This is a genomic window from Pseudomonas sp. GM102, from assembly GCF_000282555.1.
GTDB lineage: Bacteria > Pseudomonadota > Gammaproteobacteria > Pseudomonadales > Pseudomonadaceae > Aquipseudomonas.
Genome location: NZ_AKJB01000099.1, coordinates 1 through 82,409 on the forward strand (window position 1 = coordinate 1; position 82,409 = coordinate 82,409).

Here is an 82,409-nt window from a genome sequence, read left to right on the forward strand (position 1 = left end):
GAAGGGGGTTCGGATCGTCTGATCGAGAATCGCGTTGCTGAAGGGGGTTCGGATCGTCTGATCGAGAATCGCGTTGCTGAAGGGGGTTCGGATCGTCTGATTCAGAATCGTGCGGCATGAATGAATGGCTTTATCGCAACACTCAACCAAAAAACCCGGCCTCATCAGCCGGGTTTTTTCATGCGTTTTTAGTGCCCGACGGGATCATCAAAGAGGGTCAGCGCTGGTACTCGAGCATCTCTACCGGGTCTTCACAGTGATGAACATTTTGATGCGATCATGGATCTCCTGAATGGCATGACGGAACGGATCATGTTTTTCACTGGTGACGGGGTCCTCGAAATTCCACACGATCACTTCTCCGGCGCTGGGCATCCGCGAAGCCTCTTCGGAGGACTTGTCACATCACATAATGGAACGGCTGCCCCTCAAACTCATCGATGGCTTTACTGCGTAACCCCGTGGTGTCGATGCCTACGTGATCGAGTGACTCCAGCGTGCGAGCGTCAACCTCACTGGCCACAAGACCGGCGGTTCGATGACATCATGATGACACCCTCTAACCTTTTCGAAAGAACAGACACCGGGCTAACCTGCCTGGGTAACCGTGATTTGCCACTCAATAAACACGACAAGGAATGCCCGCTTATGAAATTTGGCTACATGATCATCTACGTCCCGGACGTTGTTGCCTCACTCCAGTTCTTTTCGTCAGCCTTCGGGCTTAGCGTTCGCTTCCTCCATGAATCCAACACCTACGGCGAACTCGAAACAGGGGAAACCGCGCTGGCATTCGCCGCCGATGAACTGGCCGCGATGAACTTCAGCACGGGGCATGTCTCCGCACACTCGTCCGCCAAACCACTTGGAATCGAAGTAGGCCTGGTGACCGAGGACGTTCCGGCGGCGCATGCCAGAGCGTTGAAGGCGGGAGCCAGCGAAATCTCCGCACCAAGCGTCAAGCCCTGGGGACAAATCGTCTCCTACGTTCGATGCCCTGACGGAACGTTGGTAGAACTCTGCACACCGGTACAGCAATAATCGGGGATCGGTGAGCCAGCATCGCCTCCATAGGCGATGCTGGCGAGTCCCTCTTTGAACGTCCAAAGCCACGCTGCATAAAGCTGCCTTCATCACAGAACTGCGTGGCTTCAGCCAACAAGCCCTACCCCTTCGCCTTGCGCTGAATCATCAAGAACGACCGTCCGTAACTCTGCCCCGGCAGCCTCGAACCCTTCGCTATTCTTAACCACACACCACCGCTGGCACGGCTGAAAGCCCGACTTGCGGCATCATCGTCAGGAGTAAGGATCCGGGTAAGGAGCACGCCACCTCAACAGAGTATCGAAGAATGAAAATGCTATTGATGGTCGAGTTTCCCCATGAGCCTTTCAACGCGCTTGTCAGGTCGGGGAAGGTCGGCGAAGTCATGAACCGCGTTCTGGAAACCATTAAGCCGGAGGCGGCTTATTTCACTGAGCAGGATGGAATGCGAAGTGGAATTTTTCTGATCGATATAGAAGACCCTTCCGAAATTCCCGGCTATGCGGAACCCTTCTTTCTCAACTTTCAGGCCAACTGCAAATTCCGAGTGGTCATGAGTCCGCTGGAACTGCAAAACGCCGGTCTGGAGGAGCTCGGTAAAGCCTGGGCGTGAGGTGCGATCAATGAGAGAGGGAAACCTGTGGTGAGGGAGCTTGCTCCCGCTTGAGTGCGTAGCACTCACAAAAATTGGCAATTGCTGTCGGATTTTTGGGGCCGCTACGCAGCCCAGCGCGAGCAAGCTCGCTCGCCACAAGCGTGCTCGCCACAAAGGCAGAGCCTGTCGCTTACTGAACGGTTTTCAGCTTGACCACATCACCGGAGATTGTGGTGGTGTAACCGGTCAGAACCCAAGCCCAGAACCAGTTTTCCTGCACCTGGGTATTGATCATCGCGTCGCCGCCCTTGGCCTTGATCGCGGCATTCTGAGCGCGGATGAAACGGTTGTTCTGCTGGATCGGGATGAGACCAAACAGCAGGAGGCCAGTGGCGGTCGCTTCACTGTGGCCGACAACGGTGTACTGGTTGCTGTCGTACTGCTGAGTCTTCATCGGGGTGCCGGTGCAACCCGCCAGAACCAGACCGAACAGGGCTACGGCAACAACTTTGCTGAGATAATTCACTGAGTCACTCCATTAGAAATACCCGGGATCCGTCTCTCGGGCGGTGCATACTTTAACGGATGAAGTGGCTCATTGATATCACCTATGCAGGCTTTATGCAGCACTGCAAAAACAGGTTGATTAGGCACAGATTATTGCGGCTGAAATGTCTGAAGGTAGGCCAACAGATTTTCGATCTTCTGCGGATCGCTGAGGCCCCAGAAAATCATCCGGGTTCCGGGGACTACTTCTTTTGGCGCTTCGATGTAGGCGGTAAGTGTTTCGCGGGTCCAGATGAGGCCTGATGATTTCATCGCGGTTGAGTACTGGTAGTCCGTCGTGCTTCCCGCAGGACGCCCGAAAATGGCATTGAGTTGCGGACCAAAAGAACCCCGCGCCGAAGTCCCTACTTGATGACAGCCGCCGCAGATACGGTTAAATAGTTTCTGACCGGCTTCAGCATCGCCCGCCGCTTCGGCTTGCGTGCTGAATAAACCGGCATTGAGCATCAAGGCGAAGGTAAGGACGGCGGCGTTTTTCATGTGGTGCTCCCAATCAGGTGTTGCTGACAACAAAAACGGGCGGCTATTTCATCATGACTGGCTGCTACACCGAAGCCTGGAAGTTAATCTATAACTCTCTTCGTCCCTTTAACGCCGTTGCAGGAGAGCCAGAATGAAACCCGTCGAACCCTTTTATCGGGACGCTGGCGCAGGCCCGGGCGTTGTCTGCTTTCACGCCAATGCGAGTCACTCGGTGCAATGGCGTGGGCTGCAAGATCACCTGGCCGCAACGTTCCGGGTTCTGGCGCTCGACTCGTTCGGCGCCGGCAAGAGCCCGGCGTGGCCCACTGATCGAATCGTCACCCTCAGTGAAGAAGCGCGTTTCGCCGAACCGGTGCTCGCCCGCGCCGGCGAACCGCTCATTCTGGTCGGTCACTCTTATGGCGGCGCGGTGGCGTTGATTACGGCGTTGCTGAACCCTGGCCGGGTGCGCGCCATGGCTTTGTATGAGCCGACATTGTTTGCCCTGCTCGACGCCGAATCGCCCCCACCCAATGAGGCGGATGCCATTCGTGAAGTCGTCGCAAACGCCGGGCTCGCGCTTGAAGTGGGTAACCTGGACGCAGCGGCCCAGCACTTCATTGACTACTGGATGGGTGCCGGGGCCTGGGAGCAAACCCCGGAACAACGCAAGCCTTCCATCGCCGCCGCGGTGGCCAATGTGCAGGGCTGGGCTCACGCGTTGTTGAACGAGCCGACGCCATTACAGGCGTTCCGCTCGCTCAACCTGCCGGTGCTTTTCATGGTCGGCAAGGATTCACCGGCATCGTCACGGGCAGTGGCGCGGCTACTGACCGGCACACTGCCGAACGTTGAAGTGGTAGAACTCGAGGGGCTCGGTCATATGGGGCCGATTACGCATCCCGAAATCGTCAATCAGGTGATCGTGCAATTTATTGAGCGCAATTGACCTGACGTCACACCGCTACAGCGCAGGACGTTGCAGTTTGACCCACTCCTGCACCGCAGGCCGCTGCCATTGACGCTGCGCGTATTCCACCAGCGCGGATGGCACGGCGTCGCCGTTGAGTATCAGCCGGTTGAGCATCAAGGCCAAATCCACATCAACGATCGACCATTGCCCGAACAAGTACTCGCGGCCGTCAGCCAGCAGCGCGTGTGCGACACCGATCAGCTTGCGCGCGGCCGACTCGGCAGCGGGCGACAAGGGCGCTGATTTGAGGCCATAAAACACCACCAGTGTGGATCGCTCCTGCCGGATGGGCAGCAGATCACTGCGCAGCCACGCCTGGATTTGTCGTGCCTTCGCGCGTTGCGTCAGCTCTTGCGGGTAAACCGGCGTCTGAGGAAAAACGTCTTCCAGGTATTCAGTGATCGCCGATGATTCAGACAAGGCAAAATCGCCATGCACCAGCGTCGGTACACGCTGGGTCAGCGAGAGGCTGGCATAGTTTTCTGCCTGGTTCTCGAACGCGTCGAGGTCCAGCGGGCTCAGTTCAAATTCGATGCCCTTTTCGCGAAGAGCCACGAAAACCGACATGGCATAGGGGCTGGTGAATTGAGCATCAACGTACAGGCGCAGGCGGGAATCATTCACGAGGACATCTCCATAGGGTGAGCAAACACGCTACGAGATCCGATGCCATAAAGAAAATTCATGATTTTTATGGGGGCATTCCTCAGCGGAATACCGGGTTGGCGGGCAGCCGCTGAAATGACTGCCCCAGCGCATGAATGATCCAATTGCGCTTTTCACATGAAAAAAGTCATTTGTGCACCTATCTCGCTCGCATTCCCCGCCCTAAAGTGCACCTATCTACTCAACCCTCGGCATCCTTATGAATCTCTGGTTTCGACTGTTCCTGATGCTGTTTCGTCGCCCATGGCGCAAGCCGGTTGATGGACTGGCCACTACCGTCATCCGCATGCGCGTCTGGCCGCTCGATCTTGACCTCAACCGGCACGTCACCAATGGCCGTTATTTCACTATGGCCGACATAGGCCGCATGGACTTCGTCCTGCGTAGCGGCGCCTTCCGCGTAGCTCTGCGTCACAGGGCGGTGCCGATCGTTGGGGATACCTGGGGCAAGTTTCGGAGGGAGCTGAAGCTGTTCGAATCGTTTGAGATTCATACCCGCATACTCGGCTGGGACGATAAGTGGAGCTTTATGGAACACCGCTTCGTGAGCAAAGGACGGGTAGTTGGCGTCGTCATCATGCGGGGCCTGTTCCGCGCGGCCAAAGGCACGGTCGCACCTGCCGAGTTTGTCCGGGAGCTGGGATTGGCTGAACAGTCACCCGAGATGTCGCCGTGGCTGACAACCTGGTCGCAAAGCTGCGACGATATGAGCCGCCAACTCCGAGAGGAAGAAGGCCTGGCGCCTCAGCTTCATCCTGTCTCCGAACCCTAACAGGCGGCCAAATAGAAGCTAATATTCCTCTGAATCCCCCTGCCAAGGACTGCAACCATGAGCCGGCTCGAGCTACTGACCAAATGGAATCGCATGATTGTTCGGTTGCAGATTGAACATGAAATCAGTGCCCGGGATTTCGAGAAATTCAGCTGGAAACTGGGTATCCCCTGCGTTGTTCTGTCGGCGATCGTCAGCGCCAGCGTCTTTGGCTCAATCAGTGATTCCTCGCCCGTATGGCTCCAATACGTAGCCGGTGTCCTGTCACTTCTGACTCTGGTGTTGAGTTCGGTTCAGACCTTCCTGAACTTTGACACCCGGGCTGCCGGGCACAAAGACACCGCCGAGAAACTCGGGGCGATATCGCGTGAGATTCAGGACGAAATCGCCAGCGGCAAAGACGAGGCTATCCTGGGCCCAATCGTTTTGGACATCCGCAAGCGCATTGATTCGATTCTGCTTGATGCGCCAACCTTGCCCAAGTCGACGATCAGAAAACTGGGGGATGTTCGCGTCCACACGGAGACACCACCAGCAGAGCAAGACACCGTCCCGGCTTGATTAAAGGCCAGACTCTGGTTCGCAGCATCGTGAAAGGAGGCGTTTGCAATGCAACTCATCACGTTGAAAATCGACAAGCCGCAAGAGACGAACTTCATTTTGGGGCAGACGCATTTCATCAAGTCCGTCGAGGATATTCATGAAGCGTTGGTCAACGCCGTGCCAGGTATCCAGTTTGGCGTGGCCTTTTGTGAAGCCTCCGGCAAATGCCTGGTGCGATGGTCCGGCACCGATACCGCCATGATCGAACTGGCGCAGAAAAATGCGCAAGCCATCGGCGCGGGCCATAGTTTCATCATTTTCCTGGGCGACGGTTTCTATCCGTTGAACGTATTGAACACCGTCAAAATGGTACCTGAGGTGTGCCGTATCTTTTGTGCAACAGCCAATCCCACCGAAGTGATTGTTGCTGAGACGGAACAGGGGCGCGGGATTCTGGGCGTGGTGGATGGCTTTTGTGCCAAAGACATTGAAGGCGATGAAGACATTCTGTGGCGCAAGAATCTGTTGCGGCAGATCGGCTACAAGTTGTGATTTGAGTCTGGTTTTGAGTCAGTGAGAAACCTATGGCGAGGGAGGCATGCTCGCGCTTGAGTGCGTAGCACTCACAAAAATCGGCAATAGTTGTCAGATTTCTTGGGGCCGCTGCGCAGCCCAACGCGAGCAAGCTCGCTCGCCACAAAGGCAGGTATGACTGATGAGCGCTTAAGTGAACAACGTTACAAGGCCTTGAGACTCACCTGCCAGAATTCTGCACAAGTTGCTCAACGAAAAACTCCACATGCCCTCTCGGATGAGTCGGCAATGGCCAGGTGTCGACGTTGTGAGCCAGGGCCTGGAAGGCTTGAGCGCATTTGGAACGGGGAAAGGCTTCAAGCACTGCACGCCCCTTCTGCACGGCTTTGTGCGCACATTCATCGTTGGGTATCGCGCCGACGTATTGCAGCGAGACATCGAGGAACATGTCGGTAATCTTTTCCAGCTTGGCAAACAGATTGCGGCCTTCCGACGGACTGCCCGTCATGTTGACCAACACCCGAAAGCGGTGCAGACCGTAGTTCAGGTTGAGCAGCTTGATCAGCCCGTAGGCGCCGCTGATCGAGGTGGGTTCATCGCACACGACCACCATCACTTCCTGCGCCGCGCGGATGAAGTTGACCACTGAGCCACCGATACCGGCGGCCGTATCGATCACCAGCACATCCAGCTTATCGCCAATGTCGCTAAAGGACTGGATCAGCGCACGGTACTGCGCCGGCTCCAGATGAATCATGCTTTGCAAGCCCGAAGAGGCCGGGGCTACACGAATGCCTCCAGGCCCAGGCAACAGCACCTCGGACAGCTCGCAACGCCCTTCGATGACATCGGCCAGTGTGTAGCGCGGGGTCAGCCCCAATAGAATATCGATATTCGCCAGACCCAGATCAGCGTCCAGCAATACAACGCGCCGCCCCATTTTTGCCAGCGCCAGCGACAGATTAACCGCCACCGTTGTCTTGCCCACGCCACCTTTACCGCCAGTTACCGCGATAACTTGCACGCAATGCACATCATCCATTTTGCCTTCCCTTCCCTGCGCATTGTGTGCCAGTACGTAATGGCACCATCCTGATGCCGGAAGAATAGCTGAAAAGCGCAAAATTGCTGCTTTGTCTCCCGACGAGAGGCACTTCGCCACATACCATCGACCCTTTTCAACGAAAACGCCGCTAATGGGTTGATTCAGAGGATGACACTGCGCTCCTGAACGATCGCTGGCAGATGTACCGATAGAGGCGGCTGAACTGGCGCCAGGCTCTCAGGCGCCCTGCTCACCCAGAGATGAAGAAACTTCCAAGACGTCTAAATCCAGACGTCATTGATTGCGGTTCTTTCTCCGTCCTGATCGCCGGTGTTCAGCACGCCACGCGGCTCGATCAGTAGCATCCTCACCTCTCGCTCAGCGTAAGGCTTGTGTTCGACGCCCTTGGGGACAACGTACATTTCTCCCTGCCTAACCACGACGGCCCCCTCTCGAAGATCAATGCGAAGCTCGCCTTCGAGGACGATGAAGGTTTCATCGGTGTCGGCATGGGAATGCCAGACAAAGTCGCCTTCGATTTTCACTACCTTGAACTGGTAGTCGTTCATTTCGGCAATGACCTTGGGCGCCCATTGTTCGCTGAACAACGCCAGTTTTTCGGCAAAGTTAATCGCGGTGCAGGTCGTCACGCCGGGTTGGGAATTCATTTGAGTTGCCCTCACTAGACAAGTTATCGAGGTCTGACTTTAGGAGAGGACCAGCACTGCGTATTGCATGATTGTGCAAGTCGAGCGCCCTTAAACAAGGCCCAGCCTTTTCATCCATTGACCGGGTGAGACGCCATACGTCTGGACGAACTGACGCGTCATGTGGCTTTGATCGAAAAAGCCTGCGGAGACGGCCGCCTCCGCCATCGAGTAGCCGCCGAACATCAGTGCTCTTGCCAGATCGAGACGTCGTTGAGTCATGTATCGATAGGGGCTAGTACCGTACAGCGCACGAAAATCACGGCTCAGGCTCCAGCGGTCTCGACCACTGGCCTGCGCTAACTCCTCCAGGGTAATGACTCGATCCAGCGACTCATGAATCAGCGCACGCGCGCGTTCGGCCGCTGCGAAATCAAACGACTTACGCCGCCCACGTTGCCCCGAGTTCACATCCAACGCCTGCGCGAGATCGTAAATGGCATCGTCTTCTTCCAGGGGCTCGATGCAAGCGTCGAGGTTTTGCAGTAGCACCTGGGTCGCGCCATAAAGCCGTGGATCGCTCGATATACCACCCTCGATGAAGGGCAAGGGCTTGCCGCCTAATACTTGCTGAATCAAAGCGGGTTCGATGTAGATCATCCGATAATGAAAACCCGCTTCGGTACCGGCTTCACCGTCATGCACCTCGTCTGGATGCAAAACGATGGTTTTCCCGGGCAGGCTGTGACGCTTGGTGTTGCGGTACTGGAAGCTTTGTACACCCGACAGCGTTCGTCCGATGGCGTACGTATCGTGGCGATGCGGCGTAAACCCATGGCCGCCAAAAAAGGCTTCGATACGCTCAATCTTCAACGGCTGAGCTGAGCGCTTTACCCAATCCTTGTCACCCCTGGCTTTCGTCATGTCCCTGTACCACCTGAATGATGTCAGTACGGTACCAGTCAGCGTGCCCGATGTCCCCGGCGGACTGACCCGTGCATGCCTGAATCAGCCCCCACGGCGACGGCGCTAAATTTGTCTCCCCCCTCGTGAACCAGTCTTCAGACCCGCAGTCTTAGCCGTGCCGTAAAAGAAGCTCACCCAACGAAGCGCTCCTACGGTCATTGCTCGTTCCTTCCCCTATCGTCGTCATCTCATCAGAGCTGTCCGTTCATGCGCCCAACTGTCCGCCGCTGTCGCTTTATCTCTCTGTGCCTGATGCCTTTGCTCCCGCTACTCGCCAGCCCCGCCCATGCCAGTGGGGAGAGGCAACTGGTGGAGGTCATCAACGATTACCGCGCCGATCCCGATCGCTGTGCCGGGCGTACGGTCAAGCCGTTACGGCCGCTGTCGCTGAAATCGAACCTGGCCTTGCCGGTCGGTTATGGCGGCGGTTTGCGAAGTGCCTTGAAAGCCAACGGCTATCAAGCGGTGACGGTGCGCACCCTTCGCGTGGTGGGCGCGCAAGATGCCGATGAGGCGTTTGACATGCTTGAGAGCGACTATTGCGGGGCGCTGCTCGATACTCAGTTCGCCGACATCGGCGTCACTCGCTCCCGTAGCGAATGGCAGGTGGTACTGGCGCAACCGGTGCTCGACGGACGTGCCGGTGATTCGCGAGCAGCGGGCAAGGCGTTGCTGGCCGAGGTCAATGCGGCACGGGCCAGGCCGCGCATGTGCGGCCGCCAACGCTTCGCCGCCGCACGGCCACTGTCCTGGAATCCCGCTTTGGGCGCCGCCGCGCAAGGCCACAGCAAGGCGATGGCCTACGGAAATTACTTCGCCCACCGCGATCCTGACGGTGATATGCCATTGGATCGGGCCAAAGCCGCCGGCTATCGAGGCCGGCAGATCGGCGAAAACATCGCCGCCGGGCAAAGCTCACCGAACAAAGCGATGGCCAGTTGGCTGGCCAGCCCCGGGCACTGCGCCAACCTGATGAACCCGATGTTTACCCAGGTCGGTGCAGCCTATGCCGCCGATTCGCGCAGCGATAAAGGTGTTTATTGGACGATGTTGTTTGGTGCGCCTTGAGTGAAGCGCGCTCCATAACCCCTGAAATGCCAGTCGGTTAAACGCAAAACTCGTAGGAGCCAGGCTTGCCGGCGAAGGCGTCCTTCAGCTCGCCTTCGCCGGCAAGCCTGGCGCCTACGAAAAGCGCTCGCAAGACGGCGGCACAATCAACATTGATGTCGCCTGACTCACCGCCATCGCGGGCAAGCCCGCTCCCACAGGTTCCGCCGGTATTCGGGCATTATTCAAATACTCGACGGCGCTGCCACGCTTTGCCGCCCTTTGAAGGCCAGTGAGAAACAGAAAAATATCGCCAACGCGAACCCTGCCGGGAACAGCCAGATGTTTTTCCAGTCATGGCTGTCAACCGACGCATAGTGATCGGTGACCGCCCCGGCCACCCAAAAGCCAATCAGCATGCCCAAGCCGTACGTCGCGAGCGTGATCAAGCCTTGCGCGGAGCTTCTGAAGCGCTCCGAGGCTTTGGCATCGGTGTAGATCTGCCCCGAAACAAAGAAGAAGTCGTAGCAGATGCCGTGCAAGGCGATGCCGGTGAACAACATGAAAGCGAGGTCCCCGTTGTTGCCGTAGGCGAACAGCAGATAGCGCAATGCCCACGCCAGCATTCCCACCAGCAGCGCAATCTTGATGCCGAAACGCTGGATGAACAGCGGCAGGAGCAACATGAACAGCACTTCCGAGACTTGCCCGATCGCCATCTTGGCGGTTGGGTTGGTCACGCCGATTTCCGCCAGAAACGGGTTGGCATTCTGGTAATAAAACGCCAACGGAATGCAGATCAGAATAGAGGCGATGAAGAACACCAGATAACTGCGGTCCTTCAACAAACCCAAGGCATCCAGCCCCAGCATTTGATTTAAGCCGACACTGCCCGGCTCAGGTTTGAGCGGCGCGGTGCGCGGCAGGCTGAAGCTGTAGATTCCAAGCACGAAGGAGGCAATGGCCGACATCAGAAACGTGTTGCGCAAGCCACCGGATGAGATCGCTTGTTGCGAATCCCAGGCAAACACGAAGCTGATCACCACGCCCGCCACAATCCAGCCGATGGTGCCCCACACTCTGATCCGCGAGAACTCCAGGGCCGGGTCGCGCATCTGCCGGAACGCCACCGAATTCACCAATGCCAGCGTCGGCATGTAGATCATCATGTAGGCCAGCACGAACGGGTAAAACGCACTGAAGTCAGGCGCTCGATAGAGTTGCAACAGCAGCACCGCGCCGATCAGATGCAACACCGCAAGAATGCGCTCGGCATTGAAGTAGCGGTCGGCGATCAACCCGATCACAAAGGGCGCGATGATTGCCCCCCAGGACTGCGTCGAGAACGCCATGCCGATCTGCCCACCGCTGGCCCCAAGATTACTGGAGAGGAAGGTGCCGAGGGTCACGAACCATCCGCCCCAGATAAAGAACTGCAGGAACATCATTACGCTTAATCGCGCAGTCATCGTGGTCATATCAGTCACCGTCTTATTGTTTTTCTTTTTTGGGAGAGAGGGGCAAACAGGGTTTTCAGGCGTCGGGCAAACCCAATAGCCGTCGATTGAAACGCTCGTCGGACGCCACGCTGGCGAAATCGTCAAACGCCTTTCGGGTTTTGCTGATCATGTGCTGCCGGATGAAGGCCGCACCTTCTGCGGCGCCCTGCTCCGAATCCTTCAGGCAACACTCCCATTCCAGAACTGCCCAGCCGGCAAAGTCGTACTGAGTCAATTTGCTGAAAATCGATTTGAAATCGATCTGCCCATCGCCCAAGGAACGGAAGCGGCCAGGCCGATCGACCCAACCTTGATAGCCGCCGTAGACCCCTGAACGGGCATCGGGCCGGAACTCGGCGTCCTTGACGTGGAACATGCGGATGCGCTCGTGGTAGCGATCGATGAAACCCAGATAGTCCATTTGCTGAAGCAGCAGGTGGCTCGGGTCGTAGAGGATCGCGGCGCGCGGATGGTGATCGACGGCCTCAAGGAAACGCTCGAACGAAGCGCCGTCGTGCAGGTCTTCGCCGGGATGGATCTCGTAGCAGAGGTCGACGCCGGCCTCTTCAAAACAATCGAGGATCGGCAACCAGCGCTTGGCGAGCTCGGCAAAACCCTGCTCGACCAGACCGCTCGGCCGTTGCGGCCACGGGTAGACGTAGGGCCAGAGCAGCGCACCGGAAAACGTCGCGTGCGCCTTCAACCCCAAGCGTTGGCTGGCACGCGCGGCGAGTTTCAACTGATCGATGGCCCACTCGGTGCGTGCCTGAGGCTGGCCGCGCAAATGCGCAGGGGCGAAGTCATCGAACAAAGTGTCGAACGCCGGATGCACCGCCACCAATTGGCCCTGCAGATGCGTCGACAGTTCGCTGATTTCGACTCCTGCCTGGGCGCAGACGGCTTTCAATTCGTCACAGTAATCCTGACTGTCGGCGGCGCGCGCCAAGTCGATGTATTGCGTGCCCAGGGTCGGCAATTGAATGGCTTTGTAACCCTGCGCAGCGGCCCACTGAGCAATGTTGGCGAGCGTGTCGAAAGGCGCTTCGGCGGACATGAACTGCGCGAGAAAAATACCCGGGCCGCGCAGGCCTGCCGGTGTTGGGGAGGTGTGGTTCACGGGAGGGTTCTCCGGATTCATGGGTTGCAGACCAGTTCGGTCCACTTCGCGTCGCCGCGATGATTGGCGACCACAGCCTCGATGAACGCCATGCCACGCAACCCGACGTCGATGCCCGGCACGCCGGGGGCATCGTTGCCTTCGACGTTGCTGCGGATCGCGGTGGCGAAATCACCATAGAGATTGGCCATGGCCTCGAGATAACCTTCGGGATGCCCGGCGGGTAAACGCATGCGCTGGCTGGCGGCCTCGCACAACCAGGGCTGGCCGACACCGGAACGAAGGATGCTCAACGGTTGATCGAGGGAGCGATGGATCAGGCTCGCGGGCTCTTCCTGACGCCACTCCAGCCCGCCCTTGTCGCCATAGACGCGGATCTTCAACGGGTTCTCTTCGCCGGCGCAGACCTGGCTGGCGATCAACACTCCGCTGGCCCCGGCGGCCATCTTGAACAGCATCGCCGCGTCATCGTCCAGTTGCCGCCCGGCGATGTGCGAACCCAAGGTTGCGCACACCTGTTCGATGGGTTGGTCCGCGACGAATTCGGCCAGTGAAAAGGCATGGGTGCCGATGTCGCCAATGCAGCCGCCCAACCCGGACTGCTCGGGCTGATCGCGCCAACTCGCCTGCTTGTTGCCCTGCCCGGCCACATCCCGACTCAGCCAGCCTTGCGGGTACTCGACGATGACCTTGCGCACTGCACCGATCACGCCGGTACGCACCATCTTGCGTGCCTGCCAGACCATCGGATAACCCAGATACGTGTGGGCCAATCCATAGAGGCGGTCGCTGCTTTTCACCACCGCCTTGAGCGCCAGCAGCTCGGACAGATTCAGTGCCGCGGGCTTTTCGCTGAACACATGAAAACCCGCGTTCAGTGCCTGGCTGGCAATCGGTGCGTGCAAGTGATTGGGCGTGACGATGACCAACAGTTCCATGCGCTGGTCGGCAGGCAGTGCGCGCTCGCTATCGAGCATCTGCTGCCAGTCGCTGTAGCAGCGTGAGGCGGACAATCCCAGCGCGGCGCCGGTGTCCTGATTGTTGCGGGCGTCTCGGCTGAAGGCACCGCACACCAGTTCAAAACGGCCATCGAGGCCGGCAGCCTGGCGGTGAGCTTTGCCGATGAAGGCACCCTCGCCGCCCCCGACAAACCCCATTCTTATTTTTGCCATTGCAACACTCATCGCGAATTTTCTCTTGTTCGGGGCGGATTAACGCTTCAGGTTTGACTATGATGTAACCGGTTACATCATGCCGGAAATTTAGGCTCAGTTACTTCAGGTGTCAAACCCGGGATTAAAAATGAAGCTCATTTCAGCGCACGGCCGGACTGCGGTAAGCTCGCCGGCCACATGTACATCTGCCGGTTCGATAACGAGGTCGTCTTGTCCAATATCCGTGAAGTAGCCCGGCTGGCCGGCGTCTCGGTGGCCACCGTGTCCAGAACGCTGAAGTCGCCCGAGCGCGTACTCCCCGAAACCCGGGACAAGGTCAATGCAGCCGTGGAACAGGCCGGCTACCGGCCGAACCTCATGGCTGTGCAGTTTCGTTCGCGCAGAACCGGCAATCTGGTGATTCTGGTCCCGGCCATCGCCAACACATTTTTCGCCCGGGTAATCAGCGGTGCCCAACAGACGGCGCAGGCGGCCGGATACCGACTGCTGTTGTGCGACACCCAGGGCCGCGAGGAAATCGAACGAGAATTTGCCGCGCTGGCGTACGCCCACCAGGCCGACGGTGTGATTCAGTTACGCGCCTACGACCCTTTTGAGTCGCCCTTCCCCAACGGCGAATCACCGCCCTTGGTCAACGCCTGTGAAGTGATTCAAGGCGGGCGGCATCCGACCATCAGCCTCGACAACCGGGCGGCGGCCAAAGCCATGACGGAGCATCTGATCGATCTGGGCCATCGCCGAATCGGCCTGATCAAAGGCCCGAAAAGCAGCCCGCTCACACGCGACCGTGTCGCCGGTTATCAAGATGCATTACTCCAGGCCGGTATCGCCCCGGACGCGCAATTGATCTGCCACGGCGACTTCACGTTGAAGGCCGGTTTTGATGGCGCGGGAATGCTGCTGGAACTGCCCGACCGTCCAACCGCGTTTTTTTGCGAAAACGATGAAATGGCGATCGGTGCGTTGAAGCGCATCAAACAACAGGGTTTGCGGGTCCCTGAAGATATTTCGTTAGTCGGTTTCGATGACATTCCATTCGCGGCCTACTGTGATCCAGCGTTGACGACCATCGCGCAACCCGCCGAAATCTTTGGCCAAAAGGCCGTTGAAATGCTGATCGCCCTCATCGAAAAAAAGCCCATCCCGGACCGCCATGTGGTGCTGCCGTTCACATTAACCGTGCGTAACAGCACGACCGCCCGAAAGGGATGAGGGAGAAATCATGGACATCAAAACCGACCTGCAACGCATCGCACTCCAGGAAGAAACCCTGAAGTTTGAGCGCTTCGACAAAGCGACGGCCTGGGACTTGGGCACCCGTTTGAAAACCGCCTGCGAGGAGCAAGGCGTGTCCACCACGATTGAGGTCAGGCTGGCGCGGGACACCGTGTTTTTCTACTCGATGCCGGGAACCTCCGCCAGCAATGCCGACTGGGCACGACGCAAGCGCAATGTCGTGGAACTGATGGAACTCAGCTCGTACCACGTAGGCCGGTCCTTTGCGCTTCAGGGCGACTCACTTGAAGGTTTGATGGGGTTGCCCCTGCGTGATTACGCCGATCATGGCGGCAGCTTCCCGATATCGGTCAAAGGCGTGGGGTGCATTGGCGCTGTCACCGTTTCAGGGCTGCCCCAGCGTGAGGATCATGCTTTGGTGGTTCAAGTGTTGGCACAGATGTGCGGGGCCGACCCGAGCGAACTTGCGCTTGAGGATGAGTAGCCCCGCCGCACGCGGGTTGTGGGAGCGGGCTTGCTCTAGTGCCAGTCAGTTAAGAGATAGAACAAGCGATGAGTAACCTGTGGCGAGGGAGCTTGCTCCCGCTGGGTCGCGAAGCGGCCCCCCTTATCCCCAAAAAGAGGGGGACTGCTTCGCAGTCCAACGGGAGCAAGCTCCCTCGCCACAAGGTCTGTATCACGCTTAACTGACTGGACGGATCGGTTACTTCGGTTGCGCCACCGTACGCAAATAAGGTTTCAGCGTTTTGAAGCCATCCGGATATTTCTTCCTGGCGTCCTCATCGGAGACCGAAGTGGGAATGATCACGTCCTCGCCCGGACGCCAGTTCACCGGGGTGGCGACGGTGTGCTTGGCGTTCAATTGCAGAGAATCGAGCAGACGCAGCACTTCATCGAAGTTGCGCCCGGCACTCATCGGGTAGATCAGCATCGCCTTGACCTTTTTGTCCGGGCCAATGATGAACACTGAACGCACCGTGGCGTTGTCCACGGCAGTCCGTGCGCCGCCACTGGCATTCGGATGAATCATGTCGTAGAGCTTCGCCACCACCAGGTTCTCGTCACCGATCATCGGATAGTTGACCGCATGCCCCTGGGTCTCTTCGATGTCTTTGGCCCAGGTCTGATGGTTACTGACAGGGTCGACGCTGAGCCCGACAATCTTGGTGTTGCGTTTATCGAACTCCGGCTTGAGCCCCGCCATGTAGCCAAGCTCAGTGGTGCACACCGGGGTGAAATCCTTGGGGTGCGAAAACAGGATCGCCCACTTGTCGCCGATCCACTCGTGGAAATGCAGCGGGCCTTCGGTGCTTTCGACGGTAAAGTCCGGTGCTTCGTCGCCAATACGGATTGCCATGTTCGTTCTCCTTACTGTTGAGTCGTAGGGAAGCCGCTGGCTGCTCCAACGGCATTCAGGATCTGCGTTGAACCTGTCAACGCGGATCAGTATAGGAGACGCCTGAACACAAGGGAGTTATCGCCGCGCCAACTCTACAGCCCTTGAACGACGGGGCCTTCAAGCCTTCGAGTTGCCTTCGACCGACATCGCAAGCCCGGTTGTCCTGGCCACCCAGTAGTAAAGAATGCCCGGCACCACCAGCCCGACGATCCAGGAAATATCGACGCCGCCGAGCTGCGCGACCATCGGTCCGGAATAGAAGTGCGTGTCGACAAAAGGCAGCTGGACCAGCACACCGAAGACATACACGCTGATCCCCAACACATTCCAGCGGCCATAGCGCCCCGCCGGGTCGGACAATGCGGGAATGTCATAGCGCTCTTTGTTGATGAAGTAATAATCCACCAGGTTGATCGCGCTCCACGGCGTGAAGAAGGTCAGCAAAAACAGGATGAAGTATTTGAACGTGGTGAGAAACGAGTGCTGCCCCAGCAATGCAAGCGCGGTGGACGCGCCGACAATCGCCAGCACAAACAGCATGCGTTTACCGGCGGATATCTCGAAGCCACGACGAAAGCCACTGATGATGGTGGCCACGCACATGAAGCTGCCATAAGCGTTGAGGGTCGACACCGTGACCTTACCGAACACCACGCTCAAGTACAGTAAGGAAGCGATCACGCCGGTACTGCCCAATCCAACGATGGTGGCAACTTCATGCCCGCGAAAACTCGTGCCCGCCAACGCAGCGGCGAATACTCCCAGCACCATGGACGCCTGAGCGCCCAGCACCGTCCCCAGGCCTACGGCGGTGAAGGTCTTCCAGGACGAGGTCTTGCTCGGCAGGTAGCGTGAGTAGTCGGCCACATAAGGGCCGAACGCGATCTGCCAGGACGCGGAAAGGGATACCGCCAGCAGGAAAGTACTCCAGCCGAAATGGCGATTTTCCAGCAACAGACCGATGTCGTTGAGCGTCATCAATCGGGTAAACAGGTAGACGAAGGCAATGATACCCAACACGCTGGCCACCCGTCCGACCAAGTGGATGACCCTATAACCGAAGATCGTCAGAAACGCGATGCAGGAGGCGAAAATCAGGATGCCGGCGCTGTCGCTGACGTCGATCAATTGGGCAATGGCCTGCCCCGACAGTACCGCGCCGGTGGCGCTGAAACCGAGGTACATCAGGCACACCAGCACAATCGGGATCGCCGCCCCATAGACGCCGAACTGCACGCGACTGGAGATCATCTGCGGCAACCCAAGCTTCGGCCCTTGTGCCGCGTGCAAGGCAACCACCGCACCGCCGAGCAACTGGCCGATCAGCAAACCAATCAGTGACCAGAACACATCGCCACCCAGCACCACGGCCAGAGCGCCGGTGACGATCGCGGTGATCTGCAGGTTGGCGCCGAGCCACAGGGTGAACTGGCTGTAGAGGCTGCCATGACGCTCGGCCTCGGGAATGTAATCGATCGAACGTGTCTCGATCAGGGGACTTCGCTGCTGACTATCGCTGACCTTGGTCATTACGGTGTTCTCTTCTGAGGGACAGACGGGTACGGATGTTCTGTGGCGAGCGAGCTTGCTCGCGCCGGGCTGCGAAGCGGCCCCAAAAGCGACGGCCGCTGCGCAACCGAACGGGGGCGAGCCCCCTCGCCACAAGCAAGCGCCCTCGCCACAATTGATCGCTTGACTGTTAACTGACTGACAGGGGTTTGAACGCTTAGAAGGCCTTGCTGGCACTGGCGACCACGGTGGCAGTGCACAGGTCGCCATAGCCGTACCAGCTCGCGCACTCGCTTTTCGACAGGTCGGTATCGATGTAGCTGAGGCCCCAGGTCACGCCCACGAGATCACGGGTCAGTTTGGCTTCCCACTCGGTGTAGGCATCACGGCTTTCACCGTTGGCGGACCAGAAAGCCGGGTCTTTGACATCGTTGCGACCCACGCGCAGGTCCAGGCCGATCTCGGCCGGCAATTCGATTTTGTAGCTGAGGTAGGTGTAAAGAGTGTCCTGATCCTCGCCAAAGAAGTTCGGCGTATCGTTTGAGTAGTTGGCGCCGAGCTTCACGCCATAAACGTCAAGAATGGCGTAGACCTCACTCATGTTGAATTGGCCTTCCTTTGGATAGTCGTACTTGATGTACCCCAGATCCAGACTGATTGCTTCGGTCGCCTGCCAGTAGTAGCCCGCGTAGTACTCGAGTTCCTGCCGGGTTTTGTAGGGGCCACCGAAATCGACATTCGAGGTCCAGGCGCCAATGTACAAACCGCTGCTGTGCACCAGCGTGGCACCGGCCTGAACCGCCGGATCCCCCAGGGTTTGCGAAATGCCACGGGTGCGGTAGTCACTGAAAACGCCCAGGGTCATGTCCAGGCTGAAGTCATCGTCAAGCGTCAGTGCCTGGCTGGTCAGGGGAGCCAATACAAGGCTGGCAAGGGTCAATGCTGAGCGTACGTTCATACAAGTCTCTTATTTTTATGGATCAGCGGGTGATGTCGGGCACGGCTCTGCCCTGCCCCTCGCAATGCGAGGAGCGGGAGCATTTTTTCGGTACTGCCGGCGGGTAGTCGTCAGGACGCGGGCGCGTAAACCTGCTTGCCAGCGAAGAAAGTCTTCAGGACCTTGGTGTCGAACAGCTCGTCGTCGCTGACCTTGAACACATCGCGGTCGAGGATGATCAAGTCGGCCTGTTTACCGGGCGCCAGCGAGCCAATCTGTTGCTCCAGCCGCAGGGCTTTGGCGGCATTGAGGGTGTAGGCGTAGAACATGGTCTGGCGATCAATGCTTTCTTTGGCATTCAACACACCCAGCGGCCCTTTGCGAGTGCTGGCCTGGGCGATGGCATTCCACGGGTTGGGGCTGGACACCGGCCAGTCACTGCCACCGGCGATGACCGCACCGGCGTTATGCAGGGACCCGGCGGGATACTGATAACCGTAAGCGAACGCGCTGATATACGGTTTGACCAACTCCACCGTGTAAGACTCGCCGGTGGCCCACAGCAGCTGCATGGAAGCGATCACGCCAAGCTGCTTGAAGCGCGGAAACTCCTTTGGATTGACCAGTTGCAGATGGGTAATGCTGTGGGCCATCGGTGTCGGGTTGAGTTTGCGCGCGTATTCAAAACCATTGAGTGACTCACGTACGGCACGGTCGCCGACCGCATGCATGTGCACAATCCAGTCACGCTTCTCCGCCGCTACCACCAATTCACCGAAGTGTGCCGGGTCGATCAGCAACTGACCGTTTTTATGACTGTTGCTGAAGGGAACGATCACCGCGGCCGTCTGCCCCGGAAACTCCAGAATGCCGTCAGCGAAGACCTTGATGCCAGGGAAGCTCAGGTTGGGCACGCCCTCGAATTTCTTCATCACCTTGGCCAGCACTTCCAGATCGGCCGGCCGGCTTTTTGGGTTAGCCAGCAGCAGCGCCGCGACGTGGGCATTGAGTTCGCCCTTCTGCGCCAGTTCGCGGTAAAGCGGTAGAACACCGTAACTCTGCTCGGTGGCCTGGAAATCGAACAGCGAATCACCACTTCCGGCATTCGCTGCCGCGTCCATCCAGGCGGTAACGCCATATTGATTATTGACCTTCACCGCCTCGCGAGCAGCCTTGAGCATGACCTCGTTGCCGGGCGCGGGGATCTGGCTGCGTACCTTGTCCCAGCGCGACTCGGCGAACAAACCATTGGGGGTGAAGTCCGCTGCGTGCCCCACGAAGCTGCGATCCTGTTCCGACAGACCTTTTACCAATGCCGCGTCGATCTTCAGACGCTTGAGCATCGCGTTGTTGGCCCAGCCGGTATGCCCGTCAATCCCGCTGAGGACCACCGGTTGGTCCGCCCAGCGTCCCTGATTGAAGCGCTGACCGAGCTCGCGGCTTTTCTCCCAATAGGCCGAACTCACCCCGGCAATGCTGATCACGTCACCGGCCCGTGCTCGCCCCGCTTCATCTTGCTCGATCACCCATTGCTCAAGGTCCGGCAACGGCTTTACTTCATCCAGCAGGTTGGCCCCCTGGCTGTTGAAGGCCGCAACGACCGGGTGACTATGGGTATCAATCATTCCAGGCATCAGCACTTTGCCCGCCAGATCGATTCGTTGCGTCTGGGCATCGGCCAGGGCGTTGATCTCGGCATTGCTGCCCACTTTAAGAATCTTGCCGTCTTGCACCGCCACGGCCTGAACCAGTGCTTGACCGGGTTCGGCGGTAAAGACCTTGCCGTTGAACAGCACAAGATCAGCGGCGGCCATGGCCTGCGCCGAGGAAAGGGCCAGGGCTGCGGCCAACAGGTTGGGAATGAATAGTTGCATCGGAACACTCTCTTGTTTTTATTGGGCGATTCGGGATGTGGACGCTTGTGACAATGCCTTCGGATCAAGTCCAACAAACGGCGCCTTGGCCCACACGACCTTGCCGCCGACCACCGTCAGCAGCACCTCGTTTCGGCCCAGCTCATCCTCCGGCACCTGCATGAAGTTCTTGTCCAGCACGATCAAGTCGGCGAACTTTCCAACCTCGACCGAACCGACGACAGCCTCCAGTTTCAGTTGCTCGGCGGCGTTCATGGTGATGGTGCGCAGCACGTCGGTACGCGACAGCGCCGGGTCGGCATTCAACCTGCCGGCATACTTGGGGCCGTAGCTGTGCGGGTTCAGCGGATCGCCTGAACGGGTGACACCGATCTTCAGCGCCAGGAATTCATCGAGCGGGTCGACGGGCCAGTCGCTGCCATAAGCAACCCGGCCACCCGCGCGGCTGATACTGCCCGATGGTTCCATACGGGCAAAACGCGTCGGGCCGAGATGATCGCTGGTGCCGTCGACCGTGGACGGCGCCTGCTGGGCCCACTGGAACGACATGTTGGCGGTCACATCCAGCGCCTTGAAGCGTGCATAGTCAGCGGGGTCCACCGACTCGGCGTGAGTAATAGCCGGACGAAAACCGTTGCCAGGCAGTTGCTGGCGCACGTATTCGATACCGTTCAACGAGTCACGCACCGCTCGGTCCCCAGTGGCGTGAAGGTGCGGATCGAGGCCGGCCTGCACCGCTTGCAACAGCAGCGGATTGAGCACTTGCGGCGGGAAATACAGCTCACCGATATTCTTGCCAGGCGTCCACTTGGGCGCGACATCGGTGCCGGCATTGCGCAGGTACGGCGTCAACATTGCCCCGGTATCCGCTGGAGCGTTGATGATGCCGTCCATGAACAATTTGACGTGACGCATGCTCACACCCGGCGCGACTTTGGCTTCGCCCTGGTCGTAGGTGTTGGCCAATGCCTTGGCCTGGGCAATGGTTTTCGCCGGGTCTGCAGCGGCGGCGGCAGGGTCGAGTTTGATCGCCAACAAGGCCCGTGCGGTCAACTCGCCCGACTGTTGCAGGGTGGTAAACGCTTTGCCATTTTCAGACCCCGACAAGGCATCGAAGAAACTGGTGATGCCTTGCTGGCGCATGGCATCGAGCGCCGCGCGAGTCTGGTTGAGTTTTTCTGCGTCGCTGGCTGGCGGCACCACGGCGGCCATGGCATCGGCGGCACCGTCTTCGCAGATACCGGTCGGGTTGCCGGCGCTGTCGCGCACGTACTTGCCATCACCCGGATTGGCCGTGTGCTTGTTGATACCCGCGACCGCCAGGCCGCGAGAGTTGGTCAGCACGGTATGGAAGTCGGTAGAACGGACCTGAATCGGGCGAGTGGTCTTGAGTGCATCCAGCGTCGATTTGTCGGGATCGCCGTCGAGCCCGGTCATGCCCATGCGGTCCCAGCTGCCTACCTCAAGCCAGACATCGGGGCCCTTGCCCTTGTCGGCATCCAGACACGCCTGAATGGTTTCCTGGAAAACCTTGCGGGTCATCGTCTGGTATTTCAGGTCGCACAACGTCATGGCGCGACCGCCGTCCCCCGGATGCATGTGCGCATCGACGAAGCCGGGCATCAACATGCGCCCCGCCAGATCGATCAGCTGTGTCTGCGTGCCGATGTACGAGGCAACACCTTCATCGCTACCGACATAGACGATCTTCCCGCCCGTGACGGCGATCGCCTGTTGCACCGAGTTCTTGCCATCGACGGTGTAGACATAGCCATTGCGCATCACCATGTCAGCCGGTGTCGAACCCTGTGTCTGACACCCCACCAGCGCCATGCAGGAAAATGCCGTTGTCGACGCAACGGCGATAAACAGCCTGGAAAATTTCAACTGCCTCACCTCTATTTTTATAGTTTTGGAAGTGGCCCGAACAGACGGCCGCAAGCCTCTGATATGCAGGGCATACCCTATAGGGCGCAGGCGTCGGATGGACCTCTACAAATGAGGAGGGGTGAGGCAATTAGATGACAGGGATCCGATCAGGTGTGGAGGCGGAACCTGTGGGCGGGCTTGCTCGCGAAGACGGCGGCATAGTCAACATTGATCGAAGAGGCTTGTTTAAAAGACCTCAAAGTTACGTCCTGAAAGCTACAAAACCTTGCGCCGTTGCCTACGGCTGCACCAGAATCCGCCGGCTTGTGCGGCTATGGGGCGGGCTATATCGTTTCCCTGTCACTGAAAAACAGTGATCGGGTTTGGTAGCCCGCCTTGTAACAGCCGTATGGCAACACCTTATGCCGTCTCTTTTTTTGGACTCTGCTTTATGGTGGTCATGCGTGGGGCTCCTTTGTGAGCGCCGGGTTTCCTGTTGCAGCCGGTCTACCAACCCGCGTATGGCCGCCACCCTTCGTTTGGTAGCGAGGGTGATGGCTCCTTAAAATCTGCAACAAGGAGTTTTCATCTATGTTCAAGGTAACGCCAAACCCACCAGACGCCGATCCGATTTCCCCATACGAACCCGATTCAAAAAAGCTCAACGAGGCCGCCGAACGCGCCCTCAACTTCCACTTCCCGTCGAATGCCGACATCAAAGCCACCGCGCGTACACCCAGCACTATGTTTTCCGTGGACCCACAGGTTACAGCCGAAACCCTGGCGGTTTTTTTGGTCGAGACGCTGGCCTCGGTCGATGTGATGGTCCATCAGTTGGTGGATCATCTGGAGGGTGAGTCGCGCTACGCCCTGCTGGGCATTTCAAACAGCATCATGGTGGCGGAGATCACGGCGAACCGGGTGCTGGATAAAATCAATACACCTTAGAAATGTGAGCTCCATTCCTTTTTTTGTAGGAGCGAGGCTTGCCCGCGAAGAACGATAACGCGGTGTGCCAGACCTGACGCCTTCGCGGGCAAGTCGGATCGCCGCACCGCTCGCTCCTACAAAGGGTGTGTTACAGGCAAACGTTGTTGGACTAGGTCTTTCCTGCCATTTGGCACTATAGTTCATGCCAGATGACAGAACAGCGGAGACTGCCATGAGCGCCAAGAAAAAAGATGTCGTAGTCGACGAGGCTGTCAAAGATGCCAGCCAAAAAACAAAGGTTAAACCACGCGAATCCGACGTTGCCGTAACCGTCTTGAGTAATGGCATGGCAATGCCGGGGTCGAGTCGCGTGCCCCCAATGGTTGCGGTCTTGCTTTCTGGAAAAAATAGCGATGATCGTATGGAGATTTACAGGGCCGTTAAAAACGGTTTCCCGCTGCAGTCGGTGCTCGACATGATCGAAAACAGCGAGGTGTATAAGCAACGCGGCGTGCTGTCGAAAATCGTTGGCGCCTCTGATCGCACGCTTGCGCGGCGGTTGAAAACGCCCAATGAAGCGTTGACCGCGGAGCAAAGCACGCGAGCGCTCAACTATGCGGAGGTCTTGGAAAAGGCAACGGATGTGCTGGGTTCGCGTGAGCTTGCCGAACAGTGGATGGTCAAACCTGCGCGGGGCCTGGATGGTGAGGTCCCCATCGACTTGATTTCAAATTCGGTCGGGTATGAGTTGGTGACTGACTTTCTGACGCGCATTGAGTACGGGGTCTATTGATGGCTAAAGACCCTTTGAGCAGTGAGATTCACTTCTGGCGCCTGGATCCTGCTGAGTACGCCCCCAGCTGGAATTCGGGTATTGGGGCTGAAAAGGTGGGTGGGCGCTGGAACCCTAAAGGTATGGCCACGGTTTATGCAGCCTTGGATGCCTCTACGGCCATCCTCGAAGTTGCGGTGCATAAAGATTTCGATGCGCTGGATTGCAAGCCCCATCGTCTTACGCAGGCCCGTGTGCTGAACCCTTCCAGGATTTATGTGGTGCAGCCCGACAGCATCGCAAACTCCAATTGGCTGGTACCGGGTACCCCGAGTCGCAGCCAGCAACAGTTCGGTGCGGACCTGTTAAGTGTGTACCCTTTTGTGTTGGTCCCTTCTAGTGTCTCGCCGCATAGCTGGAATTTGTTGATGAACCCGCAATTGGCTAATGGGTTGTACGAACTGGTGTTGCAAGAGCCTTTTGCCCTTGATGGGCGGCTTAATAAGCCTTCGCCATAAAGGTGCCTTCGCTGACGCCTTCGCGGGCGAGTCGGATCGCCGCACCGCTCGCTCCTACAGGGGGCGTGTTGTAGGCGGATTTAATCGCGGCGCGTCGCATCCGCAAGCGAGGTCGCGGAACGCAGGACTGAACCCAGTTCCACCTTGCTCTTCACGCCCAGTTGCAGGTAGCAGTTGCGCAGATAGGTGCGCACTGTCGCAGGGCTCAATTCAAGGATTTTGGCAATCTCCTTGTAGGAATGGCCGGCGGCGAACAGCATCGCTGCCGTTCGCTCGCGTGGCGCAAGCATCGCCCCGCGCGACTGGGCTTCGAGCGACAGGATAACGTGCTCGGCGTTAGGGCTCAGTGTCAGGGCGCAGCGACCCAGGCGCATCACGCAGGGTGCCTTTTGCAGTTGCGCGATCACCTGCGCGGGAAGCATTGAACCGTTCCAGCCGGGTAACTCACGTTCAATGGCTGCACACAGCGTTGCCCCCACGTACAACAAACTACCGTCCATGCGCGCGACGCCAAAGTCCGACGCCCCGTTGCCCGTGTCGAAGCGGATCATGTCCTGCACCTGGAATCGCCACAGCTGCAAAAGGTGGTCGCAGAAGGCCGAAAACAGATCGGCCTCGTTGTCGTTGAAAGCCGAGGCATCAATGCCTCGATAGAGACAGACGAAGAACATCAAGCCGCTTTCGGGTAACTCGAAGGTGATGCACATCAGGTAGTAGAGGTCGTGGCGCCGAGCGAAGGCGTTCACTTCTTCATTGGGGTCGGTGAAGCCGCTGTCGCGCACGACCTCACCGGGTCGACTCATGGTGTCTTGGGAGAATTTATCGTTGCGCGCACACGTGTGCCACTCGGCGGCAAACGACTCGGGCAGATTGATTCGCCCGTGCATCCAGTTTCTGGGCGAAACATCGACGCCTGACCCGGACATCTCGCCCCACCAGGCCGAAGCGAAGGGCACCAGTTGGCTGAATGCCTGCAGGCCGTCTGTGATAAACCGGGATGCACCGCGATCTCGGGCAAGACGCCCCAGGTGCAATACGCAAAGATTGAACGCTTGCAGCGTTGCCATCGACGCCTTGGCGCCGACCCCATCACCCTCCTCCATCGCTCTGATCCTGTTCGCTGCATGGCGTATTATTTTTTTGACCATGCCATAGGCGCAGCGATTGCGTCCAGCCCTGGCGCGCTAGCTCGCCCGCCATGGGGGGCCGGCGCTGTTTTCAGATTTTGATTTCACTGGCCGGCATCACGTCAATCCGCGCCACGGAGCCGGTCAGGTGCGCCAGATCCTTGTTGTGTTCGGCGATGATGTCTTCGGCGCTCATCGCGCCGTTGTGGATGGTGGAATGGGCGTCGGCCACCAGCACGACGTCGTAGCCCAATTGATGCGCCTGGCGAACGGTGGCGTTGACGCAGTAGTCGGTTTGCAGGCCGCAGATGATCAGGCGGTCGGCGTCCAGCTCTTGCAGCTGTTCATGCAAGTGGGTCTGGTAGAACGAATCCGGGGTGGTTTTGCGCACGCGCAGGTCTTGAGGTGAAGTCTTCAGACCGTCGGCCAGTTGCCAGCCTTCGCTGCCGTGTTGCAACAGGTCGCCCTCTTCTTCGTGCTGAATAAGGATGACCGGGATGTTGGCGGCCCGGGCTTTGGTGCTGAGGTTGTTGATGGTGTCGATGACTCGATTGATGTCGAAGCATTCATACTCGCCGGTGCACAGCGCGCGTTGGACATCGATGATCAGGAGTGCGGTGCTCATGGCTTCCTTCCTTGATAAGTCGGTGGCTCGGAGACGGATTTCAACTCCCTTCTTCATGTAGCAATTGTCTAGCTGACGAGGCTGTGTTCGAGCTCCTACGGGGATCGGGGCCACCCGGGAGTTCAGGTGGCCGGTGATCGCCTGTTTCAGTAACCGAGTGACAACCCGGTATTACGCCGTGGATCGTTCGCGCCATAGAAGCGGTTCTTGCCCACTGGCTTGCCTTCCAGCGAAGGCGCACCTACCAGAATAGCTGCGATATGGTTGGGGTCCTGCGGCCCGGCAAATTTGTGCCCCCAGCTTTCGAGCATCTTCTTGGTGTCCGGGCTGGTGGCGAAGCTCTCCAGGTTGGTTTCTTCCGGCAGCCATTGCTGGTGGAAGCGCGGCGCATCCACCGCTTCCTGGATGTTCATGCCGTAGTCGATCACGTTGAGGATGGTCAGCAGGGTTGCAGTGATGATGCGGCTGCCACCGGGAGTGCCGACGACCATGACGACTTTGCCGTCCTTGGTGACGATGGTCGGGCTCATGGACGACAGCGGCGCTTTGCCAGGGGCGATGGCGTTGGCTTCGCCCTGCACCAGACCGTACATGTTCGGCACGCCGATTTTCGAGGTGAAGTCGTCCATTTCATCGTTGAGGATGACCCCGGTTTTGCTCGCCATGACGCCGGCGCCGAACCAATCGTTGAGGGTGTAGGTCACCGACACCGCATTGCCCCATTTGTCGACGATCGAGTAATGGGTGGTGTTGCTGCCTTCGTGGGGCGCTACGCCGGGTTTGATCTCGCGGGACACGCCGGCCTTTTGCGGATCGATGACTTCGCGGATTTTGGTCGCGTAGTTTTTATCCAGTAAATGGGCGATCGGATTTTTCACGAAGTCCGGGTCGCCGAGGTAGCTGTTGCGGTCCACATACGCGTGACGCATCGCTTCGATCTGGTAGTGCATCGCCTGAGCCGAGCGGAAGCCCAGGTCTTTCATCGGGTAGCCGTCGAGGATGTTCATGATCTCGCAGATCACCACACCACCGGAGCTTGGCGGTGGTGCCGAGACCACGTGATAGCCACGGTAATCGCACTCGATCGGCGCCAGTTCGCGGGTCTGGTATTTGTCGAGGTCGGCCTGGGTGATGATGCCCTTGTTGGCCTGACTGGAAGTGACGATGGCGTCGGCCACCCAGCCTTTATAGAAACCGTCGGCGCCCTTCTCGGAAATTTCCCGCAGGGTTTTGCTCAAGTCTTTTTGTACGAGTTTCTGGCCTACCTGCATCGGCTCGCCATTGCTCAGGAAGATCGAGCCCGAGTCGCGCATGTCTTTCTTGAAGACGTCAGTGGCGTACTCCAGCAAGTCGACATCGCCCTGCTCCAGCACAAAACCGTCTTCGGCAAGCTTGATGGCCGGGGCGATCACTTCCTTGCGGGGTTTGGTACCGTATTTCTTCAGGGCCAGTTCCATGCCCGAGACGGTGCCCGGCACGCCAACGGCAAGATGGCCGCGGGTGCTCAGGTCCGGGATGACGTTGCCCGCTTTGTCGAGGTACATGTCGGGGGTCGCGGCCAGCGGGGCTTTTTCACGGAAGTCGAGGAAGGTCTTGCGCCCGTCCGCCAATTGAATCGTCATGAAACCACCGCCACCCAGGTTGCCCGCCGCGGGGTACACCACCGCCAGCGCATAACCTACCGCAACGGCGGCATCGACGGCGTTGCCGCCATTCTTGAGCACATCGACGCCAACGTGGCTGGCCAGATGCTGAGCGGTGACGACCATGCCGTTTTCGGCTGCGACCGGGGCGACGGAGGCCGCGTGGGCGGTCAGGCAGCTCAGCGCCAATGCGGTTGCCACGAGCGATTTGGTAAAAGGTTCGAACTTCATGAGTCGGTCTCTTTTTGTTTTTAGGTTCTGTTCAAAAAACAGAGGGAACGGTTCAAGAGCAGTAGGCAAGTATGGCTGGGATTGCGTATTGCGCCTCCCCGACGAGGCAGTATGCTGGGCCCCCTGTTCAGCATTTTTACGGAGTCCGCCGGCATGTCCTACACCTTCACCACCCTGGCGTCTCCGGTCGGCGAATTGAAACTGGTGGCGAAAGGCGCGCGACTGGCGGCCATCCTCTGGGAAAACGACAAACCGGGCCGGGTAAGGCTGGGGCCGATGACTGAAGCAGCGGACAACCCGATCCTGGTGCGCACCGCACAGCAATTGCAGGAATACTTCGCCGGCACGCGTAACCGTTTCGAATTGGAGCTGGATTTTGCCGGGACGGAATTTCAGCAGAAGGTATGGCAGGCGTTACTGACCATTCCGTTTGGCGAAACGCGCAGCTACAGCGAGATTGCCCGGCAGATCGGCAATCCCAGTGCGGTTCGCGCGGTGGGTGCGGCTAATGGCAAGAATCCGATTTCGATTATCGCGCCGTGTCATCGAGTGATCGGTGCGTCGGGGAAACTGACGGGGTTTGCCGGTGGGCTTGAGGCGAAAGAGCGGTTGCTGACGCTGGAGGGCTGCGAATGGTCAGGGACCGGCAAGATGGATGATTTGTTTTTGAGCTGATGAGCCCTTGTGGCGAGGGAGCTTGCTCCCGCTCCAGTGCGTAGCGCTGGCAAAATCTTCGACAAGGGGCGTTTCACGCCCAGCGCGACCAAGCTCGCTCGCCACAAAACGCACAGTTTCAAAAAGACAGGGAACATCTCACAGCAATTGCCTAAATCGCCGCCCGTAATTCCCGTGGCGACAAGCCATAGTGTGAGCGAAAGCGCACTGCAAAACGCGAGGCCGAGGCATAGCCGCTGGCACCGGCAATTTCACCGATGGGACGAGACGTGGTTTGCAACCATTGCAGCGCCGTCGCCAGTCGAACGTTTTCCAGGATATTCCTGAAACTATCCCCCTCATTGGCCAGTTGGCGACGCAAAGTCGATTCACCAAGGTTCAGGTGTTGTGCGACGTGCGCAACAGTCCAGTCTCTCTCCGGGCAGCTCATTACCAGTTGCTGCACCCGTTCGCAGAGTGGATCGTTGCGATCCATCAGCAACGGTCCAGCCTGGCCGCCGAGGCACAGGCTCAGAAGCACCGCTTCCCCATAGTGGGTGCGTAATGCATCCGGAGCATCCGCATTGATGGCCGCCAATAACTGATCCCATGCCTGTGTGGTATGCCTGTCCAGAGGGACACATAGGTCTGTCTTCTGGGCATGGCGATGGCTGATGATCTGCTGGCCGTATCGGCTGCTGAAGTTACGCAGTGTCGAACCGGGAAAGGTCACCACATCGGCAATGTAGTGACCGTGAAGGCCGGGAAAATTCGAGATGCCAAGCTCGCGCCCGGCCGGCATCAGAATCAGATGCTGCGGCCCTGCACGCATTTCCCGGTCATCCCATTGCAGCAGTTTTTCCCCCTGCCGCACTCGACACAAGGCGGTAGCGAATATCGGCACCCGTTGCAATGTATGGGGCTGTCGCGCCCGTATGACACACGCATCGATAATGTTTTCCCGGTGCTGTATGCCGAAACAAGGGCGCATCGTTCTTAACGTCCGTAAGTTGAAGTGATGGTCGCTTTGGCTAAGGCGTTGGCATTGAGCATATAGCCCACCAAGGCGCCGCTGGCCTGGTTGTCGAGTGGTAGCTTATCGACTTTCAGCGCCCATACGGTGAATTGATAGCGATGCGGCTTATCCCCTACAGGAGGGCAAGCCCCGCCAAATGCCGGTTGGCCATAATCGGTTCGCCCTTGTACTGCACCGGCAGGCAGGTTCGAGCCGACCCCTCTTGGCAAACTGCTGGTTGAAGCAGGTAAGTTGACCACCGTCCAATGCCACCAGCCGCTGCCGGTCGGTGCATCGGGATCGTAGACCGTGATCGCGTAACTTTTAGTCCCCGCCGGGGCATTGCTCCAGGAAAGCTCGGGCGAAGTATTGCCCCCTTCACAACCGAAACCCTGGAACACCTCGCGGCTGGTCAACGGGCGGTTTTCAGCAATATCCTGGCTCTTCAGCGAGAACTCGGCAGCGTGTCCCGTGAGCACGACGCCCATGGACAATGCGGATAGGATTATTCTGATGTTCATCGTGACCTCATCTGAGTGTTGGCGTGAGGCACGAGTTTAGAGAGAGCAAAGGCTGGTTACTGTGCCGAAATGCTCGACCATTGTGCTTGAACGCTCTCTCGACTCAGAGGCCAATCCAATCCTGCTCAAACCGCTCCGAAGATGTTTTTCATCGCCGCATACTGCAGCAGCATGATGGTCTTGGCATCGCAGATTTCCCCGCGATAGAACGCCGCCAGCGCCTCGTCGAACTTCCACTCCAACACTTCCAGTTCTTCGGTTTCTTCCTCTAGCCCGCCGCCATCACTGACTTTGGAAGAGACGTCGTACTCGGCCATGAAGAAATGCAGCTTTTCAGTCACCGAACCGGGGCTCATGTAGGCTTCGAAAACCTTCTGCACATGGTGGACGCGATAGCCGGTTTCCTCCTCGGCCTCAGCGCGAATGCGCTCTTCAGGCGCAACGCCTTCCAGCAGGCCCGCCGCCACTTCAATCAGCAAACCATCGTGGCCGTTGACGAACACCGGCAGCCTGAACTGGCGGGTCAGCACCACGGTTTTCTTCTCGCGGTTGAACAGCAGAATCGCCGCACCATTGCCCCGGTCGTAAACTTCGCGAGTCTGACGCTGCCAGTCGCCGTTGTTGCGCAAGTAATCGAAAGTGATTTTCTTCAGCAGATACCAGTCGTGGGACAGCACCCGGGACTCGATGATGTTGACCCGCTCGGCTGTGTTCGACATGACAATCCATCCTTATGTTCGTCAGAAAGCGTCCATGTTAGGCGAAAACAGAAAAGCCCGGCATGACTGCCGGGCTTCTTTTTTATCGCTGGTTGGCGACTTCAGGAATCGCTGCGGTTTCCTCTTGAGAAGACAGCTGCTGGCCGTGGATCAACTGTCCATAACGCCGACTGACCCCCCAGTTGTACGCAACGTTGTCCTTGCTGACCCCGTTGTCCCAGTTCACCGACCAGGTCATCAGGCCTTTGATGGGAAGCCCCTTGGCGTCGAGGCGCTTGAAGGCGTTCACCACAGCGGTCGGGTTGATCACATAGCCGGTGGCCGCCGCATCGACGTTGGACGGCAGGCCAATGACGAACTTGTCTGCAGGAATCTTCGTGTACCCGCGAGTGCCGGTCACCAGACTTTCGGTCAGGTAAAACAGGAAGTCCTCCTTCATCGCGTCATTGTTCTGAGCGATCCAGGCGCCAGCGCCGTTGTTGGCTTCCGGCACCCAGAGGCCGTCACCGCCCTGGTTGTAATACTGCGGCGCAATGAAGTCGTAATAGCCTTCCAGCGCCTGGAGGTAGCCAACGTATTTACCGGAAGTGGTCAGGTACGGAAACTCCGGTGCCATGCTGATGATGAAGTGTTTGCCTTCGCCGGCGTAATGATCCTTCACCAGTTTCAGGGCAGCGGGCAGGACGGTCTTGTTGTCGGCGAAATCAATCGCGCTCTGTTCAAGATCGATGTCCAGCCCATCGAAGCCGTAGGTTTCGACCAGTCGGATGATTTCGTTGGCCAGCGGCTGTTCGTTACCTTTGTGCAGCTCGATATGCGCGTCGGCACCGCCGAGGGAAATCAGCACCGCCCTGCCCTGGCCGTTCAGCACGCCGACCTGACGGCGGAACTCGGCGTCGGACAGGTTGTAAGGCTTGAAGGTCGGGATGCCGTTGCCCTTCATGAAGGCCACGGCCACCACGTTGTACTCCTTGGGTACGTCCGCCAGGTTCATGTTGGCGAACTTCCCGCGCTGGTAACCGTCACTCGGGCCAGCCGGCCAGTTGTGCCAGAAGCCCATGAGGATCTTTTTACCGGCGATCGAGGGCATCAACGAAGCGGCGTCGCTCAGTTGAGATTTGAGTAATGAAAAGTCGATTTTTGACATGTTCTAATCCTTCAGAACGTGTTGATTCATAGGTTTGGCGTTACTTGAAATCCACGTCGAACGCTTGATAGAACGCGTTGCCCGTGTTGGCCACGATCCACATCAGCACAATGACGTGATGGCCCTGCTTGTTGGCCGGCAATTTCACTTCGTGGTTGACCTTGGCCTTCATCTCGGCCGAATGGCTGTAGTACGGCACCTGGGTGTAGAAGTCATCGAAGAACGGTTGTGCCTCCAGTTGCGCGCGGCTGATGCGTCGTTTCGGGTCCCAGCCGTCCTTGGTGATGAGCCAGCGATAGCCACGGGTGACGTGGGGCGCGGTGTATTCCCAAGTGACCTTGAAGGTCTGGCCAGGGGCGACATTCAATAGCGGCCAGGCGAACGGACGATTGAGTTTTTCGCTCATTTCCTCGTTGGTGAAGTTGATGCAATCACGGTCGTCGACCTTGCCGCCGCTGAGGATGTGGCCATCGGCGGGAGGGGTCACGCTGTCGCTGTCGGTTTGATATGGCACCGGGAACGGGCCTGCTGTCAGCGATGGGAAATTCTTGCCGCCTTCCATTTCGTTGACCTGCCAGTTACCCAGCAATCCCAGCTCCACGGCAACCGCGCCGCGGCTGAAGGGGGATGTGACACGACCGTGTCGAAGTTGCGTTTGAGTCTGTGGTTGGTTCATCTTTTTCACTCCGTTGATTCAAGAACTCTCCTTCCCGAGGAGAGGCCTTCAACCTAACGGAGCTGGTTTTTTTGTCCATTGGCCCATTTCTCGGATGGATCATGCGTTTGCGAACCATTCGCCCGCAAATACTGGATGCATAACCAGCACGCCAAATCAAATCCTACGAACCTTGTGGCAAAAGGATTACAGCGCAAGGTAACGATTGGCACGCTTTCAGCCTTAGGAAAGTTGCGCCTTGTATTCTTTCTGATACTGCCCGGCGAGGGTTTCTTTCTGTTGCTCGTCGAGTAACTTGCCGGCCATCTGGAAGAACTTCTGCTCCTCCTCTTTCAAGTGGTGATGGACCTTCTCCGAGAGCTTTTTCGCCGTTGCCAACCAGGATGGACTGGACATTTCGGTCGCATCCAGCGCTTCCATCATCTCGTCCATTTCGTGATGTTCGGAGATGGCGTGGCGGCTAAGATCCACACCATTGTCAAACTCCATCAGCGGCATGTAGAAATGGCGTTCTTCAGCGGTTTCGTGGGCCTGAAGCTCGGATTTGAGTCGTTTGTAAGCCTCGACCCGTTCCGGGGTGTCGCCGCGGGTTTGAATCAGCGCATCGGCATAGCGGCGCTGACGGTCGTGACTTTCACGCAAGGCTTCAAAAATGTTCACGGGCTGTCCTCAATGGCTGCGTTCAGCAATGACGTTGTTCAGGCTAGACATTCCTGGGAGTCCGGCGGTTCCTTCGGTTACAGGGGATAGAACAATCGCCACAACCGGGATAGGCTCGGTGTTCACTGCCATAAGGATGTGTAGCCTATGACCCTGCGAATCGAATTGTCGAAAAATGCCACCCCGGAAGAACGCGAGGCGATTCTCACACCGCTGCGCGCCTACAACGCCTCAAAGGCCGGGACCACGGTGTCGGAGCAGATTGCTTTGCTGGTACGCAATGACAGCGACGAGATTCTCGGCGGGCTTTATGGCCGAGTGTTTTACCAGTGGTTTTTCATTGAGTTGTTGTCGGTGCCGGAGCAGGCCCGGGGACAAGGGATGGGCTCGAAGCTGATGCAGATGGCCGAAGACCTGGCGCGGGAGAAGGAATGCGTGGGGATCTGGCTGGACACCTTCGACTTCCAGGCGCCGGAGTTTTACAAGAAACACGGCTACAGCGAATTAGGGCACATCGCCGATTACCCGCCGGGCCACAAGCGCTTCTTTTTCCAGAAGCGTTTGGCGAACGACGCCTAACCCTGTGGGAGCAACCCCGTTTGTGATCGACACCGGACAATTGTGGGAGCGAGCCTGCTCGCGATAGCGGTTTTTCATTCAACAATGTTGTCGACTGACCCGCCACTATCGCGAGCAGGCTCGCTCCCAAGGGAGGTGCGTGGCTCATCAACTCAGAGGCAGGTCGCCAACGCCGCCAATCGGCGTTTGGCGACAAAATCGTCATGCTGCGCGTAGTAGCTCAACGCTGTACCCGAGGCATCGGTAGTCACGTCTACGAAAGATTCAGCCGAACGGGTATACACCGTCGAGCCGCCCTTCTTGCCCGGCTGCAAATAAGCGCCCGCATCGACGCCAAACACCGCTTCGTCCTGCCAGGCAAACTGCACGCACTGGGCGACGACTTTTTCCGGTTTGTCCGAGGTCAGGGTTTTGTACGGGGTTTTGGTGCGGGCGTCATTCATCGCCGATCCGGCGCAGCCCGCCAGTAAGGTTGCGGCCAGCGCCACCATCAGAATTCGCATTGCGTTCGCTCATCAAGAAAAAGCGGACTGTATCACCGCGGCGCGGCGTATCGTTCTGCTTTACTTCATTTATACCGCGACACCGCGCAACGATTCGCGCACCCTGTCGCGCCATTAACGCCGCATCGCCCATTTCTCCGGGCGCATTTTTCTGGAAAGGCCATGACCCCCAACGCCGAATACTACAAACCGACCACTGAATACGCCGACAAGCTGATCAGCCAGATCGGTCAGACGCCTTCCTGGATCGCCAAGCGAATTGGCGTCACCGACAAGCGGATTCGTTACATTCTCGATGGCGAAAGAACCGTCAAAGGCGAAACCACGCCGATCCAGATGACCTACCCCGAGCAGTTTGCTCTGGAGTGTCTGGCCGCGGCGGCCAAGGCGAGCAAAAAGCAGTCTTCCAAGGAGTGACCATGGCGGCAACCGAACAGCAACACGAGCAGGCGCTGAAAAAGTTTCTCGATGAGCGTCCTGAATTGCGCGTCGAACTGGACAACCTGAATCCACTGTTGGCCCAGGCCAAGGGCGAGACAGTGGCGCAGTACCGCGATGAGCGCTTGCATGAAGCGTTCGAAGCCGAGGCTGAGCGCCTGGGTTTGTTTGCCTGGGAGCTGACACTGCAACTGACTGCCGCCACGTCTGAGGACTACCAGGCCCAACGTCTGGAGGTGCACAAGGAAGTCGCGGAGATGGCCGGCATGGACTGGCTGGAGTATTGCGAGTTATATGGGTTAACCAAATAATCTCGCTGCTCAAGGAAGCCTTCATCGATGCTGCCTTCGCCCTCAAGTACCCGGGCCACACCGGGCCATTTGCATACCCATAAATGGCGCGGGCGCATCGGCCTGTCGCTGGTCGCCAGTTTGTCGGTGCTCGCCGGCATGACCGATGCCATCGGCTTCATGGCCAGCGGCGACTTCGTGTCCTTCATGAGCGGCAACACCACCCGTCTGGCCGTGGCGATCAGCGACGGCGACCTCGGGCTGACCCTGCGCCTGGTAATCCTCGTGACCACGTTCGTCGCCGGCAACGCCTTGGGCATTGTCGTCAGCCGGCTCGGTGGCCGACGGGCGTTGCCGTTGCTGCTGTGCATCGCCACGCTGCTCTGCGGCGCTGCGGCATGGCCCTATGAGACGCAATTGCCTGCGCTGCTGGCGGCGATCATCGCCATGGGCATGCTCAACGCCGCCGTGGAAGAAGTGAACGGCCTGCCGGTCGGGCTGACTTATGTCACCGGGGCGTTGTCGCGGTTTGGTCGTGGGCTGGGGCGGTGGATGCTTGGCGAGCGGCGCAATGGCTGGCGAGTGCAGTTGATCCCGTGGGCCGGGATGTTTGCCGGCGCGGTGCTGGGTGCTTTGCTGGAACATCATCTTGGGCTCAAGGCGCTGTTTGTCAGCGGGCTGCTGGCCGGGGCGCTGGGGTTGCTGTCGTTGAAGATACCGCGGCGTTGGCAGTTGGGGTATATGCCGCGCTGAATCTTGTATTGACTGTTCGGGCCTCATCGCGGGCAAGCCCGCTCCCACAGGGATTTGTGTGATGCCGAAGATTGTAGCTTCACCGCAAAACCTGTGGGAGCGGGCTTGCCCGCGATGAGGCCCGAACAGACAACATCGATTTAGCCGCCCTGCCGATAAAGCTTTATCATGGCCGCAGTTTCGCTGATCGAGCCCATCATGAAATTCGCCATTGCGCTGTTTTCCGCCGCCCATGCGCCCTCCTCGCGCCGTGCCCTGCTGTTCGCCCAGGCCGCGCTGGCCGGCGGGCATGAGATTGTCCGGCTGTTTTTCTATCAGGATGGCGTCTACAACGCGTCCGCCAGCGTGGTCACGCCTCAGGATGAGCAGGACTTGCCCAAGCAATGGCGCAACTTTGTCACTGAGCATCAACTCGATGGCGTGGTCTGCATCGCCGCCGCCCTGCGCCGTGGGGTGTTGAACGAGGAAGAAGCCCAACGTTATCAGCGTGAAGCGGTCGCGGTGGGTGCGCCGTGGGAATTGTCCGGCCTCGGCCAGTTGCATGACGCGGTGCAGGACGCTGACCGCTTGATCTGTTTCGGAGGCGCGTGAGATGGCTAAATCCTTGCTGATTATCAGCCGTCAGGCGCCATGGTCCGGGCCCAATGCACGGGAAGCGTTGGACATCGTGCTGGCCGGCGGTGCCTTCGATCTGCCGATCGGCCTGCTGTTTCTCGATGACGGCGTGTTCCAGCTCGCCAATGAACAGAACGCCAAAGCCCTGCAACAGAAAGACCTGAGCGCCAACCTGCAAGCCTTGCCGATGTTCGGTGTCGAAGACCTGTTCGTGTGCGGTGAAAGCGCCGCGACCCGTGGTCTGGACCCCGAAAACCTGTCACTTGAAGAAGCCCGGGTGCTGACCACCCAGGACATCACCGCCCTTATTGACCGTTACGACCAGGTGATCACCCTCTGATGTCGACTTTGCATGTGTTGTCTCATTCCCCTTTCGGCGACGAGCGCCTGAGCAGTTGCCTGCGCGTGATCGGCGCCAACGATGCGCTGCTGCTCAGTGGCGACGCGGCCTATGCCTTGCAGCCAGGCACTGCGCCGTTCGGCGCGCTGCACGCCCGCCAATTGAAACTGTTCGTGCTGGCCGAAGATGCTCAAGCGCGGGCTCTGCAAGTCCCGGACTGGGCCAAGGCCATTGATTACCCGGCCTTCGTCGAACTGTCGATTCACTACGACAAGGTCAACAGTTGGCTATGAAATCCATGACGGTCGGTGCCCGCGCCATTGAACTGGACAAGGACGGTTTCCTGGTCGAACTGAGTGACTGGTCTGCCGAGGTGGCCGCCGCCCTCGCTGCCGCCGAAGACATCGAGTTGAGCCCGGAACACTGGGAGATCCTCGAACTGCTGCGCAGTTTCTACGACGAATTCCAGCTGTCCCCGGCGACCCGCCCGCTGATCAAGTACACCGCATTGAAACTCGGCCCCGACAAGGGCAACAGCCTGCACCTGAACCGACTGTTCAAAGGCACCCCTGCCAAACTCGCCGCGAAACTGGCGGGCCTGCCCAAACCGACGAATTGCTTATGACCGACTATCCAGCACTGACCCTCGAAACGCCCGCCGAGCACCCGTTCGCCCAGTTCGTGCGGATTCTTGGCAAAGGTAAACGCGGTGCCCGCAACCTGACTCGCGAAGAGGCCCGCGAGGCCATGGGCCTGTTGCTCGACGACAAGGTCGAAGACACCCAGCTCGGCGCCTTCCTGATGCTGTTGCGACACAAGGAAGAAAGCGCCGAGGAAATGGCCGGGTTCACCGAAGCCGTGCGTGAACGCCTGAATCCGCCAGCGCTGGCGGTTGATCTGGACTGGCCGACGTATGCCGGCAAGAAGCGCCACTTGCCGTGGTACCTGCTGGCGGCCAAGTGCCTGGCGCAGAACGGCGTGCGCATCTTCATGCATGGCGGCGGCGCGCACACGGCCGGTCGGCTGTACAGCGAACAACTGCTCGAGACGCTGAACATTCCACTGTGCCGCAACTGGCAGCAGGTCGACGCTGCGCTCGATCAGGGCGGCCTGGCATTCATGCCATTGGTGGACTGGGCCCCGCAGCTTCAGCGGATGATCGACTTGCGCAACACCTTGGGCCTGCGCTCGCCGATCCATTCCCTGGCGCGGATTCTCAACCCGTTGGGCGCTCGCTGTGGCCTGCAAAGCATTTTCCACCCTGGCTATCAGGCCGTGCATCGCGATGCCAGCGGTTTGCTCGGCGATACCGCCATCGTCATCAAGGGCGACGGCGGTGAAATCGAGATCAACCCGGACGCCGACAGTCACCTGTATGGCACCACTGGCGGCGAAAGCTGGGATGAAGAATGGCCGCAGCTGTCGACCCAGCGCCACGTCAAACCGGCCAGCCTCGATCCGGAGCATTTGAAAGCGGTGTGGCGTGGCGACGTGGTCGATAGCTACCCGCAAATGGCGCTGATCTCGACCATGGCCCTGGCGTTGCGCGGCCTCGGCCAGAGCCGCGAGCAAGCGTTCGAAACCGCCCAGCAGTACTGGGACGCCCGGGACAAATCGATTTAACCGATCATAACTGCCTAACCTTTGCGCTTTTTGTTCGAACCCATGCGCATAGACTCCCCTCCAACGCTTATCGGTTGAGGAGTTTTGAACATGGGTTTGTTAGTCGAAGGCCGCTGGCAAGATCAGTGGTATGAAAGCAAGGACGGCACGTTCCAGCGCGAACAGGCACAACGTCGCAACTGGCTGACCGCCGACGGCAGGCCAGGCCCGACCGGCGTCGGTGGTTTTGCCGCCGAGGCTGGTCGTTATCATCTCTATGTGTCCCTCGCCTGCCCGTGGGCTCATCGAACGCTGATTCTGCGTAAGCTCAAAGGCCTGGAAAGCCTGATCGATGTGTCGGTGGTTAGCTTTCTGATGCTGGAGAACGGCTGGACCTTCGACAAGGCTCACGGCTCGACTGGCGACAAGCTTGGCGATCTGAAATTTCTGCACCAGCGCTACACCACCGATACCACCGACTACACCGGCCGCGTCACGGTGCCGGTACTCTGGGACAAACAGACGAATCGCATCGTCAACAATGAATCGGCGGAGATCATCCGCATGTTCAACAGCGCGTTCGATGATTTGACCGGCAACGACCTGGATTTCTACCCAGCCCTCTTGCGAAACGAAATCGACGCCATGAACGAGCGGATTTATCCGGCGGTGAACAACGGCGTGTACCGCGCCGGGTTTGCCACCTCGCAGCAGGCTTATGAAGAAGCGTTCGATGAGTTATTTGCTGAGCTGGATCGGCTGGAGCAATTGCTGGGCGCCAATCGTTACCTGACGGGTGAATACCTGACCGAAGCCGACATCAGGCTATTCACTACCCTGATTCGCTTTGATGCGGTGTATTACGGCCACTTCAAATGCAATTTACGGCGGATGGCCGATTATCCGAATCTGTCGAACTGGCTACGGGAGATTTATCAGTGGCCGGGGATTGCCGAGACGGTGAGTTTCGAGCACATCAAGAATCACTACTACGGTAGCCACAAGACCATCAATCCAACCGGGATCGTGCCTAAAGGGCCGGCGCAGGATTTCACTGCAGCTCATGATCGGGCGCGGTTGAGCGGGAAAGGGGTTTGGCGCAAGGCCTGAAGTTTATTCAGGATTTGAGGGCCCCATCGCGAGCAGGCTCGCTCCCACATTTGATTTGCGTCGTTCACAAATCCCCTGTGGGAGCGAGCCTGCTCGCGATGGGGGCGACTCGGTCTCTAGACCTGCGCCTGAGCCCCTTCGAACCACGCCAGTTTCTCGCGCAGTTGCACCACTTCCCCGACGATCACCAGCGTCGGCGCATGCACTTCATGCTCCGCCACCAGCCGTGGAAGATCGGCCAGGGTGCCGGTAAACACCCGCTGATTGACCGTGGTGCCCTGCTGGATCAACGCCGCCGGGGTATCGGCCGCGCGACCGTGCTTGATCAACTGCTCGCAGATGATCGGCAGGCCCACCAGGCCCATGTAAAACACCAGGGTTTGCGCCGGCGCGACCAGGTCGGCCCACGGCAAATCGGTGGAGCCGTCCTTGAGGTGCCCGGTGACAAACCGCACCGACTGCGCGTAATCGCGGTGAGTCAGTGGAATCCCGGCATAGGCCGCGCAACCACTGGCCGCGGTAATGCCCGGGACGACCTGGAACGGAATGCCATGGGCCGCCAGCTCTTCGATCTCTTCACCGCCGCGCCCGAAGATAAACGGATCGCCGCCCTTCAAGCGCACCACGCGCTTGCCGGCCTTGGCCAGATCCACCAGATGCTGGTTGATCTGTTCCTGAGGCACGGCGTGATCGGCGCGGCGCTTGCCGACGTAGACCCGCTCGGCATCGCGACGGCACAAATCCAGAATCGCCGGCGCTACCAAACGGTCATACAGCACCACATCGGCCTGCTGCATCAGACGCAAGGCGCGGAAGGTCAACAGGTCGGGGTCACCCGGCCCTGCACCTACCAAATAGACTTCACCAGTGGCTACTGGCGCTTCACCGTTGATCTTCGCCAGCATCAAGCGCTCGGCCTCGGCGCCCTGCCCGGCCAGTTGCCGGTCAGCAATCGGACCCTGGAAGACATCCTCCCAGAACGCCCGGCGCTGTTGCACATCCGGAAACAGGCCTTTGACCTGAGTGCGGAAACGCGCCGCCAGACCGGCCAGTTGCCCGTAGGTGGAAGGAATCCAGGTTTCCAGCTTGGCGCGAATCAACCGCGCCAGCACCGGCGCATCACCGCCGCTGGACACCGCAATGATCAGCGGAGAACGGTCGACGATCGCCGGGAAGATCACGCTGCACAGGGCCGGCGCGTCCACCACGTTGACCGGCACGCAACGCCGATGAGCATCGGCGGAGACTTGCGCGTTCAGCGGTTCGTCGTCGGTGGCGGCGATGATCAGCCCGCAACCGTCCAGATCCGCCTCGACGTAGCCACGCACCAGACACTCGCCACCGCTGCCGACCACCAGCTCGCGCAGTTGCGGTTCGATTTGCGGTGCAACCACCCGCAGCAGCGCACCGGCTTCGGCCAGCAGGCGGGATTTGCGCAAGGCAATCTCCCCTCCGCCGACGACCAATACACGACTGCCGCGAAGGTTATGAAACAGCGGCAGATAGTCCATTTAGCCGATGACCTCAAGGCCACCCATGTACGGCTTGAGCACCTCAGGCACACGGATCGAACCGTCGGCCTGCTGGTAGTTCTCGAGCACCGCCACCAGGGTACGACCGACCGCCAGGCCGGAACCGTTCAGGGTGTGAACCAGCTCAGGCTTGCCGGTTTCCGGGTTGCGGAAACGCGCTTGCATGCGCCGGGCCTGGAAATCGCCGCAGTTGGAGCACGACGAAATTTCGCGATATTTGTCCTGGCTCGGAATCCACACTTCCAGGTCGTAGGTCTTGACCGCGCTGAAGCCCATGTCGCCCGTGCACAGCGCCAGGGTGCGATACGGCAGTTCCAGCAGCTGCAGGACTTTTTCGGCGTTGGCCGTCAGGTTTTCCAGCGCTTGCATCGAGGTCGATGGTTCAACGATCTGCACCATCTCGACCTTGTCGAACTGGTGCTGACGGATCATGCCGCGAGTGTCGCGACCCGATGCACCGGCCTCGCTGCGGAAGCACGGTGTGTGTGCCACGAATTTGATCGGTAGCAGTTTCGAATCGACGATCTCGCCAGCGACGATGTTGGTCAGCGACACTTCAGCGGTCGGGATCAGGTACAGATCGGCTTCGCCTTCGCGGCTGATCTTGAACAGGTCTTCTTCGAACTTCGGCAACTGACCGGTGCCCTGCAACGCAGGCGCCTGCACCAGGTACGGGGTGTAGGCCTCTTCGTAACCGTGTTCGTTGATGTGCAAGTTGATCATGAACTGTGCCAGCGCACGGTGCAGACGGGCGATCGGGCCCCGCAGCAGGGCGAAACGGGCGCCGGACAGCTTGGCGGCGGTTTCGAAGTCCAGCCAGCCGAACTTCTCGCCCAGGGCCACGTGGTCCTGAACCGGGAACTCGAAAGCTTTAGGCGTGCCCCAGCGGCGCACTTCAACGTTGCCTTCTTCGTCATCGCCAACCGGCACCGATTCGTGCGGCAGGTTCGGAATGCCCAGCAAGATCGAATCCAGCTCGGTCTGAATCGCGTCCAGCTCGACTTTACCGGCGCTCAACTCACCCGCCATGCGCTCGACGTCCGCCATCAACGGCGCGATGTCTTCGCCGCGCTGCTTGGCCTGACCGATGGACTTGGAGCGCGCGTTACGTTCAGCCTGCAGAGCTTCGGTGCGGGTCTGGACGGTCTTGCGCTGTTCTTCCAGCGCTTCGATGCGCGCAACATCCAGGGCAAAGCCACGGGATGCCAGGCGGTCCGCTACGTCCTGAAGGTTGCTACGTAACAGTTTGGAATCGAGCATGTCGGTTTCTCGTTATCAAAGTTTGGTCAAGGACAGGCCAGCCCAGGTGGCGAGCAGCCCGCCGAATACGCTGATGACCGCATAGCCCAGGGCCAGCGGCACTTGCCCGGTTTCCAGCAGGCGCACCGTATCCAGTGAAAAGGATGAAAAAGTCGTCAGCCCCCCGAGGAAGCCGACCATCAACCCGGCGCGCACCGCAAACGGTACCTCCGGGCGAATCAAAAACAGACCGTATAGAACGCCGATCAGCAAACAGCCCACGATATTAACGGCCAGCGTCGCGGTATAGAAGTGCCGCGGCCAATTCGCGTTGATCCAGTTACCGGTGGCGAAGCGCAATAGCGTGCCGGCGACACCGCCGACAGAAACGGCAACGATCAATGCAATCACTATTTTCTCCGCTGCCGGGGGCTTAGACGATCAAGCTGCGCGAGGTGGCTGAGCTTTTCGCCGATTTTCAGTTCCAGGCCGCGGGGCACTGGTTGATAGAACCGTTGCGGTTCGAGTTCGTCCGGGAAGTAGTCTTCGCCAGCGGCGTAGGCATCCGGTTCATCGTGGGCATAGCGGTATTCATCGCCATAACCCAATTGCTTCATCAACTTGGTCGGCGCATTGCGCAAGTGCAGCGGCACTTCGAGCGAACCGTGTTCGGTGGCGCTGCGTATCGCGGCTTTAAAGCCCATGTACACCGCATTGCTTTTCGGCGCGCAGGCCAGATACGTAATGGCCTGGGCCACTGCCAACTCACCTTCGGGGCTGCCGAGCCGCTCCTGCACTTCCCACGCCGCCAGGCACAGGCTCAGGGCGCGAGGGTCGGCATTACCGATGTCTTCGCTGGCCATGCGCACCACGCGCCGAGCCAGGTACAGCGGGTCGCAACCGCCGTCGATCATCCGCGCGAACCAGTACAACGCGCCATCCGGGTTGGAGCCGCGCACCGACTTATGCAGCGCGGAGATCTGGTCGTAGAAGGCTTCGCCGCCCTTGTCGAAGCGCCGACGGGTATCGCCAAGCAGGCTTTGCAGCAGCTCGACGCCGATTTCGCTGTTGTCTTCGGCCAGGTCGGAGGCGTTTTCCAGCAGGTTGAGCAGACGCCGGCCATCGCCATCGGCGGCGGACAACAGCATCTGGAAACCTTCATCGCTGAGGGTCAGTTGCCGCTTGCCCAACCCACGCTCTTCGGTCAGCGCACGATGCACCAGTTTGCGCAGAGCCGCTTCGTCGAGGCTTTTGAGCACATAGACGCGCGCCCGGGACAGCAGCGCGTTATTGAGTTCGAACGAGGGGTTTTCGGTGGTCGCGCCGATGAAAATCAGCGTGCCGTCTTCAACGTACGGCAGGAACGCATCCTGCTGGGACTTGTTGAAGCGGTGTACTTCGTCGACAAACAGGATGGTGCGTTTACCGTATTGCCCGGCCTGCTGCTTGGCAACTTCCACCGCCTGGCGGATTTCCTTCACGCCGGCCAGCACCGCCGAAACCGTTTCGAAGTGCGCATCGGAGACTTCCGCGAGCAGCCGCGCCAAGGTGGTTTTACCCACCCCCGGCGGGCCCCAGAAAATCATCGAATGCAGGGCACCCTGCTCCAGCGCTTCGCGCAAAGGCTTGCCGCGAGCGAGCAGGTGTTCCTGACCGACGTACTCGTCCAGATTGGTCGCGCGCAGGCGTGCGGCCAAGGGCTGAGCAATCGGGGCGCTGCGAAACAGGTCCATCACGTGCGGTTGAAACCTCGTTTTTTTACGTAGTTCTCAAGTCTGGCGAAATCCTGTGGCGAGGGAGCTTGCTCCCGCTGGACTGCGCAGCAGTCCCATTTTGGGGGTGCTTCGCGCTCCAGCGGGAGCAAGCTCCCTCGCCACACAAGCCCGCTCCCACAGGTTATGCGTCTTACTCCTGGATCACGTCCGCCCCTTTAGGGATGTCGAACTTGAATTTGGACGCAGGAATCGGCTCGTTGGCCTTCACGCCGGTGAACAGGATATTGGTGCGCTGACCGACGCTATCAATCAGTTGCATGTCATTGACCAGACCGTTGCGGAACGACAGACGCAAGCTGTCGAACAGGGTGTCTTTGGTTTTCGGCTTCAGGGTGAAGTCGATCACGCCGCCAGCTTCCTTGGCGCTGATGTCGAAGCTCTGGCTGATCTTGGACACGTCACCGGACAACAACAGGGCCGGAGTCTGGGTCAGACGCTGGTCGAGGGTCTTGATGGTGACCTGCTCCAGGTCCGGGTCCCACAGGGAAACCTTCTTGCCGTCGGACACCATCAGTTGCTCTTGCGGCGCATCGGTGTGCCAGTAGAACAGGCCCGGGCGCTGCAAGGACATTTGACCGGCGGTTTCCTGCAACTGGGTGCCGCTACCATCAAGAGTCAGCTGGGAGAAACGCGCGGTCAGGGTCTGGGATTTTTCCAGCAGTTGAGTCAGACGCGCCACGTCCTTGTCATCGGCGTGGGCCGAGAGCGTGGTCAAAGCCAGTACCGGCAGCAACAGCATGCGGATAAGACGCATGGGAGTCCTCATAAACATTCGTGGGAGTGCGGGCGGCATCTCAGACACCGCCCCTTTCAAAACCGGATCAGTCGCGCACCGGGCCAGGGGCCAGGACTTCACGCGAACCGTTGGTGTTCATGGACGTCACGACCCCGGCCATTTCCATGGCTTCGATCATGCGCGCCGCGCGGTTGTAGCCGATTTTCAGCTTGCGCTGAACCGCGGAGATGGACGCGCGACGGCTTTCCAGTACGAACTGCACCGCTTCGTCGTAGAGCGCATCGGTTTCGGCATCATCGTCACCGCCACCGCCGCCGTTTTCAAAGCCGCTACCGGGCTCTTCGACACCGGCGAGGATGTCATCATTGTATTCAGGTGCGCCGCGCAGTTTCCAGGCTTCAACCACCCGGTGAACCTCGTCATCGGACACGAACGCGCCGTGAACACGAATCGGCAGACTGGTTCCCGGCGGCATGTACAACATATCACCGTGGCCCAGCAGTTGTTCGGCGCCGCCCTGGTCGATGATGGTCCGCGAATCGATCTTGCTCGATACCTGGAACGCCATACGGGTCGGAATGTTCGCCTTGATCAGGCCGGTGATCACGTCCACCGACGGCCGCTGGGTCGCGAGGATCAAGTGGATACCAGCCGCACGGGCCTTCTGGGCGATACGGGCGATCAGCTCTTCAACCTTCTTGCCGACGATCATCATCATGTCGGCGAATTCGTCGACGACCACCACGATGGTCGGCAGTTTTTGCAGCAGTGGTGCTTCGTCGTGGATGCTTTCGCGCTTGTACAGCGGATCGCTCAACGGCTCGCCGGCGTCCTGGGCTTCCTTGACCTTGGCGTTGAAGCCCGAGAGGTTACGCACGCCCATTTTCGCCATCAGCTTGTAGCGCCGCTCCATCTCGGCGACGCTCCAGCGCAAGGCGTTGGCGGCGTCCTTCATGTCGGTGACCACCGGGCACAGCAGGTGCGGAATGCCTTCGTAGATCGACAGCTCAAGCATTTTCGGGTCGATCATGATCAGCTTGGCGTCTTCCGGGCCAGACTTGAACAGAATCGACAGGATCATCGCGTTCACACCCACAGACTTACCGGAACCGGTCGTACCGGCCACCAGCAAGTGCGGCATTTTCGCCAGGTCGGTGATGACCGGCTTGCCGCCGATATCATGACCCAGGGCCAGGGTGACCGGGGACTTGAAGTTATCGTACTCGGGGGTCGACAAGACCTCGGAGAACCGCACGATTTGCCGGTCTTCGTTAGGAATCTCGATACCGACCGTGGTCTTGCCCGGAATCACTTCCACGACACGCACGCTGGTCACGGCCAGGGAACGGGCCAGGTCTTTCGCCAGGTTGGAGATGCGGCTGACTTTGACGCCGGCCGCTGGCTGGATTTCGTAACGGGTAATGACCGGGCCCGGGTGAATCGAATCCACCGAGACCTCGACGCCGAATTCCTTGAGCTTGATTTCCAGCAAGTGGCCGACGGCCGCCAGGGATTCGGGCGAATAATTGAGTTGTTTCTTTTCCGCGGGGTCGAGAATCGAGATCGGCGGCAAGGTGCCTTCCACGGCACTGTCGACGAACAACGGCGCCTGCTTCTCTTTTTCCACGCGTTTGCTAGGAGCTGCCGGTTTGGGTGGCGCCGGGGCAATCACCGGCGGTACCTGTTTCTCGCGCTCGGACATGTGCTTGCTCAAGGCCTGCTCGCGCTCGATCAGGCGCTCCTTGACCTTGGCCTGCTCGCGCTTGTCGGTGACAGTCGGCGCGACCACGTCATGCACGCGATCGTCGACTTCACGTAGCTGAGCGACCAGTTGCTTGCGCTCGACACGGGCCGCCCACCAGCGATTGGCCGCGCCCTGAAACAGTTCGAACAGATCAAGGGTGATCTTGCCGGTGACGTCCATCACCTTGAACCACGACAGGTCGGTGAACACCGTCAGGCCGAACAGAAACAGCGCGATAAACAACAGCGTGCTGCCCTGGATGTTCAGCGCGTTCCGGGCCAGATCACCGAGGCTTTCGCCCAAAGCGCCACCCGCGCCGGCCGGCAGACCGGTCGCCGCGTGAAAATGGATGTGGGCCAGCGCTGCACCCGACAGCACCAGGAATACCAGGCCGATCAGGCGCCAGGAGAACAACCAGCCGCTCCACTGCCACGGTTCGTGGCGCTGGCGGAAGATCTGATACGCCTTGATCGCCAGCAGCAACGGGAAAATGTAGGCGAAGTAACCCAGGACCATGAACAGGATGTCGGCGCTGTAAGAGCCGGCAGGCCCGCCGAAGTTCTGCACATCGTCGATCTTGCTGTTATGGCTCCAGCCCGGATCGTCTTTGCCGTAGGTCAACAAAGCCATCATCAGGAACAGGCACAAGGCCCCGATGGCGATCAATGCACCTTCCTTGAGCCGGTAGTGCAATTGCTGGCGCCAGAGCGGGACGACTGTTTTAGGTGCTGCGGTGGATTTCTTCAAAACGCTTCTTTTCCTGCGCCCATGGCGCGTCCATCTGTTGAATGACTATAAAAACTGCCCAATCCAGGCAGGTAAAAAAGTTAACAGGCGCAACTGGGACTACTTTTAACACTGCGCCCCGGTTTTTCGAAATACGGCACGCACCGCTTTTTTGATACAAACACTGTTACAAGCGAGCATTGTACGGGTTTGTTCACCCGATGCCATGCTTGAGACCCTTGAGTGCAGCATAGCCAACAGCACAGTACGCGCGGTCCAATTTGAGCATGCATTCTCTTTTGTGACAAAGGCTTATGAGGTGTTTTTATGACTGAAGCGAAGCATTCCCGCCTGATCATTCTGGGTTCCGGACCCGCCGGTTACAGCGCAGCCGTTTATGCCGCTCGCGCCAACCTCAAACCCGTTGTCATCACCGGCATACAGGCAGGTGGCCAGCTGACCACCACCGTCGAAGTCGACAACTGGCCCGGCGACGTCGAAGGCCTGACCGGCCCGGTACTGATGGAACGCATGCAAAAACACGCCGAACGCTTCGACACAGAGATCGTTTACGACCACATCCATACGGCCAAGTTGCAACAGCGCCCGTTCGAGCTCATCGGCGACAGCGGCACCTACACCTGCGATGCGCTGATTATCGCCACCGGCGCTTCGGCCCAATACCTGGGGCTGCCATCGGAAGAAGCCTTTGCCGGCAAAGGGGTTTCGGCCTGCGCCACCTGCGACGGCTTCTTCTACCGCAACCAGGTGGTCGCGGTGGTCGGCGGCGGTAACACGGCCGTGGAAGAAGCGCTGTACCTGTCGAATATCGCCAAGGAAGTTCATTTGATTCACCGTCGCGACAAATTGCGCTCGGAGAAGATCCTTCAGGACAAGCTGTTCGAAAAAGCCGCCAACGGCAATATCCGTCTGCACTGGAACCAGAATCTGGACGAAGTGCTGGGCGATGCCAGCGGCGTGACCGGTGCCCGCCTGCGGCACAGCCATACGGGCGAAACCCATGAATTGCCGCTGGCCGGCGTATTCATCGCCATTGGCCACAAGCCCAATACCGACCTGTTCCAGGGCCAGCTGAAAATGCGCGACGGTTATCTGCTGATCAAGGGTGGCAGCGAAGGGGATGCCACCACCACGGACATTGCAGGCGTGTTCGCCGCCGGCGACGTGGCCGATCATATTTACCGCCAGGCGGTGACGTCCGCCGGGGCCGGCTGCATGGCCGCGCTGGATGCCGAGAAGTATCTCGATGACATCCCCACCGTTTGACGGTTAACCTCCTCAAGGCGGGCTCAACGGCCCGCTACCGCCCTCCCCTTCTGCAAGCCCGGATGCCATGCTGACTTGGTTACAACGCAACACCCTGACCTTCCCGCCGCTGGAAAAAGCCATGCGCGACCCCAACGGGCTGCTGGCCGCGGGCGGCGACCTGTCCGCCGATCGTCTGATTCAAGCCTATCGTCACGGCTGCTTCCCGTGGTTCTCGCAGGGCCAGCCGATTCTCTGGTGGTCGCCGGATCCGCGCACGGTACTGTTTCCCGACGAACTGCATGTCTCCCGTAGCTTGAACAAACTGCTACGCCAACAACGCTATCAAGTGACCTTCGATCGGGATTTTGCCGCGGTCATCCGCGCCTGCGCCGCACCGCGCGAATACGCTGACGGCACTTGGATCACCCAAGAGATGCAGGACGCCTACGTCGAACTGCACAGGCGTGGCTATGCCCATTCGGTGGAGGTCTGGGACGATGGCGTGCTGGTCGGCGGGCTCTACGGCCTGGCTATGGGGCAATTGTTTTTTGGCGAGTCGATGTTCAGCCGCGCCGACAACGCCTCCAAATATGGCTTCGCCACACTGGTGCGACATCTGAAAGACTCAGGTTTTGTGCTGATCGATTGCCAGATGCCTACCGATCATCTGCACAGTTTGGGTGCCCGAGCGATTCCTCGCCGTGAATTTGCTGGCTACCTTGCGCGACACCTGGATCAACCGGGCCGCGCCAACTGGGTTTGCTGAGCGACTTCTGCGCGCGTGGCTTACACTTAATGCGGGGAAACGAATTGAGAGCGCCCCCTAATCAAAAGCTTATCCCGAGGGTTGATCATGACCGAGTTGGCGCGTTTGAAGTTCTATGCCACTCAGCCCCACTCTTGCAGTTATCTGCCCGAGGAGCAGGCCACCACGCTGTTCCTCGACCCTAGCCAGCCCATGGATGTGCATGTCTATGCAGACCTGTCGGAAATGGGTTTTCGTCGCAGTGGCGATCATCTCTACCGGCCCCATTGCCAGCATTGCAATGCGTGCGTACCGGCGCGCATTCCTGTGGCGCAATTTACCCCCAACCGTCAGCAGAAACGCATCGTCAAACGCAATGCCGACTTACAGGTGCGCCCGGCCAGACCAACGTTCAGCGAAGAGTATTTCGACCTCTATCAGCGCTACATCGAACAACGTCACGCCGATGGCGATATGTATCCGCCGAGCCGCGACCAGTTTTCGACCTTCCTTGTGCGCGACCTGCCGTTCTCGCGCTTCTACGAATTCCGTCTCGAAGGCCGACTGCTGGCCGTGGCCGTCACTGACTTGCTGCCCAACGGTTTGTCGGCGGTCTACACCTTCTACGAGCCCGGCGAGGAGCGTCGCAGCCTGGGACGTTACGCGATTCTCTGGCAAATCGGCGAAGCCCGGCGCCTGGGGCTGGAAGCCGTCTATCTCGGCTACTGGATCAAAAACTGCAAAAAAATGAGCTACAAGACCCAATATCGCCCTATCGAACTGCTGATTAATCAGCGTTGGGTCATCCTGAGTTAGTGCCCTGTCTCGCAAATACTGTTCCTTTTTGACGGCGTCTGTTGTCATCATGCTGCGTTGCCGCTCCTTGCCATAGCGGGCTATGACTCGTCGCGGCGCCTTGCCTGACGACAACAGCCACTCGCCAAAAGAGGAACGTATTTGTGAGACAGGACACTAACCCCTTGGCTTAAACCCCATTTTTCGGGCACAATGCACGCCGCTTTTGCCTGGCGCAGTTGCACCGGGCCATTCATTGGACACCGAGGGCTTTACTGCATGTCGAAAGAAGACAGCTTCGAAATGGAAGGCACTGTCGTCGACACCCTGCCCAACACCATGTTTCGTGTGGAGTTGGAAAATGGGCACGTCGTAACCGCGCATATCTCCGGCAAGATGCGCAAGAACTACATCCGTATTCTTACCGGCGACAAAGTGCGCGTCGAGCTGACGCCCTATGACTTGAGCAAAGGGCGCATCACCTACCGCGCTCGCTAATCAAGTCAATACAAAACGCCCGGCTATGCCGGGCGTTTTTGTTTGTGGATCGTTCCCACGCTCTGCGTGGGAATGCCTCAACGGACGCTCTGCGTTCGGCTTTTGAAGGGACGCGGAGCGTCCCAGACTGCATTCCCACGCAGAGCGTGGGAACGATCATGACAGACAGCAAAAAGGCGCCAATCGGCGCCTTTCTGCTTTGTTGCGGTTAACGTCAGGCCATTTCAGCCGTGGTCTCGAACTCGAAGGTCAGCTCGCCGTCCTTGAGGTCGATGTGTACCACACCGCCATGGTCGGCCAGTTCGCCAAAGAGGATCTCTTCGGCCAGTGGACGCTTGATTTTGTCCTGGATCAAACGCGCCATTGGACGAGCGCCCATTGCCGTGTCGTAGCCACTCGCTGCCAGCCAGCCGCGCGCTGCGTCCGTCACTTCCAGCTGCACGCGCTTGTCTTCCAGCTGCGCCTGAAGTTCGGTAAGGAACTTGTCCACCACGCTTTTGATGACCTCATGACTGAGGCGACCAAACTGGATAATGGTGTCCAGACGGTTACGGAATTCCGGCGTGAAGCTCTTCTTGATCACTTCCATCGCATCGGACGAATGGTCCTGATAGGTGAAACCGATCGAAGCACGCGCTGCAGTTTCGGCACCGGCGTTGGTCGTCATGATAACGATCACGTTACGGAAGTCCGCCTTGCGCCCGTTGTTATCAGTCAGCGTACCGTGGTCCATGACCTGCAACAGCAGGTTGAAGACTTCCGGATGCGCCTTCTCGATTTCATCGAGCAACAGCACGCAGTGAGGCTGCTTGGTGATGGCTTCGGTCAGCAAACCGCCCTGATCGAACCCGACATAGCCTGGAGGCGCACCGATCAGACGCGATACGGTGTGGCGCTCCATGTACTCGGACATGTCGAAGCGAACCAGCTCGACCCCCAACGCCTTGGCCAGTTGCCGCGCGGCCTCGGTTTTACCAACGCCGGTCGGCCCTGCGAACAGGAACGAACCGACTGGCTTGTCAGGTGACTTGAGGCCGGCACGGGAGAGTTTGATCGCAGTCGACAGCGAGTCGATCGCCGCATCCTGGCCAAATACCGTAAGTTTCAGGTCACGCTCAAGGTTACGCAGCAGCTCTTTGTCGGAACTGGTGACGTGTTTTGGCGGAATTCGCGCGATTTTCGCAACGATGTCCTCGACCTGAGGCACTTCGATACGCTTCACGCGCTTCTCGATCGGTTGCAGACGCTGATAGGCGCCCGCCTCGTCGATGACGTCGATGGCCTTGTCCGGCATGTGCCGGTCATTGATATAACGCGAGGCCAGTTCCGCAGCGGCGCGCAGGGCTTCATCGCTGTATTCGATGTTGTGGTGCGCTTCGAAACGCCCTTTCAGGCCACGCAGGATGCCGATGGTGTCTTCCACCGAAGGTTCCGACACATCGACCTTCTGGAAGCGCCGAGCCAGGGCACGGTCCTTCTCGAAGATCCCACGGAATTCCTGGAACGTGGTCGAACCGATGCAACGAATATCGCCCGAAGACAGCAATGGCTTGAGCAGGTTCGAGGCATCCATGACGCCACCGGACGCAGCGCCCGCACCGATGATGGTGTGGATCTCGTCGATGAACAGGATCGCCTGCGGACGTTTTTTCAGCTCATTGAGCAGCGCCTTGAAGCGCTTCTCGAAATCGCCGCGGTATTTGGTCCCGGCCAGCAAAGCCCCCAGATCGAGGGAATACACCACGCTGTTGGCCAGCAGATCCGGTACCTGGTTGTCAACAATGCGTTTGGCCAGGCCTTCGGCAATCGCGGTTTTACCCACGCCTGCCTCGCCCACCAACAGCGGGTTGTTTTTGCGACGACGCGCGAGGATCTGCGCGACGCGCTCGACTTCCAGCTCACGGCCTACCAACGGATCGATACGACCCTGGCGCGCGAGTTCGTTGAGGTTGCTGGCATAAGCATCCAGAGGATTGCCTGAAGAAGAAGACTCACCGCCCTCGTCGTCCTGCATATCTTGTTCACCTTCAGAGTGATCGCCATGCCCCGGCACTTTGGAAATGCCATGGGCGATGTAGTTGACGACATCGATGCGCGCAACGCTCTGCTGTTTCAGCAGAAACACTGCCTGACTCTCTTGCTCACTGAAGATTGCGACCAGCACGTTAGCACCAGTCACCTCGCGTTTGCCCGAGCTCTGTACGTGAAAGACAGCACGCTGCAATACACGCTGGAAGCCCAGGGTTGGCTGGGTTTCACGATCCTCGTCATGAAGAGGGATCAATGGCGTGGTGGAGTCGATGAACTCCTGCAGATCATGCTTGAGTTTGTCGAGGTTTGCGCCGCAGGCACGCAAAACGGTGGCGGCAGCCTCATTATCCAATAGGGCCAACAGCAGGTGTTCGACGGTCATGAATTCATGACGCTTCGAACGAGCCTCCTTGAAGGCAAGATTGAGGGTGACTTCGAGCTCGCGGTTTAACATAGCTTCACCTCATACCCAAGTGGTCGGCGATTAACCGTCCTTCTCGATTTCACAGAGTAGCGGATGCTGGCTTTCCCTGGCGTACTGGTTGACCTGCATGGCCTTGGTCTCGGCGATGTCGCGGGTAAACACTCCACATACTGCCCGTCCTTCTGTGTGGACGGCCAGCATGACCTTGGTCGCCAGCTCGCGATTCAGGTTAAAAAACACCTCGAGCACTTCGACGACGAAATCCATCGGTGTGTAGTCATCGTTGAACAAAACCACCTTGTACATCGGTGGCGCCTGTAGAGCAGGCTTAGCCTCCTGAACAGCAATGCCTGCGGAATCGTCGTCGTGTAAATCAGGGCGATCCTGATTGAATGTTAGTCGAATCTGGCTGATTGCATGCATGGAAAGAAAGGTTCGTCAGTTGTGCAAATACAGTGGTGGGGGCTGTTATGAACGTTTTCAACTCCGACTGCCCGGTCACCTTGACTATCGGAAAATCGGTGTTACAACCAATAGAGCCCACAGTGGGTAAAAAAGGTCCGCGGAGTCAATCTATTTGCAAGATTAGACTGCGGATTAACTGGATGATACTCCAGTGATGGAGTCTGTTGCAGAGGGATATGGGTATGGCTGTCGGTAAGGTGAAATGGTTCAACAATGCCAAGGGGTTCGGTTTCATTAACACCGACGCCAGAGAAGGTCGCGACGAAGATGGAAAAGAAATCGATTTCTTCGCCCACTATTCGGCTATTGAGATGGTCGGATACAAGACCCTCAAGGCCGGGCAAATCGTTAGCTTCGAGATCATTCAGGGCCCCAAAGGGCTGCATGCAGTAAAGATCGCGGCTGCCACCTCCCCGAACGAACAGAGCGTCCCTGCCACCCGGCAAGAAACAGTGTCGAGCTGACGCAGCTCGTCATCCAGTCATAAAAAAACCGCCCGAAGGCGGTTTTTTTTGTCAGCTGGTTTACATGTGCGAGATCAACGCATCACCAAACGCGGAAGACGACAGCAGTTTCGCGCCCTCCATCAGACGTTCGAAGTCATAGGTCACGGTTTTTGCGGAAATCGCGCCGTTGGTGCCTTTGATGATCAGGTCGGCCGCTTCGGTCCAGCCCATGTGACGCAGCATCATCTCGGCGGACAGGATCAACGAACCCGGGTTGACCTGGTCCTTGCCGGCGTACTTCGGCGCAGTACCGTGGGTCGCTTCGAACATGGCCACGGTGTCCGACAGGTTGGCACCCGGCGCGATACCGATACCGCCCACTTCGGCCGCCAGGGCGTCGGAGAGGTAGTCGCCGTTAAGGTTCAGGGTCGCGATCACATCGTATTCGGCCGGGCGCAGCAGGATCTGCTGGAGCATGGCGTCGGCGATGGCGTCCTTGACAATGACGTTCTTGCCGGTTTTCGGGTTCTTGAACTGCATCCACGGACCGCCGTCGAGCAGGGTCGCGCCGAATTCTTCAGCGGCCACTTCGTAGGCCCATTCCTTGAAGGCACCTTCGGTGAACTTCATGATGTTGCCTTTGTGCACGATGGTCAGCGAGTCGCGGTCGTTGTCGACCACATACTGCAGGGCCTTGCGCGCCAGACGCTTGGTGCCTTCCAGGGACACCGGCTTGACGCCGATACCGCAGTTTTCGTCGAAACGGATCTTGGTGACGCCCATTTCTTCTTTAAGGAACTTGATGACCTTGGTCGCTTCCGGCGAGCCGGCCTTCCATTCGATACCGGCATAAATGTCTTCCGAGTTTTCGCGGAAGATGGTCATGTCGACATCGCCTGGCTTCTTGACCGGGCTCGGTACGCCTTCGAACCAGCGCACTGGGCGCAGGCAGACGTACAGGTCGAGCTGCTGACGCAGGGCCACGTTCAGCGAACGGATGCCGCCGCCGACCGGAGTGGTCAAAGGGCCCTTGATGGAAACCACATAATCCTTGACCGCGTCCAGGGTTTCCTGAGGCAGCCAGGTGTCCTGATCGTAAACCTGAGTCGCTTTCTCCCCGGCGTAGACTTCCATCCAGGAAATTTTGCGCTCGCCGCCGTAAGCCTTCTTAACAGCAGCATCGACAACCTTGATCATGACCGGGCTGATATCAACGCCAATACCATCGCCTTCGATGAAGGGGATGATCGGGTTGTTAGGAACATTGAGAGAATGGTCTGCGTTGACGGTGATTTTGTCGCCGACGGCTGGAACCTGAATCTTCTTGTATCCCATGCTGTACTCCATTGTTTGGATTGAACATCTGGCTGCGTTCGAGCGTACCCCAGTTAAATCGGCGCGCAAACCCTATGTTCCACCCATCTGCCGCAAAGCTGCACAGTTCGCGACGTACAAGCCTGAAAGCAAAGGGAAAAGCGCCAAACTCAAGCACGGCGAACGACTCTACGCGTCGCACTCGCCTGCGACCTTTAGACCAATGGACGAAAAACGTTGCATATGAACCATCGGCAGATTGCCAGCTACCTATGTATAATGCCGCCGCTGACCACAGAGTCACGACGGCCGACCGCTCTATTCCAAGACTTTGGGCCCGAATAAGCCGGATTGTTACCGCAGTCCACCCGCTTGACGCTCGACTGATGCACCCAACATCACCGCGAAGAAACCTCGACATTCGGCTCATGGATGACTTTGAACGAACGCGCTTACCCGGCGCCCCTCGAGTTTCTGCGCACGCTTAGCAAAGAAGAGAGAGTTAATCCGAATATGCCCACCCGCTCGAAGATCATCTATACCTTCACCGACGAAGCCCCAGCCCTCGCCACCTATTCACTGTTGCCTATCGTAGAGGCTTTCACTGCCTCGGCTGATATCGCCGTTGAAACCCGCGATATCTCTCTTGCAGGGCGCATTCTGGCCAGCTTCCCCGAGCAATTGGGTGACAAAGCCGTAGCCGACCACCTCGCCGAACTGGGCGACCTGGCCGTTACGCCTGAAGCCAACATCATCAAGCTGCCGAACATCAGCGCTTCGGTTCCGCAACTGCAGGCCGCGATCAAAGAGCTGCAGGCCCAGGGCTTCGCACTGCCGGACTACCCGGAAACCGTGACCAGCGATGCCGACAAGCTCGCCAAGTCGCGTTACGACAAGATCAAAGGCAGCGCCGTGAACCCGGTTCTGCGCGAAGGCAACTCCGATCGTCGTGCACCGCTGTCGGTCAAGAACTACGCGCGCAAGCACCCGCACAAAATGGGCGCATGGGCCAAAGACTCCAAGTCCCACGTCGCTCACATGAGCACCGGCGATTTCTACGGCAGCGAAAAAGCCGCCCTGATCGACGCCGCTGACGCCGTCAAAATCGAACTGATCGCTCAAGACGGCACCACCACCGTCCTGAAAGAAAAAACCACCGTACAAGCCGGTGAGATCCTCGATTGCGCAGTCATGAGCAAAAACGCGCTGCGCAGCTTCATCGCAGCCGAGATCGAAGACGCCAAAGCCAAAGGCGTGCTGCTGTCGGTTCACCTGAAAGCCACCATGATGAAGGTCTCCGACCCAATCATGTTCGGCCAGATCGTTGCCGAGTTCTATAAAGACGCACTGGCCAAGCACGCTGACGTGCTGGCCCAGATCGGCTTCAACCTGAACAACGGCATCGGCGACCTGTACGCTCGTATCAAGGCCCTGCCTGCCGAGCAACAAGCTGCGATCGAAGCGGACATCCAGGCGGTCTACGCCGTTCGTCCGTCGCTGGCCATGGTCAACTCCGACAAAGGCATCACCAACCTGCACGTGCCGAGCGACGTTATCGTCGATGCCTCGATGCCGGCAATGATCCGTGACTCCGGCAAGATGTGGGGCACTGATGGCCAGCTGCACGACACCAAGGCTGTGATCCCGGATCGCTGCTACGCCACCATCTACCAGGCGGTGATCGAAGACTGCAAGGCTAACGGCGCTTTTGATCCAACCACCATGGGCAGCGTGCCAAACGTTGGCCTGATGGCGAAGAAAGCCGAAGAGTACGGCTCGCACGACAAGACTTTCCAGATCAAGGCAAATGGCGTGGTTCGGGTTTCCGATGGCGCTGGCCGCACTCTGCTGGAACAGTCGGTTGAAGCCGGCGACATCTTCCGCATGTGCCAGACCAAAGACGCGCCGATCCAGGACTGGGTCAAACTGGCCGTTAACCGTGCCCGTGCAAGCGCAACTCCGGCGATTTTCTGGCTGGACCCAATGCGCGCCCACGACGGTGTAGTGATCGAGAAAGTTCAGGCCTACCTGAAGGACCACGACACTTCCGGCCTGGACATCCGCATCATGTCGCCCGTCGACGCGATGAAGTTCACCCTGGAGCGCACCCGTGAAGGCAAGGACACCATTTCGGTGACCGGCAACGTATTGCGCGACTACCTGACCGACCTGTTCCCGATCATGGAACTGGGCACCAGCGCCAAGATGCTGTCGATCGTTCCGCTGATGAACGGCGGTGGCCTGTTCGAAACCGGCGCCGGCGGTTCGGCACCGAAGCACGTTCAACAGCTGCTGGAAGAAAACTTCCTGCGCTGGGATTCCCTGGGCGAGTTCTTGGCCCTGGCCGCTTCCCTCGAGCATCTGGGTGTTACCTACAACAACCCTAAAGCGCTGGTGCTGGCCAAGACCCTGGATCAGGCCACTGGCCAGTTCCTGGACAACAACAAGTCGCCATCGCGTAAAGTCGGCAACATCGACAACCGCGGCAGCCACTTCTACCTAGCGCTGTACTGGGCTCAAGCCCTGGCTGCCCAGACCGAAGACGCTGCACTGCAAGCGCAGTTCGGCGAACTGGCCAAGACCCTGACCGAGAACGAAGCGACCATCGTTGCCGAGCTCAACGCCGTTCAGGGCAAGCCAGTGGACATCGGCGGTTACTACCACGCCAATGCCGAACTCATCAGCAAGGCCATGCGCCCGAGCAACACCTTCAACGCCGCGATCGCTGCGCTGGTTTAAGGTTGTAAGGATGCAAAGAAGCCCCGGCCCAGTGCCGGGGTTTCTGTTTCCCACATACGAGTCCCTGTAGGAGCGAGGCTTGCCCGCGAAGGCATCACCGCGATGCCCGACAAAGACCGCGCCGCCTGCTTCGCGGGCAAGCCTCGCTCCTACAGATTGACGACTAAGGATGTATCTATGGATTGGCTACCCCACATCACCGTCGCCACCATCGTCGAAGACAATGGTCGCTTCCTGATGGTCGAAGAACTCAAGCACGGACAAACGGTACTCAACCAACCCGCCGGTCATCTGGACCCGGACGAAACCCTGATCGACGCCGCCGTGCGCGAAACCCTCGAGGAAACCGGCTGGGACGTCGAGCCGACAGGCGTGGTGGGTATTTATCTCTACACCGCCCCGAGCAATGGCGTGACTTATCAGCGGGTCTGCTTCACCGCAAAACCGCTCAAACACCACCCGGATTATCAGCTGGATGACGGTATCGTCGGCGCAAAATGGCTGACGCGTGACGAACTGCTGCAACAGCGCGCAAACTGGCGCAGTGAGCTGATCATCCGCTGTATCGATGATTATCTGGACGGTAAACACTTCAGCCTCGAGCTGATCCGCCCTTCTCTTTAGCCTTGCGGGCTTCAGCCTGCTAGAATCGCGTCCTTTTTCAAGACACTCATTGAATCCCTATGCGTGATCCAGCCCCTTCTGACACACAAAAGAAGCGCGTTATTGTCGGCATGTCCGGCGGCGTGGACTCTTCCGTTTCCGCTCTCCTGCTGATCGAGCAGGGTTATGAGGTGGAAGGCCTGTTCATGAAGAACTGGGAAGAAGACGATGGAACCGAATACTGCACCGCCATGGATGACCTGGCGGACGCTCAGGCGGTGTGCGACAAGATTGGCATCAAGCTGCACACCGCCAACTTCGCCGCCGAGTACTGGGACAACGTATTCGAGCATTTCCTGGCCGAGTACAAGGCCGGTCGCACGCCGAACCCGGACATCCTCTGCAACCGCGAAATCAAGTTCAAGGCGTTCCTCGACTACGCCATGATGCTCGGCGCCGACCTGATCGCCACCGGCCACTACGTGCGCCGCCGTGACATCGATGGCCGCACCGAATTGCTCAAGGGCCTGGATCCGAACAAGGACCAGAGCTACTTCCTGCACGCTGTCGGCGGCGAACAGATCGCCAAGACCCTGTTCCCGGTCGGCGAACTGGAAAAACCCGAAGTGCGCGCGATTGCCGAGAAACACGACCTGGCCACCGCGAAGAAAAAGGATTCCACCGGGATCTGCTTTATCGGCGAACGCCGCTTCAGCGACTTCCTCAAGCAATACCTGCCGGCCCAGCCGGGCGAGATCAAGACCACCGAAGGTGAAGTCATCGGCCGTCACCACGGCTTGATGTACCACACCATCGGCCAGCGTCAGGGCCTGGGCATCGGCGGCTTGAAAGACGCCGGTGACGAGCCGTGGTACGTGCTGATCAAGGACCTGGAACACAACGAGCTGATCGTTGGCCAGGGCAATGATCACCCTTATCTGTTCTCCCGCGCCCTGCTCGCCTCGGACATCTATTGGGTCAACCCGATCGATTTGACCGAGCCACGCAAACTGACCGCCAAAGTGCGCTATCGCCAGAGCGACCAGCCTTGCACGCTGGAAAAGACCGCCAGCGGCTACCGCGCGACCTTTGATGACCCGCAACGCGCAGTCACCCCAGGCCAATCCGTGGTGTTCTACGACGGAGAAATCTGCCTCGGTGGTGGCGTGATCGAAGTGGCCGAACCCTGGACCAGCAAGGGTCAGCGTTCATGAGCCCGACTCAAGAGCAACTGACGGCCCTAGGCGGCGTGTTTCTCGCCGCCGTACTGGTCGACAAGATCGCCAAGACCGGCCAGACCAACGAAGCCGGGCTGACCTGCATGCTCGGCAGCCTGTTGATTCGCGACCCCAAGGACACGCTGGAAGTCTATGGTGGTGACGACATCAATCTGCGTGAGGGTTACCGAGCATTGATTGGCGCTCTGGAACGCGACCCCAGCACTCTTCAGCGCGAACCGCTGCGCTACGCCCTGGCGATGCTCGGCCTGGAGCGTCAGTTGGCCAAGCGCAACGACATGCTGGACGAGATCGGCAAGCGTCTGCCGCAGATTCAGTCTCAGGTCGAACACTTTGGCCCGGCTCACGAAAACGTGATCGCCGCCTGCGGTGCGTTGTATCAGGACACCTTGAGCACCCTGCGCCAACGGATTCAGGTGCATGGCGACATGCGCAACCTGCAGCAACCGAGCAATGCCTCGAAGATCCGCGCGCTGTTGCTCGCCGGGATCCGTTCGGCGCGCCTGTGGCGGCAGTTGGGCGGTCATCGCTGGCAGTTGGTGATCAGCCGGCGCAAGCTGCTTAAAGAGCTTTACCCGCTGATGCGCAGCAGCTGAACCGCGCCCGCAATACCGCTTTGTAGTCAGTAACGCGTAATACGCCGGTCAGTTGGCAACGGACCGGCGGATTTTTTCATGTATGATACGCGCCCCATTTCGTTGCCCGACTGTCCGAGAACACCCCATGCAGCTCTCTTCGCTCACTGCGGTTTCCCCTGTTGACGGCCGCTACGCCGGCAAAACCCAGGCCCTGCGCCCGATTTTCAGCGAATACGGCCTGATCCGTGCTCGCGTTCTGGTTGAAGTGCGCTGGCTCCAGCGCCTGGCCGCTCACCCTGCCATCAGCGAAGTGCCGGCGTTCTCCGCCGAAGCCAACGCGGTGCTGAACACCCTGGCGGAAAACTTCTCTCTGGAGCACGCCGAGCGTGTCAAAGAGATCGAGCGCACCACCAACCACGACGTCAAAGCCATTGAGTACCTGCTCAAAGAGCAAGCGGCCAAGTTGCCAGAACTGGCTGCCGTCAGCGAATTCATCCACTTTGCCTGCACCAGCGAGGACATCAACAACCTGTCCCACGCCCTGATGCTGCGCGAAGGCCGTGATGATGTGATGCTGCCGCTGATGCGCCAGACTGCCGAAGCCATTCGCGAACTGGCCATCCGTTTCGCCGACGTGCCGATGCTGTCGCGTACCCACGGTCAACCGGCTTCGCCGACCACCCTGGGCAAAGAGCTGGCGAACGTGGTTTACCGTCTGGAGCGTCAAATCGCTCAAGTCGCCGCCGTTCCGCTGCTGGGCAAAATCAACGGCGCTGTCGGCAACTACAACGCTCACCTGTCGGCCTACCCTGAGATCGACTGGGAAGCCAACGCCCGCGCCTTCATCGAAGACGAGCTGGGCCTGGGCTTCAACCCGTACACCACGCAGATCGAACCGCACGACTACATCGCCGAGCTGTTCGACGCAATCGCGCGCTTCAACACCATCCTGATCGACTTCGACCGCGACATCTGGGGCTACATCTCCCTGGGTTATTTCAAACAGCGCACCATCGCTGGCGAAATCGGCTCCTCGACCATGCCGCACAAGGTCAACCCGATCGACTTCGAAAACTCCGAAGGCAACCTGGGGATCGCCAACGCACTGTTCCAGCACCTGGCGAGCAAGCTGCCGATCTCCCGCTGGCAGCGCGACCTGACCGACTCCACCGTACTGCGCAACCTCGGTGTCGGCTTCGCCCACAGCGTGATCGCGTACGAAGCCAGCCTCAAAGGCATCAGCAAACTGGAGCTCAACGCTCAGAAAATCGCTGCTGACCTGGACGCCTGCTGGGAAGTATTGGCCGAGCCGATCCAGACCGTGATGCGCCGCTACAACATCGAAAACCCGTACGAAAAGCTGAAAGAACTGACTCGCGGCAAGGGCATCAGCCCTGAAGCGCTGCAGACTTTCATCGACGGCCTGGACATGCCAGCCGCCGCCAAGGCCGAGCTGAAACTGCTCACTCCGGCGAACTACATCGGTAACGCTGTGGCACAAGCCAAACGCATCTGATCGACCGCTTTACCCGTTTGAGACGCCCGGCAGCGCCGGGCGTTTTTATTCCCGTCTGAAAAGTGCATTTTTTCAATAGGTTACACATGAATCCTGACATTCCTCTTCAACTTCTGGGCGGCATCACGGCGCGCGAATTCCTGCGTGACTACTGGCAGAAAAAACCCCTGCTGATCCGCCAGGCGATCCCTGATTTCGAAAGCCCGATCGACGCCGACGAACTGGCCGGCCTGGCGCTGGAAGAAGAAGTCGAATCGCGCCTGGTGATCGAAAACGGCGAGCGTCCTTGGGAATTGCGCCGTGGTCCGTTCGCCGAAGACGAATTCAGCAAACTGCCGGAACGTGACTGGACCCTGCTGGTTCAAGCGGTCGACCAGTTCGTGCCGGAAGTCGCTGAGCTGCTGGAGAACTTCCGCTTCCTGCCGAGCTGGCGCGTCGACGATGTGATGATCAGCTTCGCCGCCCCGGGTGGCAGCGTGGGTCCGCACTTCGACAACTACGATGTGTTCCTGCTGCAGGGTCACGGCAAGCGCAACTGGAAAATCGGCCAGATGTGCGATTCCGAGAGCCCGTTGCTGCAACACGCCGACCTGCGCATCCTCGCTGACTTCGAAGCCACCGATGAGTGGGTTCTGGAACCGGGCGACATGCTGTATCTACCACCACGCCTGGCCCACTGCGGCGTGGCCGTCGATGACTGCATGACCTATTCGGTTGGTTTCCGCGCGCCGAGCGCCGCTGAAGTGCTGACCCACTTCACCGACTTCCTCAGCCAGTTCCTGTCGGACGAAGAGCGTTACACCGACGCCGACGCCCTGCCGGCGGTCGATCCTCATCAGATCCAGCACGACGCCCTCGATCGCCTGAAAAGCCTGCTGGCCGAGCACATGAGCGACGAGCGCCTGCTACTGACCTGGTTCGGCCAGTTCATGACCGAGCCGCGCTACCCGGAACTGGTGGTTGGCCCGGAAGAAATCGAAGAAGACGACCTGCTCGCCAGCCTCGAACAAGGCGCGATCCTGATCCGCAACCCGAGCGCACGCCTGGCCTGGTCGGAAGTTGATGACGACCTGCTGCTGTTTGCCAGCGGTCAGAGCCGTTATCTGCCGGGCAAACTGCGCGAGCTGCTGAAGATGATCTGCGCCGCCGATGCGCTTCACGTCGACAACCTTGGCGAGTGGCTGATCGATGAAGACGGCCGCGGCCTGCTGTGTGAGCTGATCAAGCAGGGAAGCCTGGGGTTTGCCGATGAATAAAATTCACGTTCGTGTCGCAGACTGGCAAAAGGATAACGCCGAGATCCGGCGCATTCGTGAGACGGTGTTCATTGCCGAGCAATCCGTTCCGCCTGAGCTGGAATGGGATGCTGATGATGCAACGGCAGTCCACTTCCTGGCCTTTGAAGGCGACTTCCCGATCGGCACCGCTCGACTGCTGCCAGATGGTCACATCGGTCGGGTATCGGTGCTGAAGGACTGGCGCGGCTTGAAAGTCGGCGATGCGCTGATGCAAGCAGTGATCGGTGAAGCCGAGGAGCGCGGACTGAAGCAGCAGATGCTGAGCGCACAAGTGCAGGCCACGGCGTTCTATGAGCGCTTGGGCTTCAGCATGGTCAGTGAGGAATTCCTGGAAGCCGGGATTCCGCACGTGGACATGGTGCGCCACTCCGCCTGAGCCCCACAAAAGCCTTCAGGAACACCCCAAAACGCCCCGCCATCCTCGGATGCCGGGGCGTTTTGCTGTCTACGATTCAACTTGCCCCACCGCGGGCCGACAAACTGGCAATATCAAGACTTTAAAGGCCGGAGATAACGGATATGTCCCTACGCACCCTGCTCACCACGCAGCTGCTGACCTGCAGTTTTTCGGTCATGGCCGCCACCGAGATCGTGCCCCTGAACTATCGCACCAGCGCCGACCTGCTGCCGGTGGCGCAGAATTTCATTGGCAAGGACGGCCAGGTCAGCGCCTATGGCAATCAGCTGATCGTCAACGCAGAACAACGCAAGATCGACGAACTTAAAGCCGTGATCAGCCAACTCGACGTGGCCGCCAAGCGTTTGCTGATCACCGTCGACACTAACGAAAACAACTTCCAGGGCGATCAGGGTTACTCGGTGAACGGTGCCAAGCCGAGCCAGACGCGCATCATCAATCACAGCACCGACAGCCGTGACGGCGGCATCCAACAGGTTCAGGCCAGCGAAGGCACACCGGCGCTGATTCAGGTCGGCCAGAGCGTACCGTTGACCAGCACGCAGACCGATTCCTATGGCGACCTGCGCAGCCAGACCGAATACCGCAATGTCACTCAAGGTTTCTACGTCACCGCCAGCGTCACCGGCGACATCGTTCATTTGGCAATCAGTACTAACCGTGACCGGATGAGCCAGGAACGTCCTGATGTAGTGAATGTGCAAAGTACCGACACAACTGTCACGGGTCGACTGGGTGAATGGATCACCCTGGCCGGCGTGAACCGCCAGACTCAGGCCGACAAACAGGGCCAGACCCGCAGCTACTCGACTCAGGGCCGGGACGACATGACCCTGCGGGTGAAAGTCGATACTTTGGACTAAACCACCGAAAACTGACTGATTAGTCGTATTAGACCAAAGATGTAGTGCTTGAAAAAAAGCACTACAAAACGTTTGACGAGCCAAAAAAGCAAAGGCATGATGGCCTCGCTCCCGCTAATCAGAGGCCCTGGCAAGGGCTTTCGAGTTGCTGTTCGCACCTATCCCGCGAGCCGATTCGTGTCTGTACCGCCCACAAGGTGTGTTTGACGAGGTTGCCGACTGGAACGAAGTTGTCCCGAGGGACGGAAGCGTAATTAGGTAACCCGGCTCCACACTGAAGTTCGCACCAAGGCCCACGACGCCTGAATGCGCTCGCCAGTTCGCCCTTACCTGCTCACTTCCCCTCGAGCCCATCGTTCATCCCGTCGCCATCCCCGCCGAACCCGACTTGACCACCTAAGCTTCTGGTCAGCGAGCAGCCTTTTACGCCCCTTTAAAATGCGTTATCTGGCTGGAGCAGGAATTTCCACCAAGAACGACTTTTTATCAAAGACGCGACGAGGTTTATCTCCATGGCACTGACACGCGAACAGCAAATTGCAGCCCTCGAAAAAGATTGGGCTGAAAACCCGCGCTGGAAAGGCGTGACACGCAATTACTCCGCTGCTGACGTCGTCCGTCTGCGTGGCTCGGTTCAACCTGAGCACACCTTTGCAAAAATGGGCGCCGACAAGCTTTGGAACCTGGTAACCCAGGGTGCCAAGCCGTCCTTCCGTCCTGAGAAAGATTTCGTCAACTGCATGGGCGCCCTGACCGGCGGCCAGGCTGTGCAACAAGTCAAGGCCGGTATCCAGGCGATCTACCTGTCGGGCTGGCAAGTAGCCGCGGACAACAACTCCGCCGAATCGATGTACCCGGATCAGTCGCTGTACCCGGTGGATTCGGTTCCGACCGTGGTCAAGCGCATCAACAACTCGTTCCGTCGCGCTGACCAGATCCAGTGGAAAGCCGGCAAGAACCCGGGCGACGAAGGTTACATCGACTACTTCGCACCGATCGTGGCTGACGCTGAAGCCGGTTTCGGTGGCGTACTGAACGCCTACGAACTGATGAAGAGCATGATCGAAGCAGGCGCCGCCGGCGTTCACTTCGAAGACCAACTGGCTTCCGTGAAAAAATGCGGCCACATGGGCGGCAAGGTACTGGTTCCTACCCAGGAAGCTGTGCAGAAGCTGACCGCTGCTCGTCTGGCAGCTGACGTTGCCGGTACACCGACCATCATCCTGGCCCGTACCGACGCCAACGCAGCCGACTTGCTGACTTCCGATTGCGACCCGTATGACCAGCCATTCGTGACTGGCGAACGCACCCAGGAAGGTTTCTACAAAGTGCGCGCCGGTCTCGACCAGGCCATCGCTCGCGGCCTGGCCTACGCGCCGTTCGCCGACCTGATCTGGTGCGAAACCGCCAAGCCGGATCTGGACGAGGCTCGTCGCTTCGCTGAAGCGATCAAAAAGGAATACCCGGACCAACTGCTGTCGTACAACTGCTCGCCTTCCTTCAACTGGAAGAAAAACCTGGACGACGCGACCATCGCCAAGTTCCAGCGCGAACTGTCCGCCATGGGTTACAAGCACCAGTTCATCACCCTGGCCGGCATTCACAACATGTGGCACAGCATGTTCAACCTGGCGCACGACTACGCCCGCAACGACATGACTGCCTACGTGAAGCTGCAAGAGCAAGAGTTCGCTGACGCTGCCAAGGGTTACACCTTCGTGGCTCACCAGCAGGAAGTGGGCACCGGCTACTTCGACGACATGACCACCGTGATTCAAGGTGGCACGTCCTCCGTGACCGCACTGACCGGTTCGACCGAAGAAGAACAGTTCCACTGATCTGCTTCGTTTAAGCAAACGGCCCTTGCGGACCGAATAAAAAGCTAACCGCAAAGCCGCACATCTGACGCCCCGACTGGTTCGGGGCGTTTTTTTGCCTGCGATTCACCCTCCTTCCCCGTAGGAGCGAGGCTTGCCCGCGAAGAACGATGATGCGGTATGCCTGAAAAACCGTAGCGCATTCTTCGCGGGCAAGCCTCGCTCCTACAGACGTGGGTGGATTTGCGGACAAACACATTGATCCAGAGCAGTTTCACGCCCCGGAGAATCAGGTAAAACGACCGTGCTCGCTACTTGCAGTAACACGCATATAAGACAACTTCCCAACCACTCACCCGTTAAACAGTTTGAAAACCGCGTCAAATAATATTGATTATCATTTAGCGGCAACTATGTTCGTTACATTCCCTACAAAACATATTTGACAAAACCCCCGCTAATGCCCGAGCGGCATGGGCTACAGGGCTTTGGAGGCATGCTATGTCCTTATTCTTGTAAATAATTTCGCTATCTGAATTTTACTTGCTCGGTGTTTAGCCATAAAATCACCGCGATTGATTGCTGCGACATATCGTCACTGCTTTGTTTCTTTTCAAGCTCAGAGACCTTTGCTCTCTGTTAAGGATTACCAGCATGCCCGAAGCGACCGGACTCATGGCCCACAACTGGGGCTTTGCCATTTTCCTTCTGGGTGTCGGCGGCCTTTGCGCCTTCATGCTCGGCGTCTCCAGCCTCCTCGGGTCAAAAGCCTGGGGCCGCAGCAAAAACGAACCGTTCGAGTCCGGCATGCTACCTACCGGTGGCGCCCGCTTGCGGCTCTCAGCCAAATTCTATCTGGTCGCGATGCTTTTCGTGATCTTCGATATCGAAGCCCTTTTTCTCTTTGCCTGGTCTGTGTCCGTCCGCGAAAGCGGCTGGACCGGATTCGTCGAAGCTCTCGTTTTCATAGCAATTCTGTTGGCAGGCCTTGTCTACCTATTCCGAGTGGGCGCCCTTGACTGGGCTCCGGAAGCTCGTCGTAAGCGGCAAGCGAAGCTGAAACAATGAGGCTTTGGCAATGCAATACAATCTCACCAGGATCGACCCCGATGCTCCTAACGAGCAGTATCCGATTGGCAAACGGGAAACCGTTTCCGATCCGTTAGAAGATCAAGTCCACAAAAACATTTTCATGGGCAAGCTCGAAGACGTGCTTAACGGCACGATCAACTGGGGGCGCAAGAACTCCCTGTGGCCGTATAACTTCGGTCTTTCGTGCTGCTACGTGGAAATGACCACCGCCTTCACGGCGCCCCACGACATCGCGCGCTTTGGCGCCGAGGTTATCCGGGCATCGCCGCGTCAGGCGGATTTCATGGTTATCGCCGGTACCTGCTTCATCAAGATGGCGCCGATCATTCAGCGTCTCTACGAGCAAATGCTCGAGCCTAAATGGGTCATCTCCATGGGTTCGTGCGCCAACTCCGGTGGCATGTACGACATCTACTCCGTCGTTCAAGGGGTGGACAAGTTCCTGCCCGTGGACGTCTACGTGCCTGGCTGCCCGCCCCGCCCTGAAGCTTTTCTGCAAGGCTTGATGCTGTTGCAGGAGTCGATTGGCCAGGAGCGTCGTCCACTTTCCTGGGTCGTTGGTGATCAAGGCGTCTATCGCGCCGAGATGCCTTCCGAAAAGGAAAAGCGCCGCGAACAGCGTATTCAGGTAACCAACCTGCGCAGCCCCGACGAAGTCTGATCCAGATCTGTTCTTACAAAGAAACGAGAAACTGGCTTCATTCTTTACGTTGACCGAAAGCGATAAATAACCATGACTACAGGCAGTGCTCTGTACATCCCGCCTTATAAGGCAGACGACCAGGATGTGGTCGTCGAACTGAACAATCGTTTTGGCCCGGAGGCGTTCACCGCCCAGCCGACCCGCACCGGCATGCCGGTGCTTTGGGTTGCCCGCGCCAAACTCGTCGAAGTCCTGACCTTCCTGCGTAACCTGCCCAAGCCGTACGTCATGCTCTATGACCTGCACGGCGTGGACGAGCGTCTGCGCACCAAGCGTCAAGGGCTGCCAAGCGGCGCCGACTTCACTGTGTTCTATCACTTGATGTCGATCGAACGTAATAGTGACGTAATGATCAAGGTCGCCTTGTCCGAGAGCGACCTCAGCGTACCGACCGTTACCGGTCTCTGGCCGAACGCCAACTGGTACGAACGTGAAGTGTGGGACATGTACGGCATCAACTTTGCCGGTCACCCGCACCTGACCCGCATCATGATGCCGCCGACCTGGGAAGGTCACCCGTTGCGCAAGGACTTCCCGGCCCGTGCCACCGAGTTCGACCCGTTCAGCCTGACCCTCGCCAAGCAACAGCTTGAGGAAGAAGCCGCGCGCTTCAAGCCTGAAGACTGGGGCATGAAGCGTTCCGGTGCGAACGAGGACTACATGTTCCTCAACTTGGGTCCTAACCACCCTTCGGCGCACGGTGCGTTCCGCATCATTCTGCAGCTGGACGGTGAAGAGATCGTCGACTGCGTGCCGGACGTCGGTTACCACCACCGTGGTGCCGAGAAGATGGCCGAGCGTCAGTCCTGGCACAGCTTCATTCCGTACACCGACCGTATCGACTACCTCGGCGGCGTGATGAACAACCTGCCGTACGTGCTCTCGGTCGAGAAGCTGGCCGGCATCAAGGTGCCCGAGAAGGTCGACGTCATCCGCATCATGATGGCCGAGTTCTTCCGGATCACCAGCCACCTGCTGTTCCTGGGGACTTACATCCAGGACGTCGGCGCCATGACCCCGGTGTTCTTCACCTTCACCGACCGCCAGAAGGCGTACACGGTGATCGAAGCCATCACCGGTTTCCGTCTGCACCCGGCCTGGTACCGCATCGGTGGCGTCGCTCACGACTTGCCGCGCGGCTGGGAAAAACTGGTCAAGGATTTCGTCGAGTGGATGCCAAAGCGTCTGGACGAATACCAGAAAGCCGCACTGGACAACAGCATCCTGCGTGGCCGGACCATCGGCGTCGCCGCCTACAACACCAAGGAAGCCCTGGAATGGGGCGTCACCGGTGCCGGCCTGCGTTCCACCGGTTGCGATTTCGACCTGCGTAAGGCTCGCCCTTACTCCGGCTACGAAAACTTCGAATTCGAAATCCCGCTGGCGGCCAATGGCGATGCCTACGACCGTTGCATCGTTCGCGTCGAAGAAATGCGCCAGAGCATCAAGATCATCGAGCAGTGCATGCGCAACATGCCGGAAGGCCCGTACAAGGCGGATCACCCGCTGACCACGCCGCCACCCAAAGAGCGCACGCTGCAACACATCGAGACCCTGATCACGCACTTCCTGCAAGTTTCGTGGGGCCCGGTCATGCCGGCCAACGAATCCTTCCAGATGATCGAAGCGACCAAGGGCATCAACAGTTATTACCTGACGAGCGATGGCGGCACCATGAGCTACCGCACCCGGATTCGTACTCCAAGCTTCCCGCACCTGCAGCAGATCCCTTCGGTGATCAAAGGCAGCATGGTCGCGGACTTGATCGCGTACCTGGGTAGTATCGATTTCGTTATGGCCGACGTGGACCGTTAAGCATGAACAGCACGCTTATCCTGACAGACCGTTTCGCCCTGAGCGAAACCGAGCGCTCGGCCATCGAGCATGAGTTGCATCACTACGAAGACCCGCGCGCGGCGTCGATCGAAGCCCTGAAGATCGTCCAGAAGGAACGTGGCTGGGTGCCTGACGGCGCGCTCTACGCCATCGGCGAAATCCTCGGCATCCCGGCCAGCGACGTTGAAGGCGTGGCGACGTTCTATAGCCAGATCTTCCGTCAGCCTGTGGGCCGTCACATCATTCGCGTCTGCGACAGCATGGTCTGCTACATCGGCGGTCATGAGTCCGTAGTCAGCGAAATCCAGAGCAAGCTGGGCATCGGCCTGGGTCAGACCACCGCCGACGGTCGTTTCACCCTGCTGCCAGTCTGCTGCCTCGGCAACTGCGACAAGGCGCCGGCGTTGATGATCGACGACGACACGTTCGGTGATGTGCAGCCTGCCGGTGTCGCCAAATTGCTCGAGGGCTACGTATGACCCTGACTTCCTTCGGTCCAGCCAACCGCATCAAGCGTTCGGCCGAGACTCACCCGCTCACCTGGCGTCTGCGTGACGACGGCGAAGCCGTATGGCTCGACGAATACCAGGCCAAGAACGGTTACGCCGCTGCGCGCAAGGCCTTCGCCGACATGGCCCAGGACGACATCGTCCAGACCGTGAAAGACTCCGGCCTCAAGGGCCGCGGCGGTGCAGGCTTCCCCACGGGCGTGAAGTGGGGCCTGATGCCCAAGGACGAATCCATCAACATCCGCTACCTGCTGTGCAACGCGGATGAGATGGAGCCGAACACCTGGAAAGACCGCATGCTGATGGAGCAACTGCCCCATCTGCTGATCGAAGGCATGCTGATCAGTGCTCGCGCGCTGAAAACCTACCGTGGCTACATCTTCCTGCGTGGCGAATACACCACCGCCGCCAAGCACCTCAACCGTGCCGTGGAAGAAGCCAAGGCAGCAGGCCTGCTGGGTAAAAACATCCTGGGCAGCGGCTTCGATTTCGAGCTGTTCGTGCACACCGGTGCCGGGCGTTACATCTGCGGTGAAGAAACCGCACTGATCAACTCCCTCGAAGGCCGCCGCGCCAACCCGCGCTCCAAGCCGCCCTTCCCTGCCGCCGTCGGCGTGTGGGGCAAGCCGACTTGCGTGAACAACGTGGAAACCCTGTGCAACGTTCCGGCGATCATTGCCGACGGCGTTGACTGGTACAAATCGTTGGCCCGCGAAGGCAGCGAAGACATGGGCACCAAGCTCATGGGCTTCTCCGGCAAGGTCAAGAACCCTGGCCTGTGGGAATTGCCGTTCGGCGTCACCGGTCGCGAGTTGTTCGAAGATTACGCCGGCGGCATGCGCGACGGTTACAAGCTCAAGTGCTGGCAGCCAGGCGGCGCCGGTACCGGTTTCCTGTTGCCGGAGCACCTGGACGCACAAATGTATGCCGGCGGCATCGCCAAAGTGGGCACCCGTATGGGTACCGGCCTGGCCATGGCGGTGGACGACAGCGTCAACATGGTGTCGTTGCTGCGCAACATGGAAGAGTTCTTCTCCCGCGAATCCTGTGGCTTCTGCACCCCATGCCGTGACGGTCTGCCGTGGAGCGTCAAGCTGCTGCGCGCGATCGAGAACGGTGAAGGCCAAGCCGGCGATATCGAGACCCTGCTGGGTCTGGTCGGTTTCCTCGGCCCGGGCAAGACCTTCTGTGCTCACGCACCAGGTGCCGTGGAGCCGTTGGGCAGTGCCATCAAATACTTCCGTCCAGAGTTCGAAGCCGGCATCGCGCCTACCAGCGCCGTCGTCCCGCCTCTGGCAAAGCCGATCGTAGTCGGCGCGTAAACGCTTAAAAAAGCGAAGGGTCCGTGCCCTTCGCTTTGTCGTGTGATGACGCCGTAAACGGCTGTGTTGATTCACGCGAATAACAAGATTCCATTAGCCACGCCCGCTGACACCGGGCCAACGAAGAACTTTGAACCATGGCCACTATCCACGTAGACGGCAAAGAGCTCGAAGTCGATGGGGCAGACAACCTGTTACAGGCGTGTCTGTCGCTAGGCCTCGATATCCCTTATTTCTGCTGGCACCCAGCCCTTGGCAGCGTTGGCGCTTGCCGCCAGTGCGCGGTCAAGCAGTACACCGACGAGAACGACAAGCGTGGTCGGATCGTCATGTCCTGCATGACCCCCGCCACCGACGGCAGCTGGATCTCCATCGACGACGAAGAAGCGAAAGTGTTTCGCGCAAGCGTCGTTGAATGGTTGATGACCAACCACCCTCACGACTGCCCGGTCTGTGAGGAAGGCGGTCACTGCCACCTGCAAGACATGACGGTGATGACCGGCCACAACGAGCGCCGTTATCGCTTCACCAAGCGTACTCACCAGAACCAGCAACTGGGCCCGTTCATTTCCCACGAAATGAACCGCTGCATCGCCTGCTATCGCTGCGTGCGCTTCTATAAAGACTACGCTGGCGGCACCGACCTCGGCGTATTCGGCGCCCACGACAACGTTTACTTCGGTCGCGTTGAAGACGGCACCCTCGAAAGCGAGTTCTCCGGCAACCTCACCGAGGTCTGCCCGACTGGTGTGTTCACCGACAAGACTCACTCCGAGCGCTACAACCGTAAGTGGGACATGCAGTTCTCGCCGAGCATCTGCCATGGCTGCTCCAGCGGTTGCAACATTTCCCCGGGCGAGCGTTACGGCGAACTGCGTCGCATTGAAAACCGTTTCAACGGTTCGGTGAACCAGTACTTCCTGTGCGACCGTGGCCGTTTCGGCTATGGCTACGTCAACCGCGAAGACCGCCCGCGTCAGCCACTGCTGGCCAACGGCGCCAAGCTGAGCCTGGACGAAGCACTGGATAAAGCCGCTGACCTGCTGCGCGGTCGCAACATCGTCGGTATCGGTTCGCCGCGCGCCAGCCTCGAAAGCAACTACGCGTTGCTGGAACTGGTCGGCGCCGAGCACTTCTACTCCGGTATCGAAGCTGCTGAACTTGAGCGCATTCGTCTGGTTGTGCAGGTGCTCAAAGACAGCCCGCTGCCGATCCCGAACATGCGCGACATCGAAGATCACGATGCGATTTTCGTCCTCGGCGAAGACCTGACCCAGACCGCTGCGCGCATGGCCCTGGCCCTGCGTCAATCGGTCAAGGGCAAGGCCGAAGACATGGCCGACGCCATGCGCGTTCAGCCATGGCTCGATGCCGCAGTGAAGAACATCGGTCAGCACGCGCTGAACCCGCTGTTCATCGCCAGCCTGGCTGAAACCAAGCTCGACGACGTGGCTGAAGAATGCGTTCACGCCGCTCCAGACGACCTGGCCCGCATCGGTTTCGCCGTGGCTCACGCCCTCGATGCCAGCGCGCCGGCCGTTGAAGGCCTGGACGCTGAAGCCCTTGAACTGGCTCAGCGCATCGCCAACGCCTTGCTCGCTGCAAAGCGTCCGTTGATCATTGCCGGTACCTCGCTGGGTTCCAAGGCGTTGATCGAAGCCGCAGCGAACATCGCCAAGGCCCTGAAGCTGCGCGAGAAGAACGGTTCCATCAGCCTGATCGTGCCAGAGGCCAACAGCCTCGGCCTGGCCATGCTCGGTGGTGACTCGGTCGACGCAGCCCTGCAAGCGGTGATCGACGGCAAGGCCGACGCCATCGTCGTGCTGGAAAACGATCTGTACACCCGTACCGACAAAGCTCGTGTCGATGCTGCCCTGAACGCCGCGAAAGTGGTGATCGTGGCGGACCATCAGAAGACCGCCACCAGCGATCGCGCGCACCTGGTGCTGCCAGCGGCCAGCTTCGCTGAAGGCGACGGTACGCTGGTCAGCCAGGAAGGCCGCGCCCAGCGCTTCTTCCAGGTCTTCGACCCGACTTACCTCGACGCAAGCATTCTGGTTCACGAAGGCTGGCGCTGGCTGCATGCCCTGCGTTCGACCCTGTTGAACCAGCCGATCGACTGGACCCAACTGGACCACGTCACCGCTGCCGTTGCTGCGAGCAAACCGCAACTGGCGCGCATTGTCGATGCCGCACCGTCCGCCGCGTTCCGCATCAAGGGCCTGAAACTGGCGCGCGAACCGCTGCGTTACAGCGGCCGGACCGCCATGCGCGCCGACATCAGCGTGCACGAACCGCGTACTTCCCAGGACAACGACACCGCGTTCTCGTTCTCCATGGAAGGTTACTCGGGCTCGGTCGAACCGCGTCAACAAGTACCCTTCGCCTGGTCTCCGGGCTGGAACTCGCCGCAAGCCTGGAACAAGTTCCAGGACGAAGTCGGTGGTCACATCCGCGCTGGCGACCCGGGCACTCGCCTGATCGAAAGCACCGGTGATTCGCTGAACTGGTTCGCCAGTGTTCCGCGCGCGTTCAACCCGGCTCCGGGCACCTGGCAGGTCGTGCCGTTCTTCCACCTGTTCGGCAGCGAAGAGAACTCTTCCAAAGCCGCACCGGTTCAGGAACGCATCCCGGCCGCTTATGTGTCGCTGGCCAAGTCCGAAGCCGACCGCCTGGGTGTCAATGACGGTGCCCTGCTGAGCCTGAACGTAGCCGGCCAGACCTTGCGTCTGCCGCTGCGCATCAACGAAGAGCTGGGTGCCGGTCTGGTTGCATTGCCGGCCGGTATCGCCGGTATTCCGCCAGCGATCTTTGGCAAATCCGTTGACGGTCTGCAGGAGGCAGCGCTATGACCTTGTTCACTCCTGAAGTGATCGACGTAATCATCGCGGTCCTCAAGGCCATCGTGATCCTGCTCGCCGTGGTGGTATGCGGCGCGCTGCTGAGCTGGGTCGAGCGTCGTCTGCTCGCCCTCTGGCAGGACCGTTACGGTCCGAACCGCGTCGGCCCGTTCGGCGCGTTCCAGATCGCGGCCGACATGATCAAGATGTTCTTCAAGGAAGACTGGACCCCGCCGTTCGCCGACAAAGTGATCTTCACCTTGGCACCGGTCGTGGCCATGAGCGCCTTGCTGATTGCCTTCGCGATCATCCCGATCACCCCGACCTGGGGCGTGGCGGACATCAACATCGGCATCCTGTTCTTCTTTGCCATGGCCGGTCTGTCGGTCTACGCGGTGCTGTTCGCCGGCTGGTCGAGTAACAACAAGTTCGCCCTGTTGGGCAGCTTGCGGGCCTCGGCGCAAACCGTGTCGTACGAAGTGTTCATGGGCCTGTCGCTGATGGGCATCGTGATCCAGGTCGGATCGTTCAACATGCGCGACATCGTTGAATACCAGGCGCAGAACCTGTGGTTCGTCATTCCGCAGATCTTCGGTTTCCTGACCTTCTTCATCGCTGGCGTCGCCGTGACTCACCGTCACCCGTTCGACCAACCGGAAGCGGAACAGGAACTGGCCGACGGTTACCACATTGAATACGCCGGCATGAAATGGGGCATGTTCTTCGTCGGTGAGTACATCGGCATTGTGCTGATTTCGGCGCTGCTGGTGACCTTGTTCTTCGGTGGCTGGCACGGTCCGTTCGGCATTCTGCCGCAGATCCCGTTCATCTGGTTTGCACTGAAAACCGCGTTCTTCATCATGTTCTTCATCCTGTTGCGCGCCTCGATTCCGCGCCCACGGTATGACCAAGTGATGGATTTCAGCTGGAAGTTCTGCCTGCCGCTGACCCTCGTCAACATGCTGGTGACCGCTGCAGTCGTGTTGCTCAACACGCCCGCCGTCGCGGCTCAGTGAGGATAGAGAATCATGAAGTACATTTTTGACATCGTGCATGGCTTCTTCACCCAGCTTCGCAGCCTGGTGATGATCTTCGGCCACGCCTTCCGCAAGCGCGACACGCTGCAGTACCCGGAAGAAGCCGTGTACCTGCCGCCGCGCTTCCGTGGGCGTATCGTGCTGACCCGCGACCCCGACGGCGAAGAACGTTGTGTAGCCTGCAACCTGTGCGCCGTGGCGTGCCCGGTCGGTTGCATCTCGCTGCAGAAAGCTGAAACCGAAGACGGTCGCTGGTACCCGGACTTCTTCCGCATCAACTTCTCGCGCTGCATTTTCTGCGGCCTCTGCGAGGAAGCCTGCCCGACCACCGCGATCCAGTTGACACCGGATTTCGAAATGGCCGAGTTCAAACGTCAGGACCTGGTGTACGAGAAAGAAGATCTGCTGATCTCCGGCCCCGGCAAAAACCCTGATTACAACTTCTATCGTGTTGCAGGTATGGCGATTGCCGGTAAGCCAAAAGGCTCCGCGCAGAATGAAGCCCAGCCGATCAACGTGAAGAGCTTGCTGCCTTAAGGAAGAAAGATGGAATTCGCTTTCTATTTCGCATCGGGTATCGCTGTTGTGTCCACGCTTCGCGTGATTACCAACACCAACCCCGTGCACGCCCTGCTCTACCTGATCATTTCGCTGATCGCCGTGGCCATGACGTTCTTCGCCCTCGGCGCACCGTTTGCCGGTGTACTGGAAGTGATCGCCTACGCTGGCGCCATCATGGTGCTGTTCGTGTTCGTGGTGATGATGCTGAACCTGGGCCCGGCCTCGGTTCAGCAAGAGCGCGTCTGGCTCAAGCCCGGTATCTGGCTGGGCCCCGTCGCCCTCGGCACCCTGCTGCTGGTTGAACTGCTGTACGTGTTGTTCAGCGATGCCAGCGGTCAGGCCATCGGCCACACCACCGTAGACGCCAAGGCCGTGGGCATCAGCCTGTTCGGTCCGTATCTGCTGGTGGTCGAACTCGCCTCGATGCTGCTGCTCGCCGCAGCCGTCACGGCGTTCCACTTGGGCCGCAACGAAGCCAAGGAGCAATGACGATGCCTGCTATCCCTTTGGAGCATGGTCTGGCGGTCGCCGGCATCCTGTTCTGCCTCGGTCTGGTCGGCCTGATGGTCCGGCGCAACATTCTCTTCGTGCTGATGAGCCTGGAGGTCATGATGAATGCCTCCGCTTTGGCGTTCATCGTTGCCGGTAGCCGCTGGGGTCAACCGGATGGACAGATCATGTTCATCCTGGTGATCAGCCTGGCAGCCGCCGAGGCCAGTATTGGCCTCGCGATTCTGTTGCAGCTGTATCGCCGCTTCCACACTCTCGATATCGACGCTGCCAGCGAGATGCGCGGATGAACCTTCTCTATCTGACTTTCGTATTCCCTCTCATTGGTTTCCTGCTGCTGGCGTTCTCACGCGGTCGCCTCTCGGAAAACCTTTCGGCGCTGATTGGCGTCGGCTCCATTGGCCTGTCGGCAATCGTCACTGCTTACATAATCTGGCAGTTCAACGTTGCGCCACCTGAAGGCGGTCACTACACCCAGGTGTTGTGGCAGTGGATGGCGGTAGAAGGCTTTACGCCTAACTTCGCCCTGTACCTGGATGGTCTGTCCCTGACCATGCTGGGTGTGGTGGTCGGTGTGGGCTTCCTGATCCACCTGTTCGCGTCCTGGTACATGCGCGGTGAAGCCGGTTACTCGCGTTTCTTCGCCTACACCAACCTGTTTATCGCCAGCATGCTGTTCCTGGTCCTGGCCGATAACCTGCTGTTCGTGTACTTCGGCTGGGAAGGCGTGGGCCTGTGCTCGTACCTGTTGATCGGTTTCTACTACAGCAACCGCAACAACGGTAATGCGGCACTCAAAGCCTTCATCGTGACCCGCGTCGGCGACGTGTTCATGGCCATCGGCCTGTTCATCCTGTTCCAACAGTTGGGCACGCTGAACATCCAGGAACTGCTGGTCAAGGCGCCTGAGCACTTCAAGGCCGGCGACTTCTGGATCGTTCTGGCGACCCTGATGCTGCTGGGTGGCGCTGTCGGTAAATCCGCGCAACTGCCGCTGCAAACCTGGCTGGCGGATGCGATGGCCGGCCCGACTCCGGTTTCGGCACTGATCCACGCCGCGACCATGGTGACCGCCGGTGTCTACCTGATTGCCCGTACCCACGGCCTGTTCGCCCTGGCGCCGGACATTCTGCACCTGGTCGGTGTCGTGGGTGGCGTGACGCTGGTGCTGGCAGGTTTTGCCGCACTGGTGCAGACCGACATCAAACGTATCCTCGCCTACTCGACCATGAGCCAGATCGGCTACATGTTCCTAGCCCTGGGCGTAGGTGCGTGGGACGGCGCGATCTTCCACCTGATGACCCACGCCTTCTTCAAGGCGCTGCTGTTCCTTGCGTCCGGTTCGGTGATCGTTGCCTGCCACCACGAGCAGAACATCTTCAAGATGGGCGGTCTGTGGAAGAAACTGCCACTGGCCTATGCCAGCTTCATCGTCGGCGGCGCGGCCCTGGCGGCCTTGCCTCTGGTGACTGCGGGCTTCTACTCCAAGGATGAAATCCTTTGGGAAGCGTTCGCCAGCGGTAACCAGGGTCTGCTTTATGCCGGTCTGGTCGGTGCCTTCATGACCTCGCTGTACACCTTCCGCCTGATCTTCATCGCGTTCCACGGTGAAGCGAAGACCGAAGCGCACGCTGGTCACGGCATTGCTCACTGGCTGCCACTGTCGGTGCTGATCGTACTGTCGACGTTCGTCGGCGCGATGATCGTTCCACCGCTGCACGGTGTGCTGCCACAAAGCGTCGGCCATGCCGGCGGCGAAGCCAAGCACAGTCTGGAAATCGCCTCGGGTGCCATCGCCCTGGCCGGTATCCTGCTGGCCGCGCTGCTGTTCCTCGGCAAGCGCCGCTTCGTCACCGCCATCGCCAACAGCGGCGTCGGCCGCTTCCTTTCGGCCTGGTGGTTCGCTGCCTGGGGCTTCGACTGGATCTACGACAAACTGTTCGTCAAGCCTTACCTTGCGATCAGCCACATTCTGCGCAAAGACCCGCTCGACCAGACCATCGGTCTGATCCCGCGTATGGCCAAAGGCGGTCACACCGCCCTGAGCCGCACCGAGACCGGTCAACTGCGTTGGTATGCCGCCTCGATGGCTGCTGGTGCCGTGCTGGTAATCGGCGCCGTCGTGCTGGTAGCGGTCTGATATGAACCTTGCGAACTTGCGAAAGGAAACGAGCCCGTCATGATTCTGCCCTGGCTAATCCTGATCCCCTTCATCGGCGGCCTGCTGTGCTGGATGGGTGAGCGCTTCGGCGCCACCCTCCCCCGCTGGATTGCGCTGATCACCATGTCCCTGTTGCTCTCCCTTGGCCTCTGGCTGTGGGCCAACGGTGACTATTCATTTGCACCGGCGCCTGGCGCCGATCCGACCTGGGCGATTGAGTTCAAGCACGTCTGGATCCAGCGTTTCGGCATCAACGTGCACCTGGCCCTCGACGGCCTGTCGCTGTTGATGATCCTGCTGACCGGCCTGCTGGGTGTCCTCTCGGTACTCTGCTCGTGGAAAGAGATCCAGCGTCATGTGGGCTTCTTCCACCTGAACCTGATGTGGATCCTGGGCGGTGTCGTCGGCGTGTTCCTCGCCCTCGACCTGTTCATGTTCTTCTTCTTCTGGGAAATGATGCTGGTGCCGATGTACTTCCTCATCGCGCTCTGGGGTCACAGTTCTTCGGACGGCAAGAAAACCCGGATCTACGCGGCAACCAAGTTCTTCATCTTCACTCAGGCTTCCGGCCTGATCATGCTGGTGGCGATCCTGGGTCTGGTACTGGTCAACTTCAACGACACCGGCGTGATTACCTTCAACTACGCCGACCTGTTGAAGACCAAGATGTCGACGACCACCGAGTACATCCTGATGCTCGGTTTCTTCATCGCCTTCGCGGTCAAGCTGCCGGTCGTACCGTTCCACTCCTGGTTGCCTGACGCTCACGCCCAGGCGCCGACCGCAGGTTCCGTGGACCTGGCCGGTATCTTGTTGAAGACTGCGGCCTATGGCCTGCTGCGTTTCGCCCTGCCGCTGTTCCCGAATGCCTCGGCCGAGTTCGCGCCGTTCGCCATGACCCTGGGTCTGATCGGGATCTTCTACGGTGCGTTCCTGGCTTTCGCACAAACCGACATCAAGCGTCTGATCGCCTTCTCGTCCGTTTCCCACATGGGCTTCGTACTGATCGGCATCTACTCCGGTAGCCAACTGGCGCTGCAGGGCGCGGTGATGCAGATGCTGGCGCACGGTCTGTCGGCCGCGGCACTCTTTATCCTCTCCGGTCAGCTGTACGAGCGTACCCACACCCGCGATATGCGTGAGATGGGTGGCCTGTGGTCGAAGATTGCCTACCTGCCGGCTCTCAGCCTGTTCTTCGCCGCCGCGTCCCTGGGCTTGCCGGCGACCGGTAACTTTGTCGGTGAGTTCCTGATTCTGATCGGCACCTTCGCCAGCGCCCCATGGATCACTGTGATTGCGACGTCCGGCCTGGTGTTCGGTTCGGTCTACTCGCTGATCATGGTCCACCGTGCCTTCTTCGGCCCGTCGAAATCGGACGCGGTGCTGCATGGCATGGACGGTCGCGAACTGATCATGGTGGTTGGGCTTGCGGCGCTGCTGATCTACATCGGCGTGTACCCGCAACCGTTCCTCGATACCTCTGCCGCGACGATGCATGGCGTGCAGCAGTGGCTCGGCACCGCCTTCACTCAACTCGCTTCGGCCCGGTAAGAGCGCTATGGAATTCACGACTCAACACTTTATCGCGCTTGCGCCGTTGTTGATCACCAGCGCCACGATCATCGTGGTGATGCTGGCTATCGCATGGCGCCGCAACCACTCTCAGACCTTCCTGCTGTCGGTGGCAGGTCTGAACCTGGCGCTGCTGTCGATCCTGCCAGCTCTGAAAGTCGCGCCACTGGCCGTGACGCCATTGCTGCAGATCGACACCTTCGCTTGCCTGTACATGGCGCTGATTCTGGTCGCCACACTCGCTTGCGTGACCCTCGCCCACGCCTACCTGGGCGATGGCGGTTCGGGTTACCCGGGCAACCGTGAAGAACTTTACCTGCTGATCCTGATGTCCGCCGCCGGTGGCCTGGTGCTGGTCAGCGCGCAGCACCTGGCCGGGTTGTTCGTCGGTCTGGAACTGCTCTCGGTACCGGTCTACGGTCTGGTGGCGTATGCCTTCTTCAACAAGCGTTCGCTGGAAGCCGGTATCAAGTACATGGTGCTGTCGGCCGCCGGTTCCGCGTTCCTGTTGTTCGGCATGGCCCTGCTCTACGCCGACGCTGGCAGCCTGAGCTTCAACGGCATCGGTCAGGCCCTGGCGGCCACCGGTCTGCCAAGCTCTCTGGCTCAACTGGGCCTGGGCATGATGCTGATCGGCCTGGCGTTCAAGTTGTCGCTGGTACCGTTCCACCTCTGGACCCCGGACGTTTACGAAGGTGCTCCGGCACCGGTGGCAGCGTTCCTGGCCACCGCGTCAAAAGTCGCTGTGTTCGCGGTGATGGTGCGTCTGTTCCAGATCTCGCCAGCGGCGAGCAGCGGTGTGCTGAGCGACGTGCTGACCATCATCGCCATCGCGTCGATCCTGTTCGGTAACCTGCTGGCACTGACCCAGAGCAACCTCAAGCGTCTGCTGGGTTACTCGTCCATCGCCCACTTCGGCTACCTGCTGATCGCCCTGGTGGCGAGCAAAGGCCTGGCCGTGGAAGCCATCGGCGTGTACCTGGTCACCTACGTGATCACCAGCCTCGGCGCGTTCGGTGTGATCACCCTGATGTCCTCGCCGTACAACGGCCGTGACGCGGATGCCCTGTACGAATACCGCGGCCTGTTCTGGCGCCGTCCGTACCTGACCGCCGTCCTGACCGTGATGATGCTGTCCCTGGCCGGTATCCCGCTGACCGCGGGCTTCATCGGCAAGTTCTACATCATCGCCACCGGTGTCGAGTCGCACCAATGGTGGCTGGTCGGCTCCCTGGTATTGGGCAGCGCCATCGGCGTCTTCTACTACCTGCGTGTGATGGTCACCTTGTACCTGATGGAACCAAACCTGCGTCGCCACGATGCGCAACTGCACTGGGAACAACGTGCAGGCGGCGTGATGCTGCTGGCGATTGCCGTACTGGCGTTCTTCCTCGGCCTGTATCCACAGCCGCTGCTGAACCTGGTTCAACAGTCGGGGTTGGCGGGTTGATCGCTTAGGCGATACTCGGTAGAAAATAGAAACGGCACCTTCGCAGACCGTGTGAAAACGCAG

At 59.1% G+C, this 82,409-nt stretch carries 82 protein-coding genes and 2 pseudogenes; 50 read left to right on the forward strand and 34 right to left on the reverse strand.

Annotated features, from left to right (window positions below):
• Positions 1–240: 240 nt before the first annotated feature.
• A pseudogene (locus tag PMI18_RS31625) lies at positions 241–535 on the reverse strand (arsenate reductase ArsC); the annotation flags it as partial.
• Between the two features lie 113 nt (positions 536–648).
• Here PMI18_RS31625 and PMI18_RS06750 point away from each other — a divergent pair.
• Together PMI18_RS06750 and PMI18_RS06745 are read left to right on the forward strand one after the other, a co-directional pair.
• Positions 649–1,041, forward strand: a complete 393-nt coding sequence (locus tag PMI18_RS06750; RefSeq protein WP_007904828.1) for a VOC family protein — start codon at positions 649–651, stop codon at positions 1,039–1,041.
• A gap of 310 nt (positions 1,042–1,351) precedes the next feature.
• A complete protein-coding gene (locus PMI18_RS06745) occupies positions 1,352–1,657 on the forward strand; it encodes a hypothetical protein (protein ID WP_007904829.1) in 306 nt (101 codons plus the stop codon).
• A gap of 172 nt (positions 1,658–1,829) precedes the next feature.
• On the opposite strand, the gene PMI18_RS06740 is transcribed toward PMI18_RS06745, so the two are convergent.
• Together PMI18_RS06740 and PMI18_RS06735 are read right to left on the reverse strand one after the other, a co-directional pair.
• Positions 1,830–2,165: a hypothetical protein gene (locus tag PMI18_RS06740; protein ID WP_007904831.1), complete on the reverse strand. Its 336-nt coding sequence runs from the start codon at positions 2,163–2,165 to the stop codon at positions 1,830–1,832.
• Positions 2,166–2,296: 131 nt separating this feature from the next.
• Entirely contained in the window at positions 2,297–2,686 is a 390-nt protein-coding gene (locus PMI18_RS06735; RefSeq protein WP_007904832.1) for a c-type cytochrome, read from the reverse strand.
• Between the two features lie 133 nt (positions 2,687–2,819).
• Between PMI18_RS06735 and PMI18_RS06730 the strand changes: the two genes are divergently transcribed.
• On the forward strand, positions 2,820–3,617 hold the full coding sequence (locus tag PMI18_RS06730) for an alpha/beta fold hydrolase (protein WP_007904833.1): 798 nt from the start codon (positions 2,820–2,822) through the stop codon (positions 3,615–3,617).
• Positions 3,618–3,632: 15 nt separating this feature from the next.
• Here the strand turns inward: PMI18_RS06730 and yfcF are convergent, their stop codons facing one another.
• Complete coding sequence (gene yfcF, locus PMI18_RS06725; protein ID WP_007904835.1) at positions 3,633–4,265, reverse strand: glutathione transferase; 633 nt, start codon at positions 4,263–4,265, stop codon at positions 3,633–3,635.
• 241 nt (positions 4,266–4,506) lie between these two features.
• Between yfcF and PMI18_RS06720 the strand changes: the two genes are divergently transcribed.
• From PMI18_RS06720 to PMI18_RS06710, 3 genes are read left to right on the forward strand one after another with little or no spacing between them, the layout of a single operon-like run.
• On the forward strand, positions 4,507–5,079 hold the full coding sequence (locus PMI18_RS06720; protein WP_007904836.1) for a thioesterase family protein: 573 nt from the start codon (positions 4,507–4,509) through the stop codon (positions 5,077–5,079).
• Between the two features lie 57 nt (positions 5,080–5,136).
• Entirely contained in the window at positions 5,137–5,640 is a 504-nt protein-coding gene (locus tag PMI18_RS06715; RefSeq protein ID WP_007904837.1) for an SLATT domain-containing protein, read from the forward strand.
• A 48-nt stretch (positions 5,641–5,688) separates the two neighbouring features.
• Positions 5,689–6,174 carry an adenosine-specific kinase gene (locus PMI18_RS06710; RefSeq protein ID WP_007904838.1) on the forward strand — a complete coding sequence of 162 codons (486 nt, stop codon included), beginning with the start codon at positions 5,689–5,691 and terminating at the stop codon, positions 6,172–6,174.
• Between the two features lie 202 nt (positions 6,175–6,376).
• Here PMI18_RS06710 and PMI18_RS06705 read toward each other — a convergent pair whose 3' ends face one another.
• The 3 genes from PMI18_RS06705 to PMI18_RS06695 all read right to left on the reverse strand — a co-directional run bounded on the left by PMI18_RS06705 (position 6,377) and on the right by PMI18_RS06695 (position 8,772).
• Positions 6,377–7,198, reverse strand: coding sequence for a MinD/ParA family protein (locus PMI18_RS06705; RefSeq protein ID WP_007904839.1), 822 nt, complete (start codon positions 7,196–7,198; stop codon positions 6,377–6,379).
• A gap of 284 nt (positions 7,199–7,482) precedes the next feature.
• Positions 7,483–7,869 (reverse strand): cupin domain-containing protein, encoded by a 387-nt coding sequence (locus PMI18_RS06700; protein ID WP_007904840.1) that lies wholly within the window; start codon positions 7,867–7,869, stop codon positions 7,483–7,485.
• Positions 7,870–7,959: 90 nt separating this feature from the next.
• Positions 7,960–8,772 carry an AraC family transcriptional regulator gene (locus PMI18_RS06695; RefSeq protein WP_007904841.1) on the reverse strand — a complete coding sequence of 271 codons (813 nt, stop codon included), beginning with the start codon at positions 8,770–8,772 and terminating at the stop codon, positions 7,960–7,962.
• A gap of 249 nt (positions 8,773–9,021) precedes the next feature.
• Here PMI18_RS06695 and PMI18_RS06690 point away from each other — a divergent pair, with 249 nt between their 5' ends.
• On the forward strand, positions 9,022–9,882 hold the full coding sequence (locus tag PMI18_RS06690) for a CAP domain-containing protein (protein ID WP_007904843.1): 861 nt from the start codon (positions 9,022–9,024) through the stop codon (positions 9,880–9,882).
• A gap of 224 nt (positions 9,883–10,106) precedes the next feature.
• On the opposite strand, the gene PMI18_RS06685 is transcribed toward PMI18_RS06690, so the two are convergent.
• Genes PMI18_RS06685 through PMI18_RS06675 form a run of 3 tightly spaced genes read right to left on the reverse strand, consistent with a single transcriptional unit; the run spans position 10,107 to position 13,649 of the window.
• Positions 10,107–11,339 (reverse strand): nucleoside permease, encoded by a 1,233-nt coding sequence (locus PMI18_RS06685; RefSeq protein ID WP_007904845.1) that lies wholly within the window; start codon positions 11,337–11,339, stop codon positions 10,107–10,109.
• Between the two features lie 55 nt (positions 11,340–11,394).
• Positions 11,395–12,498: a sugar phosphate isomerase/epimerase family protein gene (locus tag PMI18_RS06680; RefSeq protein ID WP_007904847.1), complete on the reverse strand. Its 1,104-nt coding sequence runs from the start codon at positions 12,496–12,498 to the stop codon at positions 11,395–11,397.
• A complete protein-coding gene (locus PMI18_RS06675; protein WP_007904849.1) occupies positions 12,495–13,649 on the reverse strand; it encodes a Gfo/Idh/MocA family protein in 1,155 nt (384 codons plus the stop codon). The genes PMI18_RS06680 and PMI18_RS06675 overlap by 4 nt, the downstream gene beginning before the upstream one ends.
• A 213-nt stretch (positions 13,650–13,862) precedes the next feature.
• On the opposite strand from PMI18_RS06675, the gene PMI18_RS06670 reads away from it, so the two are divergent.
• The gene (locus PMI18_RS06670; RefSeq protein WP_033036796.1) at positions 13,863–14,864 is read left to right on the forward strand and encodes a LacI family DNA-binding transcriptional regulator; all 1,002 of its coding nucleotides are present in this window, start codon (positions 13,863–13,865) and stop codon (positions 14,862–14,864) included.
• Between the two features lie 10 nt (positions 14,865–14,874).
• A complete protein-coding gene (locus PMI18_RS06665) occupies positions 14,875–15,372 on the forward strand; it encodes a heme-degrading domain-containing protein (RefSeq protein ID WP_007904853.1) in 498 nt (165 codons plus the stop codon).
• 219 nt (positions 15,373–15,591) lie between these two features.
• On the opposite strand, the gene PMI18_RS06660 is transcribed toward PMI18_RS06665, so the two are convergent.
• From PMI18_RS06660 to PMI18_RS06640, 5 genes are all read right to left on the reverse strand, one after another.
• Positions 15,592–16,245, reverse strand: a complete 654-nt coding sequence (locus PMI18_RS06660) for a peroxiredoxin (protein WP_007904854.1) — start codon at positions 16,243–16,245, stop codon at positions 15,592–15,594.
• A gap of 159 nt (positions 16,246–16,404) precedes the next feature.
• A complete protein-coding gene (locus tag PMI18_RS06655) occupies positions 16,405–17,817 on the reverse strand; it encodes a purine-cytosine permease family protein (RefSeq protein ID WP_007904855.1) in 1,413 nt (470 codons plus the stop codon).
• A 196-nt stretch (positions 17,818–18,013) separates the two neighbouring features.
• On the reverse strand, positions 18,014–18,754 hold the full coding sequence (locus PMI18_RS06650) for a TorF family putative porin (protein WP_007904856.1): 741 nt from the start codon (positions 18,752–18,754) through the stop codon (positions 18,014–18,016).
• Positions 18,755–18,864: 110 nt separating this feature from the next.
• The gene (locus PMI18_RS06645) at positions 18,865–20,607 is read right to left on the reverse strand and encodes an amidohydrolase (protein WP_007904858.1); all 1,743 of its coding nucleotides are present in this window, start codon (positions 20,605–20,607) and stop codon (positions 18,865–18,867) included.
• Positions 20,608–20,625: 18 nt separating this feature from the next.
• Positions 20,626–22,494 (reverse strand): amidohydrolase, encoded by a 1,869-nt coding sequence (locus PMI18_RS06640; protein WP_007904859.1) that lies wholly within the window; start codon positions 22,492–22,494, stop codon positions 20,626–20,628.
• 573 nt (positions 22,495–23,067) lie between these two features.
• On the opposite strand from PMI18_RS06640, the gene PMI18_RS06635 reads away from it, so the two are divergent.
• The 3 genes from PMI18_RS06635 to PMI18_RS06630 all read left to right on the forward strand — a co-directional run bounded on the left by PMI18_RS06635 (position 23,068) and on the right by PMI18_RS06630 (position 24,696).
• A complete protein-coding gene (locus PMI18_RS06635) occupies positions 23,068–23,424 on the forward strand; it encodes a DUF6124 family protein (RefSeq protein ID WP_007904860.1) in 357 nt (118 codons plus the stop codon).
• Between the two features lie 214 nt (positions 23,425–23,638).
• Complete coding sequence (gene parS, locus PMI18_RS0129735) at positions 23,639–24,199, forward strand: type II RES/Xre toxin-antitoxin system antitoxin (protein WP_007904861.1); 561 nt, start codon at positions 23,639–23,641, stop codon at positions 24,197–24,199.
• Positions 24,199–24,696, forward strand: coding sequence for an RES family NAD+ phosphorylase (locus tag PMI18_RS06630; protein ID WP_007904864.1), 498 nt, complete (start codon positions 24,199–24,201; stop codon positions 24,694–24,696). Before parS ends, PMI18_RS06630 begins: the two co-directional genes overlap by 1 nt.
• A gap of 80 nt (positions 24,697–24,776) precedes the next feature.
• On the opposite strand, the gene PMI18_RS06625 is transcribed toward PMI18_RS06630, so the two are convergent.
• The 3 genes from PMI18_RS06625 to ggt form a co-directional block, all read right to left on the reverse strand.
• Positions 24,777–25,799, reverse strand: a complete 1,023-nt coding sequence (locus PMI18_RS06625; RefSeq protein WP_007904866.1) for a helix-turn-helix transcriptional regulator — start codon at positions 25,797–25,799, stop codon at positions 24,777–24,779.
• A gap of 115 nt (positions 25,800–25,914) precedes the next feature.
• Complete coding sequence (locus PMI18_RS06620; protein ID WP_007904868.1) at positions 25,915–26,448, reverse strand: cysteine hydrolase family protein; 534 nt, start codon at positions 26,446–26,448, stop codon at positions 25,915–25,917.
• 146 nt (positions 26,449–26,594) lie between these two features.
• Entirely contained in the window at positions 26,595–28,322 is a 1,728-nt protein-coding gene (gene ggt / locus PMI18_RS06615; RefSeq protein ID WP_007904870.1) for a gamma-glutamyltransferase, read from the reverse strand.
• Positions 28,323–28,475: 153 nt separating this feature from the next.
• Here ggt and PMI18_RS06610 point away from each other — a divergent pair, with 153 nt between their 5' ends.
• Positions 28,476–28,997 (forward strand): methylated-DNA--[protein]-cysteine S-methyltransferase, encoded by a 522-nt coding sequence (locus PMI18_RS06610; RefSeq protein ID WP_033036799.1) that lies wholly within the window; start codon positions 28,476–28,478, stop codon positions 28,995–28,997.
• 151 nt (positions 28,998–29,148) lie between these two features.
• Here the strand turns inward: PMI18_RS06610 and PMI18_RS06605 are convergent, their stop codons facing one another.
• From PMI18_RS06605 to PMI18_RS06580, 6 genes and pseudogenes are all read right to left on the reverse strand, one after another.
• Entirely contained in the window at positions 29,149–29,967 is an 819-nt protein-coding gene (locus tag PMI18_RS06605; RefSeq protein WP_007904881.1) for a helix-turn-helix transcriptional regulator, read from the reverse strand.
• Between the two features lie 5 nt (positions 29,968–29,972).
• Positions 29,973–30,512 (reverse strand): kinase inhibitor, encoded by a 540-nt coding sequence (locus PMI18_RS06600; RefSeq protein ID WP_007904882.1) that lies wholly within the window; start codon positions 30,510–30,512, stop codon positions 29,973–29,975.
• A gap of 125 nt (positions 30,513–30,637) precedes the next feature.
• Entirely contained in the window at positions 30,638–31,231 is a 594-nt protein-coding gene (locus tag PMI18_RS06595) for an NUDIX domain-containing protein (RefSeq protein ID WP_007904884.1), read from the reverse strand.
• Between the two features lie 112 nt (positions 31,232–31,343).
• Positions 31,344–32,378, reverse strand: a pseudogene (locus PMI18_RS06590) (chitinase); the annotation flags it as partial.
• A gap of 40 nt (positions 32,379–32,418) precedes the next feature.
• Positions 32,419–33,054 carry a lytic polysaccharide monooxygenase auxiliary activity family 9 protein gene (locus PMI18_RS06585; RefSeq protein ID WP_007904886.1) on the reverse strand — a complete coding sequence of 212 codons (636 nt, stop codon included), beginning with the start codon at positions 33,052–33,054 and terminating at the stop codon, positions 32,419–32,421.
• Between the two features lie 222 nt (positions 33,055–33,276).
• A complete protein-coding gene (locus tag PMI18_RS06580) occupies positions 33,277–33,714 on the reverse strand; it encodes a hemerythrin domain-containing protein (RefSeq protein ID WP_007904887.1) in 438 nt (145 codons plus the stop codon).
• A gap of 147 nt (positions 33,715–33,861) precedes the next feature.
• Between PMI18_RS06580 and PMI18_RS06575 the strand changes: the two genes are divergently transcribed.
• On the forward strand, positions 33,862–34,293 hold the full coding sequence (locus PMI18_RS06575) for a GNAT family N-acetyltransferase (protein WP_007904888.1): 432 nt from the start codon (positions 33,862–33,864) through the stop codon (positions 34,291–34,293).
• A 152-nt stretch (positions 34,294–34,445) separates the two neighbouring features.
• On the opposite strand, the gene PMI18_RS06570 is transcribed toward PMI18_RS06575, so the two are convergent.
• Positions 34,446–34,796, reverse strand: coding sequence for a hypothetical protein (locus tag PMI18_RS06570; RefSeq protein ID WP_007904889.1), 351 nt, complete (start codon positions 34,794–34,796; stop codon positions 34,446–34,448).
• Positions 34,797–34,958: 162 nt separating this feature from the next.
• Here PMI18_RS06570 and PMI18_RS06565 point away from each other — a divergent pair, with 162 nt between their 5' ends.
• The 9 genes from PMI18_RS06565 (at position 34,959) to PMI18_RS06525 (ending at position 39,944) form a co-directional block, all read left to right on the forward strand.
• Positions 34,959–35,213, forward strand: coding sequence for a hypothetical protein (locus PMI18_RS06565; protein WP_007904890.1), 255 nt, complete (start codon positions 34,959–34,961; stop codon positions 35,211–35,213).
• Between the two features lie 2 nt (positions 35,214–35,215).
• Positions 35,216–35,545: a DUF6388 family protein gene (locus PMI18_RS06560; protein ID WP_007904891.1), complete on the forward strand. Its 330-nt coding sequence runs from the start codon at positions 35,216–35,218 to the stop codon at positions 35,543–35,545.
• A gap of 27 nt (positions 35,546–35,572) precedes the next feature.
• On the forward strand, positions 35,573–36,277 hold the full coding sequence (locus PMI18_RS06555; protein ID WP_007904893.1) for a YoaK family protein: 705 nt from the start codon (positions 35,573–35,575) through the stop codon (positions 36,275–36,277).
• Positions 36,278–36,475: 198 nt separating this feature from the next.
• Positions 36,476–36,868, forward strand: coding sequence for a sulfurtransferase complex subunit TusD (gene tusD / locus PMI18_RS06550; protein ID WP_007904900.1), 393 nt, complete (start codon positions 36,476–36,478; stop codon positions 36,866–36,868).
• A 1-nt stretch (position 36,869) separates the two neighbouring features.
• A complete protein-coding gene (gene tusC / locus PMI18_RS06545) occupies positions 36,870–37,232 on the forward strand; it encodes a sulfurtransferase complex subunit TusC (RefSeq protein WP_007904902.1) in 363 nt (120 codons plus the stop codon).
• Positions 37,232–37,525: a sulfurtransferase complex subunit TusB gene (tusB, locus tag PMI18_RS06540; RefSeq protein ID WP_007904905.1), complete on the forward strand. Its 294-nt coding sequence runs from the start codon at positions 37,232–37,234 to the stop codon at positions 37,523–37,525. Before tusC ends, tusB begins: the two co-directional genes overlap by 1 nt.
• Positions 37,522–37,857: a TusE/DsrC/DsvC family sulfur relay protein gene (locus tag PMI18_RS06535; protein WP_007904907.1), complete on the forward strand. Its 336-nt coding sequence runs from the start codon at positions 37,522–37,524 to the stop codon at positions 37,855–37,857. The genes tusB and PMI18_RS06535 overlap by 4 nt, the downstream gene beginning before the upstream one ends.
• Positions 37,854–38,855, forward strand: a complete 1,002-nt coding sequence (locus PMI18_RS06530; RefSeq protein ID WP_007904909.1) for a glycosyl transferase family protein — start codon at positions 37,854–37,856, stop codon at positions 38,853–38,855. The genes PMI18_RS06535 and PMI18_RS06530 overlap by 4 nt, the downstream gene beginning before the upstream one ends.
• A 90-nt stretch (positions 38,856–38,945) precedes the next feature.
• Positions 38,946–39,944 carry a glutathione S-transferase family protein gene (locus PMI18_RS06525; protein ID WP_007904911.1) on the forward strand — a complete coding sequence of 333 codons (999 nt, stop codon included), beginning with the start codon at positions 38,946–38,948 and terminating at the stop codon, positions 39,942–39,944.
• A 116-nt stretch (positions 39,945–40,060) separates the two neighbouring features.
• Here PMI18_RS06525 and cysG read toward each other — a convergent pair whose 3' ends face one another.
• The 6 genes from cysG to PMI18_RS06495 all read right to left on the reverse strand — a co-directional run bounded on the left by cysG (position 40,061) and on the right by PMI18_RS06495 (position 47,717).
• A complete protein-coding gene (gene cysG, locus PMI18_RS06520; protein ID WP_007904912.1) occupies positions 40,061–41,455 on the reverse strand; it encodes a siroheme synthase CysG in 1,395 nt (464 codons plus the stop codon).
• A complete protein-coding gene (serS, locus tag PMI18_RS06515) occupies positions 41,456–42,736 on the reverse strand; it encodes a serine--tRNA ligase (RefSeq protein ID WP_007904913.1) in 1,281 nt (426 codons plus the stop codon).
• 15 nt (positions 42,737–42,751) lie between these two features.
• Complete coding sequence (crcB, locus tag PMI18_RS06510; RefSeq protein WP_007904914.1) at positions 42,752–43,126, reverse strand: fluoride efflux transporter CrcB; 375 nt, start codon at positions 43,124–43,126, stop codon at positions 42,752–42,754.
• Positions 43,126–44,448 carry a replication-associated recombination protein A gene (locus PMI18_RS06505; protein WP_007904915.1) on the reverse strand — a complete coding sequence of 441 codons (1,323 nt, stop codon included), beginning with the start codon at positions 44,446–44,448 and terminating at the stop codon, positions 43,126–43,128. Before PMI18_RS06505 ends, crcB begins: the two co-directional genes overlap by 1 nt.
• Positions 44,449–44,620: 172 nt before the next feature.
• The gene (gene lolA / locus PMI18_RS06500; RefSeq protein WP_007904916.1) at positions 44,621–45,244 is read right to left on the reverse strand and encodes an outer membrane lipoprotein chaperone LolA; all 624 of its coding nucleotides are present in this window, start codon (positions 45,242–45,244) and stop codon (positions 44,621–44,623) included.
• 67 nt (positions 45,245–45,311) lie between these two features.
• Positions 45,312–47,717 carry a DNA translocase FtsK gene (locus tag PMI18_RS06495; protein ID WP_032830114.1) on the reverse strand — a complete coding sequence of 802 codons (2,406 nt, stop codon included), beginning with the start codon at positions 47,715–47,717 and terminating at the stop codon, positions 45,312–45,314.
• Between the two features lie 306 nt (positions 47,718–48,023).
• Here PMI18_RS06495 and trxB point away from each other — a divergent pair, with 306 nt between their 5' ends.
• From trxB to infA, 4 genes are all read left to right on the forward strand, one after another.
• Positions 48,024–48,983, forward strand: coding sequence for a thioredoxin-disulfide reductase (gene trxB / locus PMI18_RS06490; protein WP_007904928.1), 960 nt, complete (start codon positions 48,024–48,026; stop codon positions 48,981–48,983).
• A 67-nt stretch (positions 48,984–49,050) separates the two neighbouring features.
• Positions 49,051–49,731 carry a leucyl/phenylalanyl-tRNA--protein transferase gene (gene aat, locus PMI18_RS06485; protein WP_007904929.1) on the forward strand — a complete coding sequence of 227 codons (681 nt, stop codon included), beginning with the start codon at positions 49,051–49,053 and terminating at the stop codon, positions 49,729–49,731.
• Positions 49,732–49,818: 87 nt separating this feature from the next.
• A complete protein-coding gene (locus PMI18_RS06480; protein WP_007904935.1) occupies positions 49,819–50,526 on the forward strand; it encodes an arginyltransferase in 708 nt (235 codons plus the stop codon).
• 258 nt (positions 50,527–50,784) lie between these two features.
• Positions 50,785–51,003: a translation initiation factor IF-1 gene (gene infA, locus PMI18_RS06475; protein ID WP_002553999.1), complete on the forward strand. Its 219-nt coding sequence runs from the start codon at positions 50,785–50,787 to the stop codon at positions 51,001–51,003.
• 214 nt (positions 51,004–51,217) lie between these two features.
• Here infA and clpA read toward each other — a convergent pair whose 3' ends face one another.
• Together clpA and clpS are read right to left on the reverse strand one after the other, a co-directional pair.
• Positions 51,218–53,488, reverse strand: coding sequence for an ATP-dependent Clp protease ATP-binding subunit ClpA (gene clpA / locus PMI18_RS06470; protein WP_007905018.1), 2,271 nt, complete (start codon positions 53,486–53,488; stop codon positions 51,218–51,220).
• A gap of 30 nt (positions 53,489–53,518) precedes the next feature.
• Positions 53,519–53,881, reverse strand: a complete 363-nt coding sequence (gene clpS, locus PMI18_RS0129740; protein WP_015094394.1) for an ATP-dependent Clp protease adapter ClpS — start codon at positions 53,879–53,881, stop codon at positions 53,519–53,521.
• A gap of 224 nt (positions 53,882–54,105) precedes the next feature.
• On the opposite strand from clpS, the gene PMI18_RS06465 reads away from it, so the two are divergent.
• Positions 54,106–54,387 carry a cold shock domain-containing protein gene (locus tag PMI18_RS06465; protein WP_007905027.1) on the forward strand — a complete coding sequence of 94 codons (282 nt, stop codon included), beginning with the start codon at positions 54,106–54,108 and terminating at the stop codon, positions 54,385–54,387.
• Between the two features lie 60 nt (positions 54,388–54,447).
• Here the strand turns inward: PMI18_RS06465 and icd are convergent, their stop codons facing one another.
• Positions 54,448–55,704 (reverse strand): NADP-dependent isocitrate dehydrogenase, encoded by a 1,257-nt coding sequence (gene icd, locus PMI18_RS06460; protein WP_007905029.1) that lies wholly within the window; start codon positions 55,702–55,704, stop codon positions 54,448–54,450.
• Between the two features lie 492 nt (positions 55,705–56,196).
• Here icd and PMI18_RS06455 point away from each other — a divergent pair, with 492 nt between their 5' ends.
• From PMI18_RS06455 to nuoN, 22 genes are all read left to right on the forward strand, one after another.
• The gene (locus PMI18_RS06455) at positions 56,197–58,422 is read left to right on the forward strand and encodes an NADP-dependent isocitrate dehydrogenase (protein WP_033036794.1); all 2,226 of its coding nucleotides are present in this window, start codon (positions 56,197–56,199) and stop codon (positions 58,420–58,422) included.
• Positions 58,423–58,599: 177 nt separating this feature from the next.
• Positions 58,600–59,046: an NUDIX hydrolase gene (locus PMI18_RS06450; RefSeq protein ID WP_007905033.1), complete on the forward strand. Its 447-nt coding sequence runs from the start codon at positions 58,600–58,602 to the stop codon at positions 59,044–59,046.
• A 59-nt stretch (positions 59,047–59,105) separates the two neighbouring features.
• The gene (mnmA, locus tag PMI18_RS06445; protein WP_007905035.1) at positions 59,106–60,239 is read left to right on the forward strand and encodes a tRNA 2-thiouridine(34) synthase MnmA; all 1,134 of its coding nucleotides are present in this window, start codon (positions 59,106–59,108) and stop codon (positions 60,237–60,239) included.
• Positions 60,236–60,859, forward strand: coding sequence for a high frequency lysogenization protein HflD (hflD, locus tag PMI18_RS06440; protein ID WP_007905037.1), 624 nt, complete (start codon positions 60,236–60,238; stop codon positions 60,857–60,859). The genes mnmA and hflD overlap by 4 nt, the downstream gene beginning before the upstream one ends.
• A gap of 127 nt (positions 60,860–60,986) precedes the next feature.
• On the forward strand, positions 60,987–62,357 hold the full coding sequence (gene purB / locus PMI18_RS06435; RefSeq protein WP_007905039.1) for an adenylosuccinate lyase: 1,371 nt from the start codon (positions 60,987–60,989) through the stop codon (positions 62,355–62,357).
• 86 nt (positions 62,358–62,443) lie between these two features.
• On the forward strand, positions 62,444–63,613 hold the full coding sequence (locus PMI18_RS06430; protein ID WP_007905042.1) for a ribosomal protein uL16 3-hydroxylase: 1,170 nt from the start codon (positions 62,444–62,446) through the stop codon (positions 63,611–63,613).
• Entirely contained in the window at positions 63,606–64,031 is a 426-nt protein-coding gene (locus tag PMI18_RS06425; RefSeq protein ID WP_007905044.1) for a GNAT family N-acetyltransferase, read from the forward strand. Before PMI18_RS06430 ends, PMI18_RS06425 begins: the two co-directional genes overlap by 8 nt.
• Positions 64,032–64,174: 143 nt before the next feature.
• Positions 64,175–64,936 carry a secretin N-terminal domain-containing protein gene (locus PMI18_RS06420; protein WP_007905046.1) on the forward strand — a complete coding sequence of 254 codons (762 nt, stop codon included), beginning with the start codon at positions 64,175–64,177 and terminating at the stop codon, positions 64,934–64,936.
• A gap of 512 nt (positions 64,937–65,448) precedes the next feature.
• Positions 65,449–66,774, forward strand: a complete 1,326-nt coding sequence (aceA, locus tag PMI18_RS06415) for an isocitrate lyase (protein ID WP_007905048.1) — start codon at positions 65,449–65,451, stop codon at positions 66,772–66,774.
• 633 nt (positions 66,775–67,407) lie between these two features.
• Positions 67,408–67,821 carry an NADH-quinone oxidoreductase subunit A gene (locus tag PMI18_RS06410; protein ID WP_007905050.1) on the forward strand — a complete coding sequence of 138 codons (414 nt, stop codon included), beginning with the start codon at positions 67,408–67,410 and terminating at the stop codon, positions 67,819–67,821.
• Between the two features lie 10 nt (positions 67,822–67,831).
• Entirely contained in the window at positions 67,832–68,506 is a 675-nt protein-coding gene (locus tag PMI18_RS06405; protein WP_007905053.1) for a NuoB/complex I 20 kDa subunit family protein, read from the forward strand.
• Between the two features lie 72 nt (positions 68,507–68,578).
• The gene (gene nuoC / locus PMI18_RS06400; protein ID WP_007905056.1) at positions 68,579–70,363 is read left to right on the forward strand and encodes an NADH-quinone oxidoreductase subunit C/D; all 1,785 of its coding nucleotides are present in this window, start codon (positions 68,579–68,581) and stop codon (positions 70,361–70,363) included.
• A gap of 2 nt (positions 70,364–70,365) precedes the next feature.
• Complete coding sequence (gene nuoE, locus PMI18_RS06395) at positions 70,366–70,863, forward strand: NADH-quinone oxidoreductase subunit NuoE (protein ID WP_007905058.1); 498 nt, start codon at positions 70,366–70,368, stop codon at positions 70,861–70,863.
• Positions 70,860–72,215 carry an NADH-quinone oxidoreductase subunit NuoF gene (gene nuoF / locus PMI18_RS06390; RefSeq protein ID WP_007905061.1) on the forward strand — a complete coding sequence of 452 codons (1,356 nt, stop codon included), beginning with the start codon at positions 70,860–70,862 and terminating at the stop codon, positions 72,213–72,215. Before nuoE ends, nuoF begins: the two co-directional genes overlap by 4 nt.
• A gap of 137 nt (positions 72,216–72,352) precedes the next feature.
• Positions 72,353–75,067 (forward strand): NADH-quinone oxidoreductase subunit NuoG, encoded by a 2,715-nt coding sequence (gene nuoG / locus PMI18_RS06385; RefSeq protein WP_007905063.1) that lies wholly within the window; start codon positions 72,353–72,355, stop codon positions 75,065–75,067.
• Positions 75,064–76,071 (forward strand): NADH-quinone oxidoreductase subunit NuoH, encoded by a 1,008-nt coding sequence (gene nuoH / locus PMI18_RS06380; RefSeq protein WP_007905066.1) that lies wholly within the window; start codon positions 75,064–75,066, stop codon positions 76,069–76,071. Before nuoG ends, nuoH begins: the two co-directional genes overlap by 4 nt.
• Before the next feature lie 12 nt (positions 76,072–76,083).
• Entirely contained in the window at positions 76,084–76,629 is a 546-nt protein-coding gene (nuoI, locus tag PMI18_RS06375) for an NADH-quinone oxidoreductase subunit NuoI (RefSeq protein WP_007905075.1), read from the forward strand.
• Positions 76,630–76,638: 9 nt separating this feature from the next.
• Positions 76,639–77,142 carry an NADH-quinone oxidoreductase subunit J gene (gene nuoJ / locus PMI18_RS06370; RefSeq protein WP_007905076.1) on the forward strand — a complete coding sequence of 168 codons (504 nt, stop codon included), beginning with the start codon at positions 76,639–76,641 and terminating at the stop codon, positions 77,140–77,142.
• A 2-nt stretch (positions 77,143–77,144) separates the two neighbouring features.
• Positions 77,145–77,453 (forward strand): NADH-quinone oxidoreductase subunit NuoK, encoded by a 309-nt coding sequence (gene nuoK / locus PMI18_RS06365; RefSeq protein ID WP_007905077.1) that lies wholly within the window; start codon positions 77,145–77,147, stop codon positions 77,451–77,453.
• Positions 77,450–79,303, forward strand: a complete 1,854-nt coding sequence (gene nuoL, locus PMI18_RS06360; RefSeq protein ID WP_007905078.1) for an NADH-quinone oxidoreductase subunit L — start codon at positions 77,450–77,452, stop codon at positions 79,301–79,303. Before nuoK ends, nuoL begins: the two co-directional genes overlap by 4 nt.
• Before the next feature lie 39 nt (positions 79,304–79,342).
• Positions 79,343–80,875: an NADH-quinone oxidoreductase subunit M gene (gene nuoM, locus PMI18_RS06355; protein ID WP_007905080.1), complete on the forward strand. Its 1,533-nt coding sequence runs from the start codon at positions 79,343–79,345 to the stop codon at positions 80,873–80,875.
• 7 nt (positions 80,876–80,882) lie between these two features.
• Positions 80,883–82,346, forward strand: coding sequence for an NADH-quinone oxidoreductase subunit NuoN (gene nuoN, locus PMI18_RS06350; RefSeq protein WP_007905081.1), 1,464 nt, complete (start codon positions 80,883–80,885; stop codon positions 82,344–82,346).
• Positions 82,347–82,409 lie beyond the last annotated feature (63 nt).

Coding starts and splice junctions, on each gene's coding strand:
- PMI18_RS06735 (WP_007904832.1), bottom strand. CDS start 2,686: ATGAAAAACGCCGCCGTCCTTACCTTCGCCTTGATGCTCAATGCCGGT.
- hflD (WP_007905037.1), top strand. CDS start 60,236: ATGAGCCCGACTCAAGAGCAACTGACGGCCCTAGGCGGCGTGTTTCTC.
- PMI18_RS06620 (WP_007904868.1), bottom strand. CDS start 26,448: ATGAGCACCGCACTCCTGATCATCGATGTCCAACGCGCGCTGTGCACC.
- PMI18_RS06700 (WP_007904840.1), bottom strand. CDS start 7,869: ATGAATTCCCAACCCGGCGTGACGACCTGCACCGCGATTAACTTTGCC.
- tusB (WP_007904905.1), top strand. CDS start 37,232: ATGTCGACTTTGCATGTGTTGTCTCATTCCCCTTTCGGCGACGAGCGC.
- PMI18_RS06625 (WP_007904866.1), bottom strand. CDS start 25,799: ATGGAGGAGGGTGATGGGGTCGGCGCCAAGGCGTCGATGGCAACGCTG.
- nuoK (WP_007905077.1), top strand. CDS start 77,145: ATGCCTGCTATCCCTTTGGAGCATGGTCTGGCGGTCGCCGGCATCCTG.
- clpA (WP_007905018.1), bottom strand. CDS start 53,488: ATGTTAAACCGCGAGCTCGAAGTCACCCTCAATCTTGCCTTCAAGGAG.
- PMI18_RS06565 (WP_007904890.1), top strand. CDS start 34,959: ATGACCCCCAACGCCGAATACTACAAACCGACCACTGAATACGCCGAC.
- PMI18_RS06405 (WP_007905053.1), top strand. CDS start 67,832: ATGCAATACAATCTCACCAGGATCGACCCCGATGCTCCTAACGAGCAG.
- trxB (WP_007904928.1), top strand. CDS start 48,024: ATGACTGAAGCGAAGCATTCCCGCCTGATCATTCTGGGTTCCGGACCC.
- clpS (WP_015094394.1), bottom strand. CDS start 53,881: ATGCATGCAATCAGCCAGATTCGACTAACATTCAATCAGGATCGCCCT.
- parS (WP_007904861.1), top strand. CDS start 23,639: ATGAGCGCCAAGAAAAAAGATGTCGTAGTCGACGAGGCTGTCAAAGAT.
- PMI18_RS06575 (WP_007904888.1), top strand. CDS start 33,862: ATGACCCTGCGAATCGAATTGTCGAAAAATGCCACCCCGGAAGAACGC.
- PMI18_RS06420 (WP_007905046.1), top strand. CDS start 64,175: ATGTCCCTACGCACCCTGCTCACCACGCAGCTGCTGACCTGCAGTTTT.
- PMI18_RS06705 (WP_007904839.1), bottom strand. CDS start 7,198: ATGGATGATGTGCATTGCGTGCAAGTTATCGCGGTAACTGGCGGTAAA.
- PMI18_RS06730 (WP_007904833.1), top strand. CDS start 2,820: ATGAAACCCGTCGAACCCTTTTATCGGGACGCTGGCGCAGGCCCGGGC.
- PMI18_RS06455 (WP_033036794.1), top strand. CDS start 56,197: ATGCCCACCCGCTCGAAGATCATCTATACCTTCACCGACGAAGCCCCA.
- ggt (WP_007904870.1), bottom strand. CDS start 28,322: ATGAAGTTCGAACCTTTTACCAAATCGCTCGTGGCAACCGCATTGGCG.
- PMI18_RS06695 (WP_007904841.1), bottom strand. CDS start 8,772: ATGACGAAAGCCAGGGGTGACAAGGATTGGGTAAAGCGCTCAGCTCAG.
- mnmA (WP_007905035.1), top strand. CDS start 59,106: ATGCGTGATCCAGCCCCTTCTGACACACAAAAGAAGCGCGTTATTGTC.
- nuoN (WP_007905081.1), top strand. CDS start 80,883: ATGGAATTCACGACTCAACACTTTATCGCGCTTGCGCCGTTGTTGATC.
- PMI18_RS06600 (WP_007904882.1), bottom strand. CDS start 30,512: ATGAACATCAGAATAATCCTATCCGCATTGTCCATGGGCGTCGTGCTC.
- PMI18_RS06655 (WP_007904855.1), bottom strand. CDS start 17,817: ATGACCAAGGTCAGCGATAGTCAGCAGCGAAGTCCCCTGATCGAGACA.
- nuoC (WP_007905056.1), top strand. CDS start 68,579: ATGACTACAGGCAGTGCTCTGTACATCCCGCCTTATAAGGCAGACGAC.
- PMI18_RS06525 (WP_007904911.1), top strand. CDS start 38,946: ATGGGTTTGTTAGTCGAAGGCCGCTGGCAAGATCAGTGGTATGAAAGC.
- PMI18_RS06650 (WP_007904856.1), bottom strand. CDS start 18,754: ATGAACGTACGCTCAGCATTGACCCTTGCCAGCCTTGTATTGGCTCCC.
- PMI18_RS06630 (WP_007904864.1), top strand. CDS start 24,199: ATGGCTAAAGACCCTTTGAGCAGTGAGATTCACTTCTGGCGCCTGGAT.
- PMI18_RS06665 (WP_007904853.1), top strand. CDS start 14,875: ATGGACATCAAAACCGACCTGCAACGCATCGCACTCCAGGAAGAAACC.
- infA (WP_002553999.1), top strand. CDS start 50,785: ATGTCGAAAGAAGACAGCTTCGAAATGGAAGGCACTGTCGTCGACACC.
- nuoH (WP_007905066.1), top strand. CDS start 75,064: ATGACCTTGTTCACTCCTGAAGTGATCGACGTAATCATCGCGGTCCTC.
- icd (WP_007905029.1), bottom strand. CDS start 55,704: ATGGGATACAAGAAGATTCAGGTTCCAGCCGTCGGCGACAAAATCACC.
- tusC (WP_007904902.1), top strand. CDS start 36,870: ATGGCTAAATCCTTGCTGATTATCAGCCGTCAGGCGCCATGGTCCGGG.
- PMI18_RS06710 (WP_007904838.1), top strand. CDS start 5,689: ATGCAACTCATCACGTTGAAAATCGACAAGCCGCAAGAGACGAACTTC.
- PMI18_RS06750 (WP_007904828.1), top strand. CDS start 649: ATGAAATTTGGCTACATGATCATCTACGTCCCGGACGTTGTTGCCTCA.
- PMI18_RS06595 (WP_007904884.1), bottom strand. CDS start 31,231: ATGTCGAACACAGCCGAGCGGGTCAACATCATCGAGTCCCGGGTGCTG.
- PMI18_RS06560 (WP_007904891.1), top strand. CDS start 35,216: ATGGCGGCAACCGAACAGCAACACGAGCAGGCGCTGAAAAAGTTTCTC.
- aceA (WP_007905048.1), top strand. CDS start 65,449: ATGGCACTGACACGCGAACAGCAAATTGCAGCCCTCGAAAAAGATTGG.
- PMI18_RS06645 (WP_007904858.1), bottom strand. CDS start 20,607: ATGCAACTATTCATTCCCAACCTGTTGGCCGCAGCCCTGGCCCTTTCC.
- PMI18_RS06430 (WP_007905042.1), top strand. CDS start 62,444: ATGAATCCTGACATTCCTCTTCAACTTCTGGGCGGCATCACGGCGCGC.
- PMI18_RS06570 (WP_007904889.1), bottom strand. CDS start 34,796: ATGCGAATTCTGATGGTGGCGCTGGCCGCAACCTTACTGGCGGGCTGC.
- nuoG (WP_007905063.1), top strand. CDS start 72,353: ATGGCCACTATCCACGTAGACGGCAAAGAGCTCGAAGTCGATGGGGCA.
- PMI18_RS06530 (WP_007904909.1), top strand. CDS start 37,854: ATGACCGACTATCCAGCACTGACCCTCGAAACGCCCGCCGAGCACCCG.
- PMI18_RS06450 (WP_007905033.1), top strand. CDS start 58,600: ATGGATTGGCTACCCCACATCACCGTCGCCACCATCGTCGAAGACAAT.
- PMI18_RS06505 (WP_007904915.1), bottom strand. CDS start 44,448: ATGGACCTGTTTCGCAGCGCCCCGATTGCTCAGCCCTTGGCCGCACGC.
- PMI18_RS06660 (WP_007904854.1), bottom strand. CDS start 16,245: ATGGCAATCCGTATTGGCGACGAAGCACCGGACTTTACCGTCGAAAGC.
- nuoE (WP_007905058.1), top strand. CDS start 70,366: ATGAACAGCACGCTTATCCTGACAGACCGTTTCGCCCTGAGCGAAACC.
- PMI18_RS06680 (WP_007904847.1), bottom strand. CDS start 12,498: ATGAATCCGGAGAACCCTCCCGTGAACCACACCTCCCCAACACCGGCA.
- PMI18_RS06465 (WP_007905027.1), top strand. CDS start 54,106: ATGGCTGTCGGTAAGGTGAAATGGTTCAACAATGCCAAGGGGTTCGGT.
- PMI18_RS06535 (WP_007904907.1), top strand. CDS start 37,522: ATGAAATCCATGACGGTCGGTGCCCGCGCCATTGAACTGGACAAGGAC.
- nuoF (WP_007905061.1), top strand. CDS start 70,860: ATGACCCTGACTTCCTTCGGTCCAGCCAACCGCATCAAGCGTTCGGCC.
- nuoL (WP_007905078.1), top strand. CDS start 77,450: ATGAACCTTCTCTATCTGACTTTCGTATTCCCTCTCATTGGTTTCCTG.
- PMI18_RS06605 (WP_007904881.1), bottom strand. CDS start 29,967: ATGCGCCCTTGTTTCGGCATACAGCACCGGGAAAACATTATCGATGCG.
- serS (WP_007904913.1), bottom strand. CDS start 42,736: ATGCTCGATTCCAAACTGTTACGTAGCAACCTTCAGGACGTAGCGGAC.
- PMI18_RS06635 (WP_007904860.1), top strand. CDS start 23,068: ATGTTCAAGGTAACGCCAAACCCACCAGACGCCGATCCGATTTCCCCA.
- PMI18_RS06425 (WP_007905044.1), top strand. CDS start 63,606: ATGAATAAAATTCACGTTCGTGTCGCAGACTGGCAAAAGGATAACGCC.
- PMI18_RS06720 (WP_007904836.1), top strand. CDS start 4,507: ATGAATCTCTGGTTTCGACTGTTCCTGATGCTGTTTCGTCGCCCATGG.
- PMI18_RS06690 (WP_007904843.1), top strand. CDS start 9,022: ATGCGCCCAACTGTCCGCCGCTGTCGCTTTATCTCTCTGTGCCTGATG.
- PMI18_RS06675 (WP_007904849.1), bottom strand. CDS start 13,649: ATGGCAAAAATAAGAATGGGGTTTGTCGGGGGCGGCGAGGGTGCCTTC.
- PMI18_RS06715 (WP_007904837.1), top strand. CDS start 5,137: ATGAGCCGGCTCGAGCTACTGACCAAATGGAATCGCATGATTGTTCGG.
- nuoI (WP_007905075.1), top strand. CDS start 76,084: ATGAAGTACATTTTTGACATCGTGCATGGCTTCTTCACCCAGCTTCGC.
- PMI18_RS06480 (WP_007904935.1), top strand. CDS start 49,819: ATGACCGAGTTGGCGCGTTTGAAGTTCTATGCCACTCAGCCCCACTCT.
- PMI18_RS06685 (WP_007904845.1), bottom strand. CDS start 11,339: ATGACCACGATGACTGCGCGATTAAGCGTAATGATGTTCCTGCAGTTC.
- aat (WP_007904929.1), top strand. CDS start 49,051: ATGCTGACTTGGTTACAACGCAACACCCTGACCTTCCCGCCGCTGGAA.
- PMI18_RS06555 (WP_007904893.1), top strand. CDS start 35,573: ATGCTGCCTTCGCCCTCAAGTACCCGGGCCACACCGGGCCATTTGCAT.
- nuoJ (WP_007905076.1), top strand. CDS start 76,639: ATGGAATTCGCTTTCTATTTCGCATCGGGTATCGCTGTTGTGTCCACG.
- PMI18_RS06410 (WP_007905050.1), top strand. CDS start 67,408: ATGCCCGAAGCGACCGGACTCATGGCCCACAACTGGGGCTTTGCCATT.
- PMI18_RS06585 (WP_007904886.1), bottom strand. CDS start 33,054: ATGAACCAACCACAGACTCAAACGCAACTTCGACACGGTCGTGTCACA.
- tusD (WP_007904900.1), top strand. CDS start 36,476: ATGAAATTCGCCATTGCGCTGTTTTCCGCCGCCCATGCGCCCTCCTCG.
- PMI18_RS06745 (WP_007904829.1), top strand. CDS start 1,352: ATGAAAATGCTATTGATGGTCGAGTTTCCCCATGAGCCTTTCAACGCG.
- nuoM (WP_007905080.1), top strand. CDS start 79,343: ATGATTCTGCCCTGGCTAATCCTGATCCCCTTCATCGGCGGCCTGCTG.
- cysG (WP_007904912.1), bottom strand. CDS start 41,455: ATGGACTATCTGCCGCTGTTTCATAACCTTCGCGGCAGTCGTGTATTG.
- purB (WP_007905039.1), top strand. CDS start 60,987: ATGCAGCTCTCTTCGCTCACTGCGGTTTCCCCTGTTGACGGCCGCTAC.
- PMI18_RS06610 (WP_033036799.1), top strand. CDS start 28,476: ATGTCCTACACCTTCACCACCCTGGCGTCTCCGGTCGGCGAATTGAAA.
- lolA (WP_007904916.1), bottom strand. CDS start 45,244: ATGCGTCTTATCCGCATGCTGTTGCTGCCGGTACTGGCTTTGACCACG.